This window comes from Streptomyces sp. NPDC024698 (assembly GCF_055559015.1).
Genome location: NZ_JBVHLK010000007.1, coordinates 226,429 through 337,196, shown reverse-complemented (window position 1 = coordinate 337,196; position 110,768 = coordinate 226,429). Strand labels below are relative to the sequence as shown.

Annotated in this window: 103 protein-coding genes, 7 tRNA genes and 1 pseudogene (1 of these 111 running past the window's edge); 42 read left to right on the top strand and 69 right to left on the bottom strand. The window is 72.4% G+C overall.

Annotation, left to right across the window (positions count from 1 at the left end; translation table 11 throughout):
* The 6 genes from pdxT to pgsA all read right to left on the bottom strand — a co-directional run.
* Window positions 1-378, bottom strand: the 5' portion of a protein-coding gene (gene pdxT, locus ACZ4AA_RS19550) for a pyridoxal 5'-phosphate synthase glutaminase subunit PdxT (protein WP_467603222.1). The gene continues 228 nt to the left of window position 1, outside the view; the window shows 378 of its 606 coding nt (coding positions 1-378); it begins with the start codon at window positions 376-378; its stop codon lies off the left edge, out of view.
* 4 nt (window positions 379-382) lie between these two features.
* The gene (pdxS, locus tag ACZ4AA_RS19545; protein ID WP_245173337.1) at window positions 383-1,231 is read right to left on the bottom strand and encodes a pyridoxal 5'-phosphate synthase lyase subunit PdxS; all 849 of its coding nucleotides are present in this window, start codon (window positions 1,229-1,231) and stop codon (window positions 383-385) included.
* A 187-nt stretch (window positions 1,232-1,418) separates the two neighbouring features.
* Window positions 1,419-1,964: a hypothetical protein gene (locus ACZ4AA_RS19540; protein ID WP_467603219.1), complete on the bottom strand. Its 546-nt coding sequence runs from the start codon at window positions 1,962-1,964 to the stop codon at window positions 1,419-1,421.
* A gap of 217 nt (window positions 1,965-2,181) precedes the next feature.
* Window positions 2,182-3,342: a glycosyltransferase family 4 protein gene (locus ACZ4AA_RS19535; RefSeq protein ID WP_467603215.1), complete on the bottom strand. Its 1,161-nt coding sequence runs from the start codon at window positions 3,340-3,342 to the stop codon at window positions 2,182-2,184.
* Window positions 3,339-4,289, bottom strand: a complete 951-nt coding sequence (locus ACZ4AA_RS19530) for a phosphatidylinositol mannoside acyltransferase (RefSeq protein WP_467603212.1) — start codon at window positions 4,287-4,289, stop codon at window positions 3,339-3,341. The genes ACZ4AA_RS19535 and ACZ4AA_RS19530 overlap by 4 nt, the downstream gene beginning before the upstream one ends.
* Window positions 4,286-5,008 carry a phosphatidylinositol phosphate synthase gene (pgsA, locus tag ACZ4AA_RS19525; protein WP_467603335.1) on the bottom strand — a complete coding sequence of 241 codons (723 nt, stop codon included), beginning with the start codon at window positions 5,006-5,008 and terminating at the stop codon, window positions 4,286-4,288. The genes ACZ4AA_RS19530 and pgsA overlap by 4 nt, the downstream gene beginning before the upstream one ends.
* A 218-nt stretch (window positions 5,009-5,226) precedes the next feature.
* Between pgsA and ACZ4AA_RS19520 the strand changes: the two genes are divergently transcribed.
* Together ACZ4AA_RS19520 and ACZ4AA_RS19515 are read left to right on the top strand one after the other, a co-directional pair.
* A complete protein-coding gene (locus ACZ4AA_RS19520; protein WP_467603208.1) occupies window positions 5,227-7,422 on the top strand; it encodes an elongation factor G-like protein EF-G2 in 2,196 nt (731 codons plus the stop codon).
* Window positions 7,423-7,601: 179 nt separating this feature from the next.
* Window positions 7,602-9,269 carry a hypothetical protein gene (locus ACZ4AA_RS19515; protein WP_467603205.1) on the top strand — a complete coding sequence of 556 codons (1,668 nt, stop codon included), beginning with the start codon at window positions 7,602-7,604 and terminating at the stop codon, window positions 9,267-9,269.
* A 92-nt stretch (window positions 9,270-9,361) separates the two neighbouring features.
* Here ACZ4AA_RS19515 and ACZ4AA_RS19510 read toward each other — a convergent pair whose 3' ends face one another.
* Window positions 9,362-9,922: an HIT family protein gene (locus tag ACZ4AA_RS19510; protein ID WP_467603203.1), complete on the bottom strand. Its 561-nt coding sequence runs from the start codon at window positions 9,920-9,922 to the stop codon at window positions 9,362-9,364.
* A 67-nt stretch (window positions 9,923-9,989) separates the two neighbouring features.
* On the opposite strand from ACZ4AA_RS19510, the gene ACZ4AA_RS19505 reads away from it, so the two are divergent.
* Window positions 9,990-10,646 (top strand): potassium channel family protein, encoded by a 657-nt coding sequence (locus tag ACZ4AA_RS19505; protein ID WP_467603200.1) that lies wholly within the window; start codon window positions 9,990-9,992, stop codon window positions 10,644-10,646.
* Window positions 10,647-10,701: 55 nt separating this feature from the next.
* Here the strand turns inward: ACZ4AA_RS19505 and thrS are convergent, their stop codons facing one another.
* The 3 genes from thrS to ACZ4AA_RS19490 all read right to left on the bottom strand — a co-directional run bounded on the left by thrS (window position 10,702) and on the right by ACZ4AA_RS19490 (window position 14,639).
* Window positions 10,702-12,678 carry a threonine--tRNA ligase gene (gene thrS / locus ACZ4AA_RS19500; RefSeq protein WP_467603197.1) on the bottom strand — a complete coding sequence of 659 codons (1,977 nt, stop codon included), beginning with the start codon at window positions 12,676-12,678 and terminating at the stop codon, window positions 10,702-10,704.
* Between the two features lie 180 nt (window positions 12,679-12,858).
* Window positions 12,859-14,076: a hypothetical protein gene (locus ACZ4AA_RS19495; protein WP_467603194.1), complete on the bottom strand. Its 1,218-nt coding sequence runs from the start codon at window positions 14,074-14,076 to the stop codon at window positions 12,859-12,861.
* Window positions 14,073-14,639: a DUF4365 domain-containing protein gene (locus ACZ4AA_RS19490; RefSeq protein WP_037621207.1), complete on the bottom strand. Its 567-nt coding sequence runs from the start codon at window positions 14,637-14,639 to the stop codon at window positions 14,073-14,075. Before ACZ4AA_RS19490 ends, ACZ4AA_RS19495 begins: the two co-directional genes overlap by 4 nt.
* Before the next feature lie 170 nt (window positions 14,640-14,809).
* Between ACZ4AA_RS19490 and ACZ4AA_RS19485 the strand changes: the two genes are divergently transcribed.
* On the top strand, window positions 14,810-15,535 hold the full coding sequence (locus tag ACZ4AA_RS19485; protein ID WP_467603187.1) for an exonuclease domain-containing protein: 726 nt from the start codon (window positions 14,810-14,812) through the stop codon (window positions 15,533-15,535).
* Window positions 15,536-15,601: 66 nt separating this feature from the next.
* Here ACZ4AA_RS19485 and ACZ4AA_RS19480 read toward each other — a convergent pair.
* Together ACZ4AA_RS19480 and ACZ4AA_RS19475 are read right to left on the bottom strand one after the other, a co-directional pair.
* Window positions 15,602-15,673 (bottom strand) — tRNA-Val (locus ACZ4AA_RS19480).
* A gap of 39 nt (window positions 15,674-15,712) precedes the next feature.
* Window positions 15,713-16,159 carry an SRPBCC family protein gene (locus ACZ4AA_RS19475; RefSeq protein ID WP_467603181.1) on the bottom strand — a complete coding sequence of 149 codons (447 nt, stop codon included), beginning with the start codon at window positions 16,157-16,159 and terminating at the stop codon, window positions 15,713-15,715.
* Between the two features lie 124 nt (window positions 16,160-16,283).
* Here ACZ4AA_RS19475 and ACZ4AA_RS19470 point away from each other — a divergent pair, with 124 nt between their 5' ends.
* A complete protein-coding gene (locus tag ACZ4AA_RS19470; protein ID WP_467603178.1) occupies window positions 16,284-18,683 on the top strand; it encodes an SCO7613 C-terminal domain-containing membrane protein in 2,400 nt (799 codons plus the stop codon).
* A gap of 1,087 nt (window positions 18,684-19,770) precedes the next feature.
* Here the strand turns inward: ACZ4AA_RS19470 and ACZ4AA_RS19465 are convergent.
* Both ACZ4AA_RS19465 and ACZ4AA_RS19460 read right to left on the bottom strand, forming a co-directional pair.
* Window positions 19,771-19,842: transfer RNA gene (locus ACZ4AA_RS19465), tRNA-Val, on the bottom strand.
* Between the two features lie 82 nt (window positions 19,843-19,924).
* Window positions 19,925-20,359 carry a TIGR02611 family protein gene (locus tag ACZ4AA_RS19460; protein ID WP_467603175.1) on the bottom strand — a complete coding sequence of 145 codons (435 nt, stop codon included), beginning with the start codon at window positions 20,357-20,359 and terminating at the stop codon, window positions 19,925-19,927.
* Between the two features lie 191 nt (window positions 20,360-20,550).
* Here ACZ4AA_RS19460 and ACZ4AA_RS19455 point away from each other — a divergent pair, with 191 nt between their 5' ends.
* Together ACZ4AA_RS19455 and ACZ4AA_RS19450 are read left to right on the top strand one after the other, a co-directional pair.
* Window positions 20,551-20,964 (top strand): SsgA family sporulation/cell division regulator, encoded by a 414-nt coding sequence (locus ACZ4AA_RS19455; protein ID WP_003959770.1) that lies wholly within the window; start codon window positions 20,551-20,553, stop codon window positions 20,962-20,964.
* A gap of 252 nt (window positions 20,965-21,216) precedes the next feature.
* The gene (locus ACZ4AA_RS19450; RefSeq protein ID WP_467603172.1) at window positions 21,217-21,774 is read left to right on the top strand and encodes a CGNR zinc finger domain-containing protein; all 558 of its coding nucleotides are present in this window, start codon (window positions 21,217-21,219) and stop codon (window positions 21,772-21,774) included.
* 129 nt (window positions 21,775-21,903) lie between these two features.
* Here the strand turns inward: ACZ4AA_RS19450 and ACZ4AA_RS19445 are convergent, their stop codons facing one another.
* Window positions 21,904-22,056 carry a hypothetical protein gene (locus ACZ4AA_RS19445; RefSeq protein WP_467603168.1) on the bottom strand — a complete coding sequence of 51 codons (153 nt, stop codon included), beginning with the start codon at window positions 22,054-22,056 and terminating at the stop codon, window positions 21,904-21,906.
* Window positions 22,057-22,211: 155 nt separating this feature from the next.
* Entirely contained in the window at window positions 22,212-22,658 is a 447-nt protein-coding gene (locus tag ACZ4AA_RS19440) for a hypothetical protein (RefSeq protein WP_467603164.1), read from the bottom strand.
* A 193-nt stretch (window positions 22,659-22,851) separates the two neighbouring features.
* Between ACZ4AA_RS19440 and ACZ4AA_RS19435 the strand changes: the two genes are divergently transcribed.
* Window positions 22,852-23,391, top strand: coding sequence for a DsbA family protein (locus ACZ4AA_RS19435; RefSeq protein WP_467603160.1), 540 nt, complete (start codon window positions 22,852-22,854; stop codon window positions 23,389-23,391).
* 145 nt (window positions 23,392-23,536) lie between these two features.
* Here ACZ4AA_RS19435 and ACZ4AA_RS19430 read toward each other — a convergent pair whose 3' ends face one another.
* The 3 genes from ACZ4AA_RS19430 to ACZ4AA_RS19420 form a co-directional block, all read right to left on the bottom strand.
* The gene (locus tag ACZ4AA_RS19430) at window positions 23,537-24,361 is read right to left on the bottom strand and encodes a GNAT family N-acetyltransferase (RefSeq protein WP_467603156.1); all 825 of its coding nucleotides are present in this window, start codon (window positions 24,359-24,361) and stop codon (window positions 23,537-23,539) included.
* Window positions 24,362-24,472: 111 nt separating this feature from the next.
* A complete protein-coding gene (locus ACZ4AA_RS19425; RefSeq protein WP_467603152.1) occupies window positions 24,473-25,294 on the bottom strand; it encodes an aminotransferase class IV in 822 nt (273 codons plus the stop codon).
* A 90-nt stretch (window positions 25,295-25,384) separates the two neighbouring features.
* On the bottom strand, window positions 25,385-26,431 hold the full coding sequence (locus tag ACZ4AA_RS19420; RefSeq protein ID WP_467603149.1) for a chorismate-binding protein: 1,047 nt from the start codon (window positions 26,429-26,431) through the stop codon (window positions 25,385-25,387).
* Between the two features lie 156 nt (window positions 26,432-26,587).
* On the opposite strand from ACZ4AA_RS19420, the gene ACZ4AA_RS19415 reads away from it, so the two are divergent.
* The 5 genes from ACZ4AA_RS19415 (at window position 26,588) to ACZ4AA_RS19395 (ending at window position 27,066) form a co-directional block, all read left to right on the top strand.
* Window positions 26,588-26,660, top strand: a tRNA-Gly gene (locus ACZ4AA_RS19415).
* Between the two features lie 38 nt (window positions 26,661-26,698).
* Window positions 26,699-26,772: transfer RNA gene (locus tag ACZ4AA_RS19410), tRNA-Cys, on the top strand.
* Window position 26,773: 1 nt separating this feature from the next.
* Window positions 26,774-26,845, top strand: a tRNA-Val gene (locus tag ACZ4AA_RS19405).
* A 34-nt stretch (window positions 26,846-26,879) separates the two neighbouring features.
* Window positions 26,880-26,951, top strand: a tRNA-Val gene (locus tag ACZ4AA_RS19400).
* Between the two features lie 40 nt (window positions 26,952-26,991).
* Window positions 26,992-27,066: transfer RNA gene (locus tag ACZ4AA_RS19395), tRNA-Val, on the top strand.
* 101 nt (window positions 27,067-27,167) lie between these two features.
* On the opposite strand, the gene ACZ4AA_RS19390 is transcribed toward ACZ4AA_RS19395, so the two are convergent.
* From ACZ4AA_RS19390 to ACZ4AA_RS19375, 4 genes are all read right to left on the bottom strand, one after another.
* A complete protein-coding gene (locus tag ACZ4AA_RS19390) occupies window positions 27,168-27,479 on the bottom strand; it encodes a TFIIB-type zinc ribbon-containing protein (RefSeq protein ID WP_467603145.1) in 312 nt (103 codons plus the stop codon).
* 74 nt (window positions 27,480-27,553) lie between these two features.
* Complete coding sequence (locus tag ACZ4AA_RS19385; RefSeq protein WP_467603141.1) at window positions 27,554-28,537, bottom strand: aminoglycoside phosphotransferase family protein; 984 nt, start codon at window positions 28,535-28,537, stop codon at window positions 27,554-27,556.
* Between the two features lie 430 nt (window positions 28,538-28,967).
* Window positions 28,968-29,174 carry a hypothetical protein gene (locus ACZ4AA_RS19380; protein WP_467603138.1) on the bottom strand — a complete coding sequence of 69 codons (207 nt, stop codon included), beginning with the start codon at window positions 29,172-29,174 and terminating at the stop codon, window positions 28,968-28,970.
* A gap of 241 nt (window positions 29,175-29,415) precedes the next feature.
* Window positions 29,416-29,649, bottom strand: a complete 234-nt coding sequence (locus ACZ4AA_RS19375; protein ID WP_326788867.1) for a hypothetical protein — start codon at window positions 29,647-29,649, stop codon at window positions 29,416-29,418.
* A 196-nt stretch (window positions 29,650-29,845) separates the two neighbouring features.
* Here ACZ4AA_RS19375 and ACZ4AA_RS19370 point away from each other — a divergent pair, with 196 nt between their 5' ends.
* Window positions 29,846-31,108, top strand: a complete 1,263-nt coding sequence (locus ACZ4AA_RS19370; protein ID WP_467603134.1) for a serine/threonine-protein kinase — start codon at window positions 29,846-29,848, stop codon at window positions 31,106-31,108.
* A 22-nt stretch (window positions 31,109-31,130) separates the two neighbouring features.
* Here ACZ4AA_RS19370 and ACZ4AA_RS19365 read toward each other — a convergent pair whose 3' ends face one another.
* The 9 genes and pseudogenes from ACZ4AA_RS19365 to ACZ4AA_RS19325 all read right to left on the bottom strand — a co-directional run.
* A complete protein-coding gene (locus tag ACZ4AA_RS19365) occupies window positions 31,131-31,949 on the bottom strand; it encodes a TrmH family RNA methyltransferase (protein ID WP_467603131.1) in 819 nt (272 codons plus the stop codon).
* A 64-nt stretch (window positions 31,950-32,013) separates the two neighbouring features.
* Window positions 32,014-33,246 carry a uroporphyrinogen-III C-methyltransferase gene (cobA, locus tag ACZ4AA_RS19360; protein WP_467603128.1) on the bottom strand — a complete coding sequence of 411 codons (1,233 nt, stop codon included), beginning with the start codon at window positions 33,244-33,246 and terminating at the stop codon, window positions 32,014-32,016.
* A 156-nt stretch (window positions 33,247-33,402) separates the two neighbouring features.
* A complete protein-coding gene (cobT, locus tag ACZ4AA_RS19355) occupies window positions 33,403-37,074 on the bottom strand; it encodes a nicotinate-nucleotide--dimethylbenzimidazole phosphoribosyltransferase (RefSeq protein ID WP_467603124.1) in 3,672 nt (1,223 codons plus the stop codon).
* Window positions 37,075-37,419: 345 nt separating this feature from the next.
* Window positions 37,420-38,631, bottom strand: a complete 1,212-nt coding sequence (cbiE, locus tag ACZ4AA_RS19350; RefSeq protein ID WP_467603122.1) for a precorrin-6y C5,15-methyltransferase (decarboxylating) subunit CbiE — start codon at window positions 38,629-38,631, stop codon at window positions 37,420-37,422.
* A gap of 337 nt (window positions 38,632-38,968) precedes the next feature.
* Window positions 38,969-39,604 (bottom strand): GNAT family N-acetyltransferase, encoded by a 636-nt coding sequence (locus tag ACZ4AA_RS19345; RefSeq protein WP_467603119.1) that lies wholly within the window; start codon window positions 39,602-39,604, stop codon window positions 38,969-38,971.
* 206 nt (window positions 39,605-39,810) lie between these two features.
* Entirely contained in the window at window positions 39,811-40,644 is an 834-nt protein-coding gene (locus tag ACZ4AA_RS19340) for a MetQ/NlpA family ABC transporter substrate-binding protein (RefSeq protein ID WP_467603116.1), read from the bottom strand.
* A 97-nt stretch (window positions 40,645-40,741) separates the two neighbouring features.
* Window positions 40,742-41,479, bottom strand: a complete 738-nt coding sequence (locus tag ACZ4AA_RS19335) for a methionine ABC transporter permease (RefSeq protein WP_467603113.1) — start codon at window positions 41,477-41,479, stop codon at window positions 40,742-40,744.
* Entirely contained in the window at window positions 41,476-42,510 is a 1,035-nt protein-coding gene (locus ACZ4AA_RS19330) for a methionine ABC transporter ATP-binding protein (protein ID WP_467603109.1), read from the bottom strand. The genes ACZ4AA_RS19335 and ACZ4AA_RS19330 overlap by 4 nt, the downstream gene beginning before the upstream one ends.
* A 384-nt stretch (window positions 42,511-42,894) precedes the next feature.
* A pseudogene (locus ACZ4AA_RS19325) lies at window positions 42,895-43,050 on the bottom strand (HAD family hydrolase); the annotation flags it as partial.
* Window positions 43,051-43,138: 88 nt separating this feature from the next.
* Here ACZ4AA_RS19325 and ACZ4AA_RS19320 point away from each other — a divergent pair.
* Entirely contained in the window at window positions 43,139-43,498 is a 360-nt protein-coding gene (locus tag ACZ4AA_RS19320) for a hypothetical protein (protein ID WP_467603106.1), read from the top strand.
* Window positions 43,479-43,979 (top strand): hypothetical protein, encoded by a 501-nt coding sequence (locus tag ACZ4AA_RS19315; RefSeq protein ID WP_467603103.1) that lies wholly within the window; start codon window positions 43,479-43,481, stop codon window positions 43,977-43,979. Before ACZ4AA_RS19320 ends, ACZ4AA_RS19315 begins: the two co-directional genes overlap by 20 nt.
* Window positions 43,980-44,005: 26 nt before the next feature.
* Here ACZ4AA_RS19315 and ACZ4AA_RS19310 read toward each other — a convergent pair whose 3' ends face one another.
* From ACZ4AA_RS19310 to ACZ4AA_RS19300, 3 genes are all read right to left on the bottom strand, one after another.
* Window positions 44,006-44,509 (bottom strand): GNAT family N-acetyltransferase, encoded by a 504-nt coding sequence (locus ACZ4AA_RS19310; RefSeq protein ID WP_467603100.1) that lies wholly within the window; start codon window positions 44,507-44,509, stop codon window positions 44,006-44,008.
* A 58-nt stretch (window positions 44,510-44,567) separates the two neighbouring features.
* On the bottom strand, window positions 44,568-45,062 hold the full coding sequence (locus ACZ4AA_RS19305; protein ID WP_467603097.1) for an RNA polymerase sigma factor: 495 nt from the start codon (window positions 45,060-45,062) through the stop codon (window positions 44,568-44,570).
* Window positions 45,063-45,226: 164 nt separating this feature from the next.
* Entirely contained in the window at window positions 45,227-46,390 is a 1,164-nt protein-coding gene (locus ACZ4AA_RS19300) for a glycerophosphodiester phosphodiesterase (protein WP_467603094.1), read from the bottom strand.
* Between the two features lie 389 nt (window positions 46,391-46,779).
* On the opposite strand from ACZ4AA_RS19300, the gene ACZ4AA_RS19295 reads away from it, so the two are divergent.
* Window positions 46,780-47,469 (top strand): lysophospholipid acyltransferase family protein, encoded by a 690-nt coding sequence (locus ACZ4AA_RS19295; protein WP_339128239.1) that lies wholly within the window; start codon window positions 46,780-46,782, stop codon window positions 47,467-47,469.
* Between the two features lie 136 nt (window positions 47,470-47,605).
* Here ACZ4AA_RS19295 and ACZ4AA_RS19290 read toward each other — a convergent pair whose 3' ends face one another.
* The 5 genes from ACZ4AA_RS19290 to ACZ4AA_RS19270 all read right to left on the bottom strand — a co-directional run bounded on the left by ACZ4AA_RS19290 (window position 47,606) and on the right by ACZ4AA_RS19270 (window position 53,628).
* Entirely contained in the window at window positions 47,606-49,123 is a 1,518-nt protein-coding gene (locus ACZ4AA_RS19290; protein ID WP_467603089.1) for an MFS transporter, read from the bottom strand.
* Complete coding sequence (locus ACZ4AA_RS19285; protein ID WP_467603085.1) at window positions 49,120-49,671, bottom strand: TetR/AcrR family transcriptional regulator; 552 nt, start codon at window positions 49,669-49,671, stop codon at window positions 49,120-49,122. The genes ACZ4AA_RS19290 and ACZ4AA_RS19285 overlap by 4 nt, the downstream gene beginning before the upstream one ends.
* Before the next feature lie 80 nt (window positions 49,672-49,751).
* Complete coding sequence (locus ACZ4AA_RS19280) at window positions 49,752-50,723, bottom strand: aldo/keto reductase (RefSeq protein ID WP_467603082.1); 972 nt, start codon at window positions 50,721-50,723, stop codon at window positions 49,752-49,754.
* 140 nt (window positions 50,724-50,863) lie between these two features.
* On the bottom strand, window positions 50,864-52,297 hold the full coding sequence (argH, locus tag ACZ4AA_RS19275) for an argininosuccinate lyase (RefSeq protein WP_467603079.1): 1,434 nt from the start codon (window positions 52,295-52,297) through the stop codon (window positions 50,864-50,866).
* 137 nt (window positions 52,298-52,434) lie between these two features.
* Window positions 52,435-53,628: an argininosuccinate synthase gene (locus ACZ4AA_RS19270; protein WP_467603076.1), complete on the bottom strand. Its 1,194-nt coding sequence runs from the start codon at window positions 53,626-53,628 to the stop codon at window positions 52,435-52,437.
* A gap of 248 nt (window positions 53,629-53,876) precedes the next feature.
* Between ACZ4AA_RS19270 and ACZ4AA_RS19265 the strand changes: the two genes are divergently transcribed.
* The 3 genes from ACZ4AA_RS19265 to ACZ4AA_RS19255 all read left to right on the top strand — a co-directional run bounded on the left by ACZ4AA_RS19265 (window position 53,877) and on the right by ACZ4AA_RS19255 (window position 56,143).
* Window positions 53,877-54,719 (top strand): hypothetical protein, encoded by an 843-nt coding sequence (locus ACZ4AA_RS19265; protein WP_467603073.1) that lies wholly within the window; start codon window positions 53,877-53,879, stop codon window positions 54,717-54,719.
* A 134-nt stretch (window positions 54,720-54,853) separates the two neighbouring features.
* Complete coding sequence (locus tag ACZ4AA_RS19260; protein ID WP_467603069.1) at window positions 54,854-55,441, top strand: pyridoxamine 5'-phosphate oxidase family protein; 588 nt, start codon at window positions 54,854-54,856, stop codon at window positions 55,439-55,441.
* A 3-nt stretch (window positions 55,442-55,444) separates the two neighbouring features.
* Window positions 55,445-56,143, top strand: coding sequence for a L,D-transpeptidase family protein (locus ACZ4AA_RS19255; protein WP_467603065.1), 699 nt, complete (start codon window positions 55,445-55,447; stop codon window positions 56,141-56,143).
* Between the two features lie 162 nt (window positions 56,144-56,305).
* On the opposite strand, the gene ACZ4AA_RS19250 is transcribed toward ACZ4AA_RS19255, so the two are convergent.
* Both ACZ4AA_RS19250 and ACZ4AA_RS19245 read right to left on the bottom strand, forming a co-directional pair.
* Window positions 56,306-57,733 carry a sensor histidine kinase gene (locus tag ACZ4AA_RS19250; RefSeq protein WP_467603333.1) on the bottom strand — a complete coding sequence of 476 codons (1,428 nt, stop codon included), beginning with the start codon at window positions 57,731-57,733 and terminating at the stop codon, window positions 56,306-56,308.
* Between the two features lie 95 nt (window positions 57,734-57,828).
* Entirely contained in the window at window positions 57,829-58,518 is a 690-nt protein-coding gene (locus ACZ4AA_RS19245) for a response regulator transcription factor (RefSeq protein ID WP_467603331.1), read from the bottom strand.
* A gap of 620 nt (window positions 58,519-59,138) precedes the next feature.
* Here ACZ4AA_RS19245 and ACZ4AA_RS19240 point away from each other — a divergent pair.
* The 5 genes from ACZ4AA_RS19240 to ACZ4AA_RS19220 all read left to right on the top strand — a co-directional run bounded on the left by ACZ4AA_RS19240 (window position 59,139) and on the right by ACZ4AA_RS19220 (window position 64,096).
* Complete coding sequence (locus ACZ4AA_RS19240; protein WP_467603061.1) at window positions 59,139-60,497, top strand: ferredoxin reductase family protein; 1,359 nt, start codon at window positions 59,139-59,141, stop codon at window positions 60,495-60,497.
* A 7-nt stretch (window positions 60,498-60,504) separates the two neighbouring features.
* Window positions 60,505-61,008: an FMN-binding protein gene (locus tag ACZ4AA_RS19235; protein WP_467603057.1), complete on the top strand. Its 504-nt coding sequence runs from the start codon at window positions 60,505-60,507 to the stop codon at window positions 61,006-61,008.
* A 125-nt stretch (window positions 61,009-61,133) separates the two neighbouring features.
* Window positions 61,134-62,471, top strand: a complete 1,338-nt coding sequence (locus ACZ4AA_RS19230; RefSeq protein WP_467603328.1) for a ferredoxin reductase family protein — start codon at window positions 61,134-61,136, stop codon at window positions 62,469-62,471.
* 19 nt (window positions 62,472-62,490) lie between these two features.
* A complete protein-coding gene (locus ACZ4AA_RS19225; protein WP_467603053.1) occupies window positions 62,491-63,312 on the top strand; it encodes an FMN-binding protein in 822 nt (273 codons plus the stop codon).
* A 46-nt stretch (window positions 63,313-63,358) separates the two neighbouring features.
* The gene (locus ACZ4AA_RS19220; protein WP_467603325.1) at window positions 63,359-64,096 is read left to right on the top strand and encodes an FAD:protein FMN transferase; all 738 of its coding nucleotides are present in this window, start codon (window positions 63,359-63,361) and stop codon (window positions 64,094-64,096) included.
* Window positions 64,097-64,192: 96 nt separating this feature from the next.
* Here the strand turns inward: ACZ4AA_RS19220 and ACZ4AA_RS19215 are convergent, their stop codons facing one another.
* Genes ACZ4AA_RS19215 through argC form a run of 5 tightly spaced genes read right to left on the bottom strand, consistent with a single transcriptional unit; the run spans window position 64,193 to window position 69,036 of the window.
* A complete protein-coding gene (locus ACZ4AA_RS19215; protein ID WP_467603049.1) occupies window positions 64,193-64,729 on the bottom strand; it encodes an arginine repressor in 537 nt (178 codons plus the stop codon).
* A 23-nt stretch (window positions 64,730-64,752) separates the two neighbouring features.
* A complete protein-coding gene (locus tag ACZ4AA_RS19210; protein WP_467603045.1) occupies window positions 64,753-65,949 on the bottom strand; it encodes an acetylornithine transaminase in 1,197 nt (398 codons plus the stop codon).
* Window positions 65,946-66,860: an acetylglutamate kinase gene (gene argB / locus ACZ4AA_RS19205; RefSeq protein WP_467603042.1), complete on the bottom strand. Its 915-nt coding sequence runs from the start codon at window positions 66,858-66,860 to the stop codon at window positions 65,946-65,948. The genes ACZ4AA_RS19210 and argB overlap by 4 nt, the downstream gene beginning before the upstream one ends.
* The gene (gene argJ, locus ACZ4AA_RS19200) at window positions 66,857-68,011 is read right to left on the bottom strand and encodes a bifunctional glutamate N-acetyltransferase/amino-acid acetyltransferase ArgJ (RefSeq protein WP_467603038.1); all 1,155 of its coding nucleotides are present in this window, start codon (window positions 68,009-68,011) and stop codon (window positions 66,857-66,859) included. The genes argB and argJ overlap by 4 nt, the downstream gene beginning before the upstream one ends.
* Window positions 68,008-69,036: an N-acetyl-gamma-glutamyl-phosphate reductase gene (argC, locus tag ACZ4AA_RS19195; protein WP_467603035.1), complete on the bottom strand. Its 1,029-nt coding sequence runs from the start codon at window positions 69,034-69,036 to the stop codon at window positions 68,008-68,010. The genes argJ and argC overlap by 4 nt, the downstream gene beginning before the upstream one ends.
* A gap of 224 nt (window positions 69,037-69,260) precedes the next feature.
* On the opposite strand from argC, the gene ACZ4AA_RS19190 reads away from it, so the two are divergent.
* The gene (locus ACZ4AA_RS19190) at window positions 69,261-70,280 is read left to right on the top strand and encodes a SecDF P1 head subdomain-containing protein (protein ID WP_467603031.1); all 1,020 of its coding nucleotides are present in this window, start codon (window positions 69,261-69,263) and stop codon (window positions 70,278-70,280) included.
* 95 nt (window positions 70,281-70,375) lie between these two features.
* Here ACZ4AA_RS19190 and ACZ4AA_RS19185 read toward each other — a convergent pair whose 3' ends face one another.
* On the bottom strand, window positions 70,376-70,768 hold the full coding sequence (locus tag ACZ4AA_RS19185; RefSeq protein WP_467603028.1) for a DUF5997 family protein: 393 nt from the start codon (window positions 70,766-70,768) through the stop codon (window positions 70,376-70,378).
* 182 nt (window positions 70,769-70,950) lie between these two features.
* On the opposite strand from ACZ4AA_RS19185, the gene ACZ4AA_RS19180 reads away from it, so the two are divergent.
* Both ACZ4AA_RS19180 and ACZ4AA_RS19175 read left to right on the top strand, forming a co-directional pair.
* Window positions 70,951-71,790: a LysR family transcriptional regulator substrate-binding protein gene (locus ACZ4AA_RS19180; protein ID WP_467603025.1), complete on the top strand. Its 840-nt coding sequence runs from the start codon at window positions 70,951-70,953 to the stop codon at window positions 71,788-71,790.
* A 223-nt stretch (window positions 71,791-72,013) separates the two neighbouring features.
* Window positions 72,014-72,457 (top strand): DUF6314 family protein, encoded by a 444-nt coding sequence (locus tag ACZ4AA_RS19175; protein ID WP_467603021.1) that lies wholly within the window; start codon window positions 72,014-72,016, stop codon window positions 72,455-72,457.
* Here the strand turns inward: ACZ4AA_RS19175 and ACZ4AA_RS19170 are convergent.
* Window positions 72,439-73,032: a histidine phosphatase family protein gene (locus ACZ4AA_RS19170; RefSeq protein WP_467603018.1), complete on the bottom strand. Its 594-nt coding sequence runs from the start codon at window positions 73,030-73,032 to the stop codon at window positions 72,439-72,441. The two genes, ACZ4AA_RS19175 and ACZ4AA_RS19170, sit on opposite strands and share 19 nt — an antisense overlap.
* 173 nt (window positions 73,033-73,205) lie before the next feature.
* Window positions 73,206-74,642, bottom strand: a complete 1,437-nt coding sequence (locus tag ACZ4AA_RS19165) for an aminotransferase-like domain-containing protein (RefSeq protein ID WP_467603014.1) — start codon at window positions 74,640-74,642, stop codon at window positions 73,206-73,208.
* Here ACZ4AA_RS19165 and ACZ4AA_RS19160 point away from each other — a divergent pair.
* Both ACZ4AA_RS19160 and ACZ4AA_RS19155 read left to right on the top strand, forming a co-directional pair.
* Window positions 74,641-75,597 carry a DMT family transporter gene (locus tag ACZ4AA_RS19160; RefSeq protein ID WP_467603011.1) on the top strand — a complete coding sequence of 319 codons (957 nt, stop codon included), beginning with the start codon at window positions 74,641-74,643 and terminating at the stop codon, window positions 75,595-75,597. The two genes, ACZ4AA_RS19165 and ACZ4AA_RS19160, sit on opposite strands and share 2 nt — an antisense overlap.
* A gap of 24 nt (window positions 75,598-75,621) precedes the next feature.
* On the top strand, window positions 75,622-75,819 hold the full coding sequence (locus ACZ4AA_RS19155; RefSeq protein WP_467603007.1) for a DUF1918 domain-containing protein: 198 nt from the start codon (window positions 75,622-75,624) through the stop codon (window positions 75,817-75,819).
* Between the two features lie 27 nt (window positions 75,820-75,846).
* On the opposite strand, the gene ACZ4AA_RS19150 is transcribed toward ACZ4AA_RS19155, so the two are convergent.
* On the bottom strand, window positions 75,847-77,094 hold the full coding sequence (locus ACZ4AA_RS19150) for a glycoside hydrolase family 10-like protein (RefSeq protein WP_467603003.1): 1,248 nt from the start codon (window positions 77,092-77,094) through the stop codon (window positions 75,847-75,849).
* Window positions 77,095-77,262: 168 nt separating this feature from the next.
* On the opposite strand from ACZ4AA_RS19150, the gene ACZ4AA_RS19145 reads away from it, so the two are divergent.
* Together ACZ4AA_RS19145 and ACZ4AA_RS19140 are read left to right on the top strand one after the other, a co-directional pair.
* Complete coding sequence (locus ACZ4AA_RS19145) at window positions 77,263-78,123, top strand: 3-hydroxybutyryl-CoA dehydrogenase (RefSeq protein WP_467602999.1); 861 nt, start codon at window positions 77,263-77,265, stop codon at window positions 78,121-78,123.
* Between the two features lie 211 nt (window positions 78,124-78,334).
* Window positions 78,335-78,592, top strand: coding sequence for a hypothetical protein (locus tag ACZ4AA_RS19140; protein ID WP_467602995.1), 258 nt, complete (start codon window positions 78,335-78,337; stop codon window positions 78,590-78,592).
* A gap of 19 nt (window positions 78,593-78,611) precedes the next feature.
* Here ACZ4AA_RS19140 and ACZ4AA_RS19135 read toward each other — a convergent pair whose 3' ends face one another.
* From ACZ4AA_RS19135 to infC, 10 genes are all read right to left on the bottom strand, one after another.
* Window positions 78,612-79,157, bottom strand: coding sequence for an NUDIX hydrolase (locus tag ACZ4AA_RS19135; RefSeq protein WP_467602992.1), 546 nt, complete (start codon window positions 79,155-79,157; stop codon window positions 78,612-78,614).
* Window positions 79,158-79,275: 118 nt separating this feature from the next.
* Window positions 79,276-80,616, bottom strand: a complete 1,341-nt coding sequence (locus ACZ4AA_RS19130) for a transcriptional regulator (protein ID WP_467602989.1) — start codon at window positions 80,614-80,616, stop codon at window positions 79,276-79,278.
* A gap of 373 nt (window positions 80,617-80,989) precedes the next feature.
* Window positions 80,990-81,943 carry a PP2C family protein-serine/threonine phosphatase gene (locus ACZ4AA_RS19125; RefSeq protein WP_467603323.1) on the bottom strand — a complete coding sequence of 318 codons (954 nt, stop codon included), beginning with the start codon at window positions 81,941-81,943 and terminating at the stop codon, window positions 80,990-80,992.
* Window positions 81,944-82,530: 587 nt separating this feature from the next.
* A complete protein-coding gene (gene pheT, locus ACZ4AA_RS19120; RefSeq protein ID WP_467602987.1) occupies window positions 82,531-85,035 on the bottom strand; it encodes a phenylalanine--tRNA ligase subunit beta in 2,505 nt (834 codons plus the stop codon).
* Window positions 85,035-86,162, bottom strand: coding sequence for a phenylalanine--tRNA ligase subunit alpha (gene pheS / locus ACZ4AA_RS19115; RefSeq protein ID WP_467602983.1), 1,128 nt, complete (start codon window positions 86,160-86,162; stop codon window positions 85,035-85,037). Before pheS ends, pheT begins: the two co-directional genes overlap by 1 nt.
* A gap of 182 nt (window positions 86,163-86,344) precedes the next feature.
* Window positions 86,345-87,520: a sensor histidine kinase gene (locus ACZ4AA_RS19110; RefSeq protein WP_467602979.1), complete on the bottom strand. Its 1,176-nt coding sequence runs from the start codon at window positions 87,518-87,520 to the stop codon at window positions 86,345-86,347.
* Window positions 87,521-87,573: 53 nt separating this feature from the next.
* Entirely contained in the window at window positions 87,574-88,434 is an 861-nt protein-coding gene (locus tag ACZ4AA_RS19105) for a TrmH family RNA methyltransferase (protein ID WP_467602977.1), read from the bottom strand.
* 211 nt (window positions 88,435-88,645) lie between these two features.
* Entirely contained in the window at window positions 88,646-89,029 is a 384-nt protein-coding gene (gene rplT, locus ACZ4AA_RS19100; protein ID WP_007457565.1) for a 50S ribosomal protein L20, read from the bottom strand.
* A gap of 94 nt (window positions 89,030-89,123) precedes the next feature.
* Window positions 89,124-89,318, bottom strand: coding sequence for a 50S ribosomal protein L35 (gene rpmI, locus ACZ4AA_RS19095; protein WP_006374321.1), 195 nt, complete (start codon window positions 89,316-89,318; stop codon window positions 89,124-89,126).
* 107 nt (window positions 89,319-89,425) lie between these two features.
* Window positions 89,426-90,139 carry a translation initiation factor IF-3 gene (gene infC, locus ACZ4AA_RS19090; RefSeq protein WP_467603320.1) on the bottom strand — a complete coding sequence of 238 codons (714 nt, stop codon included), beginning with the start codon at window positions 90,137-90,139 and terminating at the stop codon, window positions 89,426-89,428.
* A gap of 411 nt (window positions 90,140-90,550) precedes the next feature.
* Here infC and ACZ4AA_RS19085 point away from each other — a divergent pair, with 411 nt between their 5' ends.
* Window positions 90,551-90,907: a DUF1844 domain-containing protein gene (locus ACZ4AA_RS19085; protein ID WP_164371095.1), complete on the top strand. Its 357-nt coding sequence runs from the start codon at window positions 90,551-90,553 to the stop codon at window positions 90,905-90,907.
* Between the two features lie 53 nt (window positions 90,908-90,960).
* On the opposite strand, the gene ACZ4AA_RS19080 is transcribed toward ACZ4AA_RS19085, so the two are convergent.
* A complete protein-coding gene (locus ACZ4AA_RS19080; protein ID WP_467602967.1) occupies window positions 90,961-91,692 on the bottom strand; it encodes an SseB family protein in 732 nt (243 codons plus the stop codon).
* 149 nt (window positions 91,693-91,841) lie between these two features.
* Between ACZ4AA_RS19080 and ACZ4AA_RS19075 the strand changes: the two genes are divergently transcribed.
* Entirely contained in the window at window positions 91,842-92,804 is a 963-nt protein-coding gene (locus tag ACZ4AA_RS19075; RefSeq protein WP_467602964.1) for a serine hydrolase, read from the top strand.
* 48 nt (window positions 92,805-92,852) lie between these two features.
* On the opposite strand, the gene mycP is transcribed toward ACZ4AA_RS19075, so the two are convergent.
* Together mycP and ACZ4AA_RS19065 are read right to left on the bottom strand one after the other, a co-directional pair.
* Window positions 92,853-94,139 carry a type VII secretion-associated serine protease mycosin gene (mycP, locus tag ACZ4AA_RS19070; protein WP_467602960.1) on the bottom strand — a complete coding sequence of 429 codons (1,287 nt, stop codon included), beginning with the start codon at window positions 94,137-94,139 and terminating at the stop codon, window positions 92,853-92,855.
* On the bottom strand, window positions 94,136-94,954 hold the full coding sequence (locus tag ACZ4AA_RS19065) for a hypothetical protein (RefSeq protein ID WP_467602957.1): 819 nt from the start codon (window positions 94,952-94,954) through the stop codon (window positions 94,136-94,138). Before ACZ4AA_RS19065 ends, mycP begins: the two co-directional genes overlap by 4 nt.
* A 1,045-nt stretch (window positions 94,955-95,999) precedes the next feature.
* Between ACZ4AA_RS19065 and ACZ4AA_RS19060 the strand changes: the two genes are divergently transcribed.
* Together ACZ4AA_RS19060 and ACZ4AA_RS19055 are read left to right on the top strand one after the other, a co-directional pair.
* On the top strand, window positions 96,000-96,467 hold the full coding sequence (locus tag ACZ4AA_RS19060) for a hypothetical protein (RefSeq protein ID WP_467602955.1): 468 nt from the start codon (window positions 96,000-96,002) through the stop codon (window positions 96,465-96,467).
* A gap of 601 nt (window positions 96,468-97,068) precedes the next feature.
* Window positions 97,069-98,271 (top strand): amino acid deaminase/aldolase, encoded by a 1,203-nt coding sequence (locus tag ACZ4AA_RS19055; protein ID WP_467602952.1) that lies wholly within the window; start codon window positions 97,069-97,071, stop codon window positions 98,269-98,271.
* Between the two features lie 7 nt (window positions 98,272-98,278).
* On the opposite strand, the gene ACZ4AA_RS19050 is transcribed toward ACZ4AA_RS19055, so the two are convergent.
* The 4 genes from ACZ4AA_RS19050 to ACZ4AA_RS19035 all read right to left on the bottom strand — a co-directional run bounded on the left by ACZ4AA_RS19050 (window position 98,279) and on the right by ACZ4AA_RS19035 (window position 102,864).
* Window positions 98,279-99,199, bottom strand: a complete 921-nt coding sequence (locus ACZ4AA_RS19050; protein ID WP_467602948.1) for a DUF2510 domain-containing protein — start codon at window positions 99,197-99,199, stop codon at window positions 98,279-98,281.
* A 121-nt stretch (window positions 99,200-99,320) separates the two neighbouring features.
* The gene (locus ACZ4AA_RS19045; protein WP_467602946.1) at window positions 99,321-100,112 is read right to left on the bottom strand and encodes a 3-oxoacyl-ACP reductase; all 792 of its coding nucleotides are present in this window, start codon (window positions 100,110-100,112) and stop codon (window positions 99,321-99,323) included.
* Window positions 100,109-101,485, bottom strand: a complete 1,377-nt coding sequence (locus ACZ4AA_RS19040; RefSeq protein WP_467602943.1) for an aldehyde dehydrogenase family protein — start codon at window positions 101,483-101,485, stop codon at window positions 100,109-100,111. Before ACZ4AA_RS19040 ends, ACZ4AA_RS19045 begins: the two co-directional genes overlap by 4 nt.
* 8 nt (window positions 101,486-101,493) lie before the next feature.
* The gene (locus ACZ4AA_RS19035; RefSeq protein WP_467602940.1) at window positions 101,494-102,864 is read right to left on the bottom strand and encodes a glutamine synthetase family protein; all 1,371 of its coding nucleotides are present in this window, start codon (window positions 102,862-102,864) and stop codon (window positions 101,494-101,496) included.
* Window positions 102,865-102,941: 77 nt separating this feature from the next.
* Between ACZ4AA_RS19035 and ACZ4AA_RS19030 the strand changes: the two genes are divergently transcribed.
* Both ACZ4AA_RS19030 and ACZ4AA_RS19025 read left to right on the top strand, forming a co-directional pair.
* Window positions 102,942-103,679, top strand: coding sequence for a FadR/GntR family transcriptional regulator (locus ACZ4AA_RS19030; protein WP_467602937.1), 738 nt, complete (start codon window positions 102,942-102,944; stop codon window positions 103,677-103,679).
* Between the two features lie 136 nt (window positions 103,680-103,815).
* Window positions 103,816-104,496, top strand: a complete 681-nt coding sequence (locus tag ACZ4AA_RS19025; RefSeq protein ID WP_467602934.1) for a gamma-glutamyl-gamma-aminobutyrate hydrolase family protein — start codon at window positions 103,816-103,818, stop codon at window positions 104,494-104,496.
* A 126-nt stretch (window positions 104,497-104,622) separates the two neighbouring features.
* On the opposite strand, the gene ACZ4AA_RS19020 is transcribed toward ACZ4AA_RS19025, so the two are convergent.
* Window positions 104,623-105,546: a LysR family transcriptional regulator gene (locus ACZ4AA_RS19020; protein ID WP_467602932.1), complete on the bottom strand. Its 924-nt coding sequence runs from the start codon at window positions 105,544-105,546 to the stop codon at window positions 104,623-104,625.
* A 70-nt stretch (window positions 105,547-105,616) separates the two neighbouring features.
* Here ACZ4AA_RS19020 and ACZ4AA_RS19015 point away from each other — a divergent pair, with 70 nt between their 5' ends.
* The 4 genes from ACZ4AA_RS19015 (at window position 105,617) to ACZ4AA_RS19000 (ending at window position 110,606) form a co-directional block, all read left to right on the top strand.
* The gene (locus ACZ4AA_RS19015; protein WP_467602929.1) at window positions 105,617-106,768 is read left to right on the top strand and encodes a TDT family transporter; all 1,152 of its coding nucleotides are present in this window, start codon (window positions 105,617-105,619) and stop codon (window positions 106,766-106,768) included.
* A gap of 240 nt (window positions 106,769-107,008) precedes the next feature.
* Window positions 107,009-107,878 carry a HalD/BesD family halogenase gene (locus ACZ4AA_RS19010; protein WP_467602925.1) on the top strand — a complete coding sequence of 290 codons (870 nt, stop codon included), beginning with the start codon at window positions 107,009-107,011 and terminating at the stop codon, window positions 107,876-107,878.
* 62 nt (window positions 107,879-107,940) lie between these two features.
* Window positions 107,941-108,786 (top strand): class I SAM-dependent methyltransferase, encoded by an 846-nt coding sequence (locus ACZ4AA_RS19005; RefSeq protein ID WP_467602922.1) that lies wholly within the window; start codon window positions 107,941-107,943, stop codon window positions 108,784-108,786.
* Complete coding sequence (locus tag ACZ4AA_RS19000; RefSeq protein ID WP_467602919.1) at window positions 108,783-110,606, top strand: choline/carnitine O-acyltransferase; 1,824 nt, start codon at window positions 108,783-108,785, stop codon at window positions 110,604-110,606. Before ACZ4AA_RS19005 ends, ACZ4AA_RS19000 begins: the two co-directional genes overlap by 4 nt.
* The last annotated feature ends 162 nt before the right edge of the window (window positions 110,607-110,768 follow it).

The following is a 110,768-nucleotide window of genomic DNA, read 5'->3' as shown; positions in this document are numbered from 1 at the left end:
GACGTCGACCGCCGCCTCGAAGGACTCGTTCTGCCGTCCGAAGGCGTTGCGGCGCACGATCATGTCGATGCCGCCGATCGTCTCCTGGCCCGAGCGCGGGTCGAGGATCTTGTCGGCGATCATGATCATGCCCGCGCAGGTGCCGTAGACGGGCAGGCCCTCGCGGACCCGCGCGCGCAGCGGCTCCATCACTCCGAAGAGGACCGCCAGCTTGGAGATGGTGGTGGACTCGCCGCCCGGTATGACCAGACCGTCGATCTCCGCGAGCTCCTCGGGCCGCCGCACCGGCCTGGCCACGGCGTCCGCCGCGGCCAGGGCGATGAGGTGTTCCCGTACGTCGCCCTGGAGAGCCAGGACGCCAATGACAGGAGTGCTCATGCGACTACCAGCCGCGGTTGGCGTAGCGCTCGGTCTCGGGGAGGGTGTCGCAGTTGATGCCGACCATGGCCTCGCCGAGGTTGCGGGACGCGTCCGCGATGATCTTCGGGTCGTCGTAGAAGGTGGTGGCCTTCACGATGGCGGCGGCGCGCTTGGCCGGGTCGCCGGACTTGAAGATGCCGGAGCCGACGAAGACGCCCTCGGCACCGAGCTGGCGCATGAGCGCGGCGTCGGCGGGGGTGGCGACACCACCGGCGGAGAACAGCACGACCGGCAGCTTGCCGAGCTCGGCGACCTCCTTGACGAGCTCGTACGGGGCACGCAGGTCCTTGGCGGCGGCGTACAGCTCGTTGTTGTCGAAGCCGCGCAGGCGGGCGATCTCGTTCTTGATCTGGCGCAGGTGACGGACGGCCTCGACGACGTTGCCGGTGCCGGCCTCGCCCTTGGAGCGGATCATGGCCGCGCCCTCGGCGATACGGCGCAGGGCCTCGCCCAGGTTGGTGGCACCACAGACGAAGGGCGTGGTGAACGCGAACTTGTCGGAGTGGTTGACCTCGTCGGCCGGGGTGAGGACCTCGGACTCGTCGATGTAGTCGACACCGAGGGACTGGAGGACCTGGGCCTCGACGAAGTGACCGATGCGGGACTTGGCCATCACGGGGATGGAGACCGCCTCGATGATCTCCTCGATCATGTTCGGGTCCGACATCCGGGCGACGCCGCCGTCCTTGCGGATGTCGGCGGGGACCCGCTCCAGGGCCATGACGGCAACGGCGCCTGCGTCCTCGGCGATCTTCGCCTGCTCGGCGTTGACCACGTCCATGATCACGCCGCCCTTGAGCTGCTCGGCCATGCCGCGCTTGACGCGGGCGGTACCGATCGCGGTGTTCTCGGCGGAGTTGGAGAGGGTGCTGGACACGGGTTGACCTCGCTCGGGGAAGAGGATTTGTGCAGCTCCGAGGAAACGCGAAGTGACCAGTCCACTGCAAGGGCCAATGGGGAGGCGGTGGCTCGTTTTCGGTCCGGCCCGCCGGTGCGCGTCAGTTCGTCGGGCGGTCGGCCAGGGCCACGGGGGGCTCGTCGTCCATCTCGAAGGCCATGGGGAAGGGGGCGTGGCCCGCGAGGCGGAACCAGCGGACCTTGCGGTGCCGGCGCAGGGCGCGGGCGGCGCGTACGGCGTCGTTGTGGAAGCGCCGTGCCATCGGTACCCGGCGCACGGCCTGGGCCAGCTCACCGGCCGCCTCCTCGCCGCCGGGCGCCTCCCGTACCGCCTCGACCTGCTGGGTCTCCCCGAACACCGCCCGCAGGGCCTGGCTCAGGTCGCTCTCGGCCACCTCGCGCTGTTCCTCCTCGGCCTGCCGGGCCGCGTGCGCCGCTTCGTAGAGGACGATCGAGGCGGCCGGGTCGAGCACTCCGGAGGTGGCCAGTTCCTGCGCGACGGAGGCCCGGCGCAGCAGTTGCGCGTCGAGGGCGGCGCGGGCGGCGTCGATACGGGAGTGCAGCCGGTCGAGACGGCCGGCGGTCCAGCTCAGGTAGAGGCCGATCGCGACGAGGCCGACGAGGATCCAGATGAGGGTTGCGGTCACGGGCGGCAAGGCTACCGGTGCGCGTCACCGGCCCGCCGGGGCCCGCGCACCGGGCCCGCGACTCGGCACCACACCGGCCGGCCGGACACCGGACCGTCGTGTTCCGGCCGTTCTTCACGCACCGGACAGCGTCACCGGGCAAGGCCGCCCCGGCGGGACCCGTGCCGGCTCGCGGCGCGGACCCCGGGGAGCGTCAGCCGCCGGTGTCCCCTGAGGGTCAGTCGCGGGCCAGGCCGAAGCGGGCCCTGAGGCCCGTGCGTTCGTCCGTGGCCACCGCGGCGGCGCCGTCCGTCACCGTCTCGTACACGGACAGGATGTCCGCGCCGACCGTCGACCAGTCGAAGCGCCGCACGTGCTCGCTCCCCCGCACGCGCAGCGCGGCCCGGCGCTCCGGGTCGGCGAGCAGCCGCAGCGCGGCGGCGGCCAGGTCGGCGGCGTCCTCGTTGGCGAACAGCTCACCCGCGGAGCCCTGGTCGAGGACCTGGGCGAAGGCGTCGAGGTCCGCCGCGAGCACGGGCGCCCCGGCGGACATCGCCTCGACCAGGATGATCCCGAAGCTCTCGCCGCCGGTGTTGGGCGCGACGTACAGGTCGACGCTGCGCAGCAGCCGGGCCTTGTCCTCGTCGCTGACCATGCCGAGGAACTCGACGCGCGAGCGCATCTCGGCGGGCAGCGACTCCACGGCCTCCTTCTCGTCGCCACGCCCGGCGACCAGCAGCCGCGTCTGCGGGCGCTCGGCCAGGATCGCGGGCAGGGCCCGCATGAGCACCGGCAGGCCCTTGCGGGGCTCGTCGATGCGGCCGATGAAGCCGATGGTGTCGCCCTGCCACTCGGGCTTGGGCTTGGCGCGGGCGAAGAAGTCGACGTCGACGCCGTTCGGGATGACGACCGCGTCCCCGCCGAGGTGCTCGACCAGGGTGCGCCGGGCGTACTCGCTCACGGCGATCCGCGCGCTGATCTTCTCCAGGGCGGCCTGGAGGATGGAGTACGCGGCGACCATCGCCCGGGAGCGCGGGTTCGAGGTGTGGAAGGTCGCGACGATCGGGCCCTGTGCCGCCCAGCAGGTGAGCAGGCCGAGCGAGGGCGAGGACGGCTCGTGGATGTGGACCACGTCGAAGGTGCCGTCGTGCAGCCAGCGCCGTACCCGGGCCGCCGACAGGAAGCCGAAGTTCAGCCGCGCCACCGAGCCGTTGTACGGGACCGGGACCGCGCGGCCCGCCGAGACGACGTACGGCGGCAGGGGGGTGTCGTCGTCCGCGGGGGCGAGGACGGACACCTCGTGCCCCAGGCGGATGAGGTGTTCGGCCAGGTCGCGGATGTGGAACTGGACGCCGCCCGGAACGTCCCACGAGTACGGGCAGACGATGCCGATCCTCACGAGGCCCTCTTCTCGGGGTCCTGTGTGCCGGACCCCTCACGGGGAGCCTTCCCGGCGTCGAGGTCCTTGAGCCACAATCGCTGCAACATGTGCCAGTCCTCCGGGTGCTCGGCGATGCCGTCGGCGAAGGCGTCGGCCAGCGCCTGTGTCATGACGGACGTCTTCTCGGCACGACTGCCCGACTCCGGGACCTCGACGGGCGGATGGACCTGACCGCGCATCACGGGCGAGTCGTCGTACCAGAGCGTCACGGGCAGGAGGAGGGCACCGGTCTGCTGGGCGAGCAGGGCCGGGCCCGCGGGCATCCGGGTCGTCTCGCCGAAGAACTCGACCTCGACGCCCGAGGCGGACAGGTCCCGTTCCGCGACCAGACAGATCAGCCCGCCGTCGCGCAGACGCCGGGCCAGCGTGCCGAACGCGGCACCACCGCTGTGCGGCAGGACCTCCATGCCGAGGCCCTCGCGATAGGCGACGAAACGGTCGTACAGCGACTCCGGCTTGAGGCGCTCGGCGACGGTCGTGAACGGCGTCCTCAGGCCGGTGGTGACCCAGGCGCCCGCGAGATCCCAGTTCGCCATGTGCGGCAGCGCCAGGATGACGCCCCGGTCGGAGGCGATGCCGTCGGTCAGGCGGTGGACGTCCTTGACCTCGAAGCCGCCCGCGACCCGCTCCTCGCTCCACGCGGGAAGCCGGAACGACTCCATCCAGTAGCGCAGGTACGAGCGCATGCCGGCGCGGGAGAGTTCCGCGAGCCGCTCCGGTGTCGCGTCCGGCACCACGCGCGCGTAGTTGCTCTCCAGACGCAGGACCCCCTTGCCGCGCCGCTTCCAGGCGAGGTCGGCGATCGTGCGGCCGAGGCCCACGACGACCGGCTCGGGGAGCTTCTTGACGACGCTCCAGCCCGCGGCGTAGGCGCCGTCGACCAGCCTGTCGCTCAGGCTGGTCACGAGGTGGCCTCGCTGCTCCGGGCGGCGACCTCGGCGTCCGCCTCGGCGGCCTCCCGGCGCACGGTGACGACCCGCTGGATCAGCGTGACGAGGCTGCCGACGGCGACGATCCACAGCGCGATGGGCAGCAGCACCTGGATGCCGGGCACACCGAACGTGTGCAGACCCGCGAGACCGGCCGCGACCAGCGAGATCACCAGACGCTCGGCGCGCTCGACGAGACCGTTGACCGCGACCGGCAGCCCGATCGACTCGCCTCGGGCCTTGGTGTACGACACCACCTGGCCGCTGGCGAGACAGAAGATCGAGACGGCGCACAGGACGTTGTCGTCGCCGTTGCCCGCGTACCAGAGTGCGAAGCCGCCGAAGATCGCGCCGTCGGCGACCCGGTCGAGCGTGGAGTCCAGGAAGGCGCCCCAGCGGCTGGAGCGGCCGAGCTGGCGCGCCATGTTCCCGTCGACCAGGTCGGAGAACACGAACAGCGTGATGACGATCGTTCCCCAGAAGAACTCTCCCCGGGGGAAGAAGACCAGCGCCCCGGCCATGACTCCGGCCGTGCCCAGGAGGGTGACCGTGTCGGGGCTCACCCCCCGGCGGACGAGAAACGCGGCGAACGGTGTGAGGACACGCGTGAAGAATGCACGCGCGTACTTGTTCAGCATGGCCTTCCCGAGGGTCGGTGTCGCCGGGCGGCCCCTGCTGGCCGTCGGCTGGCCCATCGTAGCCACGCGTGCGCTTGTGCGATGGCCGGGCACCCGCACCCCGTGTCACGACCGGGTGCCGCCGGCCTCCCGGCGCGATCGCGTCCCCTGTATGGACGCACAGTGACGCGAGTGCAAAGCTCGAAGAACCGCGGGCGTCACCGGTGCCGCCACCGAACGCGGCCTCGGCATGTCCCGCGCCCACAGAGACCTCACCGTGCACGGGAGGCAAGGCCATGGGCGACAAGGCGAACACACACCCCGGAGCCGCCGGCAGGGCTACGGCGGCCGACCACCCCGCATCCGTACGGAATGTGGTGCTGGTCGGCCACAGCGGATCGGGCAAGACGACGTTGGTGGAGGCTCTCGCGCTGACGGCGGGAGCGGTGAACCGGGCGGGCCGCGTGGAGGACGGCGGCACCGTCTCGGACTACGACGAGATCGAGCACCGGCAGCAGCGGTCGGTGCAGCTCTCCCTGGTGCCCGTCGACTGGGACGGGTTCAAGATCAACCTTCTCGACACCCCCGGATACGCCGACTTCGTCGGTGAACTGAGGGCCGGTCTGCGGGCGGCGGACGCGGCCCTCTTCGTCGTCTCGGCCTCGGACGGGGTGGACGGCACGACCCGGATGCTGTGGGAGGAGTGCGCGGCCGTCGGCATGCCCCGGGCGATCGTGGTCACCCACCTCGAATCGGCCCGGTCGGACTTCGAGGGGATGACCGCGACCTGCGCGCAGGCGTTCGGCGGGGACGACCCCGACGCCGTACTGCCGCTCTACCTGCCGCTGCACGGGGCCGCGGCGCCGGACGGGCACGCGCCCGTGACCGGCCTGATCGGACTGCTCACCCGGCAGGTGTTCGACTACTCGTCCGGGGAGCGCAAGGAGGCGGATCCTGGCCCCGAGCAGGAACAGCTCATCGAGGCGGCCCGCAACCGGCTGATCGAGGGGATCATCGCCGAGAGCGAGGACGAGACCCTCATGGACCGCTATCTCGGCGGCGAGGAGATCGACCTCAAGACACTCGTGCAGGACCTCGAACGGGCCGTGGCCCGCGGGAGCTTCTTCCCCGTGCTGGCCGCCGCGCCCGCCGCCGAGGGGGCCCGCCAGGGGCTCGGCACGCTGGAACTCCTCGAACTGATCACGGGCGGCTTCCCGACCCCGCTGGAGCGCCCGGCGCCCGCCGTGACCACACCGGACGGCGCGCCGCGCGAGGTGAAGGCCTGCGACCCCGGGGGGCCGCTGGTCGCGGAGGTCGTGAAGACCGCGTCCGACCCGTACGTGGGCCGGGTCTCCCTGGTCCGGGTCTTCTCCGGGACCCTGCGCCCCGACGCGACGGTGCACGTCTCCGGGCACGGGCTGACCGACCGCGGGCACGAGGACCACGACGTCGACGAGCGGATCGGTGCCCTGTCCGCGCCGTTCGGCAAACAGCAGCGCGCCCTCACGCACTGCATCGCGGGCGACCTGGCCAGTGTGGCGAAGCTGAACCGCGCCGAGACGGGGGACACCCTCTCGGCCAAGGACGACCCGCTGCTCATGGAGCCCTGGCAGATGCCCGACCCGCTGCTCCCGCTCGCCATCGAGGCACACAGCAAGGCGGACGAGGACAAGCTCTCCCAGGGGCTCGGCCGGCTCGTGGCCGAGGACCCCACGATGCGTCTGGAGCAGAATCCGAACACCCATCAGGTCGTCCTGTGGTGCCTGGGCGAGGCGCACGCGGACGTCGCCCTGGAGCGGCTGCGCAGCCGGTACGGCGTGCAGGTCGACGTGGTCCCGCACAAGGTCTCCCTGCGCGAGACGTTCGCCGGCCCGTCCGCCGGACGCGGCCGCCATGTCAAACAGTCGGGCGGACACGGCCAGTTCGCGATCTGCGAGATCGAGGTCGAACCGCTGCCGAACGGCTCGGGCATCGAGTTCGTCGACAAGGTCGTCGGCGGCGCCGTGCCCCGGCAGTTCATCCCCTCGGTCGAGAAGGGCGTGCGCGCCCAGGCGGCCAAGGGCGTCGTCGCCGGCTATCCGCTCATCGACGTACGGGTCACGCTGACGGACGGCAAGGCGCACTCGGTCGACTCCTCCGACGCCGCGTTCCAGACGGCGGGCGCGCTCGCGCTGCGCGAGGCGGCCCGCGAGGCCACCATCCATCTCCTGGAGCCGGTGGCGGAGGTGACGGTCCTGGTCGGCGACGACTACGTGGGGCCGGTGATGAGCGATCTGTCGGGACGACGCGGCCGGGTCGTCGGCACCGAGCAGGCACCCGGCGGGCGCACGCTCGTACGCGCCGAGGTACCGGAGATCGAGATCGGCCGGTACGCCGTCGACCTGCGGTCCGTCTCGCACGGCACCGCGCGCTTCGACCGGTCCTACGCGCGGCACGAACCCATGCCGCAGCACATCGCCGAACGGCTCCGCGAACAGGACCCGGGTACCTGAGGGCCGGGCCGCTCCCGGCACTTCGGCCGGGTGTTTCATCCGTCGGTGGGCGGCTTCGGCCGTCCGCCGACGAATGTCGGCCGCTGCCGATACTCTGAGAACTGATCAAGACGAAGACCTGATCAACAGGTGTGCGGGACACCGAAGTCGGGAAAGCCGCAGGAGCGGGTGCGGCGGCGATGGGGGCGGAAGTGGCGTTCGACGGTTTCGATTTCACTCCTGGGGCGCAGGTGCCGCTCACGGGGTCCGCGGGGCAGACGGCGGCGACCTTCGCCCTCGCCTCGGCGGCGTACCGCGACAGTCCGATGACGGAGATCCTCAAAGCCGACAACGAATGGCACCAGTCCACGGTGAAGGCCGGACGGATCAAGCTGTTCGCGCCGAATCTCGGCGAGGCCTTCGCCGGCGCGGTGACGGCCCGCATGCTGGGCGCGGGCCGCGCCCCGCTCATCCAGTCCTTCGGCACCGAGCCGCAGGCCATCGTGGAGCACTGTCTCGCGGCGACCAACATCCGCCGGGAGCGCGACAATTGGCTGTCGGCCGTCATGGTGCTGTGCGGGCTGCTGTTCCTGCCCGGACTGCTGGTGTGGCTGATGGTCTTCCAGATCCGTACGCAGATCGCCCGGCGGACCGACAAGCGGGGCTCCGCGCTCGGCACCACCCTCCTGCTCGCCGTCGGCGCCCTGGCGGTCCTGTTCCTGATCCGTATGCCGTTCACGGGCTTCTGGGCCTGGTACGCGCGTGCCGCGGTGGTCCTCCCCGTCGTCGGCTGGCTGTGGGCGAAGCAGATCTGCGAGCGCACCGCCAAGGATCTGCGGGAGCGCTGGGCCGGCCTGCTGTCGGGCGGCGGCATCGGCGCCAAGATTCCCGAGGCGGTTCCCGGCAGCCCCGGTGAGACGGCGGCGGAGCAGCTGCGTCAGTCGCTCGCCCGGCTCACCGCGGAGCAGCAGTCCAACTCGGTCTTCTACGCGGGCCCCAAGGGCATACTCGGCATGGGCACCCGCTGGGGCAGCTGGCAGCTCGCCGAGGACCTGGTGCCGCTGGACGCGAAGAAGGAGATCCACCCCTTCCGCAGCTGGGACGTCATCCGCAACATCCATGACCAGCTGCGCATGCTGGAGCGCGGTCCGCTCAACACCGGTGGTTTTCCCGCGCCTTCGATAAAGCACTGGGTCGTCACGCCGATCGGCGAGAAGGCGGCGGCGGTGTCCCGGCCGGGCGGCACGGACGTGGAGGCCTACACGATCAAGTCCCACGCGGTGCAGGACATCTGCAACAAGCAGCAGTTCGGCAGCGGGGACCGGCACTATCTCGGGGTCCAGTGGACGCTCTGGGACGGGCAGTTGATCATCACGATGATGATCACGGTGACCGTGCTGCACCAGACGCTGCGCATCGAGGTGACCGGTCACGCGCTGGGGCCGGTGAACCCACTGTTCACCAGCAAGCCGGAGGCTCCCACCAAGCAGGTCGCGAAGACCGTCAAGTTCTGGGAGACCCGCACGGTGAGCCTGCCGCTGGTCACCGCGGACGAGGTCGTACGGCTCGCGGCGCGGGCGCCCCTCACCTGGTATCCGCCGCTGCTGAACTGGATCGGCGGAAGTCTGGGGCTGCCCGAGCCGTTCGGACTGCGGCACGCCTGGGCCGATCAGCCCTGGCGGCACCGCTTCATGGCGGACGACGCGCTGCGGGCCGCGACGCCGGTACTGCGCGTGGTGCACTCGGCGGCGATCAAGGTCCTGAAGGAGAACGGCGTCGACACGGAGAAGTTCGGCAACCGCTCGGCGTTCCTCAGCACGGCGGTGCAGGACCCGTCGCCGCGCAAGGCCGACGTGTACGACGCGTAGCCGCGCGCCGGGAGGTGTCCCGGGCGGCGGCGGTCACGAGCCCGGAGAACGGGTCCGCGGAAGGGGCGCCCGGTGGGGCGCCCCCGACGCGGCTACGCGGTGGGCCAGGCCTCCGCCAGCATCGTGCGGGTGTCCGCGAGCAGCTGCGGCAGGACCTTGGTGTGGCCGACGACCGGCATGAAGTTGGTGTCGCCGCCCCAGCGGGGCACGATGTGCTGGTGCAGATGCGCGGCGATGCCGGCACCCGCGACCGTTCCCTGGTTCATGCCGATGTTGAAGCCATGGGCGCCGGAGGCGGTGCGCAGGGCGGTCATGGCCTGCTTGGTCAGCTCACCGAGTTCGGCGGTCTCCGGCCCGGTGAGGTCCGTGTAGTCGGCGACGTGCCGGTAGGGCACGACCATCAGATGCCCGCCGTTGTACGGGTACAGGTTGAGCACCGCGTACACGTGCTCCCCGCGCCTGACGATCAGCCCGTCCTCGTCGGACTTGGCCGGTATCGAGCAGAACGGACAACCGTCGTCGGCCCCCGGGCCGGTGGGCTTGTTCTCGCCCTGGATGTAGGCCATCCGGTGGGGCGTCCACAGGCGCTGGAACGCGTCCTGCGTCCCCACTCCGATCTGCTGCTCCGGCTCACTCGTCATGTGTTGCAGCATATTGCTTCGCCCGTTCGCGGCGTGTCGGCGGGTGCCGCACGAAGGAGCCTGCGGCGAAGCTGTGGCCATGGACGACGAGAGCCCGCTGACCCGCTGGGAGCACCGCACCGAGGTACCGCTGGCGATCGGGTCGCTGCTCTTCCTCGCCGCGTACGCGGTCCACGTCCTGGCGCACGATCTGCCCCAGGACGGTCGCGACGTCTGTCTCTCCGTGATCGCGGCCACCTGGGCGGCGTTCCTCACCGACTATCTGGTGCGCTGGCGGCTGAGCGGACAGGGGCCGCGGTTCGTCCGGCGTCATCTGCTGGACACCGTGGTCCTCGTCCTGCCGCTCATGCGGCCGCTGAGGGTCGTCAAGCTCTACGACGCCGTGCAGTACCGCCGCGGGGAGCCCCGTCTCCCGCTGTACGCGCGAGTGATCTTCTACGCGAGCCTCTCGGTCCTGCTGCTCGGCTTCTCGGGCGCGCTCGCCGTCTACCAGGCCGAGTACCGGGCACCGCACGCGACGATCGTCACGTTCGGCGACTCCGTGTGGTGGGCCGCCTCCACACTGGCGACGGTCGGGTACGGGGACGTGACTCCGGTGACGCCGAGGGGGCGGACGATCGCGGTCGCCATGATGGCGTGCGGCCTGGGGCTGCTGGGCGCGGTGACGGGGTCCTTCTCCTCGTGGCTGCTCCAGGTGTTCTCGCGCGAGGGCGACGAGAAGCCCCCGGGAAGCTGAGCTTCCCGGGGGCTTAGGTCGTTGCCCGCCGTTCCGACGGGTCCGCGCGGACCGGTCAGATCTGGGCGCGCTCCTCGACGACCTTCGCGATCTTGGCGACGGCCTCGTCGAGGGGGATGCCGTTCTCCTGGGAGCCGTCGCGGTAGCGGAAGGAGACGGCACCGGCGGCCATGTCCTCGTCGCCCGCGATGACCATGAAGGGCACCTTCTGCTTCTGCGCGTTGCGGATCTTCTTCTGCATCCGGTCCGAGGAGGCGTCGACCTCGACGCGCAGGCCCCGCTTCTTCGCCTCGGTGGCGAACTGGTGCAAGTACTCCACGTGCGCGTCGCCGATCGGGATGCCGATCGCCTGGACGGGCGCCAGCCAGGCCGGGAACGCGCCCGCGTAGTGCTCCAGGAGCACGGCGAAGAACCGCTCGATGGAACCGAAGAGCGCGCGGTGGATCATGACCGGGCGCTGCTTGGAGCCGTCGGGGCCGGTGTACTCCAGCTCGAAGCGCTCGGGCAGGTTGAAGTCGAGCTGCACGGTCGACATCTGCCAGGTGCGGCCGATGGCGTCATTGGCCTGCACGGAGATCTTCGGGCCGTAGAAGGCGGCGCCGCCCGGGTCCGGGACCAGCGGGAGACCCTGCTTCTCGGCGACCTGGCGCAGCGTCTCGGTGGCCTCCTCCCAGATCTCGTCCGAGCCGACGAACTTCTCCGGGTCCTTGGTGGAGAGCTCCAGGTAGAAGTCGGTGAGGCCGTAGTCGCGCAGCAGGTTCAGGACGAAGGTGAGCGTCTTGTCGAGCTCGTCGGCCATCTGCTCCTTGGTGCAGTAGATGTGCGCGTCGTCCTGGGTGAAGCCCCGGGCACGGGTCAGACCGTGCACGACACCCGACTTCTCGTACCGGTACACGGTGCCGAACTCGAAGAGGCGCAGCGGCAGTTCACGGTACGAGCGGCCGCGCGCGTCGAAGATCAGGTTGTGCATCGGGCAGTTCATGGGCTTGAGGTAGTAGTCCACGCCCTCGTCGAGCTGCATGGGCGGGTACATGCCGTCGGCGTACCAGTCCAGGTGGCCCGAGGTCTCGAAGAGCTTCCCCTTGGTGGCGTGCGGGGTGTAGACGAACTCGTAGCCCTCCTCCTCGTGCCGGCGGCGCGAGTAGTCCTCCATGACCCGGCGGATGATGCCGCCCTTGGGGTGGAAGACGGCGAGGCCGGAGCCGATCTGCTCCGGGATGGAGAACAGGTCCAGCTCGTTGCCCAGCTTGCGGTGGTCGCGCTTCTCGGCCTCGGCGAGGAAGTCCAGGTGCGCCTTCAGCTCCTCCTTCGAGGGCCAGGCGGTGCCGTAGATGCGCTGGAGCATGGGGTTCTTCTCGCTGCCGCGCCAGTACGCGGCGGCGTTGCGCATCAGCTTGAAGGCCGGGATGTTGCGGGTGGTGGGCAGGTGGGGACCGCGGCAGAGGTCCTTCCAGCACAGGTCACCGGTCTTGGCGTCGAGGTTGTCGTAGATGGTCAGCTCGCCGCCGCCCACCTCGACGTTCGCGCCGTCGTCCGTGGAGGCGGAGCCCTTGATGCCGATGAGCTCCAGCTTGTACGGCTCGGCCGCGAGCTCCTCGCGGGCGTCCTCGTCGGTGACGACACGGCGGGAGAAGCGCTGCCCGCGCTTCTGGATCTCCTGCATCTTCTTCTCGACGGCCTTGAGGTCCTCGGGCGTGAAGGGCCGCTCGACGTCGAAGTCGTAGTAGAAGCCGTCCTTGACCGGCGGGCCGATGCCCAGCTTGGCCTCGGGGAAGAGCTCCTGCACGGCCTGGGCCATCACGTGCGCGGTGGAGTGGCGCAGGATGCTCAGGCCGTCCTCGGAGGAGATCTCGACGGGCTCGACCTCCTCGCCGTCCTTCACCTCGTACGCGAGGTCCTTCAGCTCGCCGGCCACCCGGGCCGCGATGACGGTGCGCTCGCCGGTGAAGAGGTCGGCGGCCGTAGTGCCCGTCGTCACCACACGCTCGTCCCGCTCGGAATCGCGTTGGATGATCACACGGACGTCTGACACCGGTCTCTCCTGACTGAAGGGGGCCCACACCACATACGGCATGGCGTGGCAATGCCCCGAATCCTACCGAGCCAGGGGTCTCCTCCGCGAAACGGTTGTGGACGGAGCACCCGGGGCCCCGGGACACGCGCACCCCGGTCCCTCCTCCCCCGCGTCTTCCCGGCGCGTTCCCGGCTCCGGTCAGTCCTCGCTGCACGCCTCCTCGAAGAAGTCCAGATTCTCCTGGAGCGACTTCATCAGCCGGTCCCGTTCGGCCTCGTCCACCTGGACGGGCACGACCCCGGTGGCGTCCGTGAGCCTGCGGAAGCCGCCGCGGCTCTCCAGCCGGCCGTGCACCCGGACCGGCAGCCCGACCAGATGGGCCTGCCCCGCTATCCGGTACGCCTCCTCGTCCAGGGTCATCCGCACATGCGGGACCTCGGCGCCCGCGAGGACCCGCAGCCGTACCGTGCCCGCCCCGCGCGGCCCCGACCTGCGCATCCGGACCACGGCGCCCGTGAGCCGCACCGGCACGGACGGCTCCTCGCGCAGATAGCGGGCCCCGGCCTCGCGCAGCACGGCCAGGTCGCCGGGAGAGAACTCGACGGGCTCGGCGGGGTTCGCGCCGCCCTCGGGCACGCCCGCGGCGGGCGACCACTCGACGGTGATCCGGGCGCCCTCGGTGCCCCGGACGAGGGCGACCAGTGCCTCCATGAGTTCATGGCTGACGCCCGCCTCCACGGCGGCGTCGAAGGCGTCCATGCCGCCGGTGGCCCGCTGGTAGTCGATGGCCTCGCGGGCGGCGCACAGTGCCTCGTGCAGACGTACGGCGAGCGGCCGGCCACTGGTGACGGGCACGAACGCGGTGAGGCAGCGGCCTCCCGGTTCGGCGCCCACCAGGACGTTCTCCAGGGAGGCGGCGGCCGCCCTGCGGTGCCGGGCGCCGTAGTAGCCGGCACGCGCGCGTGCCGCGAGCGCGCCGGCGAGCAGCATCTGGCGGGCGGCCCCGCGGGTCTGCTCCTCGACCGTCCAGGGCGCGGCGCCCACCGGGCCGGTCGGCACGTCCCGCCACCAGCGGATCTCGTCGCTGGGCACGGCGAGGGCGACGAGGACGTCACGCGCGGACGGTGAGGCGCTGCGGGAGAGCGCGACGAGGGCCTCGCCGAGGAGGTCGTCGCTGTCGGGGAAGGCCCGGTTCTCCGGCACCAGCAGGCTGGTGCCGCCGCCCCCGGGCCCGGGTGGGGTCCAGCGGCCGTACCGTCCGGCCGCTCCCCCGCGGCGCTGCCAGCCGTGCCGCCGCAGCAGCGCGCCGAGAACGGTCGGGTCCACCTGGTCGAGGGCCGGCGGATCGTTCCAGAAGGCTTCGGCAGGATGCGGCCTGACCGGCCGGAGGGCCTCGTCGATGGGGCGGTGTGTCATGGTCTGCCTCCCGTCCCGACCCGCGTCATGATCTCGCACAGGGCGCGGTCGTCGAAGATCCGGGCCGTCGGGATGCGGACGGTGGTCCGGCGCCGGCCCGTGATGGCGTGTCCGGCGAGATTGATCCAGTAGCAGCAGTGCCGCAGGTCGAGCCGGTCGTGGCTGGCGCGCAGCCAGTCGTCCTGGGATCTGGGCACGAGCATCACGACCAGGATCTTGTGCACCGAGACCGGGGTGCGCGCGAGCTTCGCCAGGTGCTCGTTGTCGAGCGTGAAGGAGAAGGCGGGCCCCGGGGGGTTGGGCGGGATCTGGTACGTGCACTTGAGCTGCACCTTGATGGTGACTTCGTCGTCGACCGTGTGCCCGGGGGCGCTGTGGCTGACGTGCCAGTCGATGCCGTTGTCGGGAAAGGGCTGAGACAGTGAACAGCCCGCGGCCGCCGCGACGGCGTGCAGGTAGCCCACCTGCAAGGTCTCCATGCAGGCGGTGGTGGCGAGTGAGCCGCGATGGGGTGCCGTCCGCTGGGGCAGCAGCCCGCCCCGTTCGGGCTGCGCGAGTGCCATGAGTCCAACAGCCTTCCAGGCGTGATGTATCCCCGCGACGGGTCGCTGAACTGCAAAGACCCGTACCTCTGTTGTCTCCTTCCGGCGTACGGCGCAAACAGCCCGGGTATCACCAAACAGGCAGAAGACGGTGCGTCAGCTGCCGCGGGTGAACGAGGAGTTGTGTACGTATGACGTGCTGGTACGAGGGCCCTTTGGCCGCGTTCGACACGGAGACCACGGGCGTGGACGTCGAGACCGACAGGATCGTGTCGGCCGCCGTCGTGGTCCAGGACGCCCCGGGAGCCCGTCCGCGGGTGACCCGGTGGCTGGTGAACCCGGGAGTGCCGGTGCCCGCGGGGGCGACGGCCGTGCACGGGCTCACGGACGACCATCTTCAGCGCAACGGCCGCTGGCCGTCGCCCGTCATGGAGGAGATAGCCAGGGAACTGAGCGAACAGGCGGCGGCGGGGCGGCCGCTGGTGGTGATGAACGCCCCCTTCGATCTGACGCTGCTGGACCGGGAGTTGCGCAGGCACCGCGCCTCGTCGCTCGACCACTGGTTCGAGTCGGCGTCGCTGCGGGTGCTCGATCCGCGCGTCCTCGACAAGCATCTGGACCGCTACCGCAAGGGCCGGCGCACGCTGACCGATCTGTGCGCGCACTACGAGGTGGAGCTGGAGGGCGCGCACGACGCGGCGGCCGACGCGCTGGCCTCGATGGAGGTCGTCCGTGCGGTGGGGCGCCGGTTCTCGGCCCGTCTTGAGCGTCTGTCGCCGTCCGAGCTGCACACGCTCCAGTCGGTGTGGCACGCGGCCCAGGCGCGCGGACTCCAGGCCTGGTTCGCGCGCAGCGGTTCACCGGAGGCGGTGGATCCGGCGTGGCCGCTGCGCCCCGATCTTCCGGCGGCGGCCTGACCGGGCACGATGCCGGTGCGAACAACGAAAAACCGGTCCGTCGGTGACGGACCGGTCTTCTCCGGGTGGGCGATACTGGGTTCGAACCAGTGACCTCTTCGGTGTGAACGAAGCGCTCTCCCACTGAGCTAATCGCCCGGGAACGGACTGAACAATACAGGTCCCGGCGGGTGGGGTTCAAACCGCTTGGAGACGAGTCCTCAGTCCGCGCTGTCCCGCGCGCATCATCAGGGCGTGGTTGGCGCGGAAGAAGGGGCGTCCCGGCACGGCGAGCCGCCGCAGCAGTGCCGTGGTGACGTGCACTTCCTGGTCGTACCGGGCGCGGGTTCCCGGGCCGGCCGCGGTGAGGGTCCAGCGCGCCCAGCCGTCGAGATCGCCGGACATCCGCATCTCCAGGACACCGGCCCGGGGGTCCTGGCGCGCCGCGCGGGCGGTGATGGTGATGTCGTACGGCAGGACCGAGCGGATCCGGATGACGGCGGTGCGCTCGTCGACGGGGGTCACCTCGCGCACCTGCGGCCACCAGTCCGGGTAGGTCTCGGCTCGCTCCAGGGCGGCGTAGACGTCGGCCGGCCGCGCGGGCAGCTCCCACACGGTACGGAAGCGGTAGTGGGTCCAGTCCATGGGCCGAGTGTGCCCATGACGGCGGGGGGAGCGGAAGTACCGGCCCCGCGGGCACACCGATCTGAGTACGGCGTGAGTACGCGCGCTCATGCCCGGGCCCGTGACCCGGACCACACTCCGCATCATGACCCAGATCCCTTCCCCGGCCGAGGAGTTGCGGCTCCTGGACACCGAGTTGCGGCAACTCGACGCACGCCGGGCCGTCTTGCTGACCCGCCGCGCCTGGCTGCTCCACGCGCTGCGGCCGGTGCCCGCGCGGACCGCGCCCCCGACGACCGCGGCCCGGCGGCCCGAGACCACGGCACCCGGCGTGCAGAACGTGCTCCTGCTCCTCGGCGGCGTCCTGCTGGCCGTCGCCGCCATCGCGTTCACGCTGGTCGGCTGGGGACGTCTGGGGATCACGGGGCGGTCGCTGGTGCTCGGCGCGGTGACACTGGCCGCGCTCGGCGCACCCGTGCCCCTGCTGCGGCGCGGGCTGCGCTCGACGGCCGAGGCGCTGGCGGGGACGGGCCTGGTGCTGACGGTCCTGGACGCCTACGCGCTCTACGCGGTGGCGCTCCCCGGCACGGACGGCGCCGCCTACGCCGCGCTCGCCTCGACGGCGCTGGCCGCGCTGTGGGCGGCGTACGGACTCGCGCTGGGCTCGCCGCTCCGGACGGCCGGCGCCGGTGAGCGGCCTTCGCTCAGGCTGCCGCTGCCCGCCGCCGTGGCCGCCGTCCAACCGCCGCTGATCCTGTGGGCGGTGGCCGTCTCCGCGGGTGCGTACGCCGTCACGGCCGCCCTGCTGGTCACGGCGGCGCTCGACGTGGTCCTCGCCCTGCGCCTGCCCGTGCGGTCCGTCCGTGCCGTCGCGACCGTCGGGGCGTACGGCCTGGGCGGCTGGGGCGCCTTCGCGGCCGGGTGCCTGTCCTGGGCGTCCGCCGGACCGGGCGCCGCCGCACGGGCGGCGGCGCTTCTCCTCCTGGCCGCGTCGATCGCGCTGACGGCTGCGTGGGGCGCTCCGAGGCCGGGCCTGACGACGGCCACCGCGACGGGCCTCGCGACCGCCGGGTCACTCATCGGTGTCGGGGCGATCGGCGGGGTGCTGCGCGTGTCCCTGCCGGGCGAGTGGACGGCCCCTGGCCATCTGGTGTGCGGTATCGCCCTGCTGGCCGTCGCCGGTACGCGTCTTCCCGCCCCGGTGCGCCGCGGGCTCGCCCTGGCCGCGGGCTGCGTGGGGGCCCTGGCGGTGGCGTGGGCCCTGCCCGTGGTCGTGATCTCCCTGCTGGGACCGGTGGGCCGGCTGGGTTCCGTCTGGTCCGGCGCTCCGTCGAACGCGCGGGACGCGGTAACCGGCGCTCTGCCCTGGCCCGGTGATGCGGTCACTGCACCGCTCGTGCTCGCGCTCGTCGCCGCGGCCCTGGTGGTGGCCGTCCGCGCCACCGCGTGGCGCCCGTACGCCCTGGCCTGCGCGCCGACTCTGGCCTGGGCGACGGTGTCGGTTCTCCCGGCGACCCTCGAACTCCCTTACGCGGCCGCCCTGTCCGTGCAGGGACTCACCACGGCGGCCCTGCTCGGGTACGCCCGCAGGAGCGCCTCCCCGCTCCCCGCGCAGGTGCTCGCCCTGCTCACCTCCCTGAGCCTCGCCTTCCTCGCGCTGGCCTCCGAGGGCGCGACCCTGACCGTCCTCGCCGCGTTGACGGTCCTGTTCGCGGTGGCCGCCCCCCGTCCCGGCCCCGGCCCGCTCGCGGCACCCGCGGCCCTCGGATACGCGACCGCCCTCGCCTGCGCCACCGGCGCCTCCCTCGGTCTCCAGCCCCAGCACACCGCGCTGCTCGTGCTGGTCGTGCCCGTCGCCGCCGCGCTGCTCGCCGCACGCGCCGAGGACGGAGCGACGACCCTGTCGATCGAGATCACCGGCGCCCTCGCGGCGCTGTCGGCCATCGCGCTCGCCGCGCCCGAACCTCCGCTGCTGGCCACGGTCCTGGCCCTGTGCGGGCTGATCGCCGCGGGTACGGCCGTACGGGAGGACCGGCGCCCGGTCCGGTACGCGGCCCTCGCCCTGTTCGTCCTGGCCTCCTGGGTGCGCCTGGCTTCCTGGGGCGTCGGCTCCCCCGAGGCGTACACACTGCCGGTGACCGTTCCTGCGCTGCTCCTGGGCGCGTACCGGCGCCGCGCGGACACCTCGGTGTCGTCGTGGACGGCGTACGCGCCGGGCCTGTCCGTGACGCTCGCGCCGAGCCTGCTCATGGCCTGGGGCGAAGGGCAGTGGCAGCGTCCGCTGCTGCTCGGCGCGGCGGCGCTCACCGTCACCCTGCTGGGTGCCCGGCACCGGCTCCAGGCTCCGCTGGTCCTGGGCGGCGCCGCGCTGGTCGCGGACGCCCTGCACGAACTCGCCCCGTACATCGTGCAGATCGTCGGCGCGCTCCCTCGCTGGACGCCTCCCGCGCTCGCCGGACTGCTGCTGCTCGCGCTGGGCGCCACCTATGAGCAGCGGATCCGTGACGCGCGGCGGGTGCGGGAGGTTCTGGGGAGGATGGACTGAGGTGCGGGTGCCATTGGCCCGGGAAGTGCGGGAAGGTGCCGAAGTCCGTGTCGCCCCCGGCCGAATAGCGGACCGAGGAGTTGTCGCCGCCGGAGGCCGGCGCGAAGCCGACCTTCGCACGGGGGCAGGCCTCGGTCCACCGCTCCGTCAGATCGGCAGCACAGAAACCGAGTCCACCCCTGGGGAGGAATGCCGTGCCTTTCCCCCGTCGCGCCTGTCGAGTACGGTGAGGCACTCGTCCCAGGTCCGGCCCCGCCTCGGCCTGCCGTCCGCCCGTCTCGAACACCTTCTCGTCGGCGGTATGTGACACGGTGTCGGATCCGACGGGGAATTCCGAACTGCTTTCCGTAGACCCGGCCGGCGTTCCCCGGTCCGGTGCGGTTTTTCGGGCGCGGATTTCCGGAGCCTATCCGGGACTTGCGGAGGGCCGACATCTCTCGCTTGTCGTACTTCCGCAGAAATCCGACGGCGTTCTCGAATACATACGGCCGATTTCCCTACGCGACCCTGGTCCGAACCTTCTCCCGGAAGGCCGCATAATCCCGGAAGTCCGTCCGCGCCCCGATCTTCGGATACTTCTCGAAGAGCACGACGGACCGGTCGCTCCGGTGCATCCGCCCGCCCGCACTGCACCAGGCGTAACGGATCGTCACGGTCCGGTCTCCGGCACCGCTTCCGCCCTCCGGGCGCCGGAAGCCGCTCGGCGGACGGCCGAAAATGTACTGCCGCGAAGGGGACTGACGGGCTGTCGGAGGGGGTGGGAGGAACGGAGCGTGAGGGCCTGCGCCGGCACCGGGTCGCACCACCTTCGGGGCCGGACCCGATCCGGAGCCCCGGCCCGGCCACACCACCCCTTTCGCCCCCGCAGCCCCCGCCCGACCCGAACCCGGGGCTCCCCCTCGGACTCCCTTCCTCGAACACCGGAGGGGCCGAACTCACCCGGCACTCGGAAGGCGGTCCGGAGGGGCTGAAAATCACGCCCGCGGCCTTGGTGCGCCCGGAGCGTGTTCGCTCCGGCGCGGGTGCCGACGCAACGAAGACGGCCCCGGTCCACGATGTCGTGGGCCGGAGCCGTCTTTCCTGTGTGTGGGCGATACTGGGTTCGAACCAGTGACCTCTTCGGTGTGAACGAAGCGCTCTCCCGCTGAGCTAATCGCCCGGGCGCAGGGAGAACATTACCCCATGTCAGGGGGTGGCCTCGACCACCCGGGACAGCCCGGACGGACCCCGCACCGGCCGCCTCACTGCGCGATGTTCCACGGCATCACGAAGCCGAACTTCCAGAGGTACACCCCCACCAGAACGGCCACGATCACCAGCCCGGCCGTCGTCAGGACGATGTTGCGGCGCCGCACCTCGGGATCGAGCGCCCGCTGCGTCGCCTCCGTGACCTTGCGCTTCGTCCAGCGGAGCACCAGCTGGGCCCAGACGAACTCGGTCGCCCAGATCGCCATGCCACCGAAGATCACCAGCCAGCCGGGCCCCGGCAGCGGAAGCATGATCACTCCCGCGACGACCACGGCGAGCCCGACGACGAAAACGCCCACCTGCCAGCTCACGTGCAGCGCGCGGCGTGCCTTGATGAATTGGGGCGCCCGCGAACCGAGCGCTCGCTCATTGTTCGCACCGTCGCCCGCCGTGGCGACCTCGCCCGCCTCGTCACTCCCCGTATTCATACGACCAAACCCTACCCGAGAGAAACCAGTCACCGGAATGGCCCTATCCGGAGATCATCCCCTCGGCCGGATGAGTTACATAAAGACATGCAAAACCCTCAGAGGGGTTTACAACGGCACCGTAGGTGGCATGTCGATTTCGCCGACGTGCGAATCCCCGAGCGCACACTGAGCGAAAGGCCCTGGCGCTTATGAACACCACGGTCAGCTGCGAGCTGCACCTGCGCCTCGTTGTGTCGAGCGAGTCCTCACTGCCTGTACCCGCAGGACTGCGGTATGACACGGCCGATCCCTATGCCGTGCACGCCACCTTCCACACCGGAGCCGAGGAAACCGTCGAGTGGGTGTTCGCCCGCGACCTCCTCGCCGAGGGCCTGCACCGGCCCACCGGTACCGGCGACGTCCGAGTCTGGCCGTCCCGAAGCCACGGCCAGGGCGTCGTATGCATCGCCCTGAGCTCTCCGGAGGGTGAAGCCCTGCTCGAAGCCCCTGCGAGGGCCCTGGAGTCATTCCTGAAGCGAACGGACGCAGCCGTGCCACCCGGCACGGAACACCGGCACTTCGATCTCGACACGGAGCTCTCACACATCCTGGCCGAGAGCTGACGCGTCACGACAGAGCCGCCCGGCGCCGTCCACTCGGGGAGACGGCTCGGGCTCAGACAACCGCATAGGGAAGCATCGGCGCCGGCGTCGCGGAAGGTTCGCGTCGCCGGCGCCGGCGCGCCTCGAACACGCTCCCGGGGCCGGCTCCGGCTCCTGCGACCCCGCGCCCGTCTCCGCCGCGCCGGGAAGCCACTACCATCGGCCAGCATCGGGCGGGCGCCCTCGCCCGACCCCCAGGCCAGGGAGCGAAACGTGCTGATCACCCACGACACCCGGTGCGCACTCGACGCCGTGGTGGATCTGGTGAACACCGCGCCGGAGGACGGGACGGCGGACGGACTCGCCGATGTGCCGTCACTCGCCGACTTCGTACGAAAGCACGACATCAGCGATGTCGGGGTGCTGTCGGAGCGCGATCTCGCGGCCGTGCACGCCGTTCGCGGCCTGTTCGCCGGGATCTTCGCCGCCGAGGATCCGCGCGTGGCGGCCGCGCTGATCAACGAACTGGTCGCGGCCGCCGGCACGACGCCCCGGCTGACGGACCACGACGGCTATGACTGGCATGTCCACTACTTCGCGCCGGGCGCCTCGGTCGCCGACCATCTCGCGGCCGACTGCGGGATGGCGCTGGCGTTCTTCGTGGTCGCCGGGGAACAGGACCGGCTGCGGCGCTGCGAGGCCCCGGACTGCCGACGCGCCTTCGTGGATCTCTCCCGCAACCGCTCCCGCCGCTACTGCGACAGCCGCACCTGCGGGAACCGGCTCCACGTGGCCGCCTACCGTGCCCGCCGCAAGGAAGCCGCGGGCTAGGGCCGGCCCGGCGGTTCCTGCTCGGTGACACCCGCCCGTGCCGAGACGCCGGACGGGCCCCGGCGGGCCGTACGCACGGCCGGGCTGACGGAGCCCTCGGCGGGTGGCGCCAGGGGCTCCGTGTACAGCTCAGAGCAGCAGCAGGTCGTGCAGCGAAGCCATGAGCAGCAGACAGCCGATCACCGCAAGGAAGATCATCAGCGGCGGCTGGGAGAGCGCGAAGAGACAACCGCGCCGCTCCTCGGGGGGAACAGCGGTGTCGCTCGTTGTTGTGTCCAGCATCTCGCGGGCGATGATGACGCAGAGGGCACGCACTCCGCGATCAACACGCCCGGAATATACGGGAGTTCGCTGGAAGATGTGACGGCGGCGCCAGAACGTGAACGCTTCCACGCGTTCCCTGTGTCACGTATGTGATCTTGTGTCGCTTCCGCCGGTCAGATGCCGTGCTTCTTCAGGATCGCCTCGATGTCGCTGAAGTCGTCCCCGGAACCCGTGGCCCGGGGTGCCGCCGCGGGCCGGGTGGCGACGCCGGAGCCCTGGCCGAGCGACGGGGCCGAGGCCGTGGGTGCCTCCGCCTCGCGTCGGGAGGCGGCCTTCGCCGCTCTGCGTTCCTTCCGGGTCCCGCCGCCGCGCCGCTCCACGGCACGGGTGATCATGAACAGGGCCCAGGCGCCGCCGAGCACGATGAAGCCGGCCCACGCGGTGGGACTGAAGGCGGTGTCGGCCAGCCAGCCGACGACCCCGGTCATGACCAGGCCGATCGGCACCAGGGAGTAGGCGGCGATCCGGGCGGCCGCCAGGTAACGCTTGCGGTACGCCGTCACCGCGGCGATGCCGAGGCCGGCGACGGAGACGGCGGAGCAGACGGTCTCTGCGATCATTCCGGTCCTCCAGGCAGGGCTCGGGGCGACAGGGTTCCTCGTCCCTTCCATCCTGCACCGCCCGGTGCCCGGTATGCCACGGTCCGGGCAGACCTCAGGGAGATCTCCGGGTCGCCGTCCTCCTCAGGTCCCGGCGTCACCACCCCCAGGTCCCGGTGCCACCGGGCCCCCGCCGGACTGGGAGACTGGACCCATGAGCGACTCCCCCGATTCCTCCGGCTCCCCCGCCCCGCGCCCGGCCCCCGTCCTCCTGGACGTCTGGTGCGATCTCCAGTGCCCCGACTGCCGAGACGCGCTCGCCGACCTCGGCGCGCTGCGCGCCCGCTACGGCGACCGCCTGGAGCTGCGGCTGCGGCACTTCCCGCTGGAGACGAACAAGCACGCCTTCGCCGCGGCGCAGGCCGCCGAGGAAGCCGCCGAGCAGGGTGCCGCCTGGCCGTACATCGAGGCCGTACTCGGTCGCGTCGAGGAGCTGAACCGCGCCGGCGAGGCCTTCCTGGTCGAGGTCGCCCGGGAACTCGGCCTGGACGCCGAGGAGTTCGACACGGCCCTGATCGACGGGCGGCACATCCTGATCGTCGACGCGGACCAGGCCGAGGGCAAGGCGATCGGCGTCACCGGCACCCCGACGTACGTCATCGACGGGGAGCGTCTGGACGGCGGCAAGAGCCAGGAGGGTCTGCGCGAGCGGATCGAGGAGATCACCGACCGGCTGCTCGCCGAACAGGGCTGACACGCCGCCTCCACGCCGGCCGGTTCCACGTCGGCCGGCACCCTCGGGCGAAGCGCCCCGGCCGGCGAAGCAGCACGCCCCGAGCGACGCCCCGGCCGCGGCCACGCCCGCAGCCGACGTCCCGGCCGCGACGGCGTGATCCCCGCTACAGCAGCGTCTTGTAAAGGTGGTACTCCGTCGTCCCGTAGCCGAGTGACGCGTAGAGCCGCTCGGCCGGGGTGTTCCCGGCGAAGACGTTGAGGGCGATGCGGTCCAGTCCGGCGGCCCTCGCGCGGGCCTCGGCGAGCAGCATGAGCGTCCGGCCGTGTCCGTGCCCGCGCCGGTCGGCGCGGACCGCCACGTCGTAGACGAAGGCGTGTCCGCTCCGGCGCCCCAGCCAGAGATCGCCGACGGGGACGCCCTCGTGCTCCAGGACGATCAGCCAGGTGTCCGGCGTGGCCGGCCCCTGCGGCAGCGCGCCGCCGAAGTCACGGTCGGCCTTGGCGAGCGCCTCGGCCTCCGGCACGCCGCGCCGGATCCAGTCCCCGGCGTAGTTCCGCCTGCCCTCCCGGTCCCACACCTCGTACTCGTCCTGCCTCATGGGGCGGTCGGCGCTGCCTGGAGGAAGGACGGCCGCGGGGCCGTCGAGCGCCTTGTCCATGAGGCGGTTGCGCAGGACGTAACCGAGCGCCCCGGTGAGTTCCAGGGCGGCGGCGCCGTCTCCGGGAACGGTCACCTCGATCTGCCGGCAGCCCCAGCTGCGGGCGACCTCCTCCGCCGCCAGCGCGGCGACCGTGCCGCGCCCGCGTCCCCGGTCCGGCTCGTCGATGCCCAGCTCACGGATCCGGGCGGCGGGCGGTCCCGCGCCGGGTTCGGTGGCGAGATGGACCCGGCCGACGGGACGGCTGTTCACGCACACCTGGTAGCGGCGCGAGAGGGTCCCGTCGGCGGCGCGATGAAGCGGCTCGGTCGGCCGCAGGGTCGTGGTCATCACGGGTGTTGTACCCGCTGACGCGCCCGTCGTCAGCCGAATTACCCGGCGATCGGGGCCCGGTGGCCACCCGGCCGGGTGAACTCCCGGGCCCTTGGACGTCCGGGCCGGTCAGGGATCGAGGTCGTCCCCGGCCCGGTCCTCGAAGACGCGCATCGCCTTGGCGGTCACCGGGCCCGGCGCGCCCGGCAGTTCACGGGCGTCGACCCGGTGCACGGCCTGCACGTCGCGCAGCGTCGAGGTCAGGAAGATCTCGTCGGCGCGCTCCAGGACGTCCAGCGGGAGGTCCGTCTCCCTGGCGCCGGTCCATTCGACGGTGAGGGCACGGGTGATGCCGGCGAGACAGCCGGAGGCGACGGGCGGGGTGTGGATCTCGCCGTCGAGGACGACGAAGACGTTCGACCCGGTGCCCTCGCAGAGTTGGCCCACCGTGTTGGCGAACAGCGCCTCGGACGCGCCGTGTTCACGCGCGCGGGCCAGGGCGACGACGTTCTCCGCGTACGAGGTGGTCTTCAGGCCGGTCAGCGCGCCGCGCTCGTTGCGGGTCCAGGGAACGGTGACGACGGCCGTGGAGTCGGGGCGCGGGGCCGAGCCGCCGAGCGCGACGACGAGGGTCGGACCGTGCTCCCCGCGGTCGGAGCCGAGCGGGCCGTGACCGCCGGTGTAGGTGATGCGGAGCCGGCCGAGCGGCATCGGATTGGCGTCGAGGACGGCGGCGCAGGCCTGGCGCACCTCGTCGGCGTCGGGCTCGGGCAGACCGAGGCCGCGGGCCGAGCGGGCCAGCCGGTCGAGGTGGCGGGTCAGCGCGAAGGGCCGGCCGTCGACCGCCTTGACGGTCTCGAAGATGCCGTCACCCACGGTCAGTCCGTGGTCGAAGACGGAGACACGGGCGGCCTCGATGTCCTGGAGCCCGCCGTCGAGCCAAAGCTTCACTGGTCCTACCTCGCATGTGAGTGTGCCGGACGCGTCGCCCGGGCACGGCGTTCCGGTGCCGGTCCCGTGCGGCCCGTCCCGAGGTCCGGGTCAGTCCGTGAGGGTGCCGTCACCCGCGTCGTACGTTCCCGACGCTACCGCGAGCAGCCGGGACGCCTTCAGCTCGGTCTCCCGCCACTCCCCCTCGGGGTCGGACCCCCAGGTGATGCCGGCCCCGGTGCCGAAGCGCAGGACGCCGTCGGCGCGGTCGATCCAGAACGTACGGATGCCCACGGCCAGCTCGCCGGTGCCGCGGTCGGCGTCGACCCAGCCGACTCCTCCGCAGTAGGGGCCGCGCGGCGCGGTCTCCAGGGCCTCGATGATCCGCAGGGCGCTGGACTTGGGAGCGCCGGTGACGGAGCCGGGCGGGAAGGCCGCGGCCAGGAGTCCGGGCCAGCCGACGTCCTCGCGCAGTTCGCCGCTGACGGTGGAGACGAGGTGCACGAGCCCCGGATGCTTCTCGACGACGCACAGATCGGGCACGGCCACGGTCCCGGTGGCACAGACCTGGCCGATGTCGTTGCGGACGAGGTCCACGATCATCACGTTCTCGGCGTAGTCCTTGTCGAGGAGGTCCGCCTCGGTGCGGCCGGTGCCCTTGATCGGCCCCGACTCGACGGAACGGCCCTCGCGGCGCACGAAGAGTTCCGGGGAGGCGGTGGCTATCTCGACGCCGTGGTCCGGCAGCCGAATCGTTCCGGCGTACGGCGCCGGGTTGCCGCGGGCCAGCAGGGCGGTCAACGCGTCGACGTCGGCGTCGGCCGGGACGGGCGCGGAGAGGACACGGCAGAGGTTCGCCTGGTAGACCTCACCGCGCGCGATGTGCTCGCGGATGCGCCGGACCCCCGCCGTGTACGCGGCGCGGTCGAGGGACGACGTCCAGTCGCCGGCCGCCGGTCCGTGCCACCGTCCGGGAACCGGCGCGGGCACCGGCTCCTGCCGTACGTCCCGGAAGCGGGCGCAGGTCAGACGCCCTTCGAAGTCCGCCGAGACGGCCCAGAAGCCGGACGAGTCCAGGGCCGCGGGGTCGCTGGTGACATCGAGGAGACCGGTGGCGACGAGGCCGCCGAAACGGGCGAGAGGAGGGAGGTCGAGCACGCAGACGAGTCTAGGGCGGGTGTCGTTCGAGTGCCCTGACCGTGTCCTCGGGGGGACAGACCGCAGCACGCTGCACAAACGCGTTTTTGTGCTGGCCCGGGAATCCGCTAGAGTTCAACACGTCGCCGGGACGCGCAAGCGGAACGGAAACGACACGCGGACGTAGCTCAGTTGGTAGAGCGCAACCTTGCCAAGGTTGAGGTCGCCAGTTCGAACCTGGTCGTCCGCTCGCAGGAAAGTGGGGGATCTTCCCGAACCCGCACTTCTGGTGGAGTGGCCGAGAGGCGAGGCAACGGCCTGCAAAGCCGTCTACACGGGTTCAAATCCCGTCTCCACCTCCAAGGACGATTAGCTCAGCGGGAGAGCGCTTCCCTGACACGGAAGAGGTCACTGGTTCAATCCCAGTATCGTCCACTGGTCCGCAAGGACTCGGTCCGCAAGGATCCCCGCGCGATTAGCTCAGCGGGAGAGCGCTTCCCTGACACGGAAGAGGTCACTGGTTCAATCCCAGTATCGCGCACGCAGTATCAGCAGCAACCGTGGCTTCGGCCACGTGACCTGCGCGATTAGCTCAGCGGGAGAGCGCTTCCCTGACACGGAAGAGGTCACTGGTTCAATCCCAGTATCGCGCACCAGCAAAGCCCCCGGTCGCCTCGCGACCGGGGGCTTCGTCGTTCCCTGGACGCGCACCGGACGAAGGGGCTCCCTCCCGGCGGGAGGGAGCCCCTTCGGGGGTTCAGGACGAGAAGAGCATGTGCCCGAAGCTCTTGTGGCCGTGGTGGCCGCCATGGCCTCCGCCGTGCCCGCCGTAGTGACCGCCGTGGCCGCCACCGTGACCGCCGTGCTGCGGGGCACCCCACGCGGGGGCCGGGGCCGACGGGTACGCCTGCGGCGGCGGCGCGGGCTGGGACCACTGCGCCTCCACGCGGGTCAGCGCCTCCAGCTCGCCGTAGTCGAGAAAGATCCCTCGGCAGCCGCTGCACTGCTCGATCTGGACACCGTTGCGGTTGTACGTGTGCATCGGCGCATGGCATTTCGGACACTGCATGCTCGGCTCAACTCCTCGCCGGTCGGTACTGCTTCCGCCAGGACAGACACCGCCCGGCTTCGGTCGGTTGCACCCTACGTCGCGCAACCTCGGGTCAACTCGGGCGGTACGGAACTCATTCGGTCACAGGCGTCGACGACGGCCCGCTGCACCTCGTCCAACGGCACTCCCGCGGCGGCCGACTTGGCGATCGCCAGGGCCGCGGTCTGCACGGTGAGGGCGCGGGCCGCGACGTCCAGGGCGGGCCAGGGATCGCCGTCGGCGGGAACGGCCGGGCCGCCCGCGTCGCGGTACGCGGTCAGGAAGCGGAGCCACGCGTCGGGCGGCAGCAGTCCGCAGGCGTACCAGGCGGCGGGACGGGCCAGGTCCCAGGTCGGATCGCCGACGCCCAGGTCGTCGACGTCGATGAGGAGCCAGGGGCCGTCCGGCGCGGGGTGACGCACGAGCTGGCCGAGGTGCAGGTCGCCGTGGCACAGGGTCGTGGTGTCCGGCATCGGGGCCTCGGCCCGTGCCCAGTCCGGCAGGGTGGCCCAGGCCCGCAGGACGGGGGCGGCGGCCGGGTGCGGGCCGGCCACGCGCAGCCGGGCCAGGGCGCGGGCGGCCTTGGCGGGTCCCCGCATGGGCGGCAGCCCGTCCGGCACGGGAGCCCGGTGCAGTCGGGCCAGCAGGGTCGCGGCCTCCTCCCAGGGAGCCGCCTCGGGAGCGTCGGGGTCCACGGGAGCGCCGTACGGCCAGAGCGTCACCCGGCGGCCGAGGAGGCCGGCGGGAGCCGGGTCCGACGGCGGCAGGAGGATGCCGGGGAGCCGCGCGGCCGCGGCGAGGCGCAGGACGAGCTCGTGGGGTTCGGTGTCCGGGGCGTGGGCCTTGGCGACGACCTCGCCGTGGCGGACCACGGTGCCGTCGTCGCGGTCCGCGAGGAGCGTGTCCTCGGCGCCGCAGGAACAGGTGGCGCGGGGGCCGGCTCCGCGGGGGCCGGGTACGGCCGCGGGTGCGGCGGCCGGATGCGCCGCGGCACGTGCCGCGGCGCCGAGCGCGGTCGGCAGGCTGCGCACGGTCACGGATCCCCCTGGACTGGACGACGGTCCTGTACGGCGTCCACCGCCGCCGGCGTCGGCCGGCCAGGACACCTCCGGGTGAGGGTACGCAGCCGGAGCCCACCCAGAACACCCGGCACCGCCCCGAACCGGCACCTCGGTCACCCGGCACCCGGCGGCACCGCAACGCCCAAGCCCCTCCGTCACCCCGGCCGCGCCGGCACCGCGATACCCAGGCTCCCGACACCGGACTCCGCAACGCCCCGGCACCTCCGTCACCCCGGCGCCCCGCTGTCCCTCCCCGCGCCCCGCCCCACCCCGGGGCAAAAAGAGATGCCCGCGCAGCTCCCCAGCTGCGCGGGCATCTTCCTGCCGTCCGCCGCACCCCCGTCCCCACGGGGTTTCCTGGCCGGATGTCCCCGCCCGGACCGCTCTTCCGGGCCTGGGGCGCCGCTCAGCGCCCCAGCATCACGCCCACGGACGACGCCTGTGTGACCACCGCGTCCCAGCCGCCGAAGGCGACCACGAGCAGGGCCGCCAGGGGAAGGACCATCGCTGTCGCCACCAAGGGGTGGCGACGACCCGGGCGGGTGCCGAACGCGGCGGTGTACGCCTTGCGTCCCTGCGTGCGGAGATCTGTCCGCGGTGCCGTGTGGGCCATGGTCCCTCTCCTGACCGAGATTCTGTTGTACCTGGCAGCGGCGGGTGGCTGACCTCGGGGGACGAGTGCTGCACCCGCCGCTTGACCTCAAATCTAGGCGCGTGACGCCGTCGGGTCGTCATGCCCTCGTACCGATTGCCGGGCCTCCCGGAGTATGAGCAGTGACCTGCTGAGTACTACCGTGGGTGGAGGCGCGGAGCCCCGTCTCAGGGTCTTCCCGGAGGGGACGCCCGATCTGCCCCTACTGTTCCGAGCTGTCCTCCCGGGGAACCGGCTGCTCGACGAGTGCCAGCACCCGAGTCGCCATGAAGCGGGCGGTCCGTACCACTGTTCCGTTTCGAGTGACTTCGCTCACTTCCACCACACCTCGGCGCACCGCCGTCTCCACCCGGCGGCCCGCCCTGCTCGCCACCACCTCGTACGTACGCGTCGTGTCCCCCGCGTCCACGACTATCTCCACGCGGTCACCCCTCACGGGCTCAATCCCCCTTCAGCGATGGATCGTTGGGATCACAGGCGGGCCAAAGAGCTGTTGCGCGCACGCTCTCTGACCACCTCTCAAGTTTCCCACCCGGCACTGACAATCGATCGGGACGAGAGGGCGCGGCCTCTGCGCGCACCCGGCCGCGGAAACGTAAGCTGGGGCTCGTCAAACGGACCGGGCAGCGGGGATGGACATGGCGATGATGCGCCTGAGGCGCGAGGACCCGCGTGTCGTCGGCTCGTTCAGGCTTCACCGACGGCTCGGCGCGGGGGGTATGGGTGTTGTCTACCTGGGCTCCGACCGGCGGGGCCAGCGGGTCGCGCTGAAGGTGATCCGGCCTGATCTGGCGGAGGATCAGGAGTTCCGTTCCCGGTTCGCCCGGGAGGTCTCGGCGGCACGGCGGATCAGGGGCGGCTGCACGGCACGGCTCGTCGCCGCCGACCTGGAGGCGGACCGTCCGTGGTTCGCCACGCAGTACGTGCCCGGGCCGTCCCTGCACGACAAGGTCGCCGAGGAGGGGCCGCTGTCGGCCGCCGACGTGGCCGCGGTGGGCGCCGCCCTCTCGGAGGGGCTCGTCGCGGTGCACGAGGCCGGGGTGGTCCATCGTGACCTCAAGCCGTCCAACATCCTGCTGTCCCCGAAGGGGCCGCGGATCATCGACTTCGGCATCGCCTGGGCGACGGGGGCGAGCACGCTCACCCATGTCGGCACGGCGGTCGGCTCCCCGGGCTTCCTGGCTCCGGAGCAGGTGCGCGGCGTCGCCGTCACCCCGGCCACCGACGTGTTCGCGCTCGGTGCCACGCTCGCGTACGCGGCGACCCAGGACTCGCCCTTCGGCCAGGGCAGCTCCGAGGTGATGCTCTACCGCGTGGTCCACGAGGAACCGCATCTGCACGGCGTCCCCGACGCCCTCGCGCCCCTGGTCCGCGCCTGTCTGGCGAAGGATCCCGAGGAGCGGCCGAGCACCCTCCAACTGTCCCTGCGGCTCAAGGAGATCGCCGCCCGCGAGGCCCAGGGCATGGTGGACGCGCGGCCGCCCGCACCGCGCTCGGACCCGGACCGGCCCACGGGCCGGCTGGCCGAGCAGTACGCCGAGCAGCGCACCCAGCGGCGGCCTGGGGCCACTCCCCCGCCGCGCACCGGCGGGACGAACGGCGGATCGCGGTCGGGGTCCCGTCCGTCACCCGCGCGCAACACCGGTCGCACCGGGAACAGGCCCGCCCCGCGCAGCGGCACCGGAAGGACCGGCTCGCGGACCACGGGCACCGGCAGGCGGCCCGCCAACCCGCGGCTGCTGCGCCAGCGGCTCTTCGTGTTCGTGGTCGTGACGCTGCTGGTCGCGCTCGGGATCGCGGCGGCGCAGGGATGCCAGGGGCCGTCCCGCGGACTCGACGACACCCCGCGCAGGACGGTCCACCAGGAACAGTCGGCGTCCGGGGCGCTCCCCTAGGGCACGATCTCGGTCCGGTCCGTCAGCTCGTGGGGCGGCCCGTCGCCACCGCGTAGAAGGCGACCGCGGCCGCAGCGCCGACGTTCAGGGAGTCGACGCCGTGGGCCATCGGGATGCGGACCCATTCGTCGGCGGCCATCAGGGCCCGGGTGGAGAGCCCGTCGCCCTCCGCGCCGAGCATCAGCGCGACCCGGTCCATCGTGTGCGGGGCGGCCTCGTCGAGGGATCGCGCCTTCTCGTCCGGGGTGAGGGCGAGCAGGCTGAACCCGGCGTCGCGCACCGACTCAAGGCCCTTGGGCCAGGTCTCCAGACGGGCGTACGGGACCGAGAAGACAGCGCCCATCGACACCTTGACCGAGCGGCGGTAGAGCGGGTCGGCGCAGTCGGGCGAGAGAAGGACCGCGTCCATGCCCAGAGCGGCGGCGGAGCGGAAGATGGCGCCGATGTTGGTGTGGTCGTTGACCGACTCCATGACGACGACCCGGCGCGCGGTCCGCAGCAGTTCCTCGGCCGTCGGCAGCGGCTTGCGCTGCATCGAGGCGAGCGCTCCCCGGTGGACGTGATAGCCGGTGACCTGCTCGGCGAGCTCCGGGGTGACCGCGTAGACGGGTGCCGGGAGTTCGTCGATGACGTCGCGCATGACGTCGACCCACTTAGCGGACAGCAGCATCGAACGCATCTCGTAGCCGGCGTCCTTGGCCCGTCTGATGACCTTCTCGCCCTCGGCGATGAACAGGCCCTCGGCGGGTTCGCGCTTGCGGCGCAGTTCCACGTCGGTCAGGCCCGTGTAGTCGCGCAGACGCGGGTCGTCGGGGTTGTCGACGGTGATGAGATCGGCCACAGGGTGATACTGCCTTGTCCTGGGTGCGGTGCCAACGGCTGGGAACGGGTTGGGTTACCCGTGGTTACTCGGGAAGTGCGGCGCCGACGCCGACGACCTCGCCGATGACGATGACGGCGGGCGGCCGGACGTCCTCTGCGCGGACGGTCTCGGCGACGGTGGCCAGGGTGGCGTCGACGCGGCGCTGTGCGGCGGTCGTGCCCTCCTGGACGAGGGCGACGGGGGTGTCGGCGGGCTTGCCGTGCGCCACGAGCGTGTCGGCGATCCTGCCGATCTTGTCGACGCCCATGAGGACGACGAGGGTGCCGCGCAGCTTGGCGAGCGCGGCCCAGTCGACGAGCGAGCGCTCGTCGTCGGGGGCGACATGACCGCTGACCACGGTGAACTCGTGGGCGACGCCCCGGTGGGTGACCGGGATCCCCGCGGCACCCGGCACCGAGATCGAGCTGGAGATGCCGGGGACGACCGTGCAGGCGATGCCGGCCTCGGCGAGCGCCTGGGCCTCCTCCATGCCACGCCCGAAGACGAACGGGTCGCCGCCCTTGAGCCGGACGACGGACTTGCCCTGCTTCGCGTGCTCGATGAGCGCGTTGTTGATGGCCTCCTGGGCCATGAACCGGCCGTACGGGATCTTCGCCGCGTCGATCACCTCGACGTGCGGCGGGAGTTCGGCGAGCAGGTCGCGGGGTCCGAGGCGGTCGGCGATGACCACGTCGGCCTCGGCCAGCAGCCGGCGGCCCCGGACCGTGATCAGGTCGGGGTCGCCGGGGCCGCCGCCGACCAGGGCGACGCCGGGGGTACGGGTGCGGTGGTGCGGGGCGACGAGTGTGCCGTCGCGCAGGCCCTCGACCACGGCGTCGCGGATGGCGGCGGTGTGACGGGGGTCGCGGCCCTTGGCGTTCGTGGTGAGGACGGCGACGGTCACGCCCTCGCTGTGGCCGGTGGCCGGGGTCCAGGCGGTCGCCGCGTCGGCGTCGTCGGAGCGGACGCACCAGACGCGCAGGCGCTCCGCCTCGGCCGATGCCTCGGCACTGGCGGCCGGGTCGCTGGTGGCGATGAGCGCGTACCAGGCGTCGGCCAGGTCGCCCTCCTCGTACGGGCGCCGCGTCCAGGTGATCTCGCCCGCGTCGGCCATCGCCTCGACGGAGGGCGTCGCCCGCGGGGAGACCAGGTGGACGTCCGCGCCCGCCGCGATGAGCGCGGGGAGCCGGCGCTGGGCCACCTGGCCACCGCCGAGGACGACGACGCGACGGCCGGCGAGGCGGAGGCCCACCGGATATGCGGGGTGTTCGGCCATGGCGGTGCGGCTCCTCGTACGGGCAGGCGGTGCGGTGGGCGCTGCGGCTCTGGAGCGGCCCTGACGTGGGGTTCTTCGGTGGGAGTCCAGACTACGGCGAAGCTGGGGCGGGCAGGTGTTCCCACCTGCCCGCCCCACCCCACCGGTGCCGGGGGCCTACTTCTCGGTCACCCCGGCCGAGTCGAACGTGGCGACCTCGTGCATGGCCCGTGCCGCGCTCTGCACGATGGGCAGGGCCAGGAGGGCGCCGGTGCCTTCGCCGAGGCGCAGGTCGAGGTCGATCAGCGGGCGCAGGCCCAGCTTGTTCAGAGCGGCCACGTGACCGGGCTCGGCGCTGCGGTGGCCCGCGATGCAGGCGGCGAGGACCTCGGGCGCGATGGCGCGGGCCACCAGCGCGGCGGCTCCCGCGCTGACGCCGTCCAGGATCACCGGTGTCCGCAGGGACGCGCCGCCGAGGAGCAGACCGACCATGGCGGCGTGTTCCAGGCCGCCGATCGCCGCGAGGACGCCGATCGGGTCGGCCGGGTCCGGCTGGTGGAACTCGATGGCACGACGGACGACCTCGGTCTTGCGGGCCAGGGTCTCGTCGTTGATACCGGTGCCGCGGCCCGTGACCTCGGCGGGGTCGGCGCCGGTGAAGACCGAGATCAGGGCGGCCGACGCGGTCGTGTTGGCGATGCCCATCTCGCCGGTCAGCAGCGCCTTGTTGCCCGCGGCCACCAGGTCGCGGGCGGTCTCGATGCCGACCTCCAGCGCCGCGACGACCTCTTCCCTGGTCATGGCGGGACCGGTGGTCATGTCCGCGGTGCCCGCGCGGACCTTGCGCGGCAGCAGGCCCGGGGTGGCGGGCAGGTCGGAGGCGACACCCACGTCGACGACGCAGACCTCGGCGCCCACCTGGTTGGCGAACGCGTTGCAGACCGCGCCGCCGCCGAGGAAGTTGGCGACCATCTGGCCGGTGACCTCCTGCGGCCACGGCGTGACGCCCTGGGCGTGGACACCGTGGTCACCGGCGAAGATCGCGACGGCGGCGGGCTCCGGGATCGGCGGCGGGCACATCCGGGACAGGCCCGACAGCTGCGCGGAGATGATCTCCAGCATGCCGAGGGCGCCCGCGGGCTTGGTCATCCGCTTCTGGCGCTCCCACGCCTCGCCCAGCGCCTTGGCGTCCAGGGGGCGGATGTTGGAGACCGTCTCGGCGAGCAGGTCGTGCGGTTCCTCGCCGGGCAGCGCGCGGCGGCCGTACGTCTCCTCGTGCACGACCCAGGACAGCGGGCGGCGCTTGGACCAGCCGGCCTGCATCAGCTCGGGCTCCTCCGGGAACTCGTCCACGTACCCGACGCACAGGTAGGCGACGACCTCCAGGTGGTCGGGCAGGCCCAGGGCGCGGACCATCTCCCGCTCGTCGAAGAAGCTGACCCAGCCGACGCCGAGACCCTCGGCGCGGGCGGCGAGCCAGAAGTTCTCCACGGCGAGCGCGGCTGAGTACGGGGCCATCTGCGGCTGCGTGTGCCGGCCGAGGGTGTGGCGTCCGCCGCGGGTCGGGTCGGCGGTGACGACGACGTTCACCGGGGTGTCGAGGATGGCCTCGATCTTCATTTCCTTGAACTGCTTGGCCCGGCCCTTGGGAAGCGACTGGGCGTAGGCCTCGCGCTGGCGCTGGGCCAGTTCGTGCATGGCGCGCCGGGTCTCGGCGGAGCGGATGACGACGAAGTCCCAGGGCTGGGAGTGGCCCACGGAAGGAGCGGTGTGCGCGGCCTCCAGGACGCGCAGCAGCACGTCGTGCGGGATCGGGTCGCCGCGGAAGCCGTTGCGGATGTCGCGGCGCTCGCGGATCACGCGCAGCACGGCCTCGCGTTCGGCGTCGTTGTAGCCGGGGGCCGCCGGGCCCGCGGACTCGCGTACGTCTTCCGCCACGGCCGTGCTCTCTTCCTGGTCGGCGACCTGGGTGTGCAGGTCCTCCGCTTGCTGTGCGGCCACGGGTTCCGGCTCCGCGCCGAACGGCTCCGGCAGCGGCTCGGCCTCGGCCTCCCGGGGTGCGGGCACCGAAGCCTGCACGGCCGGCTCGGCCTCCGCGACGGGGTGCTCCTCGGCCGGCAGGGGTGCCACGGCCGCCGGTTCCCAGACCGGGGGCTGTTCCTCGACGGGCGCCGGAATCAGGGTCATGCCGTGCGGCGGGGTCGGGGCCGGGTGCGGCGCCGTGGGCACGGTGCCGTCCAGGGGCAGGAATCCACCGAGGCTCCGGTCGGCCTGGGGCACGTCGGGCGCGTCCGGGAAACCGGGGGCACCCACCGCGTCCGGGGCGGCTTCGGGGTACTGCTCGCCGTCAGCCGGGTGAGCGGCCTCGGCCTGCGCGGCCACGGCCACCGGAACGGCCTGCGGGACCTCGGCGAAGCCGACGCCGGCCGGGGTGGCGCCGGTGTGGGCGAAGGCCGCGTCCTCGGCGAGGACCGCGTCCTCGGGCAGGGCGGCGGCGACGGGCTGGTCGGTGACGGACTGGTCGGTGACGGGCTGGTCGGTGAACCGCGGGGCCAGGATCTCGTCGGTGACGACGTCCTGTCCGTCCTGTGCGGCTTCCGCCGAGCGCGCGGAGAGGGCCGACAGCGCGGAGTCCGGGGTCTCGTAGGCGTACGGGAGCGGAGCGGCGGACTGCGCGGCATCGGGCAGGGACGCCTCGTCCGCGACGAGGACCGCCGGTTCCGGCAGATGGAGGGCGGGCTCGGCGAACCCGGGCTCCTGGACCACGGGCGCGGCCTGACCGGCTCCGTCGGTGTCCTGGGCGACGGGCGCCGGGGGGGCCTGCGCGGGGGCGTGGTCCTCGGCAGCGGTGAGCGGCTGCGCGGGGACGGCGTCCTCGGCGATCGGCGCGGGTCCGGCCTCGGGCGCCCCGGCCTCGGCGGGGGCCTGCACCGCGATGCCGGCGGGGTCCGGCACGTCCAGGGCGTCCGGGACGTCCTGGAACTGCGGGCCGTCGGGAGCGGGCGGGGCGGCCGGGCCGTCCGTGGCGGGCGCGGTTTCGAGAGCCGCGCCCTCCGCCTGGTCGTGGAGGTCGAGCGAGATCTCGTCGGCCTGCGGCACCGGGACCTGGGCGGCCTCGGGCGCCGGGGCCGGGTCGTGGACGAAGGGCGCCGCCACGAACCCGGGCGTCTGCCCGGTCTCAACGGCCTGCGGCGCCTCGGGGACCGCCACGGGCTCCGGGCTCACCGCGGACGGCGGCACCGCCCCCGGCACGGGAGTCCCGGCGGCCGGGGTCGCACCGGGCACCGCCGGGGTCGCCAAGGGCGCGGCGCTCTGCGACAGGGCTTCGGCGGCCTGGGGCACGTCCAGGTACTCGGGTCCGACGGTCGGCGGGCCCGCCTGGCGCAGCGGGGTGACCGGGGTGGCCATGGACGTACGGCGGGCTCCCGCGGGTCCGCGGTCGGCCAGCGAGCGCACCGGGCTGGAGGAGACGTCCGGCGTGGGCGGGCCGAGGTGCAGCGGACGGCGCGGCGCCACGGGCTGCGGGACCGGCTGCGCGAGCGGCTGGGGTACGGGCACGGGGCTCGGCGCGCGTACGGCGCCGAGGTCGATCGCGCCCGTGTCGCGTCCGTCGGTCTCGTGCGGGCCGGGTTCGTCGGTGAAGGGCATCGGGGCCGGCGGCGGCACCTCGTTGCCCCAGGCACCCTGGGCACCGGGCGCGCCCGGCAGCAGAAGGAGGTCGTCCTCCTCCACGGGGGCCTCGGAGGTGTCGAGGTAGGTGTACGCGCCCGGCGTGGTGACGCCCGGCTGCTCCACCATGCCTGCGTTCTCCGGCAATCCCTCGCCCGGGACCTGGCCGGTGTCGGTCATGCGTACCCCTTGCCCATCGGTTAGTGCTCCAAAGTCCAGCTCGCCCGGAACGGCGCACCGACCGCCCCACAGTGAAGAACGAGCGTGCGTGCCCAGCGGCACGTACGACCGGCCAACAAAGACGACAAAGCCATTAACTGGCATTGTCCCGGTCATCCCGCCCTCGCGACAGCGTGATCCGCGAGTGCCCGCTGTGGACTGCGCCACGTTGCGCGTCCTCCGGTTCTGCCGTACCACACACGCCTCAAAACGGGCGGGTTTTCCGGACATTGGCCTACGAAAGGCCGACCCTCCGGGAGCGGTACAACGATCGGCCAGCCTACCGCGCGCAGTACGACAACAGGATCACGGGGCGCGATCCGGCAGACGGCCGCTGAGCAGGAACGCGACGCTCCGTTCCTTCTCCGTCCAGGCCCGTGTGTCGAGTTCGACGGACTGAATCAGCGCGCACTCGACGTCGTAGCCGTGCTCGCTCAGATCGCGGCCGATGAGTTCGGCCGCGTCACGGGTCGAGGCGTGCGCCACGATGCGCTGGGGCCGGCGGTCGGCGACCGCGGAGACGACGGCCGCACCCCCGCCCCCGACCCGTACGACATCGGGTTCGGGCAGGTCCTCCAGGACGTGCGGGGCGCTGCCGTGCACGATCTGCATCTGTACGCCGTAGCGGCGGGCCGAGTGCTCGGTGCGGGCGCAGGAACCCGGACTGCGGTCGACCGCGATGACGGCGGCGCCGGTGCGGGCGGCCTCGACGGCGAAGGCACCGCTGGCGGAGCCGATGTCCCAGACGAGGTCGCCGACGCGCGGGCCAAGACGGGCGAGTTGGGCCGCGCGCAGCAGGTCCGACTCGCCCTCGCGGAGCGCGCCGCCGTACGCGCCCGCGGGCAGCGCCCAGCCGCGGGGCCCGGCGGCCGGCTCCCGGCCGGCGATCCAGCCGCCGCCCTCGGCCGCGGCCACGAAGCCGCCGATGACGATCACGACGTTCGGGTCCCGCCAGGTGTGGTCGGCCGCCTTGTCGGAGGTGAGGATCGTGACCTGTTCGCGGACGGTGCCGAGTTCCTCGCAGATGACGAAGGTGCGGTGCACTCCTTCGAGCAGCAGCCCGAGTTCGGCGGGGCCGGCGCCGGGTGAGGTGAGGACGGCGACTTTGGTGTGGGCCCGGCATACATTCACCGCGCGTCGCAGCGTTCGGCTATGTGCGACTACTACTTGTGCGTCGTCCCAGGGCATTCCGGCGCGGGCGAAGGCCGCGGCCACGGCGGAGACGGCGGGCACGACCTCGACCTCCAGGCCGAACTCGGGTGCGCGCAGGGTCCGTACGATGCCGAAGAATCCGGGGTCCCCGTCGGCGAGGACGACGGCGGTGCCCCGGTGGCCGGCGATACGGCGGGCGGCGAGGCCGACACTGCCCAGCCGGACGCGTTCGGCGCCTTCGGGCACTTCGGGGAGTTCGAGATGGTGGGCCGCGCCGGCCACGAGCGTGGCGGCACCGAGGGCGGAGCGCGCCGCGACGGACAGCGGCGAGCCGTCCCAGCCGATCACCGTGACCCGGTCGGCCATCGTCGTCAGTCTCCAGAAAGGTCTTCGCGGGTCTCAGGTGCGGCCCGAGCGGGCTTGGTGAGGGTACCCCGGTGCGGCCCGGCGGGCGTCTGCCGGTCGGCGTGGCGCGGGAGCGGTCGTGCCGTGCCCGGACGACGGCCCCGGACGACGGGACAGGGCGATGGCCCCGGGCGACGGGACCGGGATCCCGTGCGGTGCTTCTCGTACACCTATGTGACTCGACCCGACCGTATACGACCGGCCGTGACCGTACGTGCATCCGTCGTGCCGGTTCCGGCCGGCGGAGCGAGCGGTGCGCCGGAGTGCCGTTCCTCCGGCCGCCTCGGTGCCGGCCGCGTCAGTTCCAGTCGTTGAAGGAGGCGAAGCCGCCCGTGTCGCCGTGGTGGCCGTCCATGCCGTCGAGGTCCTCGGGCAGCAGGCTCCACACGATGAAGTCCGTGCGCAGGTCCACCCAGGTGCCCTGCTCGGTCCGGGTGCGCGCTATGCAGGCGTTGCGCAGCACGCCCTCGCTGATGCAGCCGATCTTCTGGGCCACCTGCTGCGAGGCGGTGTTGCCTGCGGCCGTACGCAGTTCCACGCGCTCGAACTTCTGCTCGCGGAACAGCCAGCGGGCGGTGGCGAGCGCGGCCTCGGACGCGTAGCCCTCGCCGCGCGCCCAGGGGGCGACGATGTAGGACAGCTCGGTGGACCTGACCCGCCAGTTGGTCTTGCCCAGCTGGATGACCCCGACGAGGCGCTGGGTGAGGAACTCGGTGACGGCGAGGTCGAGTCCACGCCCCCGGGCGCGTTCCGTGGGGGTGTCGTCGATCCAGTCGCGGGCGCCGTCCTCGGTGAACGGCTGGGGGATCGACGTCCAGGCCGCCACCATCTCGTCGTTCATCATCTCCGTCAGCGCGGGCACGTCGTCCTCGTCGAGCGCACGCAGGACCAACCGCTCCGTGCTGATGGAGATGTCGGGGAAGGTGCTCGTCATGCGACGCTCCGTAACCGTCGGGGACTTCGGACCTGATGTACCGTCGGGTCCGCTGAACTGCCCAGCATGCAGCATGAAACCACTGAACGGCACAACGGGGTCCACTCCGGGTAATGGAGTGGACCCCGTGCGGTGACGAGTCGGGTCGCGGGCCGCAAATCGGCCCCGGCGCCGGTCCGTTCGGAAGAGCGGGAGGACGGGACCGGTCAGAAGGAGGGGATGACGGAACCGGCGTACTTGTCCTCGATGAACTTCTTGACCTCGGGCGAGGTGAGGAGCTTGGCGAGCTTCTTCACGCGCGGGTCCTTCTCGTTGCCCTTCTCGACGGCGAGGAAGTTGCCGTACGGGTTGTTCGTCGCCGACTCCAGGAACAGGGCGTCCTTGGCGGGCTTGAGGCCGGAGGATATGGCGTAGTTGCCGTTGATCACCGCGGCGTCCACGTCGTCCAGGGAGCGCGGGGTCTGAGCCGCCTCGACCTCCTTGAACTTGAGGTTCTTGGGGTTCTTGGCGATGTCCTGCGGGGTCGCCTCGCTGCCGGCGCCGTCCTTGAGGGTGATGAGCCCCTTGGACGCGAGCAGCTTCAGGGCACGCGCCTCGTTCACGGCGTCGTTCGGCACGGCGACGGTCGCACCGCTCTTCAGGGCGTCGGTGCTCTTCACCTTGTGGGAGTAGAGGCCGAGCGGTTCCAGGTGCACCGTGACGACGGGCACGATGTGGGTGCCGCGCTTCTTGTTGAAGTCGTCCAGGTAGGGCTTGTTCTGGAAGTAGTTGGCGTCGACCGAGCCGTCCTCGGTGGCCGTGTTGGGCACGATGTAGTCCTGGAACTCCTTGACCTCCAGGTCGAGGCCCGCCTTCTTCGCCAGGTTCTCCTTGATGAAGTTCAGGATCTCGGCATGGGGGACCGGGCTGGCGGCGACGACGAGCGGGCCGCTGTAGTCGGAGGACGAGGAGGAGCCCTTGTCGGAACCGCAGGCGGAGAGGCCCAGGGTGAGGGCTCCGGCGGCGAGGACGGCAGTGGTGATCTTGGCAGTGTTACGCACGAAAAGTGCCTTTCCTGAGGGGTGGAGCGGCCCCGTCATGGGACGGACGGGGAAATCTGCGGAGTCAGGACCGGGGACCGCGCGGGTCCGCGGTCGGTCAGACGGCCTCGCCGACGTCCGCGGCGGCGGGCCGGCGGGACTTCAGCAGGCGCAGCTTCGGGGCGGGTCCCGAGTGGCCGGCGCGGCGGTCCAGGGTGCGGGCCGCGTGGTCGCCGGCGAACTGGATGGCCGAGATGGCCACGGCGAGGAGGGCGACGATGATCCACATCAGTTCGGTCTCGAAGCGCTGGTAGCCGTAGCGGATGGCGAGGTCGCCCAGTCCGCCGGCGCCGACGGTGCCGGCCATCGCGGAGTAGCCGATGAGGGCCACGACCGTGGTGGTCGCCGAGGAGATCAGCGACGGCAGCGACTCGGGGACGAGCACCTTGCGGACGATGGTCCAGGTGTTGCCGCCCATGGCCTGCACGGCCTCGACCAGACCGCCGTCGACTTCACGCACGGCCGTCTCGACCAGGCGCGCGAAGAACGGGATCGCGCCGATGGCGAGCGGCACGATGGCGGCCTCGCGGCCGATGGTCGTGCCGGTGATCCATCGCGTGAAGGTCATCAGCGCGACCATCAGGATGATGAACGGCATCGAGCGGGCGATGTTCACGACCTGCCCGACGACCTTGTTGGCGACGACGTTCTGGAGCAGGCCGCCCCGGTCCGTCAGCACGAGCAGGACGCCGAGCGGCAGACCGCCGACGATCGCTATGAGGGTGGACCAGCCGACCATGTAGAGCGTGTTCCAACACTCCTGGGACAGCAGCGGTTGCATCTCCGACCAGGTCACTTGGCACCTTCCTTCACCAGGACGGGCTGCTGCCCCTGGATGTCGATCTGTAGGCCCTGCTCGCGCAGGAATCCGATCGGCACGACGTTCTCCTCGTAGCGGCCCGGCAGTTCGATGCGCATCCGGCCGACCTGCTTGCCCCCGACGGTGTCCATCGCGGCACCGAGGATCGAGATGTCGATGTTGTAGGTGCGTGCGAGCTGCGAGATGACCGGCTGGGTGGCCGACTCCCCGTGGAAGGTGACGTCGATGACGGTGCGGTCGTCGCCGGAGGCGGTGCCGCTGACCGGGAAGAGCGCGGAGGCCAGTTCGGAGCCGGGGGTCGCGAGGAGTTCGCTGACGGTGCCGGACTCGACGATGCGGCCGTTCTCCATCAGCGCCGCCGAGTCGCAGACGGTCTTGACGACGTCCATCTCGTGGGTGATGAGCAGGACGGTCAGCCCCAGCTGGCGGTTCAGGTCGCGCAGCAGCTGGAGGATGGAGCGGGTGGTCTCCGGGTCGAGGGCGCTGGTCGCCTCGTCGGAGAGCAGCACCTTGGGGTCGCCGGCCAGGGCGCGGGCGATGCCGACGCGCTGCTTCTGGCCGCCGGAGAGCTGGGCCGGGTAGGACGTGGCCTTGTCGGACAGGCCGACCAGGTCCAGGAGTTGCAGGGCCTTGTGGCGGCGCTCCCTGCGGGAGAGTCCGAGGATGTCGAGCGGCAGCTCGACGTTCTCCTGCACGGTCCGTGAGGACAGCAGGTTGAAGTGCTGGAAGACCATGCCGATCCCGGTGCGCGCCTGGCGGAGTTCCCGGCCGGCTCGCGGGCCGCGCCCGGCGAGGGCGGTGAGGTCCCGCCCGTCGACGGTGACCGTGCCGGAAGTGGGGCGCTCCAGGAGGTTGACGCAGCGGATGAGCGAGGACTTGCCGGCGCCGGACTGGCCGATGACGCCGTACACCTCGCCTTCGCGGACATGCAGATCGACGCCGTCTAGGGCGGTCACTTCACGGCCGCGCGAGCGGTAGACCTTGGTCAGGCCCGTTGTCGTGATCACTGGGGGATTCCGTCACTGTCGAGTGCGGGGCGTGGGTGTGCGCCGGGCACGGGTGCATTCGGTCGGAACGCGGCACGGTTCTCGCGAGGGCGATGGAACCGGAAGGAGAACGTGTGCGCGGGGCAGCCCGGTCACGTACGCGGTACGGACACTGGGCGCGGCGGTCCCGCTTCGGGGCGCGGGATCAGGCGGTGGTGCGAGGGCCCTCTAACAGGCGCACATTCGACACATACAACGAGCACCGGGCGTCATGGTCGCCTCGGTCGCAAGGGTGCGGCTGCTCGTCGTGGTCATGGAAGGAAGTAAAGCAGACCGGGGGGTGGGGACCGCCATCGCTGTCCGAATAGCGGACAGCGGTGGACGGTCGGGGGCGTCCCGCCGGGCCCGGACGGAGATCTCGATCCCCTGGTCCGTCACCAGTACCGCCAATGCGCAGAGGTCCTCGACGACGAGGTCCGCGTCGCGTTCGCCGGCCCGGTGCGTTGTGGCCAACGCCACGGTGGTCGTGCCCGCGGCGCGGCCGGCCCGGTACCCCTCGGGCCTCGACCGCCGGCCGTTCGGTACGTCGGCCCCGGGGCAGCCCGGGGGCGAGGGCATCAGGTCTTTTGGCCCGTAATAGGGTCACGGCATGCTTGATGCCCTGACGGTCGCGACGGCCGTCGCCGCGCTCGCGCTCGCCGCCTGGTGCGGCTGGGCCGCCCACCGCGATCAGCCCACGAAGGACTGGCATTTCATCGGCATGGCCGTGGTGAGCGTGCTCGCCCTGGTCCAGCTGGTGATCGGCGTCGTCCAGCTGGCGCGCGGCGAGAAGCCGGAGCAGGGCACGACGATCTTCGTGGCGTATCTGATCGGCTCGTTCGCCTGCGTTCCCGCCGCGGGATTCATGTCGCTGGTGGAGCGCACCCGCTGGGGTTCGGTCACGGTGGCGGCCGGCGGGGTCGTCCTCGCCGTGCTGGAGGTCCGGCTCTATGACATCTGGGGAGGCTGAGATGGCGGCCACGGAGGAGAACACGACCGTGCCCGGTGACGAACGGGACGGGCTGGACACACCTGGGCCGGCCACCGGCGCGAAGCGCGAGCGGCTGATCGGCGGCCCCGGCATCCTGCTGGTGTGGCTGTACGGGGTGATGGTGGTCGGCGCGGTCTCGCGGTCGGCCGTGCAGATCTCCACGCAGTTCGACAAGGCGCCGCTGGCCTACTCGCTGTCCGCGGTGGCCGGTCTCGTCTACGGGTTCATCACGTACTCGCTCGTGCGCGGCGGCGAGACGGCGCGCAGGGCGGCGCTGGTGTGCTGCGCCGCCGAGCTCGCGGGCGTACTGGTCGTCGGGACCTGGACGCTGGCCGAGCCGTCCGCCTTCCCCGACGCCACGGTGTGGTCGGACTACGGCATGGGCTATCTGTTCATCCCGGTCCTGCTGCCGCTGTCGGCGATGTACTGGCTGCGCAAGGCGCGTACGGCCGCCGGCTGAGGGACCGGCCGGAGCCGGTCCCGTGCTCAGGCGCTGGTGGCGTACGCGCCGGCGTCGGCGCCCTTGGCCAGGGTCACCAGCGTCATGCGCTCGCCCACCCGCTCCTGGGAGACGGGCGCGTAGCCGTGCTTGCGGTACAGGCGCAGGTTGCGCTCGCTGCGGTGGCCGGTGAACAGCTGGAACGACGTGGCCGCGCCCTCGGTGCCGAGGCGGGCCTCGATGGCGTCGAGCAGGCGTCCGCCCAGGCCGTGCCGCTGCATGCGCGGGTGCACGATGAGCTTGTTGATACGGGCCGTGCCGTCGGCGTCGACGGCGCCACGCACGGAGGCCACGACCTCGTCGCCGAGCCGGGCCACCAGGACGGTGCCGCCCGCCAGTTCTTCCCTGAGGGAGTCGAGCGGCTGGGTGAGCGGCTCGATGCCGTAGTCGCCGTACAGCTCGGCCTCGCTCTGATAGCAGAGGTACTGCAACTTCAGGATCGGTTCCGCATCCTGCTCGGTCGCCGCCGAGATGGTCACGCTCATGCCCATGTGTGCATGCCTCCCGCTCACCTGTTCCACCGGTCGTCCCCCACTCCTATCCCCGTCGTCAGCGAGCCGCAACCTCCGTGGCCAGCAATCGCCGAAGACATCCCAGACATCGGGAACGTTCCGGACCAAGTGAGCCCTGTGAGATACCCAACTCGCCCGCGATCTCCCGGTAGGTGAGGTCCTCCGGAGCGAGCAGCGCGGCCAGCAGACCCGGGCAGCGGCCGGGCAGCCGGCGCACCGCCGCGCGCAGTTCGTGACGGCCGGCGGCCGCCAGGGCGCGCTGCTCCGGGCCCGAGCGGCCGTCGTCCGCGGGCTCGGTGCCGTACGGCTGCTCGACGCGGCTCCTGCGACGGCTGCGCCGGGCCTCCGAGCGGACCGCCCGGCGCACCCAGCGCTGCGGGTCGGCGGGTGGCCCCGTCGTGTCGAGGCGTTCCAGCAGCCGCAGCCAGACGGCCTGTTCCAGGTCGCCGGGCTCGTCGCCGCAGGCGTGGGCCTCCGCGGACGCCTCGGCGGCGAGCAGCGGGCTCAGGGTGGTCACCAGGTCGTGGGTCATGACCGGTACGACACGGCCGCCCCGGCGACAGGTTGCCGGGGCGGCCGTATCTCACCCCATCCGGGGTGCGGCGGCGACGCGTTGACGAAGGGCGGGCGCCGGGCCCGGTCCCCGCCCTGGCGCGGCGGCGGGCCGGGTCGGTGGTCTCCCCGCCCGGGGACGTCTCATCGCCCGAGGAAGTCCGCGCGGGCCAGGACCGCGGTGTCCGCGTTGTCGGAGAAGACGCCGTCGATGCCCGTCTCGAAGTAGACCCTGAAGGCGCCGAAGGGGTCCCCGTAGGCGTCCGCGGCGGTGCCCTTGCGGAAACCGGCGGGCAGGAAGGGGTTCTCGTTGCGCATGGTGTACGGGTGCAGGATCAGGCCCGCGCTGTGGGCGTCGGCCACGAGCGTGGTCGGGGTGGTGAGGGCGCCGGCCGCGTCCTTGGGGATGACCAGGTCGAGCGTGGGGCCGATGCCCTGTGCGTACGAGGCGATCCACTCCAGGCCCGCGGGGGTGACGAGGTCGGCGACGGTGCGGGGGTCGCCGGCCGCGACGAAGTCCCAGGGGCGGGTGTTCGCGGCCGCCAGCAGGACCACGAGCGGGTTGCCGACGAGCTTGTCCAGCCGCTGGATGCTGCTCGGCTCGAAGGACTGGAGGATGACCGGCGAGTCCTTCCTGTCCTTGCCGTACTTGCGCAGCAGCTTGGCGACCCGCTCCTCCAGGCCGAGGCCGAGGGCCCGGAAGTAGGTGGGGTGCTTGGTCTCGGGGTAGATCCAGACCTGCTTGCCGCGCTTGCGGGTCTGCTCGTCCTGCCAGCGGAGCACCTCTTCGAAGGTGGGGATCTCCCACCGGCCGTCGTAGAGGGTGTTGTGCGGACGGTTGGCGGGGATGCGTTCCACGGCGCGCAGGGTCTTCAGTTCGGCGAGCGTGAAGTCCTCGGTGAACCAGCCGGTGGTGGGGACTCCGTCGAGCGTCTTGGTCGTCCTGCGGCCGGCGAACTCGGGGTGCGCCGCGACGTCCGTCGTCCCGCCGATCTCCGGTTCGTGACGGCACACGAGATGGCCGTCCCTGGTGGGCACCAGGTCACCGGCCTCGACGATGTCGGCGCCCAGGTCCAGGGCGAGCTGGTACGAGCCGAAGGTGTGCTCCGGGCGGTAGCCGCTGGCCCCCCGGTGACCGATGACGGCCGGTCTGGGCAGGCTCCGGTAGCCGCCTCCCCCGTGGCGTTCGTCCGCGCTCGCGGTGCCGGGCAGCCCGAGGGCCGCTCCGCCCGCCCCGAGCACCGCGGCTCCCAGCAGCGTCCGCCGCGCCGTGCCCCGCTCCTGACCGTTCGACTTCCGTGCCCCCATGAGGGCTCCTCCCGCCGTAGGTGCCTGCCAATCGAAGCGGGACGATCGTAGGTGTCCCCGTGTGACGGGAGGGAGGCCCGCGGCGGAACAGTGGGTGACCTCGGCGGCCCCACGGGATGCGGAACATGACGGTCCGTCGGCTTGGGCCGGACGGCAGGGGGTACGCGTGCGGGGAAGGCGGACGGAGGGCTCGGCGACGGGCGCTCACCCGTTCGCCGGTACGCGCACGCGATGTCCGTCACACCGGACCGCCCCGGCCCGACCGCTCACGGGCACGCAACCGCAGGTAAACGTAGGTCAACAGTGCGTATCCGGTCGATGAACCCGATGTGCAATCGACCGGGAACCGCGAGTATCGTCCTCACCTGCACAGACTCCATACCGATCCCTTGACACCGGAGGGCCCGTTGTCCCGCTTCGCGCTCATCAAGGCAGTGCTCGGAACGATCATGCGCCTGATGTTCCGCCTAAGGGTGGAAGGCGTGGAGAACATCCCGGGCGACGGACCGGTGATCCTCGCCGGCAACCACCTCACGTTCATCGACTCGATGATCCTGCCGCTGGTCTGCGACCGGCAGGTGTACTTCATCGGCAAGGACGAGTACGTCACCGGCAAGGGCCTCAAGGGCCGGCTCATGGCGTGGTTCTTCACGGGCGTCGGCATGATCCCGGTGGACCGGGACGGTGCCAACGGCGGCGTGGCCGCGCTGATGACCGGCCGCCGCGTCCTGGAGGAGGGCAAGGTCTTCGGGATCTACCCCGAGGGCACCCGCTCCCCCGACGGCCGTCTGTACCGCGGCCGCACCGGCATCGCCCGGCTCACCCTGATGACCGGCTCCCCGGTCGTCCCGTTCGCGATGATCGGCACGGACAAGCTCCAGCCGGGCGGCGCGGGCATGCCCCGTCCGGGCAAGGTCACGGTCCGCTTCGGACCGGCCATGGAGTTCTCCCGCTACGAGGGCATGGACCGCGACCGGTACGTGCTGCGCGCCGTGACCGACTCCGTGATGACCGAGGTCATGCGGCTCTCCGGCCAGGAGTACGTCGACATGTACGCCACCAAGGCGAAGGCCGCCTAGAGCAGCCGGCACACCAGCGCAGAGGGGGTGGCCCCGACCGGAGATCTCCGGTCGGGGCCACCCCCTTTCGGCGCCGCGTCCCTTTTCCGGCCTCCTCCCGCGCACCACGCGCCGGGGTGCCCCCGTTGCCGCGCGGCTACGACTCCAGCCGCTGGCCGCGCAGCAGGAACCAGGCAGCCGCCGCGGTGGCGAGCAGGACCGCCGCGCCCGCGCCGGAGGCGAGGGCCAGTCCGCTCACGAAGGACTCCCTGGCCGCGGTCAGCAGCGACTCGGCCGTGTGCTCGGGCAGCTGTCCGGCGGCCTCCACCGCTCCGCCCAGCGACTCGTGCGCCGCGGCCGGTGTGCCCGCGGGCCCGGTGAAGCCGGCGTAGACACCGGTCACCACGGAGCCGAGCAGGGCGATGCCCAGCGCCGCGCCGAGCTCGTACGCCGTCTCGGAGACCGCGGACGCGGCGCCCGCCTGCTCCTTGGGGACGGCGGAGAGGATGACGTCGGCGGTGACGGTGAACGAGAAGCCCGCGCCGACACCGACGACGAGCAGGGCCGCGCCGAGCAGCGGATAGCCGGTGGACCGGTCCAGCACGGTCAGGGCGCCGAGCGCGAGTCCCACCGCGGCGAGTCCGCCGGACACGACGGTCCGTACGGAGAAGCGCCGCGCGACCCGTCCCGCGACCAGACCCGCCGCCACCGCGCCCACGGCGGCGGGGACTTCGGCCAGCCCCGCCTCGAACGGGCCGCGCCCCTGGACGAGTTGCAGATACTGGGAGAGGAAGAACACGAGCCCGGACATCCCGAGCACGGTGAACAGGTCGGCCAGCACCGCGCCGGAGAACCCCCGGTTGCGGAACAGCCGGACGTCCAGCAGCGGTGCGGGAAGCGTCAGTTGGCGGCGTACGAACCAGAAGAGGGCGCCCGCGCCCAGCAGGCCGGCGGCGAGCGCCTGCGCGCTCGGACCGTGTGCGGCGAGCTCCTTCACCGCGTACACCACACCGATGACACCGACGAGCGAGAGCGTCACGCTGATCAGGTCCCAGGGGCCCGGGTTCGGGCTCTTCGACTCGGGGAGCAGCCTGCGCCCGACGAGGACGAGGACCACCATCACCGGCAGGTTGATGAGGAAGACCGAACCCCACCAGAAGTGTTCGAGGAGGAAGCCGCCGACGACGGGACCGACCGCCGTGCCCGCGGAGGCCGTCGCGCCCCAGATGCCGATGGCGAGGCTGCGTTCGCGCGGGTCGTGGAAGATGTTGCGGATGAGGGCGAGGGTGGCGGGCATCAGCGTCGCGCCCGCGACACCGAGCAGCGCCCGCGCCAGGATCATGAACTCGGGCGTCGTGGCATAGGCGTTGAGCACGGATATGAGACCGAAGGCCGTGGCGCCGGTGAGCAGCAACCGCTTGCGGCCGATGCGGTCGCCGAGACTTCCCATGGAGACGAGCAGTCCGGCGATGACGAAGGAGTAGACGTCACCGATCCACAGCAGCTGGGTGCCCGAGGGCTCCAGGTCCTCACTGATGTACGGGGTCGCGAGGCCGAGGACGGTCGCGTCCACGGCCACCAGCAGCACGGCGAGGACGAGGACGCAGAGCGCGAGCCAGCGGCCCGGGCGCCTCGGCGTCTGCGTCGCGACCGCCGGCCGCAGGGTGCTGGTCATGGTTCCTCTCTCCTGAGCGCGCCGCCGAGCAGCAGCTCGACGATCATGTGGTGGAAGTCCTTGGCGGCGACGCGGCCTTCGGTGACGGCCCAGGACGCCGAGGCCATCAGTCCGTAGAGGGCCTCGGTGAGCCAGGCCGGGCTGAGGTCGATGCGGAACTCGCCGCCCTCCTGGCCGCGCCGGAACAGCGCCGCCATCCGGGCGTCGAGCCGGGCCCAGCCCTCGTGCTGTCCGTCGCCCTCGAAGAGCTGGTTCTCCGTATAGAGGAAGGCGAGCAGTCCGGCCACCGGTTCCAGTTCCGCGACCAGCCGGCGCACGGCCTCCTGGGCGGTGTCCTGGTCGAGCCGGGCCGCGTCCAGCGCGGCCTCGCACTCCTCGATTCCGAGCGCCTCCAGCGCGCGGACGAGCGCGTCACGGCCGGCGAACTGGCGGTGCAGCGTGGCCCGGCTGATCCCGGCGGCCTTGGCCACCTCGTCCATCGTCGCGGTGGACTTGCGGGTGAGCAGGGCGGCTGCGCTGCGCAGCACGTGGTCACGATCGACAGCCATGAGACAAGCGTACCGCACATGAGACACAGTTGTCTCATACGGAGCATGCGTGTCTCACGGCTGGGTCACTCGGGACGTGCTCAGTGCCAGGGAAGCTGTCCGCGCCGCTCCCAGTAGGCACGCGGTTCCTCCGCCAGGGCGGCCAGCCGGGACAGCTGGTCCTCGCCGAGGTCGACGACCGCCGCGTGCAGGTTCGAGGCGAGCTGGTTGGCCGTGGCCGCCCCCGAGAGCACGACACCGGCCCAGGGCTGCCGCAGGATCGTCGCCAGGGCGACCGCGTCACAGCCCAGCGAGGTCTCGGCGGCGACGGCGTGCAGCGCCTCGGGCGCGTGGGGCCCGGCGAGCCGGCCATTGGCCACGCCCTCCTTGACGATCACCGTGAGCCCGGCGTCGTGCGCCTCGGCCAGCGCCGGGGCGGCGGAGGTCTCCAGGAGGTTGTACGTGGACTGGACGGTACGGAAGAGCGGCTCGCCGTCGACCGTGACGGCGAGCGCGGCACGGATCGCCTCCGCCTGGGCGGGCCCGCTGGTGGAGAAACCGACCGACAGACCGCCGGCGGCCGCTTCGGCGAGGGCCGCGTGCAGCTCCTTGTCGGTGAGGGCCGGACTGTCCGGGGTCAACGAGTGGATCTGGTAGAGGTCGAGGCGGTCGCCGAGCAGGTCCGCGGTCTCGGCGCGCTGGCGCTCGTACACGGCGAGGCTGTGGTCCTTGACCTCGTGCGCCTCGGCGTCGGTGCGCCAGTCGGCCGTGTAGGTGTAGCCCCACTTGCTGCCGATGACGACGTCGTCGACGTCCGGGCGGCCGCTCAGCCAGCCGGCGAGGAACTCCTCGGACCGGCCGTAGGAACGGGCCACGTCGAAGTAGCGCACGCCCTGCGCGTAGGCGGCTTCGAGGAGTTCGTGGGTGCGCTCGCGCAGGGCGGCGACACTCCGGTCGGCCGGGAGGTCCTCCTCGCGCCCCAGGTTGATGTAGCCCGGGCGGCCCACCGCGGCGAGTCCCAGGCCGAGGTGGGCGGTGGGAGTCGTGGCTGAGGCGAGGCGTGCGAAAGGCATCGCGGCTCCGTTCGGTCGGCTCCTTTACGGCTCCCGGCCAACGTAACCCGCGACACCCTCCGTCGTACGGCACCCGTCCCCGCCCGCGAACCCGTGTCCGCTCCGCGCGGCCGGTCGTGGGCGGGGATGGCCCGGCCGTCCTACTTCTTCCGCTTGGCCGCCGCCCACGTCTGCTGGGCGGCGACGTCCGTCTTGATCTCGGCGAGCTGGACGGCGACGGCGCTCGGTGCCGTACCGCCGCGGCCGTCGCGGGAGGCGAGGGCTCCGAAGACGTCGAGGACGGTCCGCACCTCCGGCGTCAGGTGCGCGGAGATCTTCGCGAACTGCTCGTCGGTCAGCTCGTCCAGCTCCTTGCCGTCCGCCTCGGCGACCTTCACGCACTCGCCGGCGACCTCGTGCGCCACCCGGAACGGCACACCCTGCCTGACCAGCCACTCGGCGATGTCGGTCGCGAGCGAGAAACCGGCCGGGGCCAGCTCCTCCATGCGCTCGCGGTGGACGGTCAGCGTGGCCATCATGCCGGTGAACGCGGGGAGCAGGAGCTCCAGCTGGTCGCAGGAGTCGAAGACGGGCTCCTTGTCCTCCTGGAGATCGCGGTTGTACGCGAGGGGCAGCGCCTTGAGCGTGGCCATCAGCCCGGTGAGGTTGCCGATCAGCCGGCCCGACTTGCCGCGTGCCAGCTCGGCGATGTCCGGGTTCTTCTTCTGCGGCATGATCGACGAGCCGGTGGAGAACGCGTCATGGAGGGTGACGAAGGAGAACTCCTTCGTGTTCCAGATGATGATCTCCTCGGCGATCCGGGAGAGGTTCACGCCGATCATCGCGGTGATGAACGCGAACTCCGCCACGAAGTCGCGGGAGGCCGTGCCGTCGATGGAGTTGGCGACGCTGCCGTGCTCGAACCCGAGGTCCTTCGCCACCGCCTGGGGGTCCAGGCCGAGGGAGGAGCCGGCCAGCGCGCCGGAGCCGTAGGGCGAGACGGCGGTCCGCTCGTCCCACTGGCGCAGCCGCTCCCCGTCCCGGGACAGGGACTGGACATGGGCCAGGACGTGATGCGCGAACAGCACGGGCTGGGCGTGCTGGAGGTGGGTGCGCCCGGGCATCGCCACGTCCGGGTGCGCCTCGGCCAGGCCGATCAGCGCCTCCTGGAGGTCGGCGATCAGACCGCCGATGATCCGGGCGTGGTCGCGCAGGTACATCCGGAAGAGCGTGGCCACCTGGTCGTTGCGGGAGCGGCCGGCCCGGAGCTTGCCGCCGAGGTCGGGGCCGAGGCGCTCCAACAGGCCGCGCTCCAGGGCGGTGTGCACGTCCTCGTCGGCGATCGTGCCCACGAAGGAGCCGTCGGCGACGTCCGCCTCCAGCCGGTCCAGGCCCTCGATCATGCGTGTGAGCTCGTCCTCGGTGAGCAGTCCCGCACCGTGCAGCACGCGCGCGTGGGCACGCGAACCGGCGATGTCGTAGGGCGCGAGGCGCCAGTCGAAGTGGACCGACGCGGACAGCTTGGCCAGGGCCTCGGCGGGACCGTCGGCGAACCGTCCGCCCCAGAGCCGGACGTCACCGCTGTTGCTGCTCACTTGCGTTACTCCTCGAAAGGTGTGGATGTGCCACCGCCTCCCCACGCCTACGGGCGTGAGGAGGCGGCTGCCAGGCTAGTGCTCGGGGGGCTTCGAGGCGGCGGACACGACGCGGTCCGCGCCGTGTGCCGTACCGCTTAGGCCAGATCCCGCTTGGCGGCGATCTTCGACGACAGGCTGTAGATGTCGATGAAGCCCTTGGCCGCGGCCTGGTCGAAGGTGTCGCCGGTGTCGTACGTGGCGAGGTCGAAGTCGTAGAGCGAGGTGTCGGAGCGCCGGCCCGTGACGACCGCGCGGCCGCCGTGCAGGGTCATCCGGATGTCGCCGTTGACGTGCTGGTTGGCCTCGTCGATGAAGCCGTCCAGGGCCCGCTTGAGCGGGGAGAACCACTGGCCGTCGTAGACCAGTTCGCCCCAGCGCTGCTCGACCTGCCGCTTGTAGCGGGCGAGTTCGCGCTCGACCGTGACGTTCTCCAGCTCCTGGTGCGCGGTGATCAGCGCGATCGCGCCCGGAGCCTCGTACACCTCACGGGACTTGATGCCCACGAGCCGGTCCTCGACCATGTCGATCCGGCCGATGCCCTGGGCGCCGGCGCGCTCGTTGAGCTGCTGGATGGCCTGGAGGACGCTGACGGGCTTGCCGTCGATGGCGACGGGGACACCCTGCTTGAAGGTGATGATCACCTCGTCGGCCTCGCGGGCCTCGGCGGGGTTCGAGGTGTACTCGTAGATGTCCTCGATCGGGGCGTTCCAGATGTCCTCCAGGAAGCCCGTCTCGACCGCGCGTCCGAAGACGTTCTGGTCGATGGAGTACGGGGACTTCTTGCTGGTGGCGATCGGGAGCTGCTTCTCCTCGCAGAAGGCGATCGCCTTGTCCCGGGTCATCGCGTAGTCGCGGACCGGGGCGATGCACTTGAGGTCGGGGGCGAGGGCGACGATGCCGGCCTCGAACCGCACCTGGTCGTTGCCCTTGCCGGTGCAGCCGTGGGCGACCGTGGTGGCGCCGTGCTTCTGCGCGGCGGCTACGAGGTGCTTGACGATCGTCGGCCGGGAGAGCGCGGAGACCAGCGGGTAGCGGTCCATGTAGAGGGCGTTGGCCTTGATCGCCGGGAGGCAGTACTCGTCGGCGAACTCGTCCTTGGCGTCCGCGACCTCGGCCTCGACGGCGCCGCACGCGATGGCTCGCTTACGGATGACGTCCAGGTCCTCGCCGCCCTGGCCGACATCGACCGCGACGGCGATGACCTCGGCGCCCGTCTCCTCGGCGATCCAGCCGATGGCGACGGAGGTGTCCAGACCGCCTGAGTAGGCGAGTACGACGCGCTCGGTCACGGGATTCTCCTCAACAGTGCATTCGCTGACATGCATGAGTATGCAGCACTCTGCATGGTTCGTCAATCGCGACCCGCCCCGGCACGCTCGGCCGGGGAATCCTCACCGAGGGTTGAACACTCGTAATCGTTTCCGCGTATCTCCCGCTGAACGCAGGCGCCGCGTTCGCGTACGAGAGGCCCACGAACGGCGGCCGACCGGTCGAACACCGGACGGCCGCCCGTCCCCGACCCGAGTGAGGATTCCGCATGTCCAGGGCTCTTCCGAAGTACAACAAGCGGCGCGTCGTGATGATCGGCGGAGCCTCCGCCGTGGTGCTGTCCGCGGCGGTGATCGCCGGCAGCGCCCTGGCGGGCGAGACGCACACCACCGCCCAGAACGCCACGACGAAGGCCGCCGCGAACACGGTGAACTGCCCGGCGGTCGCCCCGAGCCTGCCCGCGGTCCCCGCGTCCGCGAAGGCCGAGGTCGACCGGAATCTGGCCCTGCTGAACACCCAGATCGCCGAGGCGAACAAGCGACTGGTCGACACCGCCGGACAGGGCGGCCCCAACTTCGTCCAGAACGCGATCCTCGGCCCCCTCAAGGACAAGCGCGTCGCCACCGTCAACCGCATCGCGACGGCCATCGGCCGCACGGCCGCCAAGCCGCAGGGGCTGGACGCGCTCGCGCCCTGCACGCTGAACACCGCGGGCGGCGCGGCCACGGGCGGCACGGGCGCCGTCTCCGCCGCGCCGAGCGCCCCGGCCACCGCGCAGGCGGGCGGGGCCGCCTCCGGATCGGGCGCCGCCACCGCCGCGGGCACCATCGGCTGCCCGGACGTCGCCTCACAGCTCCCCGCCGTCCCGGCCTCCGCGAAGGCCGAGGTCGACCGCAACCTGGCCCTGCTCAACACCCAGATCGCCGAGGCGAACAAGCGACTGGTCGACACCGCCGGACAGGGCGGCCCCAACTTCGTCCAGAACGCGATCCTCGGCCCCCTCAAGGACAAGCGGGTCTCCACCATCGACCGCATCGCCATCTCCATCGGCCGCACCGCCGCCAAGCCCACCGGACTCGACACCCTGGCCGCCTGCACGCTCACCAAGTGACCTGACCGGTGAGGCGCCCGCCCCGCAGACGCCGGCCGGGGCGGGCAACGGGTTCCGGCGGTGCCCCTGAACGGCGCCGCCGGAACCCGCAACCCCTTAGACAGACGAAAGGTTTTCCCCGATAATCGTTAGACATGGGAAAGACCTATGAGCGCATCGACGGCCGCCTCCGCACCTTCATCGAGGCGCAGCCCCTGTTCTTCACCGCGACCGCACCGCTGTCCGGGGACGGCACGGTCAACCTCTCACCCAAAGGCCTCACCGGCTCGTTCGCGGTTCTCGACGAACTGACCGTGGCCTACCTGGACTTCGCCGGCAGCACCGCGGAGACGATCGCCCACCTGCGCGAGAACGGCCGGATCACGCTGATGTGGTGCGCCTTCCAGGGCCCGCCCAACATCGTCCGGGTGCACGGCCGCGGCGAGCCCGTCTTCCGCGACGACCCGCGCTTCGCGGAACTCCTCACCCACTTCGGCGCCATCGACCCGACCCTGCACGGGCTGCGCGCGATCATCGTCGTGACCGCCGAACTCGTCCGCGACAGCTGCGGCTACGCGGTGCCCTTCATGGCGTACGAGGAGGACCGCGATCTGCACGGCAAGCGGTTCTCGCGCGAGGACGACGAGTCGCTGAGCGCGTACTTCACCAAGAAGGAGCACATCGCGACCAGCCTGGACGGACTTCCCGGGCTGCCGCTGCCGTTGCCCCCCAGTACGGTCTGAGCCATGCGCCTCGGAGCCGCCGTCCTCGCGTCCGCGTCCCTGTTCGCCCTGGCCCCGAGCGGGCCCCCGCCCGTCGCCGTGCTGCCCGCGCGCCTGGCCGACACCGGTGGCGGGACCCAGCTCGTCACCGCGGAGGCCCCGCGCGCGGACACGGCCTCGGGGACCCTCACCTGGTGGGACCTGCGGGGCGGGCACTGGGTGCGGGCCGGCTCCGCGCCGGCGCGGTTCGGGGCGCGCGGACTCGTCGAGGGCGGGGCCAGGCGCCAGGGCACGAACACGACACCCACCGGGCTGTACGAGCTGCCGTACGCGTTCGGGATCCGGGCGGCGCCGCGCGGGACCGCGATGCCGTACCGCCGGGTGGACCAAGACTCCTGGTGGTGCCAGGACAACGCCTCCCGGTCGTACAACCGGTGGACCGAACCGCGCCCGGCGGACTGCCGGGCCGAGGAGTCCGAGCACCTGATCACCTACGACAGGCAGTACGCGTACGCCCTTGTCATCGGCTTCAACTACGAGCGGCCGGTGCGGGGGCGCGGCGCGGGGATCTTCCTGCACGTGGACGGGAGCGGGGCCACGGCGGGGTGCGTGTCCGTGCCCGAGGACGCGATGCGGCGGATCCTCGCGTGGGCCGATCCGGCGCGCGGGCCACACATCGCCATCGGCACGACCGGCGGGGAGACGGCGGTCACCCGCTACTGACGGGGCGAGACCGGTCGGCACCCCCGCCGACGGCCGGCGGCGGGAATCGGTGCTCGACCGGTCCTGACGGTGCCGGGAGCGACACCCGACCGGTGCCGACGACGCAGGGAATCGGCACTCGACCGGTCCTGACCGTGCCGGGGCGCGGTCGGTGGGCCCCGTTCAGGCCGCGGGGAGGCTGACCGTGAAGACGGTCGCTCCCGGACGGCTCTCCAGGGTGACCGTGCCCTCGTGCGCCTCGACCACGGCCGCCACGATCGACAGACCGAGCCCCGCCCCGCTGCCGGAGCCGTCGGCGCGGCGCCGGTCGGCCCGGGTGAAGCGCTCGAAGACGCCCGGCCGGACGTCCTCGGGGACCCCGGGGCCGTCGTCACGGACCCTCAGCACGGCCTCCTCGCCCACCTGCTCCAGGGACACCGTCACCCGGGTGCCCATCGGCGTGTGGACCCGCGCGTTGGCCAGCAGATTGGCCGACACCTGCTGGAGCCGGTGGGCGTCGCCCGTCACCGTCACCGGCTCCTCCGCCAGTTCGAGGACCCAGCGGTGACCGGGGCCCGCCGCTCGGGCGTCGGTCACCGCGTCGAGGACGAGACGGGTGAGGTCGACGGGAAGGCGTTCCAGGGGGCGGCCGGCGTCGAGGCGGGCCAGCAGGAGGAGGTCGTCGACCATCTCGCCCATGCGCGCCGACTCGGCGGCGATGCGTTCGAGGGCGCGCGTCACCTTCGGCGGCACCGGGCCGGGGTGCAGCAGCGCGAGCTCGGCGTGGCCGCGGACGGAGGCGACCGGGGTGCGCAGCTCGTGACTGGCGTCGGCGGCGAAGGTGCGCAGCCGCTCCTCGCTCGCGTGCCGCTTGGTGAGCGCGTCCTCGACATGGCCGAGCATGCGGTTGAAGGCCGCGGCGACCCGGCCGACCTCGCTGCGCGGGTCCGATTCGGGCGCCCGGGGAGGCAGGGCCACCTCACCGCTGGCGAGCGGGAGTTCACTGACCCGGGTGGCGGTCGCGGCGACCCGGTTCAGCGGCCGGAGCGACCAGCGCACCCACAGGGCCCCGGCGACTCCGGCGACCACGAGGGCCACGCCGAAGACCAGGGAGGCGACGAGTTCCAGCCGGTGGACGGCCGCGTCGACCGGTTCCGTCGGCAGCCCGGTGATCAGGACGTCGCCGTCCTTGCCGGGCGTCGCCAGGACGCGGTAGTCGCCCAGCGCCGAGAGGCAGACGGTGTGGGCGCGGCCGTCCGCCGGGACCGCGGCGAGGACCGCCTCGTCCCGCGCGGTCGGATCCACGTTCCGCACGGCCGTGCCGGAGCCGGGCGGTACGACGGCGGCGGTCGTGACCTGGCCGCCGACCAGTCGCGCTCCGAACGTGCCGGTGCTCTGGCGCCGGGTGTCGCCGTGCTCGTCGCCGTCGTGGTCCGACGGCTTCGCCGTGCTGTGTTCGAGGCTCGCGGGGAACCGGGGCCCGGCCTCCTGGAGCTGCTGGTCGAGGCGGCCGGTCAGAAAGCCGTCCAGCTCGTAGACCGCGGCCACGCCGACGGCCGCGCAGCTGACGGTCAGGAGCACCAGGAGACCGGCGGTGAGGCGGGCGCGCATCGTGCGGGGGCGCGGCAGCGCGCTCACGGCCGCCGGCAGTCGCCGCCACCGGCGTCCGGACCCGGCCGTCCCCGGTGTGCCCGGTGTGCCCGGCCTCACCGGCCCGCCGCGGGCTTGATGACGTACCCGGCGCCCCGGACCGTGTGGATCATCGGATCGCGGCCCGCGTCGACCTTCTTGCGCAGATAGGAGATGTAGAGCTCGACCACATGGGCCTGGCCCCCGAAGTCGTAGGACCAGACACGGTCGAGGATCTGCGCCTTGCTGAGCACCCGGCGCGGATTGCGCATCAGGAAGCGCAGCAGCTCGAACTCGGTCGGCGACAGCTCGATCAGATCGCCGCCCCGGATCACCTCCCGGGCCTCCTCGTCCATCGCCAGGTCCCCGACGACGAGCCGCGGGCCCTCGTCGACGCGACGGGCCATGCCGGCGCGGCGGAGCAGTCCGCGCAGCCGGGCGACGACCTCCTCCAGGCTGAACGGCTTCGTGACGTAGTCGTCACCGCCCGCCGTGATGCCGGCGATACGGTCCTCCACGGTGTCCCGGGCGGTGAGGAACAGGACGCAGACATCCGGCAGCACGGTGTGCAGGTCGCGCAGCACGGCGAAGCCGTCGGTGTCGGGGAGCATCACGTCGAGGACGACGGCGTCGGGCAGCAGCTCGCGCGCCCCGGCGGCGGCCGAGGCACCGTCGAAGGCGGTACGGACCTCCCAGCCCTCGTAGCGCAGCGCGCCGGAGAGGACCTCGGCCAGATCCGGATCGTCGTCGACGACCAGGACACGCACGGGGGTGCCGTCGGGCCGGGTGAGCGCGGGCGGCCTCCCGGCCCCCCGCGAACGAACGGCGGCGTCCCCGGCCTCCGGGTCGGCACCCGGTTCCGGGCCGACACCGGACTCCGGGGCGGCACCGGACTCCGGGGCGGCACCCGGTTCCGGGGCGGCACCCGGTTCCAGGTCAGGACCGGTCGCCGGGTCAGGACCGGTCGCGGGGTCAGGACCGGTCGCCGGGTCGGCACCCGGTTCCGGGCCGACACCGGACTCCGGGGCGGCACCGGACTCCGGGGCGGCACCGGTCGCCTGCGCGGTGGCGGTGGCGGGCTTCCGGGCGTCGCTCGTGCCGCGGGGTGGGGCGAGCGCGCCGTCGGGGGCCGGGATCTCGGGGTCCGGGGTGGCAGTGTTCATGTCGCCTTCCAGCATCGCTCCTGGCGGGGGCCACTCCCTGCCGCACGGGCTCTGAGTTTCCTCTGAGTCGCCTCTCCCCCGGAACATCCCCCTCCCCGCCGCTCGCCCGCTCTCCCCCTCCGCTCTGAGTTCCCTGTGAGTCCGCCCGGGACGGGCTCGTTCAGAGCCTCCTCAGAGGTTCACGACGCAGAGTTTGGCTCCGGACGCGGGAGAGGGACGGACAGATGACCACGGTGTACGAGCGGGCCGACCCGCGCACGACACGAGGACGCGGGCGGCCCCGGCCCTCCCCCGCGGGGCCGCTGCTCGCCCTGCTGTGGGCCGGAGCGGCCGCGGTCCTCGCCCTGTGGTGGACGGACACACAGTCGGTGGTGGGCCCGGCCGGCTGGCTGACGGACGCCGGACGGATCGCCGGGCTGCTGTGCGGCTACAGCTGCGCCGTCCTGGTGGCGCTCATGGCCCGGGTCCCGCTGCTGGAGCGGCGCGTCGGATCCGACCGGGTGGCCCGCTGGCACGCGATGGCCGGCCGCTACACGATCTGTCTGCTGGCCGCGCACGTCACCCTGATCCTCCTCGGCTACGCCGCCCAGGACGGCACGGGCGTCGTCCACGAGACGCTGAGCGTGGTGTTCGACTACCCGGACATGCTCAAGGCGACGACCGGCACGGTCATCCTGTTCGCCGTCGGGATCACCTCCGCACGCCTGGCCCGCCGCCGGATCAGCCACGAGTTCTGGTACTACGTGCACCTGCTGACGTACGTGGCCGTCTTCCTGGCCTTCTTCCACCAGCTCGCCCTCGGCTCCGACTTCGTCGGCGACACGGCGGCCCGGGCGGCCTGGTACACCCTGTACCTCGGCACGGCCGCGCTCGTGGTGTGGTTCCGGCTGCTCGCCCCGGTGCGGCTCAACCGGCGCCACCGGCTGCGCGTGGACTCGGTGTACCGGGAGTCCCCCGGGGTCTACTCCGTCGTCGTCCGCGGAGAGCGGCTCGACGAACTGGACGCGCGGCCGGGCCAGTTCTTCCGCTGGCGGTTCCTCACGGACGGCATGCGGTGGACCTCGACCCCGTACTCGCTGTCGGCGCCGCCCCGGCCGGACCTGATGAGGATCACGGTGAAGGCGCTCGGCGACCACAGCGCGGCCGTGGGGATGCTGCGGCCCGGCACCCGGGTGTGGGCGGAGGGACCCTACGGCTCGCTGACCGCGGACCGGAGCGGTACGTCCAAGGCCCTGCTCGTCGCGGGCGGTGTCGGCATCACGCCGCTGCGCGCCCTGTTCGAGACCCTGCCCGGCCAGGTCACGCTCCTCTACCGGGCGCGCACGGCCGAGGACCTGGCCCTCGGCGGTGAGCTGGAGGACATCGCGCGATGGCGCGGGGCCCGCGTCCTGTACGCGCTCAACGGCGCCGACGGCAGCCGGCCGCGGTTCACCGCCGACTCGCTGCGCGGGGCCGTGCCGGACCTCGCGGAGCACGACGTCTATCTCTGCGGGCCCCCGGCGATGGCGCGGGACCTGTACGGGGCGCTGCGCGCAGCGGGTGTCCCCGACCGCCGTATCCACCACGAGTCGTTCGAGCTGTGAGGCCGCCGTGCACGCCCTGAAGAAGAACCGCCCGCTGCGCCGGGTGACGCTGGCGGCCGCCGCCACGGTCACCGGTTTCGTCCTGCTGCTGTCGCTGAAGCCGCACACGGCACCCACCCCGGCGGGCGCCTCGTCGTCCGTGGGGCGGTCCCCCTCCTCGTCCTCCTCGTCCTCCTCGTCCGGCGGCTCGTCGGGGAACTCCTCGGGAACGTCGGGAGGCTCCAAGAGCTCGGGGACCCGGACCGTCACCGGCGATACGGCGCAGACCCGTTGGGGTCCGGTCCAGGTGCGGATCACGCTGAAGGACGGCCGGATCACCGAGTCCGCCGCGGTCGCCTATCCTTCGGGGAATCCCCGGGACCAGGAGATCAACAGTTACGCGATTCCCCAGCTCAGGCGCGAGACACTCGCCGCGCAGAGTGCACAGATCGACTCGGTGTCCGGAGCGACCTACACCAGCGACGGATACAAGGAGTCACTCCAGTCCGCACTCGACTCGGCAGGCCTCTGAACGCACGGGCGTCGTGGACCGTATCTCTGGGCCAGGGGGCCACTCCCCTCACCCCGTCTCTCCAGGACGAACACGGAGGAACCGTGTCCACGATCGCCGGTGGTCGCGCCGCGCGGCGCCAGACCATGCGCCGAATCCGCCCTCGCCGCTCGCCCGCCGTCCCGCTGCTGATCGCCGTCTGGGCCGGCGCCGCCGCCGTCCTGTGGCTGTGGTGGAACAACACCCCGTCCATCGCGGACAACAACGGCAGGATCCTCAACGCCGGCCGTATCACCGGGCTGCTCGCCGGCTATCTGATGGCGCTCGTGGTGCTCCAGATGGCCCGCGTCCCCGCCCTCGAACGCCGTGTGGGATCCGACCGGGTGGCGCGCTGGCACGCGATGACCGGCCGCTACACCATCTGCATGGTCCTCGCCCATCTCTTCCTGACGATGTGGGGCTACGCCCTCCAGTCCGGCAAGGGACTCGGCGGGATCGTGCAGCAGACCATCGACTCGGTCAACCAGCTGCCCGACATGGGCAAGGCCGCCATCGGCACGGGCCTGCTCGTGCTCATCGGCTTCATCTCGGTGGGCTGGCTGCGCCGGCTGATCCCGTACGACACCTGGTACCACGTCCACCTGCTGACGTACGCGGCGGTGTTCCTGACGTTCTGGCACCAGCTGTCCACCGGCAACGACTTCGCGGTGGAGCCGATCGCCAAGACCGTCTGGTACGGGCTCTACGGTTCGGTGACCGCGCTGGTCATCTGGTACCGAATCCTTTCTCCGGTGCGGCTGAACCTGAAGCACCGGATGCGGGTCCAGGCGGTCATCGAGGAGACGCCCGGCATCGTGTCGGTGCTGATCAGCGGACGCAAGCTGCACCGCATGGGCGCCGAGGCCGGACAGTTCTTCCGCTGGCGCTTCCTGGCGCCCGGGATGCGCTTCAGCTCCCACCCGTACTCGCTGTCGGCGGCGCCGCGCCCCAACATGCTGCGCATCACCGTGAAGGCGATCGGCGACCACAGCGCCGCCCTGCGTGACCTGGAGCCGGGCACCCGGGTCTGGGCCGAGGGCCCGTACGGCGCGCTGACCGCGGGCAAGCGCAGCCGCGGCAAGGTGCTCCTGGTGGCGGGCGGTGTCGGCATCACCCCGATGCGGGCGCTGTTCGAGACCCTCCCCGGCGCCTCGGGCGACCTCACCCTGCTCTACCGGGCCAACACCACCCAGGACCTGGCCCTGTGGGACGAGCTCGCCGCCATCTCCAAGGAGCGCGGGGCACGGCTGATGTACGCGGTCAACAGCCCCGAGGGCGAGCGGCCGGACATCTCCGCGGACTCCCTGCGCCGCAAGCTGCCCGACATAGACCACCACGACGTCTTCATGTGCGGGCCGCCCGGCTTCGCCCAGGAGGTGTACGCGGCACTGCGCGGTGCGGGGGTCCCCGCCCGCCGCATCCATCACGAGTCGTTCGAGATGTGAGCGACGGGAGTCAGGAACGATGAAGAAGAATCACCCCATACGGCGCTTCGTGCTGGCGAGCGCCGCCACCGTGTCCGGGATCGTGCTGCTGCTCGCGCTCAAGCCGGCCTCCGACCCGGCCGCGGCGGCGGCACAGGCCGGTGCGGCATCCCAGCAGAGCGCGGGCGCTCAGGGCGCGCCCCAGGGCGGCACCGCCCAGCAGACGGGTGCCGCCACCGTCCTCGGTGACGTGGTGCAGACCGAGTACGGGCCGGTCCAGGTGCGGCTGACCATGAGCGGCGGCAAGATCACCAAGGCGGACGCGGTCCAGGCGCCCAAGGGCGGGACCAGCGACCAGAAGACCGCGCTCTCGGTGCCCAAGCTCAACCAGGAGGCCGTCACGGCGCAGAGCGCCGACATCGACAGCGTCTCCGGCGCCACCTACACCAGCGGCGGCTACAAGAAGTCCCTCCAGTCGGCCCTGGACAAAGCGAAGACGGCGGGCGGGACGTCGGCCTCCTCCGGGTCCGCCGGCTCCTCCGGGTCCTCGGGCTCCGCGGGCAAGGCCTCCGCGGCCCCGGCCGCGCAGGCCCGCGTCGTCACCGGGACGGTGTCCGACACCCAGTACGGCCCCGTCCAGGTCCGGCTCACCCTCGCCGGCAAGAAGATCACCAAGGCCGAGGCGGTCCAGGCCCCCAAGGGCGGACTCAGCGACCAGAAGACGGCGCTCTCGGTGCCCAAGCTCAACCAGGAGGCCGTCGCGGCGGGCAGCGCCCACATCGACAGCGTCTCCGGCGCCACCTACACCAGCGAGGGCTACAAGGAGTCCCTCCAGTCGGCCCTGGACAAGGCCGGTGTCTGAGCCCGCGCAGGACGCGCCCCAGGAACTGCGGCACGCCGAGGAGGTGATGGGCACCGTCTTCTCCTTCGACGTGCGCGGCGGCGAACCCGAGGCCGTGCGAACGGCGTTGGGCGAGGCGATCGCGGGACTCCACCGCGTGGACGAGGTGTTCAGCACCTACCGCGAGGACAGCCAGATCTCACGGCTGGCCCGCGGGGAACTCACCGTCGAGGAGTGCGACCCGGAGGTCGCCGAGGTCCTCGGCCTCGGCGCCGAGGCCGAGCGCGTCAGCGACGGCTGGTTCAGCACCCGTTACGAGGGGCGGATCGACCCCACGGGGATCGTCAAGGGCTGGGCGGCGGAGCGCGCGGCCCGGCACCTCGCCGCGACCGGGGTGAGCGGAGTGAGCGTCAACGGCGGCGGTGACGTCCAGCTGCGCGGCGTCCCCGGACCGCACCGCCCCTGGCGGGTGGGCGTGTCCGACCCGCTCCGTCCGGGCTCGCTCGCCGCGGTGATCTCCGCGGCCGGCGCCGACGAGCTGGCCGTCGCCACCTCCGGCACCGCCGAACGCGGCGCCCACATCATCGATCCGGGCACGGGGAAGCCGGCGGTCACCGACCTGTTGGCCGTGACGGTGGTGGGCCCCCGTCTGACCTGGGTGGACGCCTGGGCGACCGCGGCCTTCGCAATGGGCTCGCGGGCGGGCCTGGACTGGCTGGAGTCCCTCCCGGACGTGGAGGCGCTGCTCATCACGGCGGGCAACGAGGTCCGGTGCACGGGAGGCCTCTCCCGGCGTCTGGGCTGAGCGCCGCCCGCTCACCGGGGCACCCGCCCCCGTGAGCGGGGCACCGGACGACGAAGGCGCGCCCCGCTCCGGGGCGCGCCTCCACCGTCGTACGCTTCAGTGCTCGTTCTGGGCCAGCCGCAGCAGATGGTCGGCCAGCGCCTGACCGCCCGTCGGATCGCGGCTGATCAGCATCAGGGTGTCGTCCCCCGCGATCGTGCCCAGGACGTCGTGCAGCTCCGCCTGGTCGATCGCCGAGGCGAGGAACTGCGCCGCGCCCGGCGGGGTGCGCAGGACCACGAGGTTCGCCGAGGCCTCGGCGGAGATCAGCAGCTCCGAGGAGAGCCGGCGCATCCGCTCCTCCTTCGCCGACTCCCCCAGGGGCGCGCGCGGGGTGCGGAAACCGCCCTCGCTCGGCACCGCGTAGATGAGGTCGCCGTCGTTGTTGCGGATCTTCACCGCGTTGAGCTCGTCGAGGTCCCGGGAGAGCGTCGCCTGAGTGACGTTCAGCCCGTCGTCGGCGAGGAGCTTCGCCAACTGGCTCTGCGAGCGCACCGGTTGCCGGTTGAGGATGTCCACGATCCGGCGGTGGCGTGCGGTGCGGGTCTGCGGCACGGCAGGCCCTGCGTGCTCGTGGTCCTGCGCCTGACTCATCGTCGTCGTCCCATTTCCCGGGATCACCCGTCCCCGTTGGCTGCGTCGAGGATGCCGGGAAGGGCCCGGAGGAACGCGTCCACCTCGTCGTCGCCGAGGTTCAGCGGCGGCATCAGCCGTACGACATCGGGTGCGGGCGCGTTCACCAGGAGACCGGCGTCCTGAGCCGCCTTCTGCACCTGGGGCGCGAGCGGCTCGGTGAGCACGATACCCAGGAGCAGTCCCGCGCCCCGGACATGGTCGATCAGCGGATGGCCGGAACCCTCGATCCCGTCCCGCAGCTTCTCGCCGGCACGCTTCACGTTGTCCAGCAGGCCCTCGGACTCGATCGTGTCGAGCACGGCGAGTCCGGCGGCGCAGACGACCGGGTTGCCGCCGAAGGTGGTTCCGTGGTGGCCCGGCTCCAGCAGGGCCGCGGCACGGCCGAAGGCGACGGTGGCGCCGAGCGGCAGTCCTCCGCCGATTCCCTTGGCGAGCGTGACGATGTCGGGCAGGACGCCTTCGTGGGCCTGGTACGCGAACCAGTGGCCGGTGCGGCCGATCCCGGTCTGCACCTCGTCCAGGACGAGCAGGGCGCCATGGGCCGCGGTGATGGCGCGGGCCGCCTTCAGATAGCCGGGGGGCGGGACGACGACGCCGTTCTCGCCCTGGATCGGCTCGATGATCACCAGCGCGGTGTCCTCGGTGACCGCCTCGGCGAGGGCCTGCGCGTCGCCGTACGGGACGTGCGTGACGTCGCCGGGCAGCGGCAGGAAGGGTTCCCGCTTGCCGGACTGGCCGGTGAGGGCGAGGGCGCCCATGGTCCGCCCGTGGAAGCCGCCGGTGGTGGCGACCATATGGGGCCGGCCGGTCAGCCGGCCGATCTTGAACGCGCCCTCGTTGGCCTCGGCGCCCGAGTTGCAGAAGTACACCCGGCCCTCGCGGCCGAAGAGCTGGAGCAGCCGCTCGGCGAGGGCGACGGGCGGTTCGGCGACGAAGAGGTTGGAGACGTGCCCGAGGGAGCGGATCTGGCGGCTCACGGCCTCGACGATCGCCGGGTGCCCGTGTCCGAGGGCGTTGACCGCGATGCCGCCGACGAAGTCGAGGTACTCGTTGCCGTCGGCGTCCCACAGCCGGGTCCCGGCGCCGCGGACGAGCGGCAGTCGCGGGGTGCCGTAGTTGTCCATGAGCGCCCCCTGCCACCGCCGGGTGAGCTCCGCGTTCGTCAGGTCGCCGGTCATTGCGTGTCCCCCGCTTCGTCGTCGTCCGGCACGACCATCGTGCCGATGCCCTCGTCGGTGAAGATCTCCAGCAGGATCGAGTGCTGGACCCGGCCGTCGATGACACGGGCGGTGGTGACGCCGTTGCGTACGGCGTGCAGGCACCCCTCCATCTTCGGCACCATGCCGCTGGCGAGCTCGGGCAGCAGCTTCTCCAGCTCGGAGGCGGTGAGGCGGCTGATCACCTCGTCGCTGTCGGGCCAGTCCTCGTACAGTCCCTCGACGTCCGTGAGGACCATGAGGGTCTCGGCACCCAGTGCGGCAGCGAGTGCCGCAGCCGCCGTATCAGCATTGACGTTGTAGACATGTCCGTCGTCCTGGCTCCGGGCGATCGAGGAGACGACCGGGATACGGCCGTCGGCGAGCAGTGCCTGGATCGCGCCCGTGTCGATCGCGGTGATCTCGCCCACCCGCCCGATGTCGACCAGCTCGCCGTCGATCCGGGGCTGATGCTTGGTGGCGGTGATGGTGTGCGCGTCCTCGCCGGTGATGCCGACGGCGAGCGGGCCGTGCTCGTTGAGCAGTCCGACGAGCTCGCGCTGGACCTGTCCGGCGAGCACCATGCGGACGACGTCCATCGCGTCCTCGGTGGTGACGCGCAGGCCGGCCTTGAACTCGCTGACGATGCCGTGCCGGTCGAGGGCCGCGCTGATCTGCGGTCCGCCGCCGTGCACGACGACCGGCTTGAGGCCCGCGTGGTGCAGGAAGACGATGTCCTGGGCGAAGGCGGCCTTGAGCTCGGTGTCGATCATGGCGTTGCCGCCGAACTTGACGACGACGGTCTTGCCGCGGTGCCGGGTCAGCCAGGGCAGCGCCTCGATGAGGATCTGCGCCTTGGGCAGCGCGGTGTGCTTGCGGGTCGGATTGCTCATGAGGAGTACGCGCTGTTCTCGTGGACGTAGTCGGCGGTGAGGTCGTTGGTCCAGATCGTGGCGGTCGCGTCGCCTGCGGCGAGATCGGCGACGATGTGGACCTCGCGGTAGCGCATGTCGACGAGTTCGCGGTCCTCTCCGACCCCGCCGTTCTTGCAGACCCAGACACCGTTGATGGCGACGTTGAGCCGGTCCGGTTCGAAGGCTGCCCCGGTGGTGCCGATGGCGGACAGGACGCGGCCCCAGTTGGGGTCCTCGCCGTGGATCGCGCACTTGAGGAGGTTGTTGCGGGCGATGGAGCGGCCCACCTCGACGGCGTCGTCCTCGGTCGCGGCGCCCACGACCTCCACCTTGATGTCCTTGCTCGCTCCCTCGGCGTCCCGGATCAGCTGCTGGCCCAGGTCGTCGCAGACCGCGCGGACGGCCTCGGCGAACTCCGCGTACTCCGGGGTGACTTCACTGGCTCCGGAGGCGAGCAGCAGCACGGTGTCGTTGGTGGACATGCAGCCGTCGGAGTCGACCCGGTCGAAGGTGGTGCGGGTGGCGTCCCGCAGCGCGCTGTCGAGCACGGCGCCGTCCACGTCCGCGTCGGTGGTGAGCACGACGAGCATGGTGGCCAGGCCGGGGGCGAGCATCCCGGCGCCCTTGGCCATGCCGCCCACCGTCCAGCCGTCCCCGGTCACCACCGAGGTCTTGTGCACGGTGTCGGTGGTCTTGATGGCGATGGCGGCCTTCTCGCCGCCGTGCGGGCCGAGTTGCGCGACGGCCAGGTCGATGCCCGGCAGCAGCTTGTCCATCGGCAGCAGCACGCCGATGAGGCCGGTCGAGCACACGGCGACGCTTCCCGCGCCGATGCCACCGAGCGTCTCGGCGACCTTCTCGGCGGTGGCGTGGGTGTCCTGGAAGCCCTTGGGCCCCGTACAGGCGTTGGCACCGCCGGAGTTGAGGACGACCGCGTTCAACTCGCCGCTCTTGAGGACCTGTTCCGACCACAGGACCGGTGCGGCCTTCACACGGTTGGAGGTGAAGACACCCGCGGCGGCGCGGCGGGGCCCGGTGTTGACCACGAGGGCCAGGTCCGGGTTGCCGTTCGCCTTGATCCCGGCGGCGACGCCGGACGCGGTGAATCCCTGTGCTGCCGTGACACTCACGGTGCGACTCCGATCGTGGAAAGCCCCAGGTCCTCGGGGAGTCCGAGGACGAGGTTCATGCTCTGGACGGCACCGCCCGCAGTGCCCTTGGTGAGGTTGTCGATGGCGCTGATCGCGATGATGCGGTGCGCGGCGGCGTCGAAGGCGACCTGGACCTGAACGGCGTTGGAACCGTGGACGGACGCCGTGGCCGGCCACTGCCCCTCGGGCAGGAGGTGGACGAACGGCTCGTCGGCGAAGGCCTTCTCGTAGGCGGCCCGGACGGACTCGGCCGTGACGCCGGACTTCGCCCTGGCGCTGCACGTGGCGAGGATGCCCCGGGACATGGGCGCGAGGGTGGGGGTGAAGGAGACGGTGACGGGTTCACCGGCGGTGGCGGAGAGGTTCTGGATCATCTCCGGGGTGTGCCGGTGGCCGCCGCCGACGCCGTACGGGCTCATCGAGCCCATGACCTCGCTGCCGAGCAGGTGGGCCTTGGGCGTCTTGCCGGCGCCCGAGGTGCCGGAGGCGGCGACGATCACGGCCTCGGCCTCGGCGAGGCCCGCCCCGTAGGCGGGGAAGAGGGCCAGCGTGGCGGCCGTCGGATAGCAACCGGGTACCGCGATGCGCTTGGACCCCTCCAGCGCGGCGCGGGCACCCGGTAGTTCGGGGAGGCCGTAGGGCCAGGTCCCGGCGTGGGCGGATCCGTAGAAACGCTCCCAGTCGGCCGGGTCCTTCAGCCGGAAGTCGGCGCCCATGTCGACCACGAGGACGTCGGGGCCGAGCTGCTCGGCGACCTCGGCGGACTGTCCGTGGGGCAGTGCGAGGAACACGATGTCGTGGCCGCGCAGTTCCTCGGCGGTGGTCTCGGTGAGGACGCGGTCCGCGAGCGGCAGCAGATGGGGCTGGATCCCGCCGAGCCGCCGGCCCGCGTTGGAGTTGCCGGTCAGGGTGCCGATCTCGATCTCGGGGTGTGTCAGGAGCAGGCGCAGCAGTTCCCCGCCCGCATACCCACTCGCTCCCGCCACCGCCGCACGCATCGCCATGGAACCCTCCTCTTGGATGGCATGACTATACGTTTCGCTGCACGTTTATGCAATCTACTTCGATGACCGCCGGGACGCCGGGGCACCCCTTCCACCGGGGCGCCCGCTCCGGTCGGGCACCACACGATCGGACCCGGAGGAAATGCGCGGGCCGTTCCGATGAATTCCGATCAAAGGCCGGCATCCGCTTCGCCGGGGACCGCCGGCCTGGAACCATCCCCGGCATGCGTCTCCCCCGGGCCCCGCACAGGGCTCTCCTCCTCTGCGTCGCCGCGGCGACGCTCGCCGCCTGTTCCGGGTCCGGCTCCGGTTCCTCGGACCGGCCGCCGGGCGCCCCGGGGACCGGCGGCCCCTCTCCGTCCGTCACGGCGGACACGCGGCAATCCGTGGTGACCTTCGCCGGGGTGACCCCGCTGGGGGCCGAGGACGCGCGCCGGACGGCGGACCGGATGCGGGCGCGCGCCGAGGCGCTGGGGCTCCGGGACGTACGCGTCGAGACGCGCGAGGGCCGGGTCACCGTCACGGGCCGCAGTGCCGACGAGAAGAGGCTGACCGGGCTGGGCGCGTCGGGCCGGCTCGGTTTCCGCCCCGTCCTGGCCGAGGAGACGGCCGGCGCGACGACGCCGCAGCCGTCGCCCAGCGCCACCTCGGCGCGGGGGCGTGCCGTCACCGAAGGGCTGCGCCCCCGTGCCGCCGCTTCGGCGAGCGCGAGTGCCGGGCCCGGTCCGGCCGTGGGCGACGCGCAGGACGCGGCGCTCCAGGCACGCTTCGCGGCACTGGACTGCTCGGCACGGGAGAGGCCCGCGGTCGAACGGGAGGCCGCCGCGCGGGACTCCGTCGTCGCCTGCGGGACCGACGACGGCGGAGCCACCCCACAGGAGAAGTTCGCTCTGGGGCCGACGGCGGTGGACGGAACCCATGTGTCCTCGGCCGAAGTGGTGAAGGACAAGCAGACCGGAGGTCCGCTCGTACGGCTGGGCTTCGACTCCGTCGGCGCCCGGCAGTTCTCCGCCCTCACGGGGAAGCTCTCGATGAACACCCCGCCGCAGAACCGGATGGCCATCGTCCTGGACGGCGTCGTGATCTCCGCCCCGTCCGTCTCCCAGCGGCTCGACGGGGGCGGCGCGGACATCTTCGGAAGCTTCACCCGCGCGTCCGCCGAGCAGCTCGCCGTCACTCTCGGCTCGGGCGCGCTCCCGGCACCGGTGTCGGTGACGGAGGTGACCCGGCTCCCGAGAAAATGAAAAAGGTGCCGTACGAGCCGTACGGCACCCCTCGGGCGCGGCACCCCGGGGGCCGGCGGCTGAGCCGCCGGTGAGGGGGGAGGTGAGGACGGAGGTCAGGAGCGCTTGGCGTCGCGCTCCGCGTTCTTCTCCTTGATGCGGACCGTCTCCTTGCGGACCTCCGCCTGGGTGGCGCGCTCACGGCGCAGCCACCCGGGGTCCTCCGTCTTCAGCGCCTCGATCTGCTCGGTGGTGAGGGCCTCGCTGACGCCGCCGCGGGCGAGTCCCGCGATGGAGATGCCCAGCTTGGCGGCGACGACCGGACGCGGGTGCGGGCCGGTGCGGCGCAGTTCCTGGAGCCAGGCGGGCGGGTCGGTCTGCAACGCGCTCAGTTCGGTACGCGAGACGACACCCTCCTGGAACTCGGCGGGGGTGGCCTCGAGGTACACACCCAGCTTCTTCGCCGCGGTGGCGGGCTTCATCGTCTGGGCGGTCTGGTGCGAACTCATGGAGTCAAGGGTATCGAGCGTGCGGGCCGCCGCCGACCATCGCGGGTGCGCTGGCCGTGGCTACGCCGATCCACCGCCGGTGCGGAGACCGCGGCCGGGCCGGTCGTCGCGGGTGCGGTGGCCGGGACCGGTCCGGTCGTCGCCGGTGCGGTGCCGGTGGCCGCGCCGGGTAATCTGACGTGGTGACCGGCTCCGAAACATCCCCCTCGTTCAGGCTCGCCTACGTTCCGGGGGTGACGCCCTCGAAGTGGGTGCGGATCTGGAAGGAACGCCTGCCGGACGTGCCGCTGACCCTCGTCCCGGTGTCCGCGGACGAGGTGTACGACGTCCTGCGGCGCGGCGACGCCGACGCGGGCTTCGCGCGGCTGCCGGTCGACGGCACCGACCTCAGCGCGATCCCCCTGTACGCCGAGACCACGGTCGTCGTGGTCTCCAAGGACCACATCGTCGCGGCGGTCGAGCAGATCGTCGGCGAGGACCTCGCCGACGACATCGTGCTGCACCCCCTCGACGACCCGCTGGACTGGGAGAGCCTGCCGGGCCGGCCCGCGCTGGAGCGGCCCGCCACCACCGCGGACGCCGTCGAACTCGTCGCGGCGGGCATCGGGGTCGTGGTCGTTCCCCAGTCCCTCGCCCGGCTCCATCACCGCAAGGACCTCACCTACCGGACGGTCGTGGACGCCCCCGAGTCGCGGGTCGCGCTGGCCTGGCCCGAGGAGCGGACCACGGACCTGGTGGAGGACCTGATCGGCATCGTGCGCGGCCGCACGGTCAACAGCACGCGCGGGCGCTCCCAGACACCGCCCTCGACGCAGCAGAAGGACCGGGGCGCGGCGAAGTCCGCCAGGTCCGCGTCCGGGAAGTCCGGCGCGGGCGGCGGCTCCGGGCGCAAGCCCGCTCCCGGCAAGACGAGTGGCAAAGGCGGAGGCAGGACCACGACCCGGGGCAGCGGCCCGAAGGGCGGGGGCACCGGCGGCCCGAAGGGCGGCGCGAAGCGCGGAAAGCCCCGCCGCAACCCCTAGCGCGGCGTGAACGGCAGGGACAGCGCGCCGTGAAGGGCAGGGACTCCGCCGCGATCCCGAGCACGGCGTGAAGGGCGGAAACCGCGCCGCGATCCCGTGAGGCGCCGATGGCGTCCGGTGCGCGGGGCCCGTCGCCGGCCGTCGGCCACGGGCGGCAGGATGGGGGAAGCCGGAGCGCGTCGAGCGGGCGCTTCGCATCGGACGGGACGGAGATCGGGACGGCATGGGCGAGTTCTGGCCGGTCGAGGACGCGCTGACGTACCTCGGCGGAACCTGGCGGGTCGAGCGCACCGTCCGGGACCTCGCGAGCGACGCCGAGGGACGCTTCACCGGCACGACGGTCTTCGGCCCCTCGGACGACGGCGGACTGCTGCACCGGGAGTCGGGCAGGTTCGTGTGGCAGGGCGTCGCCCGGCCCGCCGAGCGGACCCTGCGGTTCCTGCCGGGACACGCCCCCGGGACCGCTCTCGTACGCTTCTCCGACGGCCGTCCGTTCCACGACCTGGATCTGACGAGCGGGCACTGGGTCACCGACCATCCGTGCGCGGCCGATCTCTACCGGGGCGAGTTCACCGTCCACGACCAGGACCGCTGGCGGTCCGTCTGGCGGGTGCGCGGGCCCGCGAAGGACCTGGTGCTCACCACCGGCTACGCGCGTCCGACCTGAGCGGGCGCCCCGTCGACGCGCAGATTCCAGCGGCCCGCCCGGCCCGTCACGGTGATCGCCGACAGGGGACGGACGTCGATGTTCCAGTACGTCGACGGCGGCGCCTTCAGCGCGTAGACCAGTGCGGCCCGTACGACCGACGGCTCGGCGACGGCGACGATGCTGCCGCCGTCCTCCCCCGGGCGGGTGTCGAGCCAGGCGCCGACCCGGGCGATGAAGGACAGCAGGCTCTCACCGCCGTGGGGCGTGGAGCGCGGGTCGGACAGCCAGGAGTCCACGGCCTCGGGCTCGCGGGCCATGGCCTCGCCCAGGGTGAAGCCCCGCCAGCGACCCATGTCGCAGTCACGCAGAGCGAGTTGGACGAGCGGGGCGTAGCCGAGGACGTCACCGGTGGCCCGGCTGCGGGGTGTCGGCGCGCAGTAGCGCAGCTCGGCCGCCGCCAGCGGCAGCAGCCCCGCGGCGGCGCGCTGCGCTTCTTCCCATCCCGCCTGGTCGAGCGGCCGGTCGTCCTCGAAGCGCTCCGCGAGCAGCGTGGAGCTGCGTGCGGCGGCGACGAACGTGACCCGAAGATGCATGCGCAGATCGTGGAGCGCCTGCCTCCGCAGGTCAAGGGTGTTACGCAGAGTGTCCGAATATGCACGGGACACCAACAGCCGGTCTGTGCACCGGCTGTGCGGACGCCCCGGATCCGATCACCCCACCGACCCGCCGCCGCGTCCCCGGTGGTGCGCGGTCCGGTCGTGTCCGTTCAGACCCGCACCTCGTCGTGGGCCGCCGCCAGCCGTCGTACGCCCTCGGTGATCTCCTGCGTCCCCGCGACCGCCGCGAAGCTCAACCGGATCTGCGCGGCAGGGGGTTCGGCGCTGTAGTAGGGGCGGCCGGGGGTGACGGCCACTCCGGCGCGAAGAGCGGCGGCGGTGAACGCGGACTCGTCGGTTCCGTCGGGCAGCCGGGCCCACAGGTGGTAGCCGCCGAACGGCACATGAGGCAGGGCGAGTTCGGGGAGCCGCAGGAGCAGCGCGGCGGTCATGGTGTCGCGCCGGGCCTTCAACTCGGCCGAAACGGTGCGTAGATGGCGCGGCCAGGCGGGCGAACCGACGAGTTCGAGCGCGGCCTCCTGGAGCGGGCGCGGCACGAAGAAGGTGTCGACGACCTGGATGGCGCGCAGCCGTTCCAGCACCGGACCGCGCGCCGCCAGGGCGCTCACCCGGAAGCTCGGCGAGGTCGCCTTGGTCAGGGAACCGACGTGCACGACGACTCCGTCGGGGTCCTCGGCGGCCAGCGGACGCGGCAGCGGGCCCGCGTCCTCGTGCACCAGACGGCGTACGAAGTCGTCCTCGACCACGAAGGCCCCGGCCTCCCGCGCGATCCGCAGCACCTCGCCGCGCCGTTCGGGCGCGAGCACGGCGCCGGTCGGATTCTGGAACAGCGGCTGGCAGACGAAGACGCGGGCGCCGGTGGCCTTGAAGGCGTCGGCCAGGAGCTCGGGCTTCACCCCGTCGGCGTCGACCGGGACCGGGACGGGGCGCAGACCGGCGGCGCGGGCGATGGCCAGCATGCCCGGATACGTCGGCGACTCGACCAGGACCGGGGCGCCGGGCGGAGCGAGCGCGCGCAGGGCGGTCGTCAGGGCGGCCTGACCGCCCGCCGCGACCAGCACCTCGGCGGCGCCGATCGCCCCGCCGATCCCGCGCGCGAACCACTCGCGCAGTTCGGGCAGTCCCTCCATGGGGGGCCGGGACCAGGCTCCGGGGCGGCGGCCGGCCCGGGAGAGGGCGGCGCCCATCGCCCGCTCAGGCTGGAGCGAGGGGTGCAGATAGCCGCCGTTGAACTCGACGACACCGGGGGGCGGCGCGGCGAGCGAGACGAGAACGCCGGAGGCGTCCACGGTGCGGGGAACGGCCTCGGTCGCGGCGTCCGCGCTGAGCGCGATCTCCTGCCAGGACGTGTCGCCGGTGGAGGTGACGGGGGGCCTCGGCCGCGCCCGGAAGGCTCCCGCGCCGGGCCGGGTGACGACGAGCCCCTCGGCGGCCAGCTGCGCGAGCGCCCGCGACACCGTCACCGGGCTCACGCGGAAGCGCTCCACGAGCGCCCGGCTGGACGGCAGCTTTCCACCCGGAGAGTAGCGGTGCAGCTCCTTGCGCAGCTGTTCCGCCAGATCGTCCACACTGCTACGCTCATGCATGAGAGCAGAGAGTAGCGCTATCGACCGAACCGCGATAGCGGTCAGCACCGACGCGGAGCCGCTCGCCGCCACCCCGTCGCGGTTCCCCGCCCAGGGAGACCGTCGTGCGGGCACCCTTCAGGCGGCCCTGGGCGTCACCGCCTTCTCCCTCACCTTCCCCGCGACCGCCTGGGGCCTCCAGGGCTTCGGCCCCTGGTCGCTGGTGACCGTGCGCTGCGTCCTCGCGGCGGTCGTCGCGGGCGGCTGTCTGCTGGCGCTGCGCATCCCCCGGCCGGCCCGGCGGCATCTGGCGGGCCTCGCCGTGGTCGCCGCCGGGGTCGTCCTCGGCTTCCCTCTCCTGACGACCCTCGCCCTGCGGACCTCGACCACCGCCCACGCCGCCGTCGTCGTGGGTCTGCTGCCGCTGACGACGGCGCTGTTCTCGGCGCTGCGCACCGGCGCGCGGCCCTCGCGGACGTTCTGGCTGGCGGCCTGCGCGGGCGCGGCGGCGGTGATCGCGTTCACCGTGCAGCAGAGCGGCGGGGCCCTGACCGGTGCGGACGCCTATCTCTTCGGGGCCCTGCTGATCTGCGCGGCGGGCTACACCGAGGGCGGCCGGCTGGCCCGGGTGATGCCGGGCTGGCAGGTCATCGGCTGGGCCCTGGTCCTGTGTCTGCCGCTCAGCGTCCCGGGCGCGCTGCTCGCGCTGTCCTACGAACCGGTGCGGCTGACGGCGCACAGCGTGACCGGGCTGCTGTGGGTCGCGGTCGGTTCGCAGTTCGCCGGGCTGGTCGTCTGGTACCGGGGGATGGCCTCGATCGGGGTTCCGAAGGCCAGCCAGTTGCAGCTGGCCCAGCCGCTGCTCACACTGGTGTGGTCGGTACTGCTCCTGGGCGAGCGGCTCACCCCGGCGGCACCCCTGACGGCGGCCGCCGTCCTCGTCTGCATCGCTCTGACCCAGCGGGCGCGCGGCTGACCCACAGGCGAGGAGACCGTTCAGATGCACGCAACCAAAGGCGACAAGCTCGTGCAGCACGGCCGGACGGTCGGCCGGCACGACAAGGTCGCGGAGATCACCGAGGTCATGGGAGCCGAAGGCTCTCCCCCCTACCGCGTGCGGTTCGAGGACGGTCACGAGGCGGTGTGCTCGCCCGGCCCCGACTCCGAGATCCGCCACCGGGAGATGCCGCCGCGGTAGGACGTGCGCCGGGAGGCCGACGGGCCCTCAGAGCGGAGTCTTCGCCGGCTGCCCGTAGTGGTCGGCGACGACCCGCGCCATCGCGCCGATGCGGTCGGCGCCGGCCTCCGAGGCGGCGAAGAAGGCATGTCCGCGCACCTCCGGGTGGCTGCGGGCGAGGGTGAGATGCCGGGAGAGCTCGGCCGGGTCCTGCCAGGCCGCGGGCTGCGCCGGGTCGCCCGCCTTGTACAGGGCCTCGCCCGCGTACAGCTCCACGCCGGTGCCTCTGGCCACCGCCGCCCACCAGGGCAGCAGGCGCGCGTAGTCGGCGGCGGCGAAGCCGATGTTCCAGTACAGCTGGGGACAGATGTAGTCCACCCAGCGCCGCCGGACCCATTTCCTGGTGTCGGCGTACAGGTCGTCGTACGTCTGGACGCCCGCCCGGGTCGGTGAGCCGAGCGGGTCGGTCGAGGCGTTGCGCCAGACGCCGAAGGGGCTGATCCCGAAGCGGACCCCGGGGCGGGCCTTCTTGATGCCGGCGGCCATCTCCAGCACCAGCCGGTCGATGTTGTCGCGCCGCCAGGCCGCCCGGTCCGGGAAGCCCGCGCCGTGCTCGGCGTAGGCCGCGTCGTCGTCGAAGCGCTCGCCGCGCACCGGGTACGGATAGAAGTAGTCGTCCCAGTGCACGCCGTCGACCGGGTAGCGGCGGACCGCGTCGAGCATCGCGGCGCGGACGAACGTGCGGACCGGGGGCAGTCCCGGGTTGTAGTAGAGCTTCCCGCCATGACGCACGGTCCAGTCCGGGTGCAGCCGCGCGGGGTGCGAGGGGGCGAGCCTGCCGGGGTCCGGCTGCCCCGAGACGCGGTACGGGTTGAACCAGGCGTGCAGTTCCAGGCCGCGCGCGTGGGCCTCCCGTACGGCGGTGCCCAGCGGGTCCCAGCCGGGGTCCTTGCCCTGGACGCCGGTCAGATAGCGGGACCACGGCTCGTACGGTGAGGGCCAGAGCGCGTCGGCGGCAGGGCGGACCTGGAAGAACACGGCGTTGAGGCGCAGGCGTGCCGCCGTGTCGAGCAGGTCGAGCAGTTCGGCGCGCTGGCGGGCGGGGCTCAGTCCCGTACGGGAGGGCCAGTCGCGGTTCGAGGCGGTCGCGAGCCACATGCCCCGCATGGCGCGCGGGGCCGCCGCCCGGCGCGGTGCGGCCGTGTTCTGGGCGGCCGCGGCGTCCCCCGCCGTGCCAAGACCCGACAGCGTCGCGAGCGCGGCCGCCGCGAACGCCCGGCGTGGCAGTCGACCCATGTTCGCACCCCTCACGTCACGCGTTTCTCCGGTCACGGAACGTATCGGGACTCAGCATGCACCACCCCGACGATCGATCATCGATACTTGGGGGTAACGTGCACGTTCGGAGCAGGGACCGAACAACGGATGACCTGCCAGGCCGTGCGGATCAGCTAAGGGGACGATGTGACCGACATCGAACGCGTCGGAGTGGTGGGCTGCGGCCAGATGGGAGCGGGCATCGCCGAGGTGTGCGCCCGCTCCGGACTCGACGTCAAGGTCGCCGAGACCACCGGAGAAGCCCTGGAGATCGGCCGGACCCGGCTCTTCTCCTCCCTGTCCAAGGCCGCCGAGCGCGGAAAGATCTCCGCCGACGAGCTCAAGGCCACCCAGGACCGGCTGAGCTTCACCACGGACCTCGGCGAGTTCGCCGACCGCGACCTGGTGATCGAGGCCGTCGTCGAGAACGAGCAGGTGAAGACCGAGATCTTCCAGGTGCTCGACCAGGTGGTGACCCGGCCGGACGCGATCCTGGCCTCCAACACCTCCTCGATCCCGCTGGTGAAGCTGGCCGTCGCGACCTCGCGTCCCGACCAGGTCATCGGCATCCACTTCTTCAACCCGGCCCCGGTGCAGCAGCTCGTCGAGCTGATCCCGGCGCTGACCACGTCCGAGGGCACCATCGGCCGCGCCCAGCTGTTCGCCGAGAAGGCGCTCGGCAAGCACGCGATCCGCGCCCAGGACCGCTCGGGCTTCGTCGTCAACGCGCTGCTGATCCCGTATCTGCTGTCCGCGATCCGGATGTTCGAGTCGGGCATCGCGAGCCGCGAGGACATCGACAACGGCATGGAGATGGGCTGCGCCCACCCGATGGGTCCGCTCAAGCTGTCGGACCTGATCGGTCTCGACACGGTGGCCTCGGTCGCGTACTCGATGTACGAGGAGTACAAGGAGCCGCTGTACGCCGCTCCCCCGCTGCTCCAGCGCATGGTCGACGCCGGCCGCCTGGGCCGCAAGTCCGGCTCGGGGTTCTACAGCTACGGCTGATCCGGTCGGACACCGGCTGAACACCCGCTCCGCTGAACGGAGTTCGCACGGGCCCGGCGCCTTTCACGGCGCCGGGCCCGCGCTGTTCACACGCCGTGTGCGCGGCGGGCCCGCATATGCCCGGCGCACACGCTCCCCACGCGCCCACCAGGCGAGTTGACTTTCCGTACACGGGCACAGGGATGTGCCGACCACGGAAAGGAGCGGACTCGTGACCGCCGACCTTGAGCATCCCGCGGCACCGAAGGAGATCGCGGAGTTACGCCGGTCGCTCGAAGTGGGGTTCACCCGCATCGAGGGCGGACTGGCGCTGCTCACCCAGCGCGACGACCAGACGGCCAAGGATCTGGACGACCTCAGCACCCGGATCGTCGCCCTCGAACACACCCGCTGGCCCCTGCCCACCGTCGCCGTCGTCGCGGCCGTGGGCGCACTGGCCGTGGCGGTCTGGCAGGCCCTCGGTCACTAGGCCGGGAACGGCGGGCCCGTCAGGGCAACACGTCCTGCCCGAGCCTGAGATGGTGCAGCAGGAGCAGTGCGGCCGCCATGCCGGCGGCCGGGACCTCGCCACGGGCGACCATGTCGGGGACGAGCTTCAGGGGTACCCACTCCCGGCGGTCGGACTCGAAGTCGTCCACGGGGTGTCCGATGTAGGCGCCCTCGTCCGCCCAGTAGACGTGATGCCGGGCGTCGGTGAGCCCGTTGGAGGGCTCGACACTCATCAGATGCCTGAGGGGTCCCGGCCGCCACCCGGTCTCCTCCTCCAGTTCGCGGGCCGCCGCCACGGCGATGTCCTCGCCGTCCTCCACGACGCCCGCCGGGAGCTCCCATCCCCAGCTGTCGGTGATGAAGCGGTGCCGCCACAGGAGCAGCACCTCGTTGGCGTCGTTCACCACCGTGGCCACGGCGACGGGCCGCAGCCGTATCAGGAAGTGATCGAGATGCCGCCCGTCCGGTAGCTCCACGTCCGCGAGATTGACGCTGAACCAGCGGTTTTCATACACAGTTTGTTCGTTCTGTTTCGTCCACTGCACGGTTCTGCCACCTTCCGCCGAGTGATGGCAATATCGCAGCAGCGGCTTCCCGACAGCAGGGCTCACTGGGGTCGGTGCGCAGCACGGTGGCGGTGAACGAAGAAAGCGCCTGACACCCCTACAGCGGTACGCGCAGTGCGCCGTCGATGAGTTCGGCGGCCTCGCTCGTCCCCGCGCAGCCGCTGCGCACCAGGTGTTCGCGGACCGCGCGGAGTCTGTCGCGCAGCCGCTGGGACTCCATCCCCCGGGCCTGCTCCGCCATCTGCACGGCCGTCGCCACCGCCTTGTCGGCGTTGCCCTGGCGCAGTTCGATCTGGCTGAGCATGGCCAGCCGGTGCACCCGCCCCCGGTCGTGCGCCGGAGTGTCGACCGCGGCCGTGGCGTGCTCGGCCGCGGCCACCAGGTCACCGAGGCTGAGCAGCGCCTCCGCCACCTGTACGTTGACCAGTCCAGGCTGGACATAGCCGGTCTCGTCGGGTTCGTGACCGCGCCGGATGCGCTCGGCGGCCTGCTCCGCACGCCGTATGCAGGACAGGGCACTGCTGCCGTCGCCGAGGTGCGCGTACGCCTTGGCCTGCATCGCGTACAGGTCGGAGGCGAGCGCGGGGGTGATCTGGCGCCCCGCCGCACGCAGCGCGGCCTCCGCGAAGGCGACCGCCTGCCGGTACTCGCGCATGAACAGCGACTGGTTGACCAGCAGAGCTATGACATACGCCCCAAGTCCCCTGTCGTTGCTGGCCTTTGCCAGGCGCAGCGCCTGATGAAAGTAGCGCTGGGCGAGACCGTGCGCGTCGGAGTCGTACGCGCAGATGCCCGCGACGGCCACCAACCCGCCCGTCGCGCGGTGGAGTTGGCGGCCGGTGGCGTCGGTGTAACTGCCGCGCAGCAGGGGCGCGGTCTCGGAGTTGAGAAAGCCGACGATGCGGGTGCGGGTCGCTATCCCCCCGGCCTTGCGGTACATCTGCTCGTAGTGGGCCCGGGCCGCGCGCAGCATCTCGATGTCGGCCATGCTCACCTGGTGGCGGCCGCCGCGGGAGACGTCCACGTCCTCGGGCGGGTTCTCCCACTCCCACACGGGCATCACGGCGGGGGTTCCGGTGACGGCCGGGGCGCCGAGAAGGTGGGGGCGCTGCTGTTCGTCGGAGCGCCACAGGGCGGTGGCGCGTTCGACGAAGCCGGAGAGCGAGCCGGCGTGCGGGGTGGAGGGTTCACCGGGTACGCCGAGCCCGATGTCGTCGAGCGTGACGGGCCGGTGCAGCCGTACGGCGAGCACCTCGCAGATCAGGTCGGGCACCTGACCGCGCGGCCGCTGGCCCTTCAACCAGCGGGCCACGGCGGTGTGTTCGTAGCGCAGGGCGAGTCCGCGGGCCCGGCCCGCCTGGTTGACGTGGGCGGCGAGTCCCGCGTGGGAGATGCCCGCCTCGTCGAGGATCGCGTCGAGCAGGGTGTTGGGCTGCATGGGAGGCCCCCCGAGTGGCTCGTTGCCGACGGCGCCGGTCGTGCGGGCCACGCCCGACCGCACCAGAGAGAGTAGTGCGTCCCCTTTCACACGGGGTGTGATGGGAATGCCCGTATCCGCGCTGTACGCGCGCTGTCGCGGAGAGTTCCGTACCGATTGACTGAAATGCCTCGCAAGAGGCCGGCCGGGCCGCCGGCTCCCCCTCGTACAGTGCGGCGGCCCGCTCCGCGCCGTCCGCCCGGCCGCCTGTCCGACACTCCGAGGCCGGGCGGACGGCAGAGCCGGTCCGGCCGGGGGGCGACCGCGGGACTCCGGTCGTCCGGGCGGAGGTCCCGTGGCCGGTCGCCCCCGAACGCGGAGGAACGCGTGCCGCTCATCGGGGCACGTGCTGGGTCACCCGGCCCCGCTGCGGGGCCACAGGCCGGCGGTCGTTGTGCAGCACCAGGAGGGCCACGTCGTCGTCGGGCCGGCCGCCGGTGTGGCGCAGCAGACCGGTGAACACGGCGCGCAGGACGGCCTGCGGTACGACGGGCCCGTCCCGGACGGCCGCCGTGAGTGCCGGGAGCAGGGGGAAGAACCGCCCGCTCGCGTCCCGCGCGTCCTCGGCGCCGTCGGTGTGCAGGAACAGCCCCTCGCCGGGTCCGAGCCGCCCGCAGGGCTCGGCGGGAAGGCGGGCCGGCAGCGGGAACAGCCCGAGCGGCGGCAGCGGCTCGGTGTGCACGAGGGGCCGGACGCGGCCTCGGGCGAGCAGATAGGGCCAGGGGTGGCCGCAGTTGAGGGCGTGCACCTCGCCGTCCCGGCGAATCTCCAGCAGCAGGACGGTGACGAACTCCTCGGCCGCGTGGCTGTCGGGGTCGGGCCCGGCGACGGAGTGTCCGGCCCGGTCCCCCGCGCGCAGATGCCGGGCCAGCGCCCGTTCGAGGCGTCTGAGGACGCCGCCGAGTTCGGGTTCGTCGTGCGCGGCCTCGCGGAAGCTGCCGAGGACGGCGGCGACGGTCCCGATGGCACCCAGGCCGTGCCCGCGGACGTCCCCCATCACGACCCGCACGCCGTGTTCGGTGGCGATCGCCTCGTACAGATCGCCGCCGATGCTCGCGCCGTGGTCCGCGGAGAGCTGGGCCGCGGCGATGTCCAGCCCGTCGATGCGCGGTGGCAGGGGGCGCAGCAGGACGCTCTGCGCGGCGCCCGCGACCTTGCGGACCTGCCGGAGTTCGCGCAGCAGCGCTCTTCTGACGTGGAGTATCAGCCCGGCGCCGACGGCGAAGAAGACAGCGCTGGTGACCATGCGGGCGCCGAACCCGTGCTGCTGCGCGAGCGGGCAGGCCATCTTGTACGAGATCGCCAACGCGCCCCAGACCGCGGGCAGGCCGAGGTTCAGCGCCCGGCGCAACGGTGGCCGGCCGATGGCGCGCGGGACCCGGCGGCGAAGGCCCCGGCGGGTGCGGCGGCCGCAGTCCTCACGGGTGATCCCGGTGCGGGGTCGGCGGCCGCGCACGGCCCGGGCGAATCCGGCCCTCAGCCGGTCACTCCGGCGACGCGGCCCGAGGACCGCTCTGGCCGGGTTCCGCGAATGCGTCTGGAGCGTCGCCCTGCGGGGAGCCCCAGCCTTGATACGGATCATGCCGATTGGCCCCCCAATAGGCACTGACGGCGCAGACGGCCTCGGAGAGACCGCTCCGAATTCTGTCGAGCGTGCGGTCCGGGCGGGCCGGATCACCCGGACATGTCACCCGAATGAGTGAGGTGTCTTCGAACGACCGCATTTGTGCAGGCAGGGGCCGGGAAACACCTGGCGGGCCGGGGCCGACGGGGGCCGTCGGAGCTGGGCAGGCCCGGGTCGGCGGGGAGCGTCGGGGGCCGCCCTGGGGACCGTGCGCCTCGCGGCGGACGGTCCCCCGGGCTAGCCGGCGGGGCCTAGGCTCCGCGCAGCACCGCTCCCGTGCGCTCGGCGGCCAGCGCCACCGCCGCGTCGCGGGCCGCGGAGGCCTCGTCGACGGTCAGGGTGCGGTCGGCGGCACGGAACCGCAGCGCGTAGGCGAGGGACTTCTTGTCCGCGCCGAGCTGCTCGCTCTCGTACTCGTCGAACAGCCGGATGGACTCCAGGAGTTCACCCGCGCCCTCGTGCAGCGCCGCCTCGACGTCCGTGTGCGGGACACCCCTGTCGACGACCAGCGCGACGTCCTGCGTGGCGACCGGGAAGGTCGAGATCTTCGGGCCCTTGGGGTGGCCCGAGCTCGCCCGCTCCAGCGCGTCCAGGTCCAGCTCCATCGCACAGGTGCGCGCGGGCAGGCCCAGCGTCTTCAGGACACCGGGGTGCAGCTCACCGGCGTACCCGATGACCTGCTCCGTACCGTCCAGGACGACCGTGAGCTCGGCGCAGCGCCCCGGGTGCCACGGGCCGTACTGGCCGGAGCGGACGAGGAGTTCGGTCCCCGCCTCGCGGGCCAGGACGCGCGCGGCCTCGATCGCGTCGGCCCAGTCGGCCGGGCGGCCCTTGCCCCACCAGCCGGCCTGCTCGCGGGCGCCCGCGAGGACGACGGCGGCGTGCCGGGGCTGGGCGGGAAGCGCGGCCGTCAGGGAGGCGATCTCCTCGTCGGTGGGACGGCGGTCGACGGGCAGGCGCCCGGCGATCCGCAGTTCCTCCCGCGGGTGGAAGACCAGACCGGTCTCGAAGAGCGCCAGGTCGTGGCTGCCGCGGCCGTCGTTGCGGCGCAGGGCCTGGAGCAGGCCCGGCAGCAGCGTCGTACGGAGCGCGGGCTCCTCGTCGGAGAGGGGGTTGACCAGCGTGACGACCTTGCGCTTCGGGTCGTCGTCGGCGAGGCCCAACTGGTCGAAGACGTGGCTGCCGATGAACGGGTAGTTCGGCGCCTCGACGTATCCGGCGCCGGCCAGCGCGCGGCCCACCCGGCGGTGCAGCCGCTGCCGGTCGGTCAGGCCGAGGCCCGCCGGCGGCTTGGGCAGCGTGGAGGGCAGGTTCTCGTAGCCCTCAAGACGGATGACCTCTTCCGCGAGGTCGTTCGGGTCGGTCAGGTCGGGCCGCCAGGACGGCACGGTGACGATCAGCTCGTCCTGGCCGTAGACGTCGCAGCCGACCTGCTGGAGGCGGCGGACGACGGTCTCGCGGCCGTAGTCGACACCGGCCACCTTGTCCGGGTGGTTCGCCGGGATGGTGATGGTGTGCGGCGCGGACGGCGCGATCACCTCGGTGACCCCGGCGTCGGCGGTGCCGCCCGCGAGGAGCACGAGGAGGTCGACGGTCCGCTGGGCCGCGGCCGAGGTGGCCGCGGGGTCGGAGCCGCGCTCGAAGCGCTTGGACGCCTCGGAGGACAGCTTGTGCCGGCGGGCGGTGCGCGCGATGGAGATCGGGGCGAAGTGCGCGGCCTCGATGACGACCTCGGTGGTGGTGCCCTCGGTGTCGTCGATCTCGGTGTGGGCGCCGCCCATGACGCCCGCGAGGCCGATGGGGCCGCGGTCGTCGGTGATCACCAGGTCGCCGGCGTCGAGCGTGCGCTTGACGCCGTCGAGCGTGGTGAGCTTCTCGCCCTGCTCGGCCCGGCGCACGCCGATGGTGCCCTCGACCCGGCTCCGGTCGTAGGCGTGCAGCGGCTGACCCAGCTCCAGCATCACGTAGTTGGTGATGTCGACGGCGAGCGAGACCGGACGCATGCCGGCCTTCTGGAGCCGGCGGCGCAGCCAGATCGGGGACTGGGCGTCGGGGTCGAGACCGGTCACCGTGCGTGCGGTGAAGCGGTCGCAGCCCATCGGGTCGCTGATCCGCACCGGGTGGCCGAACGCGTTCGGGGCCGGTACGTCGAGCAGCGCGGGGTCGCGCAGCGGCAGGCCGTAGGCGATGGCGGCCTCGCGGGCCACACCGCGCATCGACAGCGCGTAACCGCGGTCGGGGGTGACCGCGATGTCGAGGACCTCGTCGACGAGCTGGAGCAGCTCGATCGCGTCGGTGCCGGGCTCCATCTCCGGCGGCAGCACGATGATGCCGCCGGAGCCGTCGTCGCCCATGCCCAGCTCGTCGCCGGAGCAGATCATGCCGTGCGAGGTCTTGCCGTACGTCTTGCGCGCGGCGATCGCGAAATCACCCGGCAGGACGGCGCCGGGCAGGACCACGACGACCTTGTCCCCGACGGCGAAGTTGCGGGCGCCGCAGACGATCTCCTGGGGCTCACCGGTGCCGTTGGCGGAGCCGACGTCGACGGTGCAGAAGCGGATGGGCTTCTTGAACTCCGTCAGTTCCTCGATGGTGAGCACCTGGCCGACGACCAGGGGGCCCTTGAGGCCGGCACCGAGCTGCTCGACGGTCTCGACCTCGAGGCCTGCCGAAATGAGCTTGGCCTGGACGTCGCGGCCGGTCTCCGTCGCCGGCAGGTCGACGTACTCCCGCAGCCAAGAAAGCGGGACCCGCATCAGATCTCCATCCCGAACGGCCGGGTGAACCGGACGTCACCCTCGACCATGTCTCGCATGTCTTCAACGCTGTGACGGAACATCAGCATCCGCTCGATGCCGAACCCGAAGGCGAATCCGCTGTACTTCTCCGGGTCGACGCCACAGGCGACGAGCACCCGGGGGTTGACCATGCCGCAGCCGCCGAGCTCGATCCAGCCCTCGGAGGAGCAGGTCCGGCACGGGCGGTCGGGGTTGCCGACGGACTCGCCCTTGCAGACGTAGCAGAGCATGTCCATCTCGGCGGACGGCTCGGTGAAGGGGAAGTAGTTCGGGCGCAGCCGGGTCTTCATGTCCGAGCCGAAGAGCGACTGGACCATGTGGTCGAGAGTGCCCTTGAGGTCGGCCATGGTCAGGCCCTCGTCGACGGCCAGCAGCTCGATCTGGTGGAAGACCGGGGTGTGCGTGGCGTCGAGCTCGTCCGTGCGGTAGACGCGGCCGGGGCACACGACGTAGACGGGCGGCTCCCGGTCGAGCAGGGCGCGGGCCTGCACCGGCGAGGTGTGGGTGCGCAGCACGACACCGGACTCGTCGCCGTGGGTGCCCTCGGGGCCCTGGACGAAGAAGGTGTCCTGCATCTGCCGGGCCGGGTGGTCGGGCGTGAAGTTGAGGGCGTCGAAGTTGAACCACTCCGCCTCGACCTCGGGGCCCTCGGCGATCTCGTATCCCATGGACACGAAGACGTCCGCGACCCGCTCCATCATGGTGGTGAGCGGGTGCCGGGCGCCGGCCGGTACACGGTCGTGGGGCAGGGTGACGTCGACCGCCTCCTCGACCAGTACGCGGGCGTCCCGCTCGGTCTCCAGCTCGCCCTGGCGGGCGGCGAGGGCCTTGTTCACGGCGCCTCGGGCCTGGCCGACGAGCTTGCCGGCCGCGGCCTTGGCCTGCGGGGGCAGTGCGCCGATCTCGCGGTTGGCGAGGGCCAGCGGGGAGGTGCCGCCGGTGTGGGCGACCTTGGCCTCCTGGAGCGCGTCGAGGTCGCCGGCGGCGGCGAAGGCGGCGAGCGCCTCGTCCCGCATGCGCTCGATCTCTTCCGGTTTCAAGGCCTCGACCTCTACAGGGTCGTACGACTTATTAGGTGCCGACATCTCTTCCCGTGCTTCCGGTTGGCTGGCTGAGGGTCCCCGTCATCGACTCGGAGACGAATCGTCCGCAGATGCGTGGACGCAAAGGTGCCAAAGGCCGAGTCTAACGGGGGTGGGGGCCCGCCCAGGACTGGGCGTCCTCGCGGTGCTCCCGTGCGAAGGTGCCCGTGGGGGCCGGTGCGGCGTTACAGAAGATACGCCGGGGTGCCCACGGGCAGCGTAAATCGGAACTCGGCGCCCCCGCCGGGGGCGCGGCCGACCGTGATGGTGCCGCCGTGGGCCTCGACGATGCCCTTGACGATGTAGAGCCCGAGACCGGTGCCGCCGCGCTTGCTGCCCCGCCAGAAGCGGGTGAAGACGCGGTTCATGGACTCCTCCGGGATTCCGGTGCCCTCGTCGCTCACGGTGACCGACGTGACGGCGTTCGCCGTGCCCTCCTCGTCCGGCCGCTCGCGCGGGGAGGTGGAGGGTGCCACGTCGATGGTGACGGTTCCCTCGCCGTGGCGCACCGCATTTTCGATCAGGTTGCTGAGGACCTGGTCGACCTTGTCGGGGTCCGCCCAGAGCGCGGGCAGGGGCTGCTCGATGCGCAGCAGGAAGCGGTCGGCGGGCTGTCCTGAGGCGACGTAGGCCTGGATGTGGCGGCCGACGGCGGCTCCCATGTCGACGGGCTGGCGGCGCAGTTCCAGGCGCCCGGAGTCGATGCGGGAGATGTCGAGGAGCTCGGCGATGAGCCGGGTGACGCGGTTCGCGTCGGCGTCGACGGTCTCCAGCATCAGTTTCTTCTGGTCGTCGGTGAAGCGTTCCCATTTGGCGAGCAGGGTCGCGGTGAAGCCCTTGACGGAGGTGAGCGGGGAGCGCAGTTCATGGGCGACCGTGGCGATCAGCTCGGCGTGGCTGCGCTCGGTGCGGCGGCGGGCCTCGGTGTCGCGCAGACACACGACAACCCGGCGGACCGGTCCGGTGGGGTGGGTGCGCACATAGCGCGCGGAGACGAGGATCTCCCGGCCGCCGGGGAGCAGCAGGTTCCGTTCGGGCTGACCGTTGCGGATGGCGAGACCGCCGTAGGGGTCGGTCAGCTGCCACCAGCGGCGGCCTTCGAGGTCCTCCAGCGGGAGCGCCGCTTCGAGCCGACGTCCGAGGGCCTCGGCCGCGGGGACCGCGGTGATCCGGGCCGCGGCGGCGTTGAAGCAGACGACCCGGCCGCTCTCGTCGGCGACGACGATCCCGTCGGGCAGGTCGTCGGGGTCTATGCCGAGTCCGGAGCCGGCCGCGGCGGGGTCATCGAGCCGGGACGCGGACGTGCCGCGCGCGTCCCGCGCTCGCAGCGCGCTCTGGGCTCCGCCCGTGCCGACACTCATCCCCGTACCCCACCTCTCGTCTGGCGCAGAGGGCCCCCGGGCCCGTCACCCTACTAGCTGCCGGTGACGGAGCGGCACCCTGTGGAGGCGCGCTGTGCACGGGCTGACGCGTAGAGACATACGGCCGCGGCCGTGGCCAGGTTCAGGCTCTCGGCCTTTCCGTGGATCGGGACGCGCACGACGGCGTCGGCCAGCGCGCGGGTCTCCTCCGGAAGCCCCCAGGCCTCGTTGCCGAAGACCCAGGCGGTGGGGCCGCCCATGGTGCCCTTGTCGAGCTCGTCGTCGAGGTCGTCCTCGCCCGCGCCGTCGGCGGCGAGGATGCGGACGCCGGCGTCCTTGAGCCCGGACACGGCCTGTTCGACGGGCACGCCGACGGCGACGGGCAGATGGAACAGGGATCCGACGGAGGCGCGTACGGCCTTGGGGTTGTACAGGTCCACGGAGGCGTCGGTGAGGACGACGGCGTCGGCGCCCGCGGCGTCCGCGCAGCGCAGCACGGTCCCGGCGTTCCCGGGGTCGCGGACGTGGGCGAGGACGGCGACGAGCCGGGGCGCGGCCTTGAGGATGTCCTCGAAGGGGGTGTCGAGGAAGCGGCAGACGCCGACGAGGCCCTGCGGGGTGACGGTGGTCGAGATGTCGGCGATCACCTCTTCGTCGGCGAGGTACACCCGGGCGTCGGCCCGGCGGGCGTCGTCGATGATGTCGGCGTAGCGCTCCGCGGCCTCGACGGTGGCGAACAGTTCCACGAGGGTGGCGGCGCCGTCGGCGCGGTGGGCGGCGGCCTCCCGTACGGCCTGCGGCCCCTCGGCGAGGAACAGCCGCTCCTTGCCCCGGAAGTTCCGCCGGGCCAGCCGCCGCGCGGCGGAGACACGGGGAGAACGGGGCGAGATCAGCTCGGGGCTGGCGGAGGCCATGTTCTGGTTCACCTTCGGTATCTGTGCGGCCGGTATCCGTGCGGCTCGCATGGCAGCGGGGGTGACGGCAACCCCCTACGGGCGCGAGGAACCGCGCGATCAGCCCCCGCCCTGCGGCACCCGAACAGCCGGCCGCAGCGGCGTGAGCAGCAAAGGACCCGCAGGCGAACCTGCGGGTCCTTCAGTCACACCAGCCGAAGCCGGCGCAGCGTCACGCGGCCTTCGGCGCGTTGACGTCCGACGGCAGGGCCTTCTGCGCGACCTCGACGAGCGCGGCGAACGCGTTGGCGTCGTTGACGGCCAGCTCCGCGAGGATCTTGCGGTCCACCTCGATGTTGGCGGCCTTCAGACCCTGGATGAGGCGGTTGTACGTCATGCCGTTCTGGCGGGCCGCAGCGTTGATGCGCTGGATCCACAGCTGACGGAAGTCGCCCTTGCGCTTCTTGCGGTCGTTGTAGTTGTAGACCAGGGAGTGGGTGACCTGCTCCTTGGCCTTGCGGTACAGGCGCGAACGCTGGCCGCGGTAGCCCTTGGCCGCTTCGAGGATCGCCCGGCGCTTCTTGTGTGCGTTTACTGCCCGCTTGACGCGTGCCACTTTTAACTCCTTGTAGCGGGGCCGTGGTTGGACTCACACGACCCGAAATCGATGGGGTCCCGGAACGGACGTGCGGCGCCTGGGCGCCGGTACGTCACTTGCCGAGAAGCTTCTTGATCTTCGCGGCGTCGCCCGGGGCCATCTCGGCGGTGCCGGTGAGACGGCGCGTCACGCGGGACGACTTGTGCTCGAGCAGGTGGCGCTTGCCGGCGCGCTCACGGAGCACCTTGCCGGAGCCGGTGATCTTGAAGCGCTTGCTGGCACCGCTGTGCGACTTGTTCTTCGGCATAGCGCCGTTCTCTCCTCGTCAGTGGCGTTCCGGTGCCCGGTCGCGGGACCGGGCACGGGTGGAACGTCATATGTATCGGTTGACATCCCTGGGCGGGGGCCCTGGGATCAGGCCTCGGCTGACGCCTCGGCCGGGCTCTCGGCCGACTCGACCTCGCCGGACGTGCTCTCGATGTCGTCACCGTCGGCGGCGTCCTCCGCGGCGTTCTGCGAGCGACCCGGGTTGGCCTTCGCGTCCGCCTTGCGAGCGGCCTGAGCCTCGCGGGCCTCGGCCATCGCCTCGGTCTTCTTCTTGTGCGGACCGAGAACCATGATCATGTTTCGGCCGTCCTGCTTCGGGTTCGACTCGATGAACCCGAGATCCTCGACGTCCGTCGCGAGCCGCTGGAGCAGTCGGTAGCCGAGCTCCGGCCGGGACTGCTCGCGACCACGGAACATGATCGTGATCTTGACCTTGTCGCCCTGCTTGAGGAACCGGACGACGTGACCCTTTTTGGTGTCGTAGTCGTGCGGGTCGATCTTCGGCCGGAGCTTCATTTCCTTGATGACCGTGTGCGCCTGGTTCTTGCGCGCCTCACGGGCCTTCATGGCCGACTCGTACTTGAACTTCCCGTAGTCCATGAGCTTGCAGACGGGCGGGCGAGCGCTCGCCGCCACCTCGACCAGGTCGAGGTCGTACTCCTGAGCAAGCTCAAGGGCCTTGGCAAGCGGAACAATCCCGACCTGCTCGCCGCTGGGACCGACAAGTCGCACTTCGGGAACGCGAATCCGGTCGTTGATGCGGGGCTCGGTGCTGATGGATCCTCCTCGGTAGCACCACACGGCGGTCTGGCGGACAGCCGCGTATGTCTCTGATGACATGGTGACCAACCGCCGCGGGGCATGAAAAATGCCCCACGGGACACAGGCGGGGCTCCATAGCAACCGGAGCACCGCCGCGGTCTACCGCGGGGCGCGCACTCGGACGACTCCATCGTCCGTACGGAACGATGGCGGCCGCCTGACCGGATGACCCGCCGTCCCGGAGGACGGTCAGGTGGGAGATCGGAGCCTCCACTTGTGGGCCGGGCACATGGTGTCCGGCCGGTCGTTACACAAGGTTAGCAGTTCCGCCGGGTACGCGCTAACCGGAGGCCTCCTCACCGCCGCCCACCGAGCAGCGGCACCTCTCCCGGCAGGCCGGCACGACTCCCGTGGACGGGGGCACGCGCGCCGGGGCCTATCGTGTGAGGCATGAGTGACACCCCTCCCCAGAACCCCGACTTCGACACCATGACCCGCGACATCGCCGAGGTCCCCGCCGTCGAGGTCATCGTGACGGTCGCCGTGAACCTGATGAGCGCCGCCGCCGTGAAGCTCGGTCTCACCGAGGAGGGCGACGAGCACAAGGACCTGGACGAGGCGCGCAAGCTCGTCACCGCGCTCGCCGGTCTGCTCGACGCGAGCACGACCGAGATCAGCTCCTTCCACGCGGCACCGCTGCGCGACGGCCTGAAGTCCCTCCAGCTGGCCTTCCGCGAGGCGTCCCTCGTCCCGGACGAGCCGGGCCAGGGCCCCGGCGAGAAGTACACGGGCCCCGTCTACGGCTGACCCGAGCCCGTGCCCGTACGGACCGCCGTACGGACACGGACCCGCCCGCGCACCTATCCGCGTACGTACAGGGGCTCGCCCGGAGGCGTCGTCCCGGCCGGCAGCAGTGCCAGGTCGAGGCCGCGCACCAGGCGGGCCCTCAGTGTTTCGTCGGCCGCGAGCCGCTCGGCCACCGCGCGGGCGGTCTCGGCGGGGGCGGCCGACGGGTCGAGCACCAGCGCGAGGGTGCCGTCCGCCGGACCCGGGCCCAGATGCGCGCGGACCACCAGGGGATCGGCGGCGACCGCGGCCCGTACCGCCTCGATCACGGCGGGATCGGCGAGCGGATCGGCGGTCGTACGTCCCTCGGCGAGCGCCCGAAGCGCCGGTCCGGTCAGCTCGTAGGACACGGGCCCGGCCAGGTCCACCACGATCGTGTCGGCCTTCTCGTGCGCCGCGGCCTCCAGCACCTGGTTCAGGCGTACGGCCACGGGGCGGGCCTGCGGATCCCAGCGGGCCAGCGCGTCCGTGGAGGTGAAGGCGGGCAGGGCCGTGCGGTTCCCGGCCTTGAGCGTGGGGACCGCCATGTCGCTGGTCTTCTCCCGGCGCAGCCCGTTCTCGTCCTCCTCGACCTCGCCGAGGATCGCCACGACGGGGACGAGCAGCCGGGCACCGGTGAGCGCCTCCAGCACCGGCGGTACGGCGGCGCGGTCGGCGGACCAGGCCGCGAGCGCGGCGCTCAGCTCGGGGTCGGCCGATCCGTCGTCGTCGGAGAAGCCGGAGTCGGGAATGTTCTTGTTCGCCACGGTCCCCGACCCTATCGGGGGGATGCTGCTGCACTTGTGCGCCCCCTGAAACACGGGGCCGACGGGATTCACGCGTTTCTCAGCCTTCGCTGACACGGCTCTAACAAGCGTCTAACCGCGGGCACAGCCCGGCCGTCCAGCATCGCCGGATGGACCGTCACAGAGCACGCGGGCGTCGCGCCCGGCCCTCCCGGCGCACACCGCTCCTCTCCGTCGCGGTGGCCTCCGTCGTCCTGGTCGGCGCCACGGCGGCCGGCACCGTGTACATGAAGGCGCAGGCGCACGACGGCACCGCCGCCGTATCGTCGGCGGCGTCGGCGACGCCCTCTTCGTCACCGGCCGGGAGCGAGGAGGCATCGGTGGAACCTGCGGCGGAGCCCTCGGCGGACCGCGACGCGCTGCTCGCCGAGGCCCTGAAGTCGGTGACCGTGGCGGCCGGGGCGAGGACGTCGGTCGCCGTCCTCGACGTCGATTCCGGTGAGAGCGCCGCCCACGGTGACGCGGCCTTCGACACCGCGAGCATCGTCAAGGTGAACATCCTGGCCGCGCTGCTGCTCCAGGCGCAGGACGCGGACCGGCGTCTCACGGCGCCGGAGAAGACGTACGCCACCGCGATGATCGAGAACAGCGACAACGCGTCGGCGTCCGCGCTGTGGGCGTCGATCGGCCGCGCCGGCGGTCTGGACGCGGCGAACAAGCGCTTCGGACTCACCTCCACACAGGGCGGCGACGGCGAGCTGTGGGGGCTCACCCAGACCACGGCAGGCGATCAACTGACCCTGCTCCGGCAGGTGTTCGGGAAGGACTCCGAACTCACCGCGAGCTCGCGGTCCTACCTCCAGGGCCTCATGGGCGAGATCGAGACCGACCAGCGGTGGGGGGTGTCGGCCGCGGCCGACGGAACTCGATGCGCCCTGAAGAACGGGTGGTTGGCGCGCAGCACGACCGGGCTGTGGGACGTCAACAGCATCGGCCGGATCTCGGCGGACGGCCGCGAGTATCTGGTGGCGACCCTGTCGAACGGCAACTCCACGCAGGCGAAGGGTATTTCGCTGGTGGAGGCGGTGTCGAAGGCCGCGGTGTCCGTGTTCCGGGACACGGCGGAGGACTGAGACGGCTTCGCTTCACAGGGATCGCCGAGCGCCGAACGGCCCTTACCGCTAGGTGCGTTCGAAGGGGTTGGAGGGTCTGCGGCCGCGCCACAGGAACACCGCCGCCGTCAGCAGGGCCAGACCCAGCGCGCCCGCGAGGGGAGCGGCCCAGTCGGCCGTGCCGCCGCCGTCGTCGGGGGCGGCGGGGCCGGTGCCGAAGTACTTGTGGCCGTACTCGGCCGGCTTGAGGCCGTCCGGCCTGAGCCGGGCCGCCGCCTTGATGGCCGCCGCGGGGTCGACGAAGCCGAAGCCGCGGGAGTCGTCGCGGCCCCCGGAGGGCACGTTGCGCGCGGTGTCCTCCAGCAGCTTCTTGATCTGCGCCGGGGACAGTCCCGGGTGGGCCGCCTTGACGAGCGCGACCGCCCCGGAGACGAACGCGGACGCCGCGCTGGTGCCCCAGCCCTCGTAGTACCGGTCGTCCGGGTCGGCGATGACCACGTCGACGCCGGGGGCGCTGACGGTGGCGTACCAGCGGCGGGTGGAGAAGGACGCGTGGGTTCCGTAGCGGTCGACGGCGGTCGCCGCGATCACGCCCGGGTAGGCGGCCGGGTACGAGATGTGGTCGCCCTTCTCCCCGCCGTTGCCGGCCGAGGCGACGACGGCGACCCCCTTCTTCAGCGCGTACTGGACGGCCTCGTCCTCGGCGGGTTCGGGGTGGGCGGAGCTGGAGTCGTCGCCGAGGGAGAGGTTGATGACGTCGGCGCCGTGGTCGGTGGCCCAGCGGATGCCCTCCGCGAGCGCGTTGCCCCGGGTGGTGCGGGCCTTGGCGCGGGCCGGGTCCTTGTCCTCCAGGATGACGCGGACCGGCAGGATCGTCGCCTCAGGGGCGATGCCCATGACACCGTCGGCGTGGCCGGGACCGTGGCCGTGTCCGGCGATGATGCCCGCCATGGCGGTGCCGTGCCGGGCCCAGGACCGGTCACCGCGGCTCGCGCCGAAACCGACCATGTCCTTCTCGGCGAGCACATTGCCCTTGAGGTCCGGGTGCAGGGCGTCGACACCGGTGTCGAGGACGGCGACGGTGATGCCCTTGCCCTTGGTGGTGCGCCAGGCCTGCTGCGTGTGCATGGCGTCGAGGCCCCACTGCTGGGCACGTATGCCGTCGGCGTGCGCGGCGGTGGAGGGCACCAGCGCGAGGGAGGCGGCCAGGGCGGCGACGAGGACACCGGACCGGCGCGAGAGCCGGGGCCCGTTGGTCGTCGGGGCCTGGCGGCGAGGGACGCAGCCGGCGGGAGCCCGCGCTCCTTCGGACGCGGTCTCCTGGAACTGCCGGGTGCGGCCGTCGGGGCGGGTCATGACGGCTCCTCCGTGGACGAGCTGACGGTCTTGCGCAAGCCTCGCTCGACCCGGTCGGCGAGGCCCTTCGCCTCATGGCCGAGGCCCGCCTGGGCCGCGGCCGTGGTCGAGTCCGGCCGCATCGCGTCGGCCGCGGGCTGCGCGGCGGCGACCGTACGGCCGTCGGCGAACCCGGAGACCGCGAACACGACGACGGGGGCGTCCGTGAGGACGGACTCGGTCCAGGACGCGCGCTGTGCCGTGCCGAAACCCGCGGCGGCGGTGCCCTTGGCCGCGTACGGGAGGGGCAGCAGGTCGGTACGCCGGTCGAGGCCCTCCTTGCGGAAGCGGGCCTTCAGGGCGGTCATGCCCGCCGCGTCCGCCTTGGTGAACAGCAGGCCGACGGTGGTGACATGGCTGCGGGTCGCGTCCATGTAGGTGGCGCGCAGCAGACGCAGACAGCCGACGGGGGCGAGGGCCTGGCGCAGCAGCGGGTCGAAGGCGCCCTTGCAGCCGGTGTCGGGGGCGACGGCGATCCGCGTCCAGGTGCGGTCGGAACCGCCGGGGCCGGCACCCTCGCCGTGCACGGTCGGCGGGAAGAGCGCGTCCACGGGCACGCTGTGCCAGAGCTCCCCGGCCGTGGCGAAGGCGCCGGACGAACCGGGTCCGTCCGTGTCGTCGCCGGTGAGCCAACTCCCGGTCACCGCGCCGCCGATGAGCCCGAGCCCGAGAACGACACAGGCCGCGGCGGTCAGGACACGGGGCCGGGTTCCCCGGCGGAACGAGGACACCCGCCGGGTGTCGCCGCCGTACATCTCGGGCTCCGCGAACGACACGAAGGGACGCGTGGGCTCGGAGAGGCGTGGGGGCTCGGAGGGGTGTGAAGGTACCGACGGGTGCGCGGCCTCGGACGGCCGCTGCGGCGCGGTCGGGAGCGGCGGCCCGGTCGGGCGCGAGGGGCCGGAGGTACGCGGTGCCTCGAAGGTACGCGGTGCCTCGAAGGCACGCGGAGGCTCGGACGGGCGCTGCGGCCCGGTCGGGCGCGGGAGGCCGGCGGTACGCGAGGGCTCGGGCGGCTGCGCGGGGCTCGACGGCGGTGTGGGCTCGGGGAGCCGCGGTGCCTCGAAGGCACGCGGAGGCTCGGACGGGCGCTGCGGCCCGGTCGGGCGCAGGAGGCCGGCGGTACGCGAGGGCTCGGCGGGCTGCGCGGGGCTCGACGGCGGTGTGGGCTCGGGGAGCCGCGGTGCCTCGAAGGCACGCGGAGGCTCGGACGGGCGCTGCGGCGCGGCGGGGTGCGACAGCCGGGCGGGGCGGGGCGCGGGACGCTGCGTTCCGGCGGGCCGCGACGGCGCCGTGGTGTGCGGCGCCCCGTCGGGACGCGCGGGCCCGGCGGACGCGGGCGGTGTGTCCGGGAAGCGCGCGGAGGCCGCGGGGGGCGGCGGGGTCACCGGCTCCGTCCGGCTTTCGGGGCGCAGGAGCGGGTACCGCCGGGCCTCCGGACGCGAGCCGGATCCGGGGCTCTGCGCGGCGGCGCCCCTCACGGAGCGCTCCGAAGCGGCCGAAGCCTCCGGTGCCCGAGCCGACGGAGCCGACGGAGCCGACGGAGCCGACGGAGAACCCTGCGTAGCGGCTTCCGGCGCGGGGCGCGGGGCGGTGGCCGGTGACGCCGGGCGCGGTGCGCCGGAGGAGGACGGACCGGTCTGCGGGGGCCGGGGCGCGTCGGAGCCCTGGGTGCCGTACGAGCCGGGGCGCCGTTCGTCGGAGCCCGTCGCGCCGGTCGAAGGGGACCGTCGGGCGTCGGGCCCCGGCGTACCGGTCGGACGCGGCGCGGCGGACGTCGGTGCGCCGGCCGGAGCGGACGGCCCCGGGTCGGAGCGCGGTGTGGCGGACGGCGCGGACCACGGCCGGCCGGGTGAGACGGACTCCGGTGCGGCGGGGGAGGTGGCTCCCGGGACACCCGCCCCGGCGGGTCTCGGCGTGCGGGAGGCGGCCTGCGCCGGCGAGCCCGTGCCCCCGGTCGACGCCGAGGTCGGCCCGTCGGACGAAGCGGTGCGGGGAGTACCGGACATGGCGGACCCGGACGCGCCGGGCGCGGCGGCACGCGGGCGGACGAGCGAGGTGGGCCTCTTCGTACCGGACGCGGCTGATTCCGCCCTGCCGGGAACGGAGGCACCCGGCACACCGGGCACGGTGGACCCGGTCGACGCCGACGCGGCGGATCTGTCCGATGCCGACGGCGGGGCGACGGGCTGGGGCGGCACCGAGGGAACCGGGCCGCGCGACGGACTCGCCGGAGTGTGGCCGGACGCGGCCTGCCCGTACCGGGAGGCGGACGCGGCCTGCCCGTAACCGGACCCGGTCTGCCCGGAGGCGGACGCGGCCTGTCCATATCCGGAGGCGGACTTGGTCTGCTCGAACACGGACGCCGTGGACGCGGACGGTTCCGGTCCCGATGCGGGCGTGAGGTGTCCCGGTCCGGGGACCGGTCCCGGGGTGACCGGAGACGGGTCCTCGGCGGACCAGTCCTCACCGCCCGACAGGTCGGGCCCGGGCGGCCGGAGCGGCTGCGGCGGGGTCTCGTCCGGAGAGTCGCCCGGAGCCGGAGGGTTCACGGGCCCCTGGGAGCCCGGCGGAACGGAAGGGCGCCGGGGATTCGAGGCGCGCCGCGCTTCCGTACTCATGCACCCCCCGTTTCCTCGTACCGGGCTGTCGGACGCCCCGTAGCCCGGCGAGCCGTTCGTGTGTGCGCGAGAGGTTCACCACGGGCAGGCATACCCGCACCGGTGGACCGTCACCCCGGGCAGGGTCCGCCGGGGCAAGGACGTTCCTCCCTGCGTCCGCGTCACTCTACGGGTTGACGAGCGCCGGACGGGAACCAGTACGAGGCCCCGGGGCATCTGCCCGGAACGTCCCCCTACCCTGCGGTAATGGAGTCTGGCAGTCTTCGCTCATGACTGCCCGTGCCGCCGACAGGGCCCGCTACGACCGGGCCACCGCTCACCTCGACGCCCCCGTCGCCATCGTGGATCTGGGGGCCTTCGACGCGAACGCGGACGATCTGGTCCGCAGGGCCGGCGGCAAGCCGATCCGTGTCGCCAGCAAGTCCGTCCGCTGTCGCACCCTGCTGGAACGCGTCCTGGCCCGGGACGGCTTCGCGGGGCTCATGTCGTTCACCCTCGCCGAGTCGCTGTGGCTGGCCAGGTCCGGTTTCGACGACGTCCTGCTCGCCTATCCCTCGGCCGACCGCAAGGGCTACGCCGAGCTGACCGCCGACCCCAAGCTCGCCGCCGCGGTGACTGTCATGATCGACGACCCGGCGCAGCTGCGTCTGATCGACGAGGCGCGCGAGGGCGGCACCGAGGTCGTGCGGGTCTGTCTGGAGCTGGACACGTCGCTGAAGCTGTTCGGCGGCCGGGTCCGGGTCGGCGCGCTGCGTTCGCCGCTGCACTCCCCCGCCCAGGTCGCGGACCTCGCCCGCGCCGTCAAGCGTGCCCCCGGCTTCAAACTGGTGGGGATCATGGCGTACGAGGGGCACATCGCCGGTGTCGGCGACGCGATCTCGGGGCGGCCGCTGCGCTCGCGTGCCGTGCGGCTGATGCAGGCGACCGCCCGCAAGGAGCTCGCCCAGCGGCGCGCGGACGTCGTCCGGGCGGTCCGTGCCGTGGAGCCGGACCTGGAGTTCGTCAACGGCGGCGGCACCGGAAGCGTCCAGCACACGGCGGCGGAGGACGCGGTCACCGAGATCGCGGCCGGCTCGGGGCTCTATGTGCCGCGGCTCTTCGACAACTACACGTCCTTCAGCGGGCGTCCGGCGGCGCTGTTCGCCCAGCCCGTGGTGCGCCGCCCGGGTGTGGGCGTGGTGACGGTGCTGGGCGGCGGATATCCCGCGTCCGGGGCCGCGGGCGCCGACCGGCTGCCGGTCCCGTATCTGCCGGAGGGGCTGTCGTACGACCCCCAGGAGGGTCCCGGCGAGGTGCAGACCCCGCTGCTCGGCTCCCCCGCCGACGATCTGCTCATCGGCGACAAGGTGTGGTTCCGGCACGCGAAGGCCGGTGAGCTGTGCGAGCGGTTCGACACCCTGCACCTGGTGGAGGGCGACACCGTCACCGCCTCGGTCCCGACCTACCGGGGAGAGGGCCACACCTTCCTGTGACCCGGGATCACGTGGACGGGCCGATGCTGCTGCCCACACCGCCGCCGGTGTCCTTGAGGCCCACCGGGCGGATGCCGGCGGTGATGCGGTCCATGTCGGACAGCGGGGGCCCGTCGGCGCCGGCGTCGAAGGCGAACCGGACGATGACCGGGGACTGCGAGCCCACGCTGGACGGGAAGACCAAGGACTCCACGTAACCGCCGGGCCCCACACCGGTCGTGACCTTCCAGCGCACGAGATACCCGGCGCGCCCGGCGACGGCGACCGAGCCGGACCTCACCAGCCGGTGCGAGGTGATGCCCCGGAAGGGGCGGCTGCCGACGAGGTCGTGGCCGAACGCGCTGTCGGCGGCGTCCTCGATGTCCCCCTCGGCGAGGGCCTTGGGTGATGTCTGGTCGGTGGCGGTCGCCGTACGCGAGTCGACCCGGCCGTGCCGGCAGAGCCCGGGGTCGCCCGGGCAGTCGTAGGTTCTCGGGGTCGACAGCACCATGTCGTGGTCGGCGGCGTACTGCGGTTTCGCCCAGCCGTCGAGGACCGGGAAGGTGATGCCGTTCAGTTCGTCCACGACGACGGACGGGTCACCGGCCGAGGGCGAGGGGCTCTGCGGTGACGGCGAGGCGTCCTCGGTCGGGGTGGGGGACGCGGCCGCGGGCGTGGTCTGCGCCGCCGCCTCGCCGCCGCTGCCGTCGTGGCGCAGCAGCACCGCGCCGGTGACGATCGCCGCCACGAGGACGACGGCGGCCGTCACGACGGCGACGGTCCTGGCCCGGCCCGAGCCGGAGCCGTCGGCAGGCGGGGGCTGTGTCGGCGGCTGTTGAGAGACTTCGGGCTGACGCCGGTGGTCGGTCCACGCGACCCCGTCCCACCAGCGCTCGACGAGCGGGTACGACGGGTCGCGGTACCAGCCGGGAGGAGGTGTCACGCTCATCCCGGCACTCTAATACCGCCGCGGGCGGGGGGACTTGCCGGGGACGAGCGGCGGACGGCCCGGCGGGACGGGGTGCGACCGGACCGCCCCCGCCCCGCCGGGCCGAGCTCGCGGACAGGCCCTAGAGCGGTGTGACGTAGGCGCCCGAGATGCCCCCGTCCACCAGGAAGTCGGTGGCGTTCACGAAGGAGGAGTCGTCGCTGGCGAGGAACGCGACGGCCGCCGCGATCTCGTCCGCCTCGGCGAACCGCCCGACCGGGATGTGCACGAGCCGGCGCGCGGCCCGCTCGGGGTCCTTGGCGAACAGCTCCTGGAGCAGCGGGGTGTTGACCGGGCCGGGGCACAGGGCGTTGACCCGGATCCCCTCCCGGGCGAACTGGACGCCCAGTTCACGGGACATGGCCAGGACACCGCCCTTGGAGGCCGTGTACGAGATCTGGGAGGTCGCCGCGCCCATCCGGGCCACGAAGGAGGCGGTGTTGATGATCGAGCCCCGGCCCTGGCGCCGCATGTAGGGGATGGCGGCCTTGCAGCACAGGTAGACCGAGGTGAGGTTGACATCCTGGACGCGCTTCCAGGCGTCGAGTCCCGTGTCGAGGATGGAGTCGTCGTCGGGCGGTGAGATGCCCGCGTTGTTGAAGGCGATGTCGACCGAGCCGTAGGTGTCGTACGCCGTCCTGAACAGGTTCTCGACCTGTTCGGGGTCGGTCACGTCGACCTTGACGAAGATGCCGCCGACCTCCTCGGCGACGGCCTTTCCGTGCCGCTCGTCGATGTCGCCGCAGACGACGTGGGCGCCTTCGGAGGCGAGCCGGCGCGCGGTGGCGAGGCCGATACCGCTGGCGGCGCCGGTGATGACGGCGGTGCGGCCCACCAGGCGGCGGCAGCTGGTCTCGGGGGTGTCTGAAGTCACTGTGCGGGACCCTCCGTGCTGATGAAGACGTTCTTGGTCTCGGTGAAGGCGGTGAGCGCGTCCGGGCCGAGTTCACGGCCGATCCCCGACTGTTTGAAGCCGCCGAAGGGGGTCCAGTAGCGGACGCTGGAGTGGGAGTTGACGGACAGGTTGCCCGCGCGGACGGCCTGGGAGACGCGTAGGGCGCGGCCGACGTCACGGGTCCAGATGGAGCCGGACAGGCCGTAGTCGGTGGCGTTGGCCAGCCGGACGGCGTCGGCCTCGTCCTCGAAGGGCAGCACGACGGCGACGGGGCCGAAGACCTCCTCGACGGCCACGCGGGCGCCGGGGTCGACGCCGGTGAGGACGGTGGGTGCGAACCAGAAGCCGGGGCCGCCGGGGGCCTTGCCGCGGATGCCGGGCGCGTCGGCGTCGACGTAGGACCGTACGCGTTCCCGCTGGGCCGCGGAGATCAGCGGGCCCATCTGGGTGCGCTCGTCGGAGGGGTCGCCGACGACGACCGACTCGACGGCCGGGGCGAGGAGTTCGAGGAAGCGGTCGTGGACGGAGCGCTGGACGAGGATGCGGGTGCGGGCGCAGCAGTCCTGGCCGGAGTTGTCGAGGAAGGACATGGGGGCGGCCGCGGCGGCGGCCTCGATGTCGGCGTCGGCGAAGACGATGTTGGGGCTCTTGCCGCCGAGTTCGAGGGTGACGCGCTTGAGGAGGGCGGAGCCCTTGGCGAGTACCTGTTTGCCGACGGCCGTCGAACCGGTGAAGACGATCTTCGCGACGCCGGGGTGCCGGACGAGGGCGTCACCCGCGACGGGGCCCGCGCCGGGCAGTACCTGGAAGAGGTGTTCGGGCAGGCCCGCGTCCAGGGCGAGTTCGGCCAGCCGCAGTGCCGTCAGCGGGGTCGTCTCGGCGGGTTTGAGGATGACGGCGTTGCCCGCGGCGAGGGCGGGCGCGGTGCCCCAGGCGGCGATGGGCATCGGGAAGTTCCAGGGTGCGATGACGCCGACGACGCCGAGCGGTTCGAGGAGCGTGATGTCGAGGCCGCCAGCGACGGGGATCTGACGGCCTGTCAATCGCTCGACTCCCCCGGCCGCGTAGTCGAGCAGATCGCGGACGTTGCCCGCCTCCCAGCGGGCGTTGCCGAGGGTGTGGCCGGCCTCGCGGACCTCCAGGCGGGCCAGTTCCTCGATGTGGGTGTCGACTTCGGCCGCGAAGCGGCGCAGCAGCCTGGCCCGGTCGGCGGGTGCGAGGGCGGCCCAGCGGGTCTGCGCCCGGCCGGCCCGTACGACGGCGTCGTCCACGTCCTGGGCCGTCGCGGCCGGGATGGTGGCGACGACCTCCTCGGTGGCCGGGTCCAGGACCTGGAGTTCGTGGTGCGGCAAGGGAGTCCTCACATGCGTTCGAAGGAGCGGCGCAGCTCCCAGTCGGTCACCGCGGCGTCGAACGCGTCCAGTTCGACGCGCGCCATGTTGCGGTAGTGCTCGACCACTTCGTCGCCGAAGGCGGCCCGGGCGATCGGACTGTTCTCCCAGAGCTCGGCGGCCTCGCGCAGGGTGGTGGGGACGTGCGCGTACCGGGCGGTGTAGGCGTTGCCCGAGCACGCCTCGGGCAGCTCCAGCTTGCGCTCGATGCCGTACAGGCCGGCCGCCACGAGTCCGGCGACGGCCAGATGCGGATTGACGTCGCCGCCGGGCAGGCGGTTCTCGAAGCGCGTGGAGCGGCCGTGGCCGACGACGCGGAGCGCGCAGGTGCGGTTGTCGTGGCCCCAGGCGACGGCGGTCGGGGCGAAGGAGCCGGGCTGGAAGCGCTTGTACGAGTTGATGTTGGGCGCGTACAGCAGGGAGAAGTCGCGCAGCGCGGCCAGTTGTCCGGCGAGGAAGTGGCGCATCACCTCCGACATGCCGCCCGTGTCCTCGGCGGAAGGGGCCATCACGTTGGTGCCGTCGGCGTCGGCGAGCGAGAGGTGGATGTGGCAGGAGTTGCCCTCGCGCTCGTTGTACTTGGCCATGAAGGTGAGCGAGACGCCCTCCTGGGAGGCGATCTCCTTGGCGCCGGTCTTGTAGATCGCGTGCTGGTCGCAGGTGACGAGGGCTTCGTCGTACTTGAAGGCGATCTCGTGCTGGCCGGGGTTGCACTCGCCCTTGGCGGACTCGACGGTGAGGCCCGCGGCCTGCATCTCGTTGCGGATGCGGCGCAGCAGGGGCTCGACGCGTCCGGTCCCGAGGACGGAGTAGTCGATGTTGTACTGGTTGGCCGGGGTGAGCCCGCGGTAGCCGGCGTCCCAGGCCTGTTCGTAGGTGTCCTTGAAGACGATGAACTCCAGCTCGGTGCCGACCTGGGCGGTGTAGCCGAGGTCGGCGAGGCGCTCCAGCTGGCGGCGCAGGATCTGGCGGGGCGCGGCCACCACCGGGGAGCCGTCGTTCCAGGCGAGGTCGGCGATGAGCAGGGCGGTGCCCTCGTTCCAGGGGACGCGCCGCAGGGTGGAGAGATCGGGGTGCAGGGCGAAGTCGCCGTAGCCCCGGTCCCACGAGGACATGGCGTATCCGTCGACGGTGTTCATGTCGGTGTCGACGGCGAGGAGGTAGTTGCAGCCCTCGGTGCCGTGCTCCAGGACCTCGTCGAGGAAGAAGGCCGCGGCGAACCGCTTGCCCTGGAGCCGCCCCTGCATGTCGGGGAAGGCCAGGACGACCGTGTCGATGTCGCCGGCCCCGACGAGGGCGCGCAGTTCCTCGACGCTGAGCGGGGGTGTGCGGTCTGCCACCGGAAAAGCCTCCTTGGGTCAGCCGAGGGCCATAAGGTATTGCGGAGAACCATTGCTTGGGAAGGGGGCGCGACCTGATGACGCGGGCGGATTCCGGCCGGGGGGCGGACGATCGGCTGACAGCGGTCCTGCGGCCGGTGCGGGCGGGCAACGGTTTCGAGGAGGCGCTGGAGCAGATCCTCCAGATCGTCCGGCTCGGTCTGGTGCCGGGTGGTGAACGGCTGCCCGCGGAGCGGGAGTTGGCCGAGCGGCTCGGGATCAGCCGGGTGACGCTGCGCGAGGTGCTCAAGGTGCTCCAGGACCAGGGTCTGGTCGAGTCGCGGCGCGGGCGCTACGGCGGCACCTTCGTGCTGGCGCGCACCGACACCCCGGGCGAGCACGAGCTGCGCCGCCGGGTCGCCGCGGTCGACATCGAGGACGTGCTGCGCTTCCGGGAGGTGCTGGAGGTCGGCGCGGCAGGGCTGTGCGCGACGCACGGTCTCGGCCCGGAGCAGGGCGCCCGGCTGCGCGAGGCGCTGGAGCGGACGAACGACGCCCCGCTGGCCGACTACCGGCGTCTGGACACCATGCTCCACCTCACGCTCGCGGAGCTGTGCGGGTCCGCGTCCCTCACCGCGCGGTACGCGGCCGTCCGCGCCGGCGTGAACGAGCTGCTCGACTGCATTCCGCTCCTCGTCCGCAACCTGGAGCATTCGCAGCGCCAGCACACCGCCCTGGTCGAGGCGGTTCTCGACGGGGACGCGGACGGGGCACGCGAGATCATGCGGGAGCACTGCGCGGGCACGGCGGCGCTGCTGCGGGGCTTTCTGGCCTGAGCGGCACGCCTGAGCGGGACGGGACGCGCGGGGCCTGTGCGTTCCCCACCCCCGGCCCGCAAAGGTATGAGACCTTTCCATTGAAGCCGTGGTCGTTCATGAGCGTCGCGACGACGCGGACCGGAGGGAGCAGCGCGTGGGCAGGCCGCTGATCGGTGTGAGTACGTACCTGGAGACCGGGGCGCGCTGGGGTGTGTGGCAGCTGGAGGCCGCGCTGCTGCCGGCCGGCTATCCGCGGCTCGTGCAGCGGGCGGGCGGGCTCGCCGTGATGCTGCCGCCGGACGATCCGGGCCTGGCGTCCGAGACGGTCGCCCGGCTCGACGCGGTGGTCGTCGCGGGCGGCCCCGATGTCGACCCCGGCCGGTACGGTGCCGAGCGCTCCCCGCGTACGGGCCCGCCCGCGCATGAGCGCGACGCCTGGGAACTCGCCCTGATCCGGGCCGCGTTGGACTCCGGAACCCCGCTGCTCGGCATCTGCCGGGGCCACCAGCTCCTGAACGTGGCCCTGGGCGGCACGCTCGTCCAGCACCTCGACGGGCATGTGAAGGACATCGGCGTCGTCGGCCTGCACGAGGTGAGCCCCGTCCCCGGGACGCGGTACGCCGGTCTCGTACCGGAGCCGTGCGCCGTACCGACGTATCACCATCAGGCCGTGGACCGCCTCGGCGAGGGCCTCACGGTCGGCGCGCACGCGGCGGACGGCACCGTGGAGGCGATCGAACTCCCGGGCCCCGCCTGGGTGCTGGGAGTCCAGTGGCACCCGGAGATGGGCGACGACCTGCGGGTGATGCGGGGCCTGATCGCGGCGGCGACCTGAACGGTCGGACCCTCTCGGGGTCGCTGCCCCCGGACCCCCGCTCCTCTGACGCCGGAGGGGCTGGATCTCCCTTCCTGCGCCGGGAAGTTCCGGCCCGCCCGGCGGGGGCGGCGCCCCCGGACAGGGCTACACCCCCCGCGTCAGGGACAGCAGGTCGCGGGCCGGGCCCGTGGGCCGGTGCCCTGTCGGCCAGACGGCTCGCAGGGCGCGGGTCAGCCGGACGTCGGCGAGCGGAATGCCCACCAGCCGATGAGCCGACAGCTCCTCGCCGAGGGCCAGTTCACTGAGCACGGCGGGCCCCGCACCGCTGACGGCGGACGCCTTGACCGCCGTGGTCGAGGACAACTCGATCAGCGGCCGCGCGAGCCCGCCGAGCGCGGAGTCGAGAACCTGGCGCGTCCCCGACCCCTCCTCGCGCAGGATGAGCGGCGTGGCCGCGAGCTCCGCCGCCGCGAGGGGCACCCGGCGGCGCGCCCAGGGATGCCCCGGCGCCGTCACCACGATCAGCCGGTCGTGCGCGATGACGGTGGCGTCGAGACCGGACGGCACCGAGAGCCCCTCGACGAACCCGAGGTCCGCCTCGCCCGACAGCAGCCGCAGGGCGACGACGGCCGAGTTCCCGGCGAGCAGCGACACGGCCGTGTCGGGACGCTGTGCGCGCAGCGCGATCAGCCAGCCGGGCAGCAGATACTCGGCGATGGTCATGCTCGCGGCGACCCGCAACCGGGAGTCGCGCCGGTCGCGCAGCGCCTGCGCCCCGGCGTCGAAGGCCTCGGCCGCGTCCACCACCCGCCGGGCCCAGTCCGTGACGAGCGCGCCCTCGCGGGTGAGCCGGGACCCGCGCGGCGACCGGTCGACGAGCGCCACTCCGAGCAGGCGCTCCATGGAACGGATACGGCTGCTGGCCGCCGGCTGGGTGATCCCGAGCTCCCGCGCGGCCCGCCCGAGGCTGCCGAGGCGCGCCACCGCCAGCAGCAGTTCCAGCGCGCCGAGGTCGGGTACCCGGTGCGCGATCCCGGCACCGGACCGTTCGTCAGCGCTGCTGCTCATAAACCCAGCTTATGTCGTCATAGGTACGCACTCCCTGGTGGGGAGCCCGCGGGGGCGCGACCGTGGTGTCATGGTCACCGCAGCCCAGCCCTTGTCCGCCCACCAGGCGGGAACCCTCCCCGACACGAAGACCCCCCGTGTCCCCGGAAACCGCGCCGTCGCCGCGGTCCGTCATCTCGGCCCGAACTGGTACGCCTCCGTGATGGGCACCGCGATCGTGGCCACGGCGGGAGCCGGGCTCCCGGCGGACGTGCCGGGCCTGCGCACCGCCTGCACCCTCGTGTGGGCCCTAGCGCTCACCCTGCTGGTGTCGCTGCTGGCCGCCCGCGTCCTGCACTGGACGTACCACCGCGACCAGGCCCGCGCCCACCTCGTCGACCCGGCCATGGCCCCGTTCTACGGCTGCCTCTCGATGGCCCTGCTCGCCGTGGGCGGCGCGACCCTCCTGGTCGGCCGGGACTGGATCGGGACACCGGCCGCGGTCGCCGTGGACGGTGTTTTGTTCACCGCCGGGACGCTGACCGGACTCGCCGCCGCCGTGGCGGTCCCGTACCTGATGGTCGTACGCCATCGCATCGAGCCCGGTCAGGCCTCCCCCGTCTGGCTGCTGCCGATCGTCGCCCCCATGGTGTCGGCCGCCGTCGGCCCGCTCCTCGTTCCGCACCTGCCGGCCGGACAGCCCCGGGAGACCCTGCTCCTCGCCTGTGTCGCGATGTTCGGGATCAGTCTGATCGCCACCTTCGTGATGCTGCCGATGATCTTCGCGCGGCTCGTCACCTCGGGTCCGCTGCCGCTCGCGCTCACCCCGACGCTGTTCCTGGTGCTCGGCCCGCTGGGCCAGTCGACGACCGCGGTGGGCAAGTTCGCCGACGCCGCCCCCGGCGTGGTGCCCGCCCCCTACGACCAGGGTTTCACGCTCCTCGCCGTTCTCTACGGCGTGCCCGTGCTGGGGTTCGCGCTGCTGTGGCTCGCGCTGGCCGTCGCGATGGCCGTACGGGCCCGCCGCCAGGGCATGGGCTTCGCGATGACCTGGTGGGCCTTCACCTTCCCGGTGGGCACCTGCGTGACCGGCGCGGAGGGCCTGGCCCGCCACACCGGCCTGGCCGCCTTCCAGGTACTGGCCGTGGTCCTGTACGTCCTGCTGGTGGCCGCCTGGTCGGTGGCCGCGGTCCGGACGGCCCACGGTCTGGTGAGCGGGAAGCTGCTCGCCGCTCCTGCATGACGGCACGCCTGTGTCGAGCCCGCGAAGGCATGCCGGAGCACACAGTTGGGCAGTGTGACGTGTCACAGACAGCACGGCGCCTCTGTGGGAACTTCAAGTGCCCTTTCCACCGGCCGAGTTGACGAGACGCCGAGAGGGGGCCCGGCCGGCCGCACGGGTTGCGTCGCTCGCCCTCCGTGTGGCGCGAGAGGCGAAACCGCGGGCCGGCGCGAGGGGTGGCCCGCATGTGGAGAGGATCGAATGCGCTCACTGGAAGCCCTGACGCTTGATCAGGTGGTCGACACGGCCCGCTATCCCCTGTCGGAACTCGCGGGCGCCCGGGGACGGGCCGTGGTCTCCCGCGCCCGGCACGACCTGTCGGCACTCGGCTGCACCGTACTGCCGGACTTCATCCGCCCGTCGCTGCGCGAGGTGTTGCGCGAGGAGTGCTCGGCCATCGCCCCGCGGGCGCACCACGACGTCGAGACGGTGAACGTCTACAACATCGCGGTGGACGCGGCGCTGCCGCAGGACCATCCGGGCCGCAGGACCTTCGAGCGGGGCAACGCGTTCGTCGCGCGGGACCGCGTCCCCACGGACTCCCTCATCAGCCGGCTCTACCGCGACACGGTGTTCCGGCAGTTCATCGCCCACTGCTTCGAACTGCCGGAACTGCACGAGCTGGCGGACCCGCTCTCCGGACTGGTTCTCAACGTCGTCGCGCCGGGCATGGAGCACCCCTGGCACTTCGACACCAACGAGTTCACCGTCAGCATGCTCACCCAGCAGGCGCGGGCCGGCGGCGTCTTCGAGTACTGCCCGAACATCCGGACCGCGCGGGACGAGAACTTCGACGACGTCCGGGACGTGGTGGACGGCCGGGGCGAACGGCTCACCCGGCGCCTCCCCCTGCAACCGGGCGACCTGCAACTGTTCAAGGGGCGCTACTCGCTGCACCGGGTGAGCCCGGTGCGCGGCGAGATCGCGCGGCACTCCGCGATCTTCGCCTACAGCGAGCGCCCCGGCGTCATCGGGAGCGTGGAGCGGACCCGGCAGCTCTTCGGCCGCGTGCTGCCCGAGCACCTGGCGGCCGAGGGCCGGGCGGTCCGCGGCGACCGGCTCCTGGACTAGCGAGGACGCGTAGTCGCCGCCGGCCGTTTCCCCCTGCGCGATCCCACGGAGGAGTAAGCCCTGTGCGTTTCGACGTGACCGGAAAAGTCACCCTCGACCACATCTACGACCAGCCCGATCCGCGCACCTATTTCAGGGTGCTGCGCCCGCTCGACTACGGCGTTCCGCAGCAGGCCAAGCCCTGGTTCTCCAAGATCATCACGGAGTACCGGGAGACCCGGGACGTCGCGGTGCCGAAGGTGCTGGACATCGGCTGCTCGTACGGAGTCAACGCCGCCCTGCTCAAGTACGACGCGACCATGGACGAGCTGTACGCGCGCTACGGCGACGAGGAGCGTGCGGGCGAGAGCCGCGAGGCCCTGCTCGCCCGCGACCGGGAGCTGGCCCGGTCCCGCCAGCCCCCGCAGGCGATCCGCTTCGTCGGCCTCGACACCTCCGGCAACGCGCTGTCCTACGCCCGCGAGGCCGGGTTCCTCGACGACGCGGTGCACGCCGACCTGGAGGAGCACGAGCCCACACCGCGGCAGCGCGCCCAGCTCTCGGGCACGGATCTGGTGATCTCGACGGGCTGCGTCGGCTACGTCACCGAGCGGACGCTGACGCGTGTCGTCCGGGCGCAGGCCGGCCACCGGCCCTGGATGGCGCACTTCGTGCTGCGGATGTTCCCGTTCGACCCCGTCGAGCGCGCCCTGGCGGATCTGGGCTACCAGACCGTCCGCGTCGACGAGGTGTTCAGACAGCGGCGGTTCGCCTCCGCGCGGGAACAGGCGCTCGTCCTCGACGGCATGTCGGCCGCGGGGGTGGATCCACAGGGCCTGGAGGCGGAAGGCTGGCTCTACGCACAGCTCCACCTGTCCCGGCCGTACGACACCACGCGTACCAACGATCCGAATCGAGAACAGAGTTGAAAACCAGTCAGGATGCGTCAGGCACTGCGGCCTCCCCCCAGGAGGACAGCCTCCCGCGCGTTCCGTTGCCCACGCTTGAGGCGAGCTGCGAGAGGTTCCTCGCCTGGTGCGCGCCGCTGCTGACCGCCGACGAGCGATCGGCGACCGAGGCGGAGGTCGCCGCCTTCCTCCGGCCCGGTGGCCCCGGCCGGGTGCTGCACACCGCGCTGGAGGAGTACGACGCCACGGAGGGCGTCCACAGCTGGCTCGACGTCTTCTGGCCCTACCGCTACCTGGGCCGCCGGGACAGGATCGCCCTCAACGCCAACTTCTTCTTCCTGTTCCGGGACTCCGGCCAGGCACAGGTGGAACGGGCGGCCGGGCTCGTCGCCGGGGCCCTCAACCACAAGCGGCAGCTCGACCAGGGGCTGATCGCACCGGTGGTGCAGCGCGGAGCGCCTCAGTCGACGGTCCAGAACTCGTTCCTGTTCTCCACCACGCGCATCCCCGGGGCGCGGCAGGACACCGTCCGCGCCCCCTACACCGAGGGGTGGCCCGGCCCGTCCGGGGCCCGGCACGTCGTGGTGTTCTTCCGGGGCGCCATGTTCCGGCTGGACGTGCTGGGCCCCGACGGTGTCCCGCACAGCCTGGAGGACATCGAGGCGGGGCTGCGCGCCGTGATGAAGGCCGAACCGGCGGGCGCGGACACCTCGGTGGGCCACCTCACCACCATGGCCCGCGCGGAATGGGCGGCCGCCCGGGAGTCCCTTCTCGCCTGCCACCCCCGCAACGCCGACGCCCTCGACGATGTCGAGACCGCGCTGTTCTGCGTCGCGCTGGAGGACTTCGCGCCCGCCGACGTCCAGGACGCCTGCGACCAGCTGCTGTACGGCGACCGCGGCAACCGCTGGTTCGACAAGGCCGTGACCTTCGTCGTCTTCGCCGACGGCCGGGCCGGCATCAACGTCGAACACTGCGAGCTGGACGGGACGACGATCCTCGGCTTCACCGACGCCCTGCTCAACACCCCCGCCGAGGAGCAGTCCCGGCAGTCCGGAGCCCGCTCCCAGGGGCTGCCCGCGCTGGAACCGATCGTGTTCGAACTGGACGACACGCTGCGGGAACAGGCGCGCTCCGCCGCCGAGGCGTTCGCCGCGTACGGGCAGGACACCGCGACGAGCACGTTGTCGTTCACGGACTTCGGCAGCAGCGCGGCCAAGGTGCTGCGGGTCTCGCCGGACGCGTTCGTCCAGGCCGCCTACCAGCTGGCCCACCAGCGCTCCAAGGGGCACCTGGGCGCCACGTACGAATCGATCGCCACCCGGCAGTACCGGCACGGGCGCACCGAGGCGATGCGTGTCGTCACCCCCGAGATGGTGGCCTTCGTCGCGGCGATGGAGGACCCGGCGGCGGACGCCGACACCCGGCGCGGCGCGTTCCGGGCGGCCACGGAGGCCCATGTGGCCCGCGCGAGGGAGTGCCAGGGCGGGCAGGCGCCGGAGCAGCACCTGTGGGAGCTGGAGCTGATCCAGCGCCGGCGGGGGGCCGAGCTCGGGGTGACCGAGCAGCCCGCGCTGTACCGGTCGCCCGGCTGGCTGACCATGCGGGACGACTATCTGAGCACGAGCTCCGCGCCGTCGGTGAACATCCAGTACTTCGGCTTCGGGTCGACCAGCAGCCAGTGCATCGGCATCGCCTATGTGCTGCTTCCCGAGCGCTTCAACCTCTACCTGAGCACGCCGGCGGCGGTCGCCGGGCAGATGCGGACGTTCGCCGACCGGCTCGGGGAGGCGATGGACGAACTCCGTGAGCTGCTGGCGTCCGAGCGGCCCGGGGCCTGACCGGATCCCGCCGCCGGACCGTGGTTCCCGGCCGGGGACCGTGGTCCGGCGGCCCGCCGCTCGCGGCACCCCGTGCCCGTGAGCCCCTCGGCCCACGGCCCTCGACCGCACCGCCGCGTCGACGCCGCACCCGGCGAGCGGCCGACGGTCCGGGCCGAAGGC

Coding starts and splice junctions, on each gene's coding strand:
- pdxS (WP_245173337.1), bottom strand. CDS start 1,231: ATGGCCGAGCAGCTCAAGGGCGGCGTGATCATGGACGTGGTCAACGCC.
- pgsA (WP_467603335.1), bottom strand. CDS start 5,008: ATGGGCCAGCCGACGGCCAGCAGGGGCCGCCCGGCGACACCGACCCTC.
- ACZ4AA_RS19520 (WP_467603208.1), top strand. CDS start 5,227: ATGGGCGACAAGGCGAACACACACCCCGGAGCCGCCGGCAGGGCTACG.
- ACZ4AA_RS19515 (WP_467603205.1), top strand. CDS start 7,602: ATGGGGGCGGAAGTGGCGTTCGACGGTTTCGATTTCACTCCTGGGGCG.
- ACZ4AA_RS19510 (WP_467603203.1), bottom strand. CDS start 9,922: ATGCTGCAACACATGACGAGTGAGCCGGAGCAGCAGATCGGAGTGGGG.
- ACZ4AA_RS19505 (WP_467603200.1), top strand. CDS start 9,990: ATGGACGACGAGAGCCCGCTGACCCGCTGGGAGCACCGCACCGAGGTA.
- ACZ4AA_RS19495 (WP_467603194.1), bottom strand. CDS start 14,076: ATGACACACCGCCCCATCGACGAGGCCCTCCGGCCGGTCAGGCCGCAT.
- ACZ4AA_RS19490 (WP_037621207.1), bottom strand. CDS start 14,639: ATGGCACTCGCGCAGCCCGAACGGGGCGGGCTGCTGCCCCAGCGGACG.
- ACZ4AA_RS19485 (WP_467603187.1), top strand. CDS start 14,810: ATGACGTGCTGGTACGAGGGCCCTTTGGCCGCGTTCGACACGGAGACC.
- ACZ4AA_RS19475 (WP_467603181.1), bottom strand. CDS start 16,159: ATGGACTGGACCCACTACCGCTTCCGTACCGTGTGGGAGCTGCCCGCG.
- ACZ4AA_RS19470 (WP_467603178.1), top strand. CDS start 16,284: ATGACCCAGATCCCTTCCCCGGCCGAGGAGTTGCGGCTCCTGGACACC.
- ACZ4AA_RS19460 (WP_467603175.1), bottom strand. CDS start 20,359: ATGAATACGGGGAGTGACGAGGCGGGCGAGGTCGCCACGGCGGGCGAC.
- ACZ4AA_RS19455 (WP_003959770.1), top strand. CDS start 20,551: ATGAACACCACGGTCAGCTGCGAGCTGCACCTGCGCCTCGTTGTGTCG.
- ACZ4AA_RS19445 (WP_467603168.1), bottom strand. CDS start 22,056: ATGCTGGACACAACAACGAGCGACACCGCTGTTCCCCCCGAGGAGCGG.
- ACZ4AA_RS19440 (WP_467603164.1), bottom strand. CDS start 22,658: ATGATCGCAGAGACCGTCTGCTCCGCCGTCTCCGTCGCCGGCCTCGGC.
- ACZ4AA_RS19435 (WP_467603160.1), top strand. CDS start 22,852: ATGAGCGACTCCCCCGATTCCTCCGGCTCCCCCGCCCCGCGCCCGGCC.
- ACZ4AA_RS19430 (WP_467603156.1), bottom strand. CDS start 24,361: ATGACCACGACCCTGCGGCCGACCGAGCCGCTTCATCGCGCCGCCGAC.
- ACZ4AA_RS19390 (WP_467603145.1), bottom strand. CDS start 27,479: ATGCAGTGTCCGAAATGCCATGCGCCGATGCACACGTACAACCGCAAC.
- ACZ4AA_RS19380 (WP_467603138.1), bottom strand. CDS start 29,174: ATGGCCCACACGGCACCGCGGACAGATCTCCGCACGCAGGGACGCAAG.
- ACZ4AA_RS19370 (WP_467603134.1), top strand. CDS start 29,846: ATGGACATGGCGATGATGCGCCTGAGGCGCGAGGACCCGCGTGTCGTC.
- cobA (WP_467603128.1), bottom strand. CDS start 33,246: ATGGCCGAACACCCCGCATATCCGGTGGGCCTCCGCCTCGCCGGCCGT.
- cobT (WP_467603124.1), bottom strand. CDS start 37,074: ATGACCGACACCGGCCAGGTCCCGGGCGAGGGATTGCCGGAGAACGCA.
- cbiE (WP_467603122.1), bottom strand. CDS start 38,631: ATGGCCGACCGGGTCACGGTGATCGGCTGGGACGGCTCGCCGCTGTCC.
- ACZ4AA_RS19345 (WP_467603119.1), bottom strand. CDS start 39,604: ATGACGAGCACCTTCCCCGACATCTCCATCAGCACGGAGCGGTTGGTC.
- ACZ4AA_RS19320 (WP_467603106.1), top strand. CDS start 43,139: ATGCTTGATGCCCTGACGGTCGCGACGGCCGTCGCCGCGCTCGCGCTC.
- ACZ4AA_RS19315 (WP_467603103.1), top strand. CDS start 43,479: ATGACATCTGGGGAGGCTGAGATGGCGGCCACGGAGGAGAACACGACC.
- ACZ4AA_RS19310 (WP_467603100.1), bottom strand. CDS start 44,509: ATGGGCATGAGCGTGACCATCTCGGCGGCGACCGAGCAGGATGCGGAA.
- ACZ4AA_RS19305 (WP_467603097.1), bottom strand. CDS start 45,062: ATGACCCACGACCTGGTGACCACCCTGAGCCCGCTGCTCGCCGCCGAG.
- ACZ4AA_RS19300 (WP_467603094.1), bottom strand. CDS start 46,390: ATGGGGGCACGGAAGTCGAACGGTCAGGAGCGGGGCACGGCGCGGCGG.
- ACZ4AA_RS19290 (WP_467603089.1), bottom strand. CDS start 49,123: ATGACCAGCACCCTGCGGCCGGCGGTCGCGACGCAGACGCCGAGGCGC.
- ACZ4AA_RS19285 (WP_467603085.1), bottom strand. CDS start 49,671: ATGGCTGTCGATCGTGACCACGTGCTGCGCAGCGCAGCCGCCCTGCTC.
- ACZ4AA_RS19280 (WP_467603082.1), bottom strand. CDS start 50,723: ATGCCTTTCGCACGCCTCGCCTCAGCCACGACTCCCACCGCCCACCTC.
- ACZ4AA_RS19265 (WP_467603073.1), top strand. CDS start 53,877: ATGTCCAGGGCTCTTCCGAAGTACAACAAGCGGCGCGTCGTGATGATC.
- ACZ4AA_RS19260 (WP_467603069.1), top strand. CDS start 54,854: ATGGGAAAGACCTATGAGCGCATCGACGGCCGCCTCCGCACCTTCATC.
- ACZ4AA_RS19255 (WP_467603065.1), top strand. CDS start 55,445: ATGCGCCTCGGAGCCGCCGTCCTCGCGTCCGCGTCCCTGTTCGCCCTG.
- ACZ4AA_RS19250 (WP_467603333.1), bottom strand. CDS start 57,733: ATGCGCGCCCGCCTCACCGCCGGTCTCCTGGTGCTCCTGACCGTCAGC.
- ACZ4AA_RS19240 (WP_467603061.1), top strand. CDS start 59,139: ATGACCACGGTGTACGAGCGGGCCGACCCGCGCACGACACGAGGACGC.
- ACZ4AA_RS19230 (WP_467603328.1), top strand. CDS start 61,134: ATGCGCCGAATCCGCCCTCGCCGCTCGCCCGCCGTCCCGCTGCTGATC.
- ACZ4AA_RS19225 (WP_467603053.1), top strand. CDS start 62,491: ATGAAGAAGAATCACCCCATACGGCGCTTCGTGCTGGCGAGCGCCGCC.
- ACZ4AA_RS19220 (WP_467603325.1), top strand. CDS start 63,359: ATGGGCACCGTCTTCTCCTTCGACGTGCGCGGCGGCGAACCCGAGGCC.
- ACZ4AA_RS19215 (WP_467603049.1), bottom strand. CDS start 64,729: ATGAGTCAGGCGCAGGACCACGAGCACGCAGGGCCTGCCGTGCCGCAG.
- ACZ4AA_RS19210 (WP_467603045.1), bottom strand. CDS start 65,949: ATGACCGGCGACCTGACGAACGCGGAGCTCACCCGGCGGTGGCAGGGG.
- argB (WP_467603042.1), bottom strand. CDS start 66,860: ATGAGCAATCCGACCCGCAAGCACACCGCGCTGCCCAAGGCGCAGATC.
- argC (WP_467603035.1), bottom strand. CDS start 69,036: ATGGCGATGCGTGCGGCGGTGGCGGGAGCGAGTGGGTATGCGGGCGGG.
- ACZ4AA_RS19190 (WP_467603031.1), top strand. CDS start 69,261: ATGCGTCTCCCCCGGGCCCCGCACAGGGCTCTCCTCCTCTGCGTCGCC.
- ACZ4AA_RS19185 (WP_467603028.1), bottom strand. CDS start 70,768: ATGAGTTCGCACCAGACCGCCCAGACGATGAAGCCCGCCACCGCGGCG.
- ACZ4AA_RS19175 (WP_467603021.1), top strand. CDS start 72,014: ATGGGCGAGTTCTGGCCGGTCGAGGACGCGCTGACGTACCTCGGCGGA.
- ACZ4AA_RS19170 (WP_467603018.1), bottom strand. CDS start 73,032: ATGCATCTTCGGGTCACGTTCGTCGCCGCCGCACGCAGCTCCACGCTG.
- ACZ4AA_RS19160 (WP_467603011.1), top strand. CDS start 74,641: ATGAGAGCAGAGAGTAGCGCTATCGACCGAACCGCGATAGCGGTCAGC.
- ACZ4AA_RS19165 (WP_467603014.1), bottom strand. CDS start 74,642: ATGCATGAGCGTAGCAGTGTGGACGATCTGGCGGAACAGCTGCGCAAG.
- ACZ4AA_RS19155 (WP_467603007.1), top strand. CDS start 75,622: ATGCACGCAACCAAAGGCGACAAGCTCGTGCAGCACGGCCGGACGGTC.
- ACZ4AA_RS19150 (WP_467603003.1), bottom strand. CDS start 77,094: ATGGGTCGACTGCCACGCCGGGCGTTCGCGGCGGCCGCGCTCGCGACG.
- ACZ4AA_RS19130 (WP_467602989.1), bottom strand. CDS start 80,616: ATGCAGCCCAACACCCTGCTCGACGCGATCCTCGACGAGGCGGGCATC.
- ACZ4AA_RS19125 (WP_467603323.1), bottom strand. CDS start 81,943: ATGGCCTGCCCGCTCGCGCAGCAGCACGGGTTCGGCGCCCGCATGGTC.
- pheT (WP_467602987.1), bottom strand. CDS start 85,035: ATGCGGGTCCCGCTTTCTTGGCTGCGGGAGTACGTCGACCTGCCGGCG.
- pheS (WP_467602983.1), bottom strand. CDS start 86,162: ATGTCGGCACCTAATAAGTCGTACGACCCTGTAGAGGTCGAGGCCTTG.
- ACZ4AA_RS19110 (WP_467602979.1), bottom strand. CDS start 87,520: ATGAGTGTCGGCACGGGCGGAGCCCAGAGCGCGCTGCGAGCGCGGGAC.
- ACZ4AA_RS19105 (WP_467602977.1), bottom strand. CDS start 88,434: ATGGCCTCCGCCAGCCCCGAGCTGATCTCGCCCCGTTCTCCCCGTGTC.
- rpmI (WP_006374321.1), bottom strand. CDS start 89,318: ATGCCGAAGAACAAGTCGCACAGCGGTGCCAGCAAGCGCTTCAAGATC.
- ACZ4AA_RS19085 (WP_164371095.1), top strand. CDS start 90,551: ATGAGTGACACCCCTCCCCAGAACCCCGACTTCGACACCATGACCCGC.
- ACZ4AA_RS19075 (WP_467602964.1), top strand. CDS start 91,842: ATGGACCGTCACAGAGCACGCGGGCGTCGCGCCCGGCCCTCCCGGCGC.
- mycP (WP_467602960.1), bottom strand. CDS start 94,139: ATGACCCGCCCCGACGGCCGCACCCGGCAGTTCCAGGAGACCGCGTCC.
- ACZ4AA_RS19055 (WP_467602952.1), top strand. CDS start 97,069: ATGACTGCCCGTGCCGCCGACAGGGCCCGCTACGACCGGGCCACCGCT.
- ACZ4AA_RS19050 (WP_467602948.1), bottom strand. CDS start 99,199: ATGAGCGTGACACCTCCTCCCGGCTGGTACCGCGACCCGTCGTACCCG.
- ACZ4AA_RS19030 (WP_467602937.1), top strand. CDS start 102,942: ATGACGCGGGCGGATTCCGGCCGGGGGGCGGACGATCGGCTGACAGCG.
- ACZ4AA_RS19020 (WP_467602932.1), bottom strand. CDS start 105,546: ATGAGCAGCAGCGCTGACGAACGGTCCGGTGCCGGGATCGCGCACCGG.
- ACZ4AA_RS19015 (WP_467602929.1), top strand. CDS start 105,617: ATGGTCACCGCAGCCCAGCCCTTGTCCGCCCACCAGGCGGGAACCCTC.
- ACZ4AA_RS19010 (WP_467602925.1), top strand. CDS start 107,009: ATGCGCTCACTGGAAGCCCTGACGCTTGATCAGGTGGTCGACACGGCC.